We start from the raw sequence: 115,343 nt of genomic DNA, 5'->3' as shown, positions 1-115,343 counted from the left end.
GACAGCACTATAGCTGGGTAAAATCCTGCCAGTAGTCCTGTTATAATGGTAAAAATTGAAATTGACAGAAGGATTTTTGTATTTAACAAGTCTTGAGCTACTAAATTACTTTGCATTAACTCATTTATAAAAGGCAAGGCCAAAAGGGTGATAGGTATACTAATACATACCGCGATAAATGCCAATAATACTGACTCGCTTAAAAACTGTTGAGTTAATGATCTCTTGTTAGCACCTATGGCCTTGCGTACGCCTATTTCTTTCGCTCTTTTGTTAGCTCTTGCAGTACTTAAATTCACAAAATTAATACAGGCCACCAAGATAATTATGACTGCCAATAAAAGCATAGAATATAGATAACCTATATCTGAAACTTTATCTATTTGATGATCAATTCCCTTAGAATAAAGGTGAATATCCTTAACTGGATGTAATGCCAATTTCTTCTCAAAACCAGCTGCAGCTAAATCATTCGATGCTCTTCTATCTAAAAACACTGGAAGCTTTTTTTCAAAATTAGCTGCATCGACATTTTTATTTAATTTCAAGTAAGTAAATGCAAAATTTTGAGTAGCAAAGTTTTGAACGCTCCTAACAAACGCTCCAACATTTGGAGTATTCATGGTTAGAATATAATTAGGGTTTAGGTGCGACTTCCCAAAATGCTCATCAAAAACACCTTTTACCGTCACGTTCATTTTATTATTTCCGGCTCCAATACTTAAAGATTTATTTATAGCTTCTTGATTCCCGAATAACTTTTTTGCAAGGCTTGAAGATAGTACAACTGTATTAGGCTCATTCAAGGAGCCTTTGGCTTTTCCTTCAAGAAATTTAAAGTTGAAAACTTCAAAAAAGGTAGAGTCTACAACGTATCCATTAGAAGCATAGAAACTGTTTTTACTGTTTTCTGCCTGTAGTACTTCATCATAACCTGAACCAAAATAAACTACTCTACAGACTTCAAGAACTTCAGGATAATCTTCTTTTAACGCAAAAGCTATAGGCGGGCTAACTCCGGCAGATACATTATCAATGCTAGTGTTTCCAACACTCTTCAACTTAGTCGTTACTCTATATATTGCATTGGCATCTTTATGGTGCGTATCATAACCAAATTGTGCAAATACATATACCAAAATACTTAAACAACATACCATACCTATTGTTAAGCCCAACAGATTTATGGAACTCTGCAATTTGCTTTTGGTTAGATTACGCCAGGCTATTTTTAAATTGTTCTTGAACATAGATTACTTTATTTCATTGTTATACGGTTGCCCCTATTTCTCTATTTTGACTTTCCGTCACTATTTGTCCGTCAAATAGGTTAACCACACGATGTGCGTAATGTGAATCTCGATCAGAGTGTGTAACCATAATAATGGTAGTTCCCTCTTGATTTAATTCAGTCAATAAATTCATAACCTCGATTCCATTTTTTGAATCTAAGTTTCCTGTAGGTTCATCGGCTAAAATTAATTTTGGCGTGGTTACAACGGCTCTTGCTATTGCCACACGTTGCTGTTGACCACCTGATAACTGTTGCGGAAAGTGTTTTTCACGATGTGCAATCTTCATACGTTCTAAAACGGCCATTACCTTTTGCTTGCGCTCCGCTTTATTCATTTTAAGATAGATAAGGGGTAACTCTACATTTTCGTATACGGTTAATTCATCGATCAGATTAAAGCTTTGAAATACAAATCCTAAATTCCCTTTTCGGACTTTAGTTCTTTGGTTTTCTTTTAACTGACCAACTTCATGGCCAGCGAAATGATATGTGCCTTCGGTAGGATTATCCAGCATTCCTATAATGTTAAGTAAAGTAGATTTTCCACAACCAGATGGCCCCATAATGGCTACAAATTCGCCTTGGGCTACATTAAGGCTTACACTATTTAAAGCTAAAGTTTCTACCTCTTCGGTTCTAAAGCTCTTTTTTAGATTTTCAATTTTTATCATTTGTTAATTTTATTTAAAGACTTTAAGACAATTTTTTTGTAACATTATTTGAGTACAATGCGTTCGGCATCTCCGAAATTATCGTAGTTGGAAGTGATAACATTTTCACCATTATCAAGCCCTTCTAAAACTTCATAATATCTTGAATTTTGTTTTCCTACTCTAATACTTCTCTTAAACGCTGTGCTGCCACCTTTATCTACCACAAAAATCCATTGACCTCCGGTACTTTGAAAAAAGCTTCCTTTGGGTAATAATAGTGCGTCACTAGATTCTCCTAATTGTAATTTTATATTATAAGATTGCCCTGCTCTAATGGTTTCTGGTTTGACATTAGCAAACACCAAATCTACTTTAAAACGACCGTTACGAACTTCTGGATAGACCTTACGTATTCTTAACTTATATTCTTTACCATTACGCTCAAAGGTGGCACTTAAACCTCGCTTAACACGGTCAATATAATGCTCATCTATAGCAGCTTCTATTTTGTAATCGGTTAATACATTTATTTGCCCGATGCGCTGTCCTTTAGCAATACTCTGTCCAATTTCTGCATCTAAAAAGCCCAACTGGCCATCTGCAGGAGCGCGAACGTTTAGATGGTCAATTCGTTGATATACCATTGCTAATGTTTTTTTCATTCGTGCTAAATCAGTATCTAGGCCTAACAGTGATGTATTTCTTAATTGATCATCTTGTTCAGTTTGTAGCTTTATAATCTCATGTTGCTTTTTCGATAATTCAAAATCTTCTTTAGCTTTTAAATACTCTTCTCTAGATATCAATTCGTCATCAAACAGAGATTGATTTTGTTTAAAATTTCGTTTTTTTCGTTCGAGGTCATACGAAGCGGTTGCCAGCGATTTTTTACCTTCAACTTGACGAGAATCGAATGTAAGTTTAGTAGAACGTAAATCATTTTGCTTTAAGGCCAAGTTACTTTCGCTGGCAAGAATCTGCTCGTATAATGATTGATTTTCTAGTTTTAAAATAATATCTCCCTTTGTTACCATTGCGCCTTCTTCTATTAATTTCTCTGTTACACGACCACCTTCATAAGCGTCCATATAAATAGTAGTTATTGGGGCTACAGAACCATTAATTGTAATATAATCATCAAACTTCCCTTGAGTAACCTGAGCGATTGAAAGCTTATCTTTTTCTGTTCTAAATGTTTTAGAAGAAGAGCCAAAGGCAATTTTATAGGCTGCAAAAGCTAAGAATAAACCCAGAGCGATAAATCCATAATGTTTAGGTTTGAGCCCTTTTTTCTTTTCTATCTTTATATCCATTTTAGTTATAAGTTAAGTTCTTCAATGTTGAAATTCCTTTATAAAAATTTAATGTGCTATTGTTTACATGTAACTTTAAATTCACCTGCAAATTGTCATTTTTTGCTGTTGCGAATAAAGTTTTTGCCTGATTTAGCTCCATAATATTAATCAGCCCTCTGGCATATTTTTTTTGTGCAACTTTAAATGCTTGTTCCTGAGCTAATGCCTGCTTGGAGCTTTGTGAAAATTCAGTTTTCAAAGCATTGTTTTCTTGCACCAGCTTTTGTATTTCTTGAAATAGAATTTGCTCTTGTGCCTTTAAGTTATTCTCTTCTCTTAACAATGTAATTTTTTGCTGTTTAACGCGTGAACGGGCAAGTCCATTATTAAAAATTGGAATATTAACCTGTACTCCTATTCTACTTGACATATTCTCATCTATTTGAGTTTTAAAAGGTTTGGTTATGTTATTAGCATCAACATTGGTTTCAAAATAACCTGTTCCGGTTGCTGCGAAGAAACTAAATAATGGATAATAATTACCCCGCTCCGCGGCTAGGTTTTTTTTGGCTGCCTTTACTCTAAGCTGTTGTGCTTTTATCAATGGAACCGTTTTTTGTGCTGCGCCATAAACGCTATCTATGTTCTCATTGTTAGTTTGTAAAAGCTGAATAGATGGAGCTACAATATCTATTGATGATATATTGTTTTCATTTAAATTCATTTCTTGAATCAAAGCTAATTTTGCCACTTGTAGGTTATTCTCATTTTGGGTCAATGTAAGCTCGTCTCTTAACAAAGTTGATTCTGCTTCATAAAGATCGGCTCCTGCCTTAATTCCTAAATCTATTTGTTTTTTAGCGAGATTATAATTGGCTTCAGAAATTTCTAATTGCTCTCTAGAAATTGTTACCAATCCTTTAAAATAAACTATATCATAGTAAGCATTCATAACTCTAAATGAGAGCAAGAATTTTTGTTGGTCTTCATCTTCTTTTGTTGCATTGTGTAAAAATTTTGAAGCTCTCAGAGTATTTATCTTTTTAAACCCTTGAAATAAATCTAATGAACCGTTTAAGGAATAATTATTAGAAAAGAAATCTGAATTGGTAATGCTATTATCATTTGGATTTACCGATCTACCATAACGAATGCTATAATCTGTATAACCGGCCACTGCTGGCAATAAATCTCGTATAGATTGTTTGTAAGTTTCTTTAGCCGCATCTTTTAAAAAAGTAGCATCTTTTATGGTTAAATTATGCTCTTGCGCATAATTTACACACTCTTGCAATGACCACTTTTTTTGAGCTGTAGAAAATGTTACTGCCATCAAACAAGCTAACAATATCAATTTTTTAATAAGTTCAATGAGTATAAAGATCATTTTATATTTAATTACTTGTGCCAAAACTAATACTAATGGTATGCCAATATTTTATTTATTTGATTATCAATTATTTATAATTATTTTTAATTGACCAGGTTTTCATTGTGTCAAAAAAATATACATTAAGTGTCCATTTTTTTGACAATTGATTAAAAAGTAATGAATTGATATTTACTTTTACATTATGCTAGACAGTAATATTATTATTGTAGACGATAATAAGAGCATCTTAAGTGCTCTTGAGATTTTGCTTCAGTTTGAATATAAATCGATTCAAACCATCAATAATGCTAATGAAATATCATCGTTAAATATAGATGATACCACCATAGTTTTATTAGATATGAATTTTTCTGCCGGTATAAATACGGGTAATGAAGGTATTTTTTGGTTACGTCATATTAAACAAAAATCACCTAAAACAGCAGTAATCATGATGACCGCATATGGAGATATCGAATTGGCGGTTAAAGCACTAAAAGAAGGAGCCTCAGATTTTATCTTAAAACCATGGAATAATGATAAACTTTTGGCTACTGTAAAATCTGCACATCTATTACAGAAATCTCAAAAAGAAGTTCAAAAGTTAAAACAGAAAACCAAAGAATTAAAACAAGTTATAAACCAAGATAAAAATTACATTATTGGTAACTCTGGCGCTTTGAATTCTGTTATCTCACTAACTAAAAAAGTAGCAAAAACTGATGTTAATGTTTTAATTACCGGTGAAAATGGAACCGGAAAAGAGCTAATAGCTCGTGAGCTGCATAGCTCTTCTTCGAGAAAGAACGAAGTGTTTATAAATGTAGATATGGGTTCAATTTCTGAAACGCTTTTTGAAAGTGAACTCTTTGGCCATACAAAGGGAGCTTTTACGGATGCTAAAGACAACCGAGCGGGTAAATTTGAAGCTGCTAACAATGGAACTTTATTTCTAGATGAAATTGGAAATTTATCTTTACAAATGCAGGCTAAACTACTTTCTGCCATTCAACAAAAAAGTGTAGTAAGAGTTGGTTCTAATAAACCTATACCCGTTAATATACGTCTGGTGTGTGCTACTAATAGTAATTTAGAACAAATGGTTGTTGATGGGCTTTTTCGTGAAGATTTACTTTATCGAATTAATACCATTCATATTGAAGTACCTCCACTTCGCGAAAGAGATAATGACATATTAGTTTTAGCAGATTTTTTCTTAAAAAAGTTCGGTAACAAGTATGGTAAATTTGGGTTACAAATCAATCAAAAAGCGCAACAAAAGCTTTTAAATTATCAATGGCCCGGAAATGTTCGAGAGTTACAACATGCAATAGAACGCTCTGTAATTTTAAGTGAAGGAACTATTATTAAACCTGAAGATTTTATTTTAAGTGCAAAAACTAAAATAGATAACTTGACTCATGCTTCAAAAACCCTTGAAGAAATGGAGCAAGTAATGATCAAAAATGCTCTAAAAAAACATGATGGTAATCATAGTGCTGCCGCCAATGAGTTGGGTATTTCAAGGCAAACCTTATATAATAAGCTAAAACAATAAATGATAAGTAAAAATTTATACATACGGATTATTGTTAGAATTGTTTTTATTGCCATTACGGCTTTGTTATTAGCTTTTACGTTTTCAAATAACTATCATATCGGCTTAGCCATAATCATAGGGTTACTTTTTATTCTTCAAGTTATATCCTTAATTAATTATCTAAACACCACTAACCGAAAAATAGCTTATTTCTTTAAAGCTGTAAAAAATGAAGATTTTACGCTTCGCTTTCCAAAAGGTTCTGATTCAAACTCATTACAAGAATTAAATGCTAGCTTAAATGGCCTCAATGAAATGTTACAAAATGTACATTCAAGAAACCAAGCACAGGAAAAATACTATCAAGAAATTTTAAAGCATGCAGACATTGGTCTATTAACCATCAATAAAAATGGACACATTTTATTTGCCAATCAACGGGTAGAGAAGTTATTAAATTATACACCATTAAATCATGTTCAGCAATTAGCTAAAGTAGATAACAACCTATTTGAGGTATTTAAGATCATTCAACCCTTTGATCGGAAATTAGTAGAAATGACCAATGAACGTGAAAAAATTATACTTTCTATTAAAGCAACTTCAGTTTCAATTGAAAATCAAGATCTTTTATTAGTTGTTGTACAAGATATTCATAAAGAGTTAGATCAAAAAGAAACAGATTCATGGACAAAACTAATTCGAGTACTCACCCATGAAATTATGAATACTATTACTCCAATTACTTCAATCTCTGATACCATATTAAAAAACTATAAAAAAAACGATCTCTCAATTGAGGAAACGCAAAAACGCGATTTAGCAACTACTAAAGGTTTAGAAGTGATTAAAAATCAAGGAGAAGACTTAATGACTTTTGTACAATCATATAGAAGTATGTTAAACATTCCTAAACCCGATAGAAAACTAGTCTCTGCAAAAAACTTTATAGATAAAGTAATATTAATGGCTAAGCAATATAAAACGTCTAATATTTCAATTATTTCTAAAATAGCTTCGAATGAGTTGTTATTGTTTATTGATGATCAGCAAATGTCTCAGGTGTTAATCAATATTATTAAAAACGCAATACAGTCGATTGGGAATCAAGAAAATGGTAAAATTAGTATTGAAGTTGGAGCATTTAGCAACACACATAAATTTATTACAATTGAAGATAATGGTCCGGGTATATCTAAAGAAGTACTAAAAGAAATTTTTGTGCCTTTTTTCACAACAAAAGATTCTGGAACCGGTATTGGTTTGAGCCTATCTAAACAAATAATGCACTTACATGGTGGTAATTTAAAAGTAAGTTCGATACCAAATAAGCAAACAGTTTTTACCTTAAATTTTTAGCTTTCAACAGACGAATCGCTCAATCTTAATATTTTTAAAAAACCTCTTTTATTTAAGATTATAAAATGCGGAATTCCTTTTATTTTAATTTGTCTAACAGTTTTAGCTTCGTTATTATTAAAGTAACTACTATCATCTACAAATTTAAAATTCGCTTCATCATTATTAAATAATATATATCCTTTCGAGGCATCATAACGAATGGTTTCGACTTCAGTATCATATATATTACCCACTCCAAAAATATCTTGCAAACCATCTCCATTAAAATCAAAGGTCTCAAAGCTTAATGTAGGGCTAAATTGCGCTTCATTAGGTAAGGAAATAATACGGAATGTGCCATCTCCTGAATTTTTTAATAATAAAGTATTAAAATTATGGGCTTCATAATGCGTGGCATTTTGAAGCCGATCGTCTCCGTAAATCTGAGGCATGGTTGCCTTTGCAAAATCTTCGTAAGTTCCAATTTTTTGTTTTAAAAATGGTGTTTGTTCTGAAGAACACTCTTTACCTCTTACCGGTAAAAGTTCTCCTGATTTTGATACCTTACTCAATGCCATATCAAATGAAGAATTATCATCAAAATAATCGGCATAAATATGTAATGGTTTATCTTTTGTTGGGTGAAATTTATTATTCTTTCCCCAGTTTCCAACTAAATAATCAAGGCTTCCATCATTATCAATATCTATTTCTTTTATTGTTTGAAACCACCCATTTGATTTGGTATCATCGATTAATTCTTTTTTCAAGAAACGTTCCTCACTATTTTCAAAAACCGTTATAGGCATCCATTCACCAACAACAATTAAATCTTTATCGCCATCATTATCAAAATCAGAAAAAATAGCATCGTTTATTATCCGAACCTCATTGATCTGATTAATCTTTTTAGAGGTAACATCAATAAATTTTCCATTATTATTTTCTAACAAAAATGATCTATCGTGAAGCGGGTACTTACCATATGTGGCCCTGGCAGCAGTGAAAATATCTAAATCACCATCATTGTCATAGTCAGAAAAGGTAATCGACGATGTATTAGATAGCATTTTTGGTAATGTATTCGATTTTATTAATTGTCCATTGCCATTATTAATATAGAGCCTATCTTGAAGTAACTTACTATTCGATTGAATTTCATATCCTCCAGAAGAAACATATAAGTCTAGATCACCATCATTATCGGCGTCAAAAAATGCCGCATCGGTATCCTCATATTTCTTTTCACTTTCAAAAAGTACATCGTTAGAACTCACAAATTTCCCTGCCTTATTCTGAATGTATAACGCCGCTTTAGCATCCTTTGCGTTTCCAATGAAAATATCTTCTAAACCATCATTATTAATATCGGCTACGGCCAAGGCTTTGCTAATTTCTGATTGTTTTTGAGGCAGTAAAAGTTGTAAATCAAAGTCGTTAAAAGAATTTTCTTCTTGTACATAGTCTAATCCCAACTTTTGCACATCTATTTCTTCAAATATGCTCTTTTCTCTAATAGAATTTTCTTCTTCTATCTTCGCGTCTTCATAATTTATTGCAAAAGTTTGATTGGACTTTATATTCGTCAAGAGTTGTTTTGCACCATCTGGCCAAACTACCATAGCACTATCAATATTGGTTTTATCACCAAGTCCGAAATGTAATTTCTGGGTAACTGAAGATTGATAGCCTCTTTCAACATATAATTGCTTAAACTGATGTTTATCATCACTATGAACGTACATTTCAACACCAATGCCTTTTGGATTGTTCTTAGGTCCTTTAACTGAAAAAGTAATATGGTTTTTGTTAGAATTATTCTTATAAATACTTGCCTTATCTGATTGATTATTTATAATTAAGTCAAGATCACCATCATTATCCAGATCACTATATGCAGCTCCATTAGAATTTATCAGCTCTTTTATTCCCCATTCTTCTGATGCTTTTGAAAAGGTTAAATCGCCATTATTTTTAAAAATATAATTTTGCAATTTTTGTGATGGCATCATATTAATTGCTTCATCTAAAGTGACTTTCTTTCTGCTCATTATGTTCTTCCTCATTTGGTCTCTAAAGTCTTGATTTGACAAATCATTTTCAATACCATTTGTAATAAAAACATCTTTGTAGCCATCGTTATCGAAATCGGCGATTAATGATGCCCATGACCAATCCGTCTTAGCAATTCCAGAAAGATGCGCTATTTCACTAAATGAACCATTGCCATTGTTAAGTTGCAAAACATTTGACATATATTGATGATGGTAACCATTGTCTACCATTATCTTAAAACTATTGGTATTCATAGAAGCCATATTCTTTTTTGCTCTAATATGATCTTCGGCAAGCATATCGAGTACAATTAAATCTGGATGTAAATCATTGTTAATATCCTCATAATCAGACCCCATACTACTATTAGAAAGGTGATTAAAAACAGTTAATGACTCGTCGGTAAATGTTCCATTTTGATTGTTTATATAAAGATAATCCGGGTGAAAGAAGTCATTAGCTACAAAAATATCTGGCCAATTATCATTATTAAAATCTCCGATTACAGCAGATAAACCCCAAGCTTTGTTTGCAACTCCAGAAAGATCAGTAACATTCGTAAATTTACCATCATCGTTTCTAAATAATTGATCGGAGCCATAATCTTCAATTTTCTTATCTCTCTCAACATCTACAATTATATTATTTCTAAAATCTACTCTATGATTTACTAAATACATATCGAGGTCACCATCTTTATCCATATCAAAAAAATGAGCCTGTATTGAAAATCCGTAGAAATCTAATCCAAAGTCCTTTGCCTTTTCTCGAAAGGTATTATCCTTTTGATTTATGTAAAGCTTATTTTTTCTCTTTTCATGATTGTTTAATGAACCCGATTTAGATACATAAATATCTAACCATCCATCGTTGTTAATATCAACCATAGTAACCCCGGTAGACCAACCAACACTATCGGTTACCCTTGCAGCATTCGTTATATCTTTAAATTTGAGATTTCCTTGATTTAAGTAAAGCTTGTTGGGCCCTTGATTAGCCGTGAAATAAACATCATCAAGACCGTCATTATTAATGTCTCCAACAGCAACTCCACCTCCATTGTAGATATAGGGATAATTTAAAAAATTAAAATAAAGATTTTCTCTTACTACATTTTTAAAGTCAATTCCAGAATCTTCACTTTTTAATAATGAGAAAAGTGTTTTCTTTTGATTGGAAAGAGAAATTTCATCTTTTTTCTTACATGAGAAGAAAGCACTTAACACTAATATAACCAAAAACGTATATCTCATTGACACAAAATTATTTCATATAAAGTTATACAATTTAGTGGTTAGTTATTCTTTATTTGAAGGTAATTAAGAAGTTTTTTTAAGTCTTTATATACCATTATTTCAACATCAACAAAAGATTCTTTGAGCTTTTCGATTTGTTGTTCTGTTAAACTAAAGTCTTCATTTTTGTTTCCAGCTCCATTTGTAAGTATATGCTTTATAGAACTTGATACCTCGGCTAAGTTTTTGTATTGCTGACCAATTTGATTAAGTATTGGGTTCTTTTTAAGGAGTTCAAACTTTTTATAATTTGCGATCCACTTATCGAGGTAATTAATAACTTTTTGTTTGTTCTTCAAACTTTGATTTTCAATATAACTTGAAACGCGTTCATTAAACAATATTGCATCGGGTGCATCGGCACTACAAGCATCGGCAAATAGCGTAAAAGGAGAAAATGATTTATACTCTGTCCCTCCCTTATTTCTTGAGTATATTTTTAAAGGCTCAGAAATACTAACCAATGTTCGTAGTGAATTTATACTCTGATTGTTTGCAATATTTCTAAGTATTACATCTCTATTTTTAATATGTGTAATTCCTAATTCTTCAAGTCTAAAACTAATAATACCAAGCCTTCTGTATAAACTATTCATATCATTAATATTTTTTTGAGACCAAAAACGTTCGGCTATTGCCGCGGTTCTAGGCCATATTCGAGAGTCAATGGTTAAAGGTGTTATTAATTCTCCCCACATGGTTACTTCACCTCCAAGTATTCTATTTTCTTCTTCTTCAGATAGTTTTGCATCACCTATTGGTTCAATTAAATAATGATCAATAACAGGTTGCATTCTATCTATATAAAAACCATTCGATAATACTGTATGATATCCTTTTTTTGCAGCTTCAATTAAAGTGCCTCCTTTTGGTAATCCTTCATGTTCTCCCCTCCATGAATGTATTACCGCAGTAGTAGGCATATTTGGAGTCATAATTTCATCCCATCCCATTAATTTTTTATCATACTTTTTAAGGATTTTTTCTAATCTCATATTAAAGTATGTTTGTAGGTCATGATTTGTTTTAAGTTTATTTTTTTTCTTAAACTTTTGTATTTTTTCGTTTTCATCCCAGTGTTTTCCCTCATTTTCATCGCCGCCTATATGAAAATAGGCATCCGGAAATAAGGGTGTAATTTCTTCAAAAAGCTTGTCTAAAAATTCATACGTTTTTTCATTAGTAGGATCGAGTGTAGGGTCAAATACGCCAGCAAATCGTTCAATGCTATAAATTGTATCTCTACTACCTAGTTCGGGATAGGCGGCCAAAATAGCTGATGCGTGCCCGGGAACATCAATTTCCGGAATAACACGAATCCCTCTTAAGTGTGCATAAGAAACAATTTCTTTAATTTGTGCATGTGTATAATATTGCCCATCAGATCCAAGTTCATGCAGTTTAGGAAATATATTTGATTGAACTCTAAATCCTTGATCATCGGTAAGATGCCAGTGAAAGACATTCATTTTAACGGAAGCCATAGCATCTAAATTTCTCTTGATAACCTCTAAAGGTTGGTAATGTCTAGCAACGTCGATCATTAAACCTCTCCATCGAAATCTAGGACTATCTTCGATCGTAACTCCAGGAAAAAAATAAGTTTCTGCATTATGGTCTACCAACTGTAGTAATGTTTCTAAAGCTCTTAATGCCCCAACATCAGTCTGCGACCTTATAACTAATTGATTGACTGAAATGCTTAAGTCATATGATTCGTCTAAATCAATTGTTAACGCTCCTTCTTTTTTATATTCAATTAATAATGATGGTTTTTTGATTTCTGAAGCTTCAATAGCAAAACCTTCATCAATAAAAACGCCTGTTCTACCAGAAAGTCTTCTTAAAAAACTCGTTGTGCCATTTTTTAGCTTATCGTTTAAGCCATTTACCCCAATGGTAAAGCCTGGTTTTATTATAAATTGTTGATTATTTTCATCAATACTTTTTGGCCAAGGCATTAAATTGTATTTATCATTTAAATGCATTTGCGCAGCGCTAGAAAAAGTAATGCAACATATAAATATGTAAATGTATTTTTTCAAATCTTTAATTTAAAAGTGATATCTCTTAAATGCCTCGATGGCAGCATAATCTGCTAATCCAAGTTTATGATATTTATCTGCGGTTAACCTATTTCTATCTTCCGCACGTACCCAAAATTCTCTATTATCATCACCTTGAAACATAACTCCATCTTTTTGCGATTGATGGTAGAATATGGCATGCCGCTTTTTTAAGACCTGATCTGGACTCATTGGTACGGCCATCTCAATCTCGTAAGTGTCCCATTCATGCCATGCACCTCTATATAACCAAACCCAGCAATGATCCATAAATTTTTCTGGTTTTAGCGATTCTAATGCTTTAAATAATGCATTTAAGCAGACTTTATGTGTGCCATGTGGATCGGCTAAATCTCCGGCTGCATAAATTTGATGTGGTTTTATTTTCGCAATGATATCACACATAATTGCAATATCTTCTTCTGATAGTTTGTTCTTTTTAATAGTTCCAGTCTCATAGAAAGGAAGATTTAAAAAATGAACATTCCCATCTGGCAGTCCCAAATATCTTGTAGCCGCTAAAGATTCGCTTCTTCTTATCAGTCCTTTTAATTTTCTAACTTCTAAAGTGTCAACAGTATTTTTTTTCTTGTTTCGCAGACCTTTAATAACTTTTTGGGTATCCTCCGTGGCGAGGTTTAACATTTGGCTTACCTCGGCAAACTTTAATGCTTCTTCGTCTGATACAGCAATATTTCCTGAGGTTTGATATGCAATATGTACTTCGTGTCCTTGCTCAACCAATCTGTCGAAGGTACCACCCATTGAGATTACGTCATCATCTGGGTGCGGACTGAATATAATTACTCTTTTTTTTCTAGGTTCAGCTCTTTCCGGCCTATTCGTATCATCTGAATCTGGTTTGCCTCCAGGCCAACCGGTAATAGTATGTTGCAACTTATTAAACATTTCAATATTGAGATCATAAGAGCCTCCTTCTTGTGCCAATAAACTAGACATTCCGTTATCATTATAATCTTTATCGGTAAGCTTTAATATTGATTTATTAGTTAGCTCGCATAGCCAAACAATGGCTTTACTTCGTAATGATTCAGTCCAGATAGACGGACCAACTAACCAAGGGGTTTTATTTCTTGTAAGCTCTGATCCCGCTTCTTTATCTAATATAAAAGTGGTGTTTTTATGACCTTGAAGATAAGTAGCCGGAACATGTGAAGACACTTCTCCCTCTATGGTCTCTTTTATAATCTTTGCTTTATGTTGACCCCATCCTAATAATACAATTCTCTTTGCAGACATTACTGTAGCCACTCCCATAGTAATGGCCTTTCTAGGAACATTTTCGATCCCTAGAAACGAATGAGCAGCATCTGCTCTAGTTAAATGATCTAAAGTAATACTACGCGTACTAGAATTTAGGTGAGATCCAGGTTCATTAAAGCCAACATGCCCTGTTCTACCTATACCTAGCAACTGAAAGTCTATACCTCCTGTGGCCTTAATTTTTAATTCATAGTCAACACAATATTGATATACCTCCTCATTAGATAAGGTACCGTCGGGTATATGAATATTCTCGGGTAAAATATCTATATGATTAAACAGATGCTCATGCATGAAATAATAGTAGCTCTGAATATTCTGCTTATCCATTGGTAAGTACTCATCTAGATTGAATGTAATTACATTTTCAAAGCTTAAACCTTCTTCCCTGTGTAAGCGCACCAATTCTTCATATACTTTTATTGGCGAAGAACCAGTAGCTAAGCCTAATACACAATGTTCTCCTTTTAATTCTTTTTCTCGAATCAAATAAGCGATCTCGTGGGCCACTACAATCGAAGCTTCATTTGAATTTTTAAAAATTACATTATGAATCTTCTCAAATCGCGTCTCCTCAAATTTTCCTGCCGGACTATATGCTATGCTTTTGACATTCACGGGCTTTCGTTGTTTTATTATTGAATTCATTTTTAAAAAATCTTTACTTCAAAATAAACGGGAAATAGAAATCTCCCGTTTATTTAACTAATTCAAACACATGTAACTATAAATTCTATTTGCCTTATGAAACTTATGTTCTAAATAATTATTAAAAGTTTGACCCGCCGGTATCCCACCATAATCGTGTACCTCCATTATCTGCTCCTCCAAGCAACGTAACGGCATTAGCCACACCTTCTGCATTTGTTGATAGTTCACTATCAACAAATGGTATTCTTCTTATTTGAATGTCTGTATCTATCGTACCTCCACTCTGATTGCTAACTACTGGGAATATTTTAGGATAACCAGTACGTCTATATTCACTCCAAGCTTCTTGGCCTTCAGGGAACATTGCAATCCATTTTTGTGTTATAATTTTCTCTAATCGTTCTTCGTCAGTAGTTGCATCACTCCATGCAATTGTGATGTCACTCATAGCCGCAATATTATTAGCAGGATTAAAAGTGTCTACATAATCATTAAAAGTTGATGTATTATCAGCTATATAGGCCGCTGCTCCGCTAGCACCATGTTGCTCAAAAGATTTCATTATTCCTTCTTCATAGTTTCCTTGAGCATCTCCTGCTCCTGTCCATCCTCTTAAAGCAGCCTCAGCTCTTAAGAAATACACTTCTGCAGCTGTCATTAATTGTACTTTTGGTGTATGAATTCCATCATTAAGTGTAGAGTAATTAATGTAATCTGCTTTTTGAGCTAATTCATCTGAATATCCTGGTAATAACGGTAGTCCCCCACGAACACCTTTAAGTGTTCCAGTAGCTACCGAGTTATCAAAATAAACGTTACCTCTTGGGTCATCATAACCGACCAATATAGATTCCATAGAAGCATTCATTCTAATGTCTCCCCAAGAATTATCAATGGTCTGTAATGGATGATCTAAAGAACCATTTACAAAGAAACCATCAGTATTAGCGGTCATTACTCCTAAAGATTGAGATAGCGCTTTTTCTCCTTCTATTTTAGCCTTTGCAGGATCAACCTTAGAAATACGTATTGCTAATCGTAGACGTAAAGAATTTGCCAATTTCACCCATTGTGTATAATCGCCTCCATATGATAAATCAAATGCTTGAAACCTAGGACTATCAATGTTTGCCATTAATGCCGCTACAGCTATATCGAGATCAGCAAAGAAAGCATTATAGGCCTCTTGTTGAGAGTCGTAAACCCCGGCGTTCTGTAAATCTCCAAAATTGGTATAAACAATTGGACCAAATACATCACTTACTCTATGCATTGCTGAAACTTTTAATATTAAAGCAACAGCATTTAGGGTAGGAAAATCAGGGTCTGTTAAATCTGTTATAGACTTTACGTTATTCATCACATTTGAATAAGGAACAGACCAAATGAAATTATTCCAACCGCTGACTAAATTATACGTTGTATTATTCGCTCCAGCAATAAAGGGTCTCGGGTTAGTTTGATAACCTGAATAAACATCAGCATTTAAGTTCTGTTGTAGCTGATAAGACCAAGCCGGCGAATATTGATAAATACTTTCAAAAATAGGTTTGTATAATGATCCTACATGCTGAAAATCTACCTCTAGTTGTTCTTGTGTAATATTCCTTGGATTTTGATTAAGATCTTCTAAGCCATCATCACAGGATGTACTCAACAATCCAATTATGAATAAATATGCTATTAACTTATTTATATTTTTCATGAATAATACTTTTTTAAAATGTTAATTTAATATTCAATCCAGTGCTTCTTGTTGAAGGTAAACCTAAAACATCTACACCTTGTAATGCATTTCCTGTACTTAATGCTATGTTAGGATCATGTGGTGCATCTTTATAAAAGAAGAATAAATTACTTCCTATTAATGAAGCTCTTATCGATTTAAAGAATGAGTTTTCAGATAAATTAAATCTGTATCCTAATGCTATTTCAGCCAAACGCACATTTGTTGCACTATATACATATTCGCCTGTAAAACCATTTCTACCTCCCGCTAATCCGTAATATTCTTGAGCAGTTAAAGTAGACGGGGTTCCTCCTAAATCAACCACATTAATGGTTCCGTTTGCCGTTTCTCTAGCTGTATTATTACTTAGTCCTTCAACAATACCTTCGGTCATACTTACAGTTTCTCCTCCAAACTTACCATCAATTAAAAAGTCTAAAGTGAAATTTTTATACTCAAAAGAGTTGTTCCAACCTAAAGTAAAATCTGGATTTGCATTACCTACTTTCTTAAGTCCATCTACTAGACCATCCTCATCTTGTAAAAGAGCACCGCCATCAACTATTGGTGTGCCGTTTGCGTCTCTTCTTACTACTTGTGCATAAATGTCACCGAATGAACCACCTTCTACAAGGTAGGATCCAAAAGTATTTACACCTTTTGCCGAAACCACGAAGAATGAAGGTTCAATTAATCCATCTGAGACCGTTCCATCGTAGATGCTTTTGATTTCGTTATCATTTGCGGCAAAGTTTAATGTACTTGTCCATTCAAAATCTTCACTCCTAACAGGAATGTAATAAACAGTACCTTCAAAACCGCTATTCACAATATCTCCTGAATTTAACCCAGCACTTGATGCACCAATAATTGCTGCTGATGTTGGGAAAGGGAAATATTGGTTAATGGTGCTTGTGCGGTAATATCCGATATCAAAACCTAAACGGTTATCCAAAAATTTCCATTCGGTACCAATTTCAAAAGAACGTTGTCTTTCTGGCTCTGGAATTGTTCCTGGGAAAGGTCTTATAGGATCTGTAGGACTCACTCCACCACCAAATAAAATTTGTCTATTCGGTGCAATTGCATCAGTTGCGAATCCATTACCAACTTCAGCATACGAAGCTCTAATCTTGGCAAAAGAAATACCTTCGCCTAAATCAAATAACTCACTTAAAACACCAGTCAAACCAAACGAAGGATAAAAGAAAGAATTATTGCCATCTGGTAACGTCGATGTCCAATCATTTCTTGCCGTAAGGTCTACAAATATTTTGTCATTAAACCCGATAGTAGCACTTGCAAATATTGAGTTTGTTCTATTCTTCAAGCTAGATTGATTAAATAATACTGAAGCGTTTGCGTTGAAATTTTGTAATGAAAATACATTTGCAAACTGCAAACCTCCATTTGTACCAGAGTCTGCATTAAATACTTCGGTATTATTTCTTGTTATACTACCACCAATATTAGCATTGAAGGAAATTTCTTCAGAAAAATCTTTATTAATGGTCGCGATAATATCTCCATACAATTGCGTGACATCACTTTCGTTAACAATATATCTACCAGTTAAAGGAGCTAAAGTTGCTTCGGTTGTAGCATAAATTCTACTTTCAAAATTTAGTAAAGACTGGTCATATGTTCCTCTAGTTTGAATAGAGAGCCAATCATTAATTTTAAAATCTAAACTTAACGATGCCAATAATTTCTTATTTGTTGACTCATTTGCATTTCTGTTTAAAATCCAATATGGGTTTTGCTCGATATCTGAAGTAGCTCTGTACCATCTTTGAGTCATAATATTTCTAGCAGGGTCTAATTCTTCAAAATTTTCGTAATCTGATAAACTTTCGCCTGGGGAGTTAAATCCATAGGTTCCAACCAATGTATTAAAATACAAACCAGAAACAGGTTTGTTTTCAATATTTTGAGTAGATGCTAAAACATTACCACTTACTTTTAATTTATCATCAAAAAATTGAGCCGTTTCTCTAAAATTAATAGTGTGCTGTTTCAATTTATTTGTTGGTAAAATGCCACTAGCAAAACTGTTTGAATATGAAAAATAGGTTTGTGCTTTTTCAGTTCCTCCAGAAATAGAAACAGAATTTATATTCGTTACACCTGTATCTAAAAAGTCATCAACATTACCTTGAGCTTCGTCATTTAGATCAATAAAATAAGCCGCGTCATCAACTGTAATGTTTGAAGAAACGTCAACTTTAAAGCTACCAGCTTTACCCTTTTTAGTTGTAATTAAAATTACACCATTTAAACCGGCACTACCGTATAATGCAGAAGCAGAAGCACCTTTTAATACAGTTAGAGATTCTACATCATCAGGATTTATAAGTGACAATGCATCTCCTCCATCTTGATTTCCTCCTGAAATGCTACCAAAAGTGTCTGTTGGTTGTCCACCGCCAATTGTTCCTCCGGCTCCCGGAGCGCCCAAAGATGAAGCATTCGACAATGGAACACCATCTACAACATATAAAGGTTGGTTATTACCAAAAGAGTTATTACCTCTTAAAGTTACTTTAACAGAACCACCTACACCAGAGGCACTTCTATTAATTACAACACCAGAAACTTTACCCGATAAACTATTAACAGGATTGGTTTGCTTTACCTTACTTAACTCATCAGCGTTTATATCTTGAGCAGCGTAGGTTAGTGATCTTCTGGTTTTTTGAATACCTAAGGCAGTTACTACCACCTCATCTAAAGCTGCAGCATCTTCTTCAAGAGCTACATTAATTGTAGATGAGTCTCCAACAGTTATTGCAATCGATTTCATTCCTAAAAATGAAAAATTCAATACCTCTCCAACTGCTGCACTAATAGTATACTTACCATCAAAGTCTGTCTGAGTACCTCTATCGGTACCCTGTATTACTACACTAACCCCTGGTAAAGGAGCACCATCTGATTTTGATGTAACCGTACCAGAAATACTTTTTTCTTGAGCCATAACGCTAAATGATAACATCAAGGAAAAAATTGTAAGTAATAGTATTTTACTTTTTTTCATAAATTAATTATTTAATTAGTTAAATCGACATTAAAAGTAGTCATGCCTAGTAGAGAATTGAAAATTTAATATACGAACAACATCATTTTAAACACGAATGACATTCTTTATATTCTAAACAATCATAAACACTGAAATATAATCACTTATAAATTATATATCTATATTTACACTCCATAAAATGTAATTTCTACTCGAATCCTTGAAGAGCTCTTTTAAAAATAAGAACCATACTATACCTATTAAATTCCACGTCATATTTTGGAGTGTTTACTTCATATTTAATGTTATTCGATGGGGAAGCTATTATGAAGATTATTGGTACTCATTAAAATCAAATCTGGTAACCTTTACGATGAGTATGATTTTGGTTTATGTAAATATTTATTATTTATTTCCTAAATATATACTCAAGAAAAAATACATCGCTTATCTCATTAACTTTATAATTGCGCTTGGTGTTTTTTATGTGGTGAGAACAGAATTGATTTATCATCTTATTAATGAAAATGTATGGCCCGAGTCAGATACTCCACAAAAGGCGTATTCATTTAATCATATTGTGGTAGTATTTTTAATAGGTATTTATGATGTAGCACTAGTAACAACAATTAAATTAACTGCAGACTGGGTTTTTGAAAAGAAAAGAACAGAACAATTACAAAAGGCTCAGTTGCGTTCTGAGTTAAATTTTTTGAAAACCCAAATACAACCTCATTTTTTCTTTAATACATTAAATAATTTATACGCTCTAACTATTAAAAAATCGGATAACGCTCCAGAAGTGATATTAAAGTTATCTGAGATTATGCAGTATGTACTTTATGATGCAAAAGGGTCTTCGATAAAACTTTCTAAAGAAATTAATTACATTCACAGTTATCTTGAACTTGAAAAGTTAAGATATGGTGAAAACCTTCAATCTAAATTAAATATTGATGGTGACATTGATGATGTTAAGATTCCTCCTTTACTTTTTTTACCTTTTATTGAAAACTGCTTTAAACATGGAGGGAAAAACAATAATGATATTTTTGTAGACATTAATTTTGAGAAGAAGGAAGATACGCTTTTATTTAATGTAGAGAACAATTTCAATACTGAAAATAAGGTATTAACACAACATGGTATTGGAATTGAAAATGTGAAACGAAGATTAAAACTACTGTACAATAATAACTTTAAACTCAAAACTAATATATTTGGCGATAAGTATGTTGTAGAGTTAATACTACCAATTCAATGAAAATTAGTTGCATTATCATAGATGATGAGCCTTTAGCGATTGACGTGATTCGAAATTATTTAGATGAATTTCGAAACTTTGATCTCATAGCTACTTTTAACAGCCCCATTGATGCAATTGAAACTTTAGAAGCGCATCATATCGATGTTATCTTTTTAGATATTAACATGTCGAAAATGAGCGGATTAGAATTTGTTAAAACATTAGAAACCAAGCCTAATATCGTAATAACTACTGCCTATAGAGAATATGCTGTAGAAAGTTATGAGTTAGATGTTTTAGATTACCTTGTAAAACCAATCCCTTTTAATAGGTTTTTAAAATCAATCAATAAGATTACACAACAAGTACATATTCAAAAAGACTATAAAAGTGACGAAGCCACAACCGAAGAATCTTACTTTTTCTTAAAAGTTGATAAAAAGCTGGTAAAAATAACTTACAGCGAAATATTTTATATAGAAAGCTTAAAAGATTATATTAAGGTTTTTACCACCACCGGAAGTTATCTCGCGCATAAATCGTTAACTAGTATAACCGAAGAACTTCCAAAAGATCGCTTTTTAAGAGTTCATAGGTCTTACACAATTGCAGTTGATAAAATAACCAGTATCGAAGGGAATTCAGTCGAAATTAATTCGAAAAGAGTCCCTATTGGTAGAAAGTATATCAATCATGCCAAAAAAATAATTTTAAACACTAATTAGCCAATTCTTTAATGTATAAAAAATATTCATTCAGCATAAATATGGTGTTGATGGTAGAAAAAATTGTTCGAATGATTATTTATTTTGATACATTGACCAACCTTAAATAAAACTATGGTATCATTAAGCACATTTGATTACGTTCTTATTATTTTATTCTTTGCAACCACACTATTTATTGGTATTTGGGTTTCGAAAAAATCAGGAAAAAACTCTGCAGAATTTTTCTTATCCGGAAGAAGCATGCCTTGGTGGCTTTTAGGTGTTTCTATGGTGGCAACTACGTTTTCTACTGACACGCCTAATTTTGTCACAAACTTGGTAAGAGAAAATGGTGTTTCTGGAAACTGGGAATGGTGGGCATTTTTAATTACTGCCTTATTAACGGTTTTTGTATATGCCAAGTTATGGAGAAAATCTAATGTTACTACAGATATCGAATTTTATGAAATTAGATATAGTGGTAAACCAGCCAGATTTTTAAGGGGATTTCGTTCTATCTACCTTGGTGTTATATTTAATATTATAGCCATGTCTGGCGTTACACTTGCTGCAATAAAAATTGGAAGTATTATGTTAGGCCTTGAGCCCTGGCAAACTGTAATTAGTGCTGGTTTAATAACGGTAACATTTAGTGCTCTTGGAGGATTTAAAGGGGTAATATATACCGATTTCTTGTTGTTTTTTGTAGCGATGGGTGGAGCAATTGGAGCCGCCTATTTTTGTGTAAATCTACCAGAAGTAGGTGGTGTCGGCAACTTAATAACGCATCCAAATGTAGCAGACAAGATTAATATATTTCCTGATTTTAATAACAAGGAAATGCTAATTACATTAATCATTATTCCATTGGCAGTACAATGGTGGAGCTCATGGTTCCCTGGTGCCGAACCCGGAGGTGGTGGTTATATTGCCCAAAGAATGCTGGCCGCCAAAGATGAAAATCATGCCATAGGTGCCACTTTCTTTTTTAATGTAATGCATTATGCCTTACGACCATGGCCATGGATATTAGTTGCTTTGGCTTCTTTGGTTGTTTTTCCTGATATTGCTAGTATACAAGAAGCATTTCCAAACATAACAGAAGATAAACTAGGACATGACCTCGCCTATTCTGCTATGCTTACAAAGCTCCCTAGTGGACTTTTAGGTCTTGTACTGGCTTCTTTAGTCGCAGCCTATATGAGTACTATTTCTACACATTTAAATTGGGGATCTTCCTATGTAGTGAATGATTTTTATAAACAACAAATCAATCCTGATGCGTCAGAAAAAAAATTGGTTGCAGTTGGAAGACTTTCAACCGTTGTGCTTATGGTTTTAAGTGCCTTTCTGGCGTTATTCTTACAGGATGCCTTACAGTTATTTAAGTTTATTATTATGTTTGGCGCAGGAACCGGATTAATATTTATACTTAGATGGTTCTGGTGGCGAATCAATGCATGGAGCGAAATTTCTGCCATGTTCGTTTCTGGAATTGTATCGATCATTTTTGGTTTTACGCCAATTGGTGAATGGCTATTCACACACAATAATGAGCTAGGAATTGAGGTTGCGGGAATTTTCCCGTCATATGCCAAATTCCCAATGGTTGTACTAATTACTACAGTTGTTTGGCTAACAGTTACCTACTTAACCAAACCAGAGACCGATCAAACCTTGTTTAATTTTTATAAGAAAATTCAACCAGGAGGTCTCGGATGGAAAAAAACAATTGCTGATGCCAAAAATGCAAATCAAGAAATTGTAACCGATACTAAACCCTGGAGTGTGCCTTCTGGAATTTTGGCAATGATTTTAGCAATGATCTTAATTTATAGCGCCATGTTTGCAACGGGATATTGGATTTATGGTGACTACAATTATGCTATTGTGCTCACGATTGTGGCATTAATTTCTGGTTTTCTTTTATCAAGAATGTGGAATAAGATTAAGGCCAGTATTTTTGAATAAATATGAAACAGCGTGTTGAATCTGTTGATATTTTAAGAGGCTTTACCATTGCGGCCATGATACTCGTAAATACACCTGGCACATGGAATCATGTATATCAACCGCTTTTACATGCTGAATGGAATGGGTTAACCCCAACCGATCTTATTTTTCCTTTTTTTCTATTTATTGTTGGCATCTCTATTTCTTATGCTTATAAAAGTAAAACACTAAACCAGGAAACCGCTAAAAAAATACTTATACGAAGCCTTAAGTTAATTGGGTTAGGAGTATTCTTAAATTGGTTTCTTCCCTATTTTCCTTTTTTTTCCGGCTTAGAATCAGTTAGAATTCCAGGAGTTCTCCAAAGAATAGGTATTGTTTTTTTGATATCAGCTTTCTTATTTTTAAAATTTAATTGGAAGGCTTTAATTGCAATAAGTGTTTCAATTTTAATCATCTATTGGATATTTCTAGGGTTTATTCCATTACCAAATGGCGACTTACCAAGTTTTGACAGAGCGCCAAATAATTGGGCATTGTATCTTGATTCAATGATTTTAAAGAATCATATGTGGAAACCAGACTATGATCCGGAAGGCTTAATGAGTACTTTTCCGTCGATAGCTACTTGCATTTTTGGAATTTTAACCGGTAAAATATTAGCATCTTCTAAAGATAAGAAGGAACGCCTGTTGCTTTATCTATCGTTATTATTTATAATTATTGGTTATTTATGGGATGTTCTATTCCCAATAAACAAAGCTATTTGGAGCAGTAGTTTTGTAATGTTAACTACAGGATGGGCCCTACTTATATTGACATTGGTTTATTATGTTACAGATGTTAAACAGGTGAAGCTTGGAAATATATTTAAGCAGGTAGGCATGAACGCGATTACAGTATACTTTTTATCAAGTTTTATTTCTAAATCCTTTTATTTAACAAAAATAGGTAGTGATAAAAATATTCATTCTTGGATATATGAACATCTGTTTAACTTTTCATCATTCAGCCCTAAATTTTCTTCGTTGCTCTATGCCCTCACGGTAGTTTTATTTTATCTCTTAATCGGGCATATTATGTATAAAAAGAAGATTTTTATTAAAGTTTAAACCAGTGCCTATGCTATCAATAACAAAAGAACAAATTGATTTTTTTAGAACAAATGGCTATCTCGTTGTTGAGAATCTCATAAATAATCATGAAATAAATTATTATAAGGGAATCTATAATGATTTTTTAAATAATACTATAGATGCTTCAAAATACAGGTCAGATTTATCGGGTGACACTGATGAAAAAACGAATGTTGAGAAGATTACTCAAATTATGGTACCCAGTAAAATACATACAGAATTACTGGTTAAACCAATACATCAAAAAACCCTTCAAATTGCGAAAGTTCTACTTGGAGATGATATTGAATTAGATTTTGACATGCTTATAAACAAAGCACCATATACGAATAGCCCAACACCTTGGCATCAAGATGCAGCCTATTGGATAGATATGCCAGATAAACGAGCTTTAAGTTGTTGGACAGCAATAGACAATGCATATCTGGATAATGGTTGTATGTGGTATACTCCAAAATCTCATTTAGAAAAAACGTTACCCCACGTACAAACTGGAAACAAAGGAGCGCTTAAATGCGACGGTAGTGAAGAAAACTCAGTGTATGTTGAGTTGAATGCAGGGTCATGTGTTATTCATCATGGCAATACTATTCATTATAGCAGGGGCAATAGCACCAAACTTCATAGAAGGGCTTTGATAACTAATTACCGTCCTAAAAAGATGATTGAGTTAGAGCGCTCAAAAGGATATGATCATACCGGTGATAGAAAGGTAGAAAACTAATTTTTTTTACTTTTTCTCTTCAATATAAACCTCAAGAAGTGTTACTTCTGTATCTGTATGTATGCTAAAGTCTAAGAGAGCAGCGGGGATTAAAACGGTTTGTCCTTGTTGTAAATATTCCGTTTGGTTATTACCATAATTAAAGCTACAACTTCCTTTAACACACATATAGATCATGAATGAATCTTTATCATTCTTCACCCTATGGGTTCTATTCTCAAGTTTTAACTGGTTAGTGGTAAAATAATCGCAATTTATTAATTCAACTTCTTCATTTTCTTTCGATGTATAGGGAGTCTTATAGCTCTCTTTAGCTTTATAATCTATTGCATCGAGGGCCAAATCAGTATGCAACTCTCTATAATTTCCATTTTGATCTGGTCTATCCCAGTCATATATTCTATAAGTGATATCACTGGTTTGTTGTATTTCTGCTAACATAACTCCACCACCAATAGCATGCACTCTACCCGTAGGAATAAAGTAAACATCACCTTCATTTACTTTATCATCGTTTAATATTTCTTTTAAAGTGCCGTTTTTAAGGTGTTCAAGATACTCTTTTTGGCTAGAGTCTTTTTTAAAACCTACAATCAAGTTGCCCGCTTTTTCGGCATTCATTATGTACCACATTTCTGTTTTCCCAAATGAATTATGACGTTCTAAAGCTAAATCGTCATGCGGATGTACTTGAATGCTTAAAGGCTCTTTAGCATCTATAAATTTTATAAGTAAGGGAAATTTATCCTTAAAACTATTATAGACATGTGTACCAACAAGAGTAGCTTTATATTTTTTTACTATTTCAGGTAATGCCTCCCCTTTTAAGTAACCATTTAAAACTACAGATGCATCTCCTTCAACATCAGATATTTCCCAACTCTCACCAAGGTTATTTTTTGTGGATTTTTTATTAAATAGACCTACTAATTTATCTCCGCCCCAGACTTTTTCCTTTAAAATTGGTTCAAATTTTATTGGGTATTGAATCTCAATGATATTAGTGGATTCCGGTTTCATTTTATAATCAAGACTTTAGTAAACAAATTAGTATATCTTAAAGATACTGACAAAGAAAACATAAAAATTAATGAGAAAAAATTAACTAGGCATCTTTCTAGAATAATTGCTTAAAATTAGTTTTAATTAATTTTATAATCTGGTACAAAAATTATCATTTAATTCAGACATATATAACAGAAACCGTATATTTGCTGACCTTAAAAATGAAGTATATTTCGGGGTGTAGCTTAGTCCGGTTAAAGTGCACGTCTGGGGGGCGTGAGATCGGAGGTTCGAATCCTCTCACCCCGACATTAAAACGAAGTTTCTCTAGAGAATTGGCCATCTTTAAGAAACCAAAATATTGGTTTAGATTCTAGAGAATTATGTCAATAGTAGCTACGCATATATAATTATCAGCAATTAAAATTCCATTAGATTTGTAGTTATTGTATAATAGATGTATACGTAATATGTTTATACATACGTTGTAAAGCATTAATAATAAAGGATGGATTATTTTAAAAAGATATTTAACACGACTGTTGCAAAGAGTTTCACTAAGAATTATCTCCGTATTTATGGAAACATTGATAAAGTTGACTATTCCGATAAAGAGAAAAATGAATTAATAGAAGTCTTAAAATTAATTACCGATGAACTCTATAAGAAACCGAAGTTAGCATTTGATATAAGTGGTTCAGGCTATGGGATATCAAAAGGAGATGGAACTCTTGGAATAAAAGCATTTACCAATCGACTTTCCAAAAAAGGAGTTTCTAGTTTAAATGGAGTTTCTGTGGAAGTGGAAGAAGAAAACTACCATTCATTATTCAGTATCATGACAAATAAATATCAAGCCCTTAAAAGGATTGATATTGAATTCAATTGGCCGCACAGAGGAGAAGATAGTTTAAATACTGTTGATTATTTCCTAAAAAAAATAGCTGATATTGTGAATATTGAATACGCTTACTGCTATCCTGATGATGAAACGCTAAGCGAAAGTGGAGAATGGAGAGTAAAAACAACTCCTTTATCAATTACCTCTTATCAACCAGACTCAGAAAAATCTTGGAATTTCTCTATGGAGCAAATAAAAAAAGGAAAGATTAAAAAAATATATCCAATTAATGTTTTTAACAAACAACAAAAAGTGTCCTTGCAATCGATCAGGGATGAAATGAAAGTTCTAAATTTAAATGACTCAATTGAAATTTGGAAAACACCTACTTTACAATACAAAGAAAGAAAGATTAAAAACGCAATTATTAATTAAAACGGTGTACAACAACGTGTATAGTTCATTGTTCCTATTTATTTAGCCACAACCATCTAGAATCTTTGTATATTTCGTTGTGGAATCATCCGAGAGGACTATTCCGCTAACGAAATCATACACAAACCATTAGACAACATTAGAAATGAACATCGAACAGTTCATAATTAATCATGATTTAAAGAGTATTCCGTTTCCGTTAAATGAACATATTTCGAAAAATACTAGAGCGGAATTTAATAAGAATCGAGAATCAATTATTGAAAGTTATTTTGCTGATATTAATGATAAAATTGATGAACGAAAATTTGATAAATTATTTGAAAACCAAATAATATTCGGAATTTATCCTTTTAATCAAAAAAACGGAATTGACTTTCTAGACTTGATAAAGAAAATAAATCTAATTATAAAAAATAGTCCGGACGAACTGACTTCTGACTTACTTGATTTTGAATGGGCATTACTCGACCATATTTTACACGAGTATTTAATTGAGGGAGTTGAAACGGAATTTAAACATGAACTAAATTTACTTAAAAACCAAACTGAAAATACAACTGAATTTAAAGATGAAATTGCTCTTTTACATCAGAAAATAGAGCATTTCGGAATAAAATAACATTGCCTAACAAGGTGTTTAGTTAATTCTTCGGATTTTCCCTTCGAAAAATAACTAACAAAAGAACTATCGCTATTTTTATTTATTAAATTAATTACTCAAATAAGCACAACGAAGACTGTTCATAAACTTCTGTATGCAGTACAAACGGACTCTATAAATTAAATATTTCAGTTAATTTCTAGTATTTTTTAAATTATTTAATAATTTTACAAACCGAACGGTCGGTTTTACATAAATTATGAGTAACAAAAAAGATAAAGTAATTGAAGTAGCAACAAGTTTATTTGCAAAAAAGGGGTTTGAAAAAACATCAATGTCAAATATTTGTAGCGATGCACAAGTATCAAAAGGCTTAATTTATCATCACTTTGAATCAAAAGAAGCTATTCTATTAGAGATTTTCTCTCAAACAACAGAGAAAATGATTGAAATGAATAACAGCGCAAAAACCGAATTAAATCCAATTCTTGAATTACAACAATTAATCAATACAATATTTTATCAATTGGAAAGAGACAAACAATTATTTCAATTGAACTTAAATCTAATGTTTCAACCAACAACTAGAAAGTTATTAAGTGTTCAAATAGAAGAAAGAGCAAATTTTTTGTTCAATGCTGTAAAAAGAATTTTTGATCAAATTTCTAAAGAGAGAAGTGAAATTCTTAGCTACATGTTTATCGCAGAAATTGATGGAATCGCATTAAACTATTTATCAGTTTTTAATGACTATCCTTTACAAAAGATTAAAGAAGAATTATTAAATAAATATAAACAAATAGAAGAATGATTAGAAAATATAACGAAACAGAAATTCCTGTTCTTTTAGATATATGGGAACGAGCTTCTAAAATAGCACATCCGTTTTTAGATGATGAGTTTACACAAATGGTAAAAAATGCCATGAGTAAGACATATCTCCCTAATTCCGATACCTGGGTGTATGAGGATTCTAATAAAATTGTTGGCTTTATATCAATGAAAGAAAATGAAATTGGGGGATTATTTGTGAATCCAAAAAATCATTCGAAAGGAATTGGAACATCATTGGTCAATCATATGAAACAATTTCATAGAGAATTAGAAGTAGAGGTTTTTGAACAAAATAAAATCGGAAAGCCATTTTATGAGAAATTCGGCTTTAAAACTATTAATGAATATATGCATGAAGAATCGAACCAAAAAGTGCTAAGAATGAAATATTAATCATTAATAAAAATCAAATCAAGGACAGAGAACTAATGAAGTAAAATTTAAAAGGAATTAAAGCTGCGTACAATAATAGCTATAACCCTTTGTTACTTTCTTCTAAACAAAAAACACTAATTTTAAAAACATAATTTTTATAGTGCACAATTCCTGAGGAGCTGTCCACTATGAAACTAGTTACAAACCGTTAGCAATTATTACCCACGGAATGCAAAAAGTAGAAAAATTCTCACCAGAAATTAATAAAGTATATTTTATTAAAAGACACACTTTGATTCATATTCTTTCTGGAAAAGGAAGCATTCAGGTTGATTTTAAGAATTATTTTGATTGGCAAGAAAAAGCGATTTTTTTAGAAAAAGGACAATACATTAAATTCTTGTCTGATGACTTTATTGTTAGAAAAATTGAATTCTCTAATGAAAATAAGTTCTATAACAATGATATACGAGTCTTATTTAAACACCTAATTTCTTTAGGTTATATTGATTTATTAAAATGTGAAGAATGCAACACCTTTCTCTCTGAAACATCTTTGGCGAACAATTCAGCAGATATTATTGATATATCTTCTAAACAGTGGTTTTGGCAAAACCCTTTTAAGGCAAATAGAGAGGAATACCAAGTTATTTTTGACATAAAAGATATCATCGATAAAGAATATTATAATAAATTAACCAGCAATGACTTAGTAAGCTTGATTAATGACAGAGGGTATAATGCCCAAGCTTTGATTAAAAATAAAGTTGGCTTATCAGTAAAAAACTTAATGACGTCAAAAAAACTTCAAGAAAGCCTTAAAGAAGTAGCGTTCACTGATAAAAATATCCAAGAGATTTCTTATGGTTTAGGTTATAAAGATGATGCATATTTCAATAGGGTTTTTAAAAATTCGACTGGTCAAACACCTAAACAGTTTAGAGAAAATTTTGATTATAAAAATAGAGATTTATTCACACAAGATATTTTAGAACTTCTACAAAAGTATCACACAAAAGAGAGGTCACTTGAATTTTATGCAAATGAAATGAATCTATCCATAAAAGCATTGTCAAATAAAGTTCGAGCCAAAATGAACATTTCTTTAGGTCAGCTCATACGTTTAGAATTAGTTAATTCTGCTAAATTGATGATTCTTGAAGGACAATCTATTGCATCAATTTCTAGACAACTAGGGTTTGAGGAACCAAATCACTTCTCGAGATTTTTTAAACACTATTCCAAAATCACACCTACAGAATTTAAGTTAAAAAAGTACAATTCTTAGTCTTTTTTTTGTAGCAACCAAACTTTAACATCATCTCATCTTTGCAGTGTAATTTTAAAACACAAAAGATGAATATTAAAGAACAAGTACAAAAAATGGATGCAATAGTTTCTCAAGGAGCTATTGTTGATGCTGTAAAAGAATTCTTTGCTGACAATGCAAACACCTCAGATTACGGAAATGGAGGAACCACTGGTAAATCAGAAATGATTGGTAAAATGGAAGGTTTTGCTGGAGCAATTGCAAAGGTAAACGGTATAACACATCATCATTCGATCGTAGATGGAAATGTTTCCGCTTCAGAATTTACTTTCGATTTTGATATGAAAGATGGAACTAAGATTTACTGGCACGAAATTATCCGTAGAATTTGGAATGATGAGGGGAAAGTAACTCATGAAGAATACTTCAACGCAGAATAATAAAACAAAATTTTAAACATTAGAAAAATGAAAACAATTAGAACAACAATTGTATTCGTAGTATTTTTAGTTACTACATCATTATTTGCTCAAAACAAAATGGCAAATAACATTGACAATAGCAATATAGCTTTACAAGGTTATAGTCCGGTTTCATATTTAGATCTAGGATTGGCGCAAAAAGGAACTAAAAGTTTCAAATCTGAATACAAAAAAGTAGTGTATTACTTTACATCAGCAACTCAAAAATCAACATTTGACAAAAACCCAGAAAGATACCTTCCTCAATATGGCGGTTTTTGTGCATTTGGATGTTATGCCGGGGCAAAATTTAGAGTAGATCCAAGCAAATTTTTGGTAAATGATGGAAAATACTATTTGTATTTAAACAATGTAGAACTTGATGCTAAGCAACTCTGGTTAGCAGAAAATAATCACTCTAAATTAAAAAGTATTGCAGATAAGAATTGGGGGAAGCTCAGTAAAACTCACAATTAAATACTATAATTATGAAATTTGTAACGAAAAGAGTACATGCTTTTTTAGATTATCCGGTTGCTATTGCGCTCATAACACTTCCTTTTCTACTTAGATTAGGAGATTCCAACACTTTAGCTTTACAACTTTCAGTTGTTACTGGAATCGCAGCTTTTATTTTGACCTTGTTAACAGATCACCATTTAGGAGTATTTAAAGTAATTTCATACAGAATGCATTTAATTGTAGATTTTATAGTTGGCGCTGTATTTATTATTGCTCCTTTTATCTTTTCCTTCACAGGAATAGATGCTTATTATTATTGGATAAATGGAGTGGCAATTCTAACGGTGGTTAGTTTACATAAATCAGAAATGGTGGTTTAACCATTTTTAAATTGACATTTCTTAAGAAGGTGTATTAACAGTAGCGATTTGAGTTTAATCTTAAGTCGCTACTTTTTTAAATTTACTTTTCACCATAGTATTCCGATTAAATTCGTACTACAGTATACAAAAGGTTGCGCAACATACGCGCACCAATGAAATACTTAATAGTACTTAAAGTTCTAATTATAAAGTAAAACTCTATTCTAAAAAAGGCTGCACCAAACCGTTTGAAATGGCGAAAGCGACTAACCCTGCACTATTCTTAACACGCGTTTTTTCTAACAAATTTTTACGGTGAACCTCAACTGTACGAGGACTGATGAATAATTTTTCAGCAATTTCTGAAGTTGTATTTTGCTCACAAATAAGTTCAAGCACCTCCTTTTCACGAAGGGTTAAAAAACTCTCATCAAAAAAAGATTTCGAAGGAATTTCGTCGGCAGGAGCAAAACGTCTTTTAATCGTCTTAAGCACATGTTCGTCATAATAAAAGCCATTATAATAAACTTGCTTTATGGTATGGATTACTTTATCAGGAGCCGCATTCTTCGTAAGATAAGCGCTTGCCCCAACATTAATCATATTTCTAATAAATGGTTTTGTATTATAGGTCGTAAGTGCTATTATACCAATATCCTCATACTGCTTCGTAATAATTTTTGTTGCCTCCACCCCATTCATTACTGGCATTTTAATATCCATAATAATAATATCGGGAAGCTCATCTTCATTTTCTAGATATGCTAATAATTGTTCACCATTAGATGCTTTAAATATAATATTGATTTTCTCATCTCTTGAAATAATATGAGAAATTCCTATTCGAAATAATTCTTCATCGTCAACTATAGCAATATTAATTTTTAAACTCATTTTTTAATTACTACGGTTACTGTTGTTCCATTACCTAATTCGCTATCTATATCTAGATTACCTTTTAAAATTTCTACTCTATTTTCAATTCCCCTTATACCTAGCCCTTTTACTCCTTGAAGGTTTTCAAGAATAAAGCCTTTACCATTATCTTTATATGTTAAAGATAATATATTCTCCTTTGTTTTTAATGAAAACGAGAGTGATGTCGCCTTAGAATGCTTTATTGAATTATTCATTAGTTCTTGAACAATTCGAAAGAGATGCAGCTCATTATTCGATTCTAAAAAGTTTTCTGAGTAATTCACTTCATAATTAATATCATATTTATGTACATCATCTAGTTCTTCATAAAGCTCTTCGAGTGCGGCTTTTAGTCCAAATTTTTGTAGTGTAGGCGGTAACAAATCATGTGCAATCTTCCGTGAACTTTCTAAAACCGAAGAAGTAACTTTAATGATACTATTCCCGATCTTTTTAGTGGCTTCAGAATCTATGTTTTCGTCAAGTAAATTAGTGCCACTTAAGAAAACAACATTTAGTTTAGAACTAATCGCATCATGCAGGTCTTGAGCAATACGTTCGCGTTCTTTTTCTTGTGTAATAATTACCGACTGTAAAATTTCTTTTTGATGATTTAATTCAAGATTCGCTTTCTCTAGTTGAGACTTCATAATGCGTCGTCTAGAAAAATAGAAGAATAATATTGTTGAAATTAACATTAATAACAACAAGCTAATCGCAATGAGAATAATATTTACAATTTGGCTTTCGGTATTGAATAATTCTTCCACCATTCAGCAAAAATTAAAATTTGGAAAACTAAATATAAAACGATATTAATATCACCGAGTTTTCCAGATACAGACTCTGGAATACGATCGTTAAAAATCAGGTTTCCAGAAGCAAAAATTAATATACTAGATAGTAAATAAAGGGCAACACCAATATTTACTATTAAAAATTCATTTTGTTTAGATAGTGATTTATAAAAATACAGAATCGAATAAATTACTATTAGCAATTGCGTTACAATAAAGCCCAAAGGGTTATATCTATGAAATAAAGTAGGATCATCAATAAATTGGTAGGCAATTATCAATAAAACCGCTGCGGTTAACACAATAATTATTCGTTTACGTTTTAACAATTCAGCATAAAAAAGTGAAAGGAAAATGAATTGAAAAATAAAATAAAAATGTGATAAAAAAATGTTGCTTCCTAAGCGCATTTTAACAATAAAAACCAATAGAAATTGTATAACCCCAATGCCAATTAAATAAATGGTAAAGTACTTAAAAGGCTTACTATTTTTATTAAAAGACTTTATGTACAATAAAGGATAGAACATTGAAAAATAAATAGTTATATCCCTTATTAAGTCTAGGAAATCGCCCATTAATTTAATGGGCTAGATTCATCACATTCTGGAGGGCATGGTTTTGAAAAATCCCAGATACCACTATCTTCAGGATCATCATCATGATCAACTTTAGACTTAATGATGTCTCTATAAATAATGCTTCCATCTTTTTGTTTTTCGGGTCTGGTACCCACGATGATTAACTTTTCTTCTTGAGTATCTTTATCAACTCCCAAGTAAGTACGTACTTTTCTAATACCGGGTTGATCTCTTATTTCAAGAAGAACAGCTTCTAGGTCTTCTGCCGGAACTAAGAATGCGTTACACTCGTTATACTTGTTGTACTCAGATTCTACAGAACGCCATTCTTTAGTCCATTTTTTCGCTTTGTTTAAGGAGATCGTTTTGTCTTTTGAGCTCATGATTGAAGGGGTTTAAGTTGATTAATAATGAACTAAATATAGCGAATAATCTCATTAAATAAGATTTTAAACGCCAAAAATTACTTTAACTCACACCACTCATTCTTTTAAAAATCAGCATTTATACTAGTACCATCATAAAATTTACGTGTAAATACTTATAGGAATAGTTTTAGGTTCTTTATAATATTATTTTCTCAAAAATGAGCAATTTCTACCCTTAATAGAGATTTGCATGTAGCCGTTTAAATTTTCATTTCTTAATAACGAATTTATGTAAATGTTACAATGCAATTAAACTTAAAAATAGTATCCCTCTTTATTGCATTAAGCTGTATTAATTTAACAGCTCATAAAGGATTTTGCCAAGATTCAACAAAAACGAAAACCGAAGAAAAAAGTGGTTTGAAAAAAGGACTCAAAGCAATAGAAAAAATGCTTTCTTTTAAGAACTTCTTTCATCATAGTGATTCATCAAGATTAGCCAAAAGATATATACGCTGGCATAAAAAACTTACACGCAAGAATGTAGATTATAGATTTACCATTTCAGGAGATCAGTTAAAAGATTCAATTCCTTTTTTACGTAATACAACAAATGAGCTTAGCCATGAAATATTTGGCTGGTACCCTCATTGGGAAAAAGATTTACATAAAACTTTAAACTATTCTCTTTTAACAACTGTGGCGTACTTTTCTTATGAGGTTAATCCCAGTACAGGAGAACCCAAAAGTATACATGATTGGGAGACCACTCCTATTATTGATTCACTTTTAAACAATGATAAAAAAGTACTATTAACAGTTTCGAATTTTGGCAATACAAATAACAAGAAATTTCTTAGTAACTCGGCAGCAGGCAATGTGCTTATTTCCAATGTCATTCAATTACTAAAGAAAAGAAAGGCTCATGGCATTTGCCTAGATTTTGAAGGTATTTTAAAATCTCAAAGAGAAAACTATAATAGTTTTATTGCTTTATTAAGTCAAGAGCTAAAAAAAGCTGACAAAAACTATTTATTATATCTAACTGTACCTGCAGTAGATTGGAATAAGGTTCTCGATTTTGAAGTTCTTACCCCAATAGTTGATCGGTTTGTTATTTTGGGGTATAACTACTATGGCTCTACCAGTAAAGTAGCAGGACCGGTGGCTCCTTTAAACAGTGGTAAATTTTGGGACCCCTTCAATCTAACAACTTCCGTAGACTATTACTTAGCTAATAGTATAAATGCTGATAGTCTTATTCTTGCATTACCATTTTACGGTAACGTATGGGACACTAAAACCGGAAAAAAAGGATCAAAAATTAACAAATATATTGGTGGTAGAACTAGTGACTATATCACCAATATTATGAATGGTTCGCCAGAGATTCAAGAAAAATATGATACCATAAGCCAAAGTTCATGGTATAGCTATATTTCTAATAATAGCTCCACGAAAAATAAACGACAATTTCGTCAAATCTGGTTTGAAAGTGATTCTTCTATGGCCGTTAAAATGAACTTCATAAAAGAGAAGAAATTAAAAGGCGTAGGAATATGGGCACTGGGCTACGATAAAAAATTTGATAACTATTGGAAAGTAATAGATACTATTTTCAGCATTGGTGATAATGGTATTTATCCTCCATACCCCGATCCATATGTAATATTAAAATATCCCGATTCAATTGTTGTAATTGTAGTAGACACCACAAAAGCAAATATTCCACCGCCTCCACCAAAGTGTTTAAATCCTCCATGTAAAGAAGATCTAAAACCAAAAGAGAAACCCAAAGTAAAAGTCTCCTTATGGAAAAAAGTAATAGCTGGTTTTAATGCGCTGTTAAAAAATGCAAATTCATATCGAGCATTGATACCATATATACTTGCCTTTGTGGTCATATTTGGTGGTGCTGGTTTTATTATCGCAATGTTTAAACCAAATACACGCATGTACTTTTTTAGCAATAAGGCCTTAACCATTTACTATACACTCTTTGTGCTAATATTCTTATTAGTTGCTATAGGCTGGGAAAAAAATAGCATTACAAAGTCAAAAGTATTAGCATTTGGTTTTGTAGTAGGTGCCATTGCTATATACTTTATTAATAAAATGATTCAACATAAAATTAAAAACCTGCCATGAGTAGCGCCCTTGCAAAAGAGAAAGAAGCATTAAGCAAAGAAGCAGGAAAATTGAAGAAAATTTTTACTGCACTAAAAAAAATACTGGCAAAAGAGTTTCTATGGATACTTTTTGTCTTGCTACTCGCATTACCCATTGCACTAATCATGAGAACCGTATTAAACAATTATACCGACCTCATAAATATATATATGAATTCTGACTTCAGAAAGAGCCTTAAAATAAACTCTCCGTTGGTAATCACTTATCTAATAAGTATTGCCGGCATTTATTTTACAAGAGCAGTTGTAGGCGCTATTTCAGAATTGACTAAAAAAAATGAAAGCTAAAAAATATGATTGATCAAGCACTTTTCTTTCTAACAAAATTCCTCAATAAAAAGTTGAAGAGAACATTTAAAACCAATAAAGATTTGGTTGTAATGAGCAGTCTTATTAATCCTGACGGTAGCATAACAGAAAATATTGAAAACAAAATTGTTATTTCTGTAATTAATTTAGAGCATGAAACCTTTATGAATTATAATGGTAATTATAGAACAGGAAATACTAACGTCTTTGGCAAGGTTGCTCCTCCGGTTTTTTTAAATGTTTACCTGCTCATCTCTGCAAACTATACCTCAAAAAATTACTTAGAAGCCTTTAAAATTTTATCTGGTGTTATACAATTATTACAAGCTAATCCATATTTCGCAAGAAATAAAAATCCAAAAATGCCAACTCAACTAAGCAAGTTGACACTAGAAATTTTCAACATCCCTATAACTGAACTTAGTCATATTTGGAGTGGTATCGGAGCTAAATATGTGCCATCAATTGTCTATAAAATGCGAATGATAACCATGCAAGACAACAAAATCGAAAAAGAAGTTCAAGGTGTTGCCGGTTTAGGAAATCAATTAAATCCGAAAGAAAATTAATATGAATATGCACTATCATAAATGGTTAGAAATTGAAGTAAATAATAATTACTTCAAAAATGGAGTATGTTCATCAATTCAGCTATTACCATTTTTGAAGACAAATAAGACATTCAAAAATTATAATATCATCTTCAAAAAACAAGAAAACAGATTTGCTTTTTACATAGGCTCTACAGAAAATACAACTTTAAAAATTACAGAAGAATTCAAACAACTAGATGCCTTCTATTTTCAGGTTCTCATTGAAGATCCTTTGTTTTTTAATTATACTGAAATCCCTTCTGTAAAGTTGCCCCAACTATTCTTTTTTACGAACACAAATGGCAAATCAAACCTTCAAAAGAAAGAAAATGTATCTACAGAAGATACTATAACGATAAGGCAAGAAAATAACTTTCAAGATTTAATTACTAAAGATACTACGCTTGAAATAAAGAATAATGATGGTAATACTATTCAAAAACAACCTGATCAAGATAAAAAATATGCACCGATAAATATTAAGCATTTAAAAAATGGAGCATATCAACTATGGGTTAATAATAAACTTAAAGAAGCATTCTTTCATTTCGAAACCATCATTTCAGAAAAATGTTTGGGGATACTAAAACTAGATTTAAAAGAGATTATTAAGTCGGCTAATGAAGACTTAAAACTTACACTTGACTTTAAAGAGCGATCAGTTTTTTGGCAATACCAAATTATTATACCGGAAGAATGGAATGAAGAAGATGTAGATCTTCAAGTATTAGGCATGAATGGAGAAGCGTATAAAAGCACCAATGATCAAAAAATTATCGGAGGGCAAACATCTAAAGTATTCATTTCATCAAAACCCAATCCTCTAAAAGCAAACTTTGAAAAAACTCCTTTGCTGAAAGTAGCCTATTCAGATGCTTTTTCCAATAGAAATAACGAGCTCGAAATACAACTTCCTAACCTGGAAGCTGAAGAATTAAGAATATTAAATACAGAAGAAAATAAAAAATCATTCTGTTCATCAATTATAGTTTATATCTAATTAAAAATTAAAATTTATGTCAACAACAATGAAAACACCTGGGGTATACATTCAAGAGTTAGATGCCTTTGGTAATGCTGTAGTACCCGTTGCAACAGCAGTACCTGCATTTATAGGGTATACCGCACAAACGTCTTATAACGGGAATAGCTTAGTAAAAAAAGCTGTTAAAATTAGATCTCTGGCAGAATTTTTATCAGTGTTTGGTAATGAGCCTCCACAGGTAAAATATGCCATTTCAATGGATTTAGACCCTGAAAAATTTTTAGAACTACTAACAGCCTCTAGTGCAGCAAGCACAGCTGTTAGTCAAGCTCAAAGTGACGTAGCAGCCAAAAACAAAGCAAAATCTGATGCTGACAAAAACTTAAAAGCCGAAACAGATGTTGCTAAAAAACCTCCGCTACAACAAAAAGTCGATGATGCTCAAGCTGAACTTGACAAAGCAAATAATGCGCTAACACTGGCAACAAATAAAAAAACTAAAGCCCAAGCCATTGTTACCAGAACTTCGGCATTAAATAATGGTTTTGGAACATGGGTATCTGGTCTTGCAGCTGCTCAAAAAGGTTTAGATACTGAAACTGCTAAATTTCCTCAAGACCCAGGAAAAAAAACTGCAGCACAAGGTAAAGTTGATACCGCACTAAAACCAGCAGATCTTAATACAGTTCAAGCGGCCTATGACGCCATTGCAAAAACTGCAGATTTTAAATATGGTGGGTTTTCATATAGTCTAACCAGAAAAACAGCGAATTACAGAATGTATAGCAGCATGAAGTTTTTCTATGAAAATGGCGGCGGTGAGTGCTATGTGATGAGCATAGGATCGTATGACCCAACAGTGTCTTCATTGTCAGACACTACCGAGTTTTCGGAGGCGATTAAACTCCTTGAAAAAGAAACAGAACCTACCATGCTGGTTATTCCTGATTTGGTAGAGATTGATCCGGTTGCAAATGCTTACTCATTACAAGGAGAAATGATCAATCACTGTGCGAAAATGATGAGCAGAATAGCAATTCTTGATATACCGGGCGGCTATACAAAACCAGCCTTAGGAGATGGACCGGTTGATATTTTTAGAAACCAGGTATCTGGAACACTACCAAAAAACAATAGCTATGCAGCAGCATACTATCCTTGGTTGCACACCACTATCTATCAATCTTCAGATATTTCATATTTAAACTTTGTAAGTGATACCGATACCTATAATGATATCTCAAGTATGCTTACTGCAGAGTTTACTGATAAAGATGAAAATATTGATAAAGAATATGTAAAGTTAATCTCAGCCTTCTCTTTAGATGCAAACAATAAACCTCAAATGTCTTTAGAACAAGCAGATGCCGCATTAAATAATTTGAGTAAAAGTTATAAGCTCTTAAAAGGAAAAATTCTAAGTAAATTAAACCTCATCCCTCCTAGTGCTGCTATGGCAGGAATCTATACCCTAGTAGATAATAATGATGGCGTTTGGAAAGCTCCAGCTAATGTAGCTATGCAAGGTGTGATTAAACCTTCAGTAAAAATTGATCATAAAGAGCAAGAAGACTTAAATGTTCCTTTAAGCGGTAAATCTGTATGTGCCATTCGCGCCTTTAAAGGTGAAGGAAATCTTGTTTGGGGTGCACGTACCCTTGATGGTAATTCTAATGACTGGAGGTATGTAAACATTAGAAGAACTTTAATCTTTATTGAACAATCTGTTAAAGATGCGGCTAAAGCATATGTCTTTGCGCCTAATGATGCTAATACATGGGTAAATGTTACCAGTATGATTAGCAATTTCTTAACAGGACTTTGGAAACAAGGTGCGCTAGTAGGGCCAAAACCTGCTGATGCATTCTCTGTAAGTGTTGGACTAGGAGTAACTATGACCAATGATGATATTCAACAAGGTATTATGAGAGTCGCCGTAAAAGTAGCACTGTCTCATCCTGCTGAATTCATTGAAATAACATTCCAACAACAGCAACAAAAAGCTTAATACAATTAATAATAACTTAAAATTATAATATCATGGCAGGAGAAGCTCAAGACGCCGTTTGGCCATTACCCAAGTTTTACTTCACCGTAAACTTAGGATCGCAAGACAGTACTGTTTCGTTTCAGGAAATCTCCGGATTGGAAACTGAAACTCAACCAATTGAATATAGACATGGTGACAGTAAACAATTCTCAACTATTAAAATGCCGGGAATTGCAAAAACCGGAAATGTAACTCTTAAAAAAGGAGTTTTTGTGAATGACAATAATTTCTGGAAGTGGTATGATGCTATTAAAATGAATACCATTAAAAGGGAAACCGTAGTTATTCAATTACTAGATGAAAAGGCAAAGCCTACAATGACATGGACATTGGCAAATGCATGGCCTACTAAAATTACTGGAACTGATCTAAAATCTGATGCCAACGAAGTAGCCGTAGAAACTATTGAATTGGCACATGAAGGACTAACCATTAAAAATGGCGGGTAGTAAATAACACTAAATTAAACACATAACAATTTTAAAATAATATTATGGCAACAACAATGAAAACTCCGGGAGTCTATATTCGTGAGCTAGATGCTTTTGGTAATGCAGTGGTACCTGTACCAACAGCAATACCGGCTTTTATCGGGTATACAGAAAAAACTTCATTCGAAGGAGAAGATATAACTCAAACACCTGTTAAAATAGGTTCGCTGGCAGAGTTCTTAACCGTTTTTGGCGATCAAGCTCCAAAAACTCAATTTAGCCTTTCATCTAATCTTTTACCAGAAAGAATTACATTATTAGAAAAGATTAAAGCTAATACCGCTAAAGATTTGGCAAAAGCACAATTAGCGGTAGACAAAGCCGGAGGGCCAACAAAAGCAACACAAGATCAAAAAGATGCATTACAAGCAGCTCAAGGGTTAGATCAAAATGCTCAAACAGCATTAAATACCGCGCTTACTGACGGAAATATTAAAGCATTAAGTGGCGCAAAAGATGCATTGGCAAAAAATGCAAATCCGGCCAATACACAAAAACTTAAAGATGATGTTACTGCTAAACAAAAAGCTATTGACACTATAGTGTCTAACGCAGATTTCATTTCAGACGGAATTGCTTATACCATTAAACAAGAAACTCTAAACTACAGAATGTATAGCAGCATGAAATTCTTCTATGAAAATGGTGGTGGTGAATGCTATGTTATAAGTATAGGAGCATATAACTTTAATGATACAAAAATTACAGATACACAACCTTTTCTCGACGCAATAACATTGCTCGAAAAAGAAACAGAACCCACCATGTTGGTAATTCCAGATGTTGTTGAAATGGAAGCTGCAGATGCATATTCTACACAAATGCAAATGATCAATCATTGCGGTAAAATGATGAACAGAGTAGCAATACTTGACATTCATGGAGGATATACCGAAGAAATTGGGCAAGCAACCAGTGTTGAAAGGTTTAGAAATTCTGTTGAACCCTTAGACCCTAAATTTAATAGTTATGCCGCTGCTTACTATCCTTGGTTGCATACAACTGTTTATCAAACCTCTGAAATTACTGTAGAAAACCTTAAGAGCGCAGATAAAAAGTTTGCAAACTTAATTCAATTAACTTCTAATGAATTTACAGATTCAAAAGGAGCCGCAGTTACCACCATGAGAGGCCAAATAACCAATTTGGTAGCGCAATTAAATAGTACTCCATCTGATGACAGAACAGGCAAAGTGGCTTATTATGATTCCGTTCTTAAAAATTTGAGTAAATCTTACGGAAAATTAATCGCTGCCATCAAACAAAAGATGAATCTTTTAGCACCAAGTGCTGCTATGGCCGGAATTTATACTTCTGTTGATAATAACGAAGGTGTTTGGAAAGCTCCTGCCAATGTAGGTGTTCAAAGTACTATTGCCCCTTCAATTAATATTGATCATGAAACACAACAGGATTTGAATGTACCTATCAGTGGTAAATCTGTATGCGCCATTCGCGCCTTTAAAGGTGAAGGAAATCTTGTTTGGGGTGCACGTACCCTTGATGGTAATTCTAATGACTGGAGGTATGTAAACATTAGAAGAACTTTAATCTTTATTGAACAATCTGTTAAAGATGCAGCTAAAGCATATGTCTTTGCGCCTAATGATGCTAATACATGGGTAAATGTTACCAGTATGATTAGCAATTTCTTAACAGGACTTTGGAAACAAGGTGCACTAGTAGGGCCAAAACCTGCTGATGCATTCTCTGTAAGTGTTGGACTAGGGGTAACTATGACCAATGATGATATTCAACAAGGTATTATGAGAGTCGCCGTAAAAGTAGCACTGTCTCATCCTGCTGAATTCATTGAAATAACATTCCAACAACAGCAACAAAAAGCTTAATACAATTAATAATAACTTAAAATTATAATATCATGGCAGGAGAAGCTCAAGACGCCGTTTGGCCATTACCCAAGTTTTACTTCACCGTAAACTTAGGATCGCAAGACAGTACTGTTTCGTTTCAGGAAATCTCCGGATTGGAAACTGAAACTCAGCCAATTGAATATAGACATGGTGACAGTAAACAATTCTCAACTATTAAAATGCCGGGAATTGCAAAAACCGGAAATGTAACTCTTAAAAAAGGAGTTTTTGTGAATGACAATAATTTCTGGAAGTGGTATGATGCTATTAAAATGAATACCATTAAAAGGGAAACCGTAGTTATTCAATTACTAGATGAAAAGGCAAAGCCTACAATGACATGGACATTGGCAAATGCATGGCCTACTAAAATTACTGGAACTGATCTAAAATCTGATGCCAACGAAGTAGCCGTAGAAACTATTGAATTGGCACATGAAGGACTAACCATTAAAAATGGCGGGTAATGTTTAATGATTATCCTCCAGTTGCTTTTCACTTCAGACTAACTTTTAGTGGTACAACAGGATTATTTGATGCATCATTTAAAGAAGTTTCAGGTATTTCAATGGAAATGGATACTGAAGAAATCACCGAAGGTGGAAACAATTATTTCAAACATAAAGTTCCTACCTACATGAAATTTTCAAACCTAGTTTTAAAAAGAGGTATGGTTCCTAGAAATTCAACCATTGTAAAATGGTGTATGGACACTTTTAGCGGAGGGTTAGCCGATTGTATAAAAACCAGAACAATAATAGTTACACTGTTAAATGAATACGGACTTCCATTAAAAGCCTGGAATTTTGTAAATGCATGGCCTGTAAAATGGGCCGCATCAGATCTGCACTCAATGAATAATGAGATTTTAATTGAAACGCTAGAGTTTTCTTTTAACTATTTTGAAGAAATAAAAATTCTTTCATAAACCTCTAAAATCAATTTGTAAATAATGCCCATTGAAATAAGAGAATTACTTATAAAAGTAAAAATAGAAGAACCACTAAATGCAAATTCAGAAAAAATGGACTTGCAACAGATAAAACATTCACTTTTAAAAGAATGCAGAAAAGAAATTAAAAAGCAATTAAACAGCTTTAGAGACCGATAGTATGAGTTTAAACAAAATGAAAATAGTTGCTTATAAAGACAATAAGTATTTAGGCAAAGGTAAGTCGTCATGCACGGTTGAAATAAACCCGGCATCATATACTCATGTTCACAAAGTAAACTATAATACTATGATTTCTGAAGGTGCTCCCGGAACCCCTTTAAAATTTAAAGGTATTCCGCCTGAGTCTGTTTCTTTTGATATCTATTTTGATTCAACGGGAGCTGTTTCAACCAGTAAAACACCACTATCAGCTCAAGATCAAATAAAAAAATTCAAAAGTGTATGTTTTGATTATAATGGAGACATCCATGAGCCCAATTATTTGATTCTCTCATGGGGAACCCTAGTTTTTAAGTGTAAGTTGACCACCTTAGATATTAACTACACTTTATTTAAACCAGATGGTACACCATTAAGAGCGAAGTCTTCGGTAAAATTTGAAGAGGCCAGCGATGCCGACACTATTGCCAGAGAAGCGAATCAAAAATCTCCAGACCTAACGCATATGATTATTGTGAAAGAAGGTGATACTTTACCAATAATATGTAATAATGTTTACGGAGATGCTAGCTATTATATAGAAGTAGCAAAGAAAAACAAGATCGTAAATTTTAGAAACCTAAAACCGGGTACTAAGCTGTACCTGCCACCTATAAAATAAATGATATGCCAACTTCGCCATTAATAGAAGAAACGAACCTAATCTCATTTGATATTCTTTCAGAAGGAAAGGAAATTCCCACTACCTATGAAGTAACATCAATTAGAATCGAACAACATGTAAATAAAATTAGTGAGGCAGAAATTACTTTAATTGATGGCAATACAGCTAAACAAACTTTTGATATTACAGATTCAAGCACTTTTAAACCCGGATCTCAGATAGAAATTAAATTAGGATACCACAGTAAAAATGATAGTATTTTTAAAGGAGTAGTAATCAAGCAAATTATAAAAGTAGATCAAGCCAGCGGATCACGGTTACATATTATTTGTAAAGATGATGCTCTTAAATTATCAATCAATAGAAAAAATTCTATTTATACCGATATTAAAGACAGTGCTTTAATAACAAATATAGCAGGCGATTATAGCATAGATACTACAGTAACTGCCACAAAAACTGAACATAAAGAAATTGTTCAGTATTACTCAACAGACTGGGATTTTATAATCAACAGAGCAGAAATAAATGGGATGGTTGTTGTTACAGATAACGGAAAACTCATAGTTGATAAGCCTGCAGTATCAACTTCCCCCGCTTTGCAGGTACAATTCGGCTATGATATTATTGAGTTTGATGGTGAAATTGATGCTACGTATCAATATTCTGATGTTCAAGGGAGTGCTTGGGATATGGCTACGCAAAGTGTCGTAAATGTAACAGCAACTGAACCATCTGTAAACCAACAAGGAGACTTAACAGGTTCTAAACTGGCCTCAGTATTAGCAACCGGAACAAACAAAATAAATACATCTGCAACCATAACGCAAGACGATATTCAAACATGGGCAGATGCAACTTTATTAAAATCAAGGCTATCTCGTTTTAAAGGAACTATTTCTTTTCAGGGATCATCAAAAGCAAAAGTTAATTCTACCATTAAGTTATTAGGTTTAAGTGATCGGTTTAATGGAAATGCTTTTATTTCAGGAGTTACTCACACTATAGAAAATGGTTTATGGACAACAGAAGTTAAAATTGGGCTTTCGGCTAACTGGTTTGTTGAAGATCATACGCTGGAAGCGCCTGAAGCTTCAGGATTGATTCCCGGAGTAAAAGGACTACAAATAGGAATCGTTAAAAAAACATATGAAGATCCAAATAATGAGTTTAGAATTCAAGTTGAAATTCCAACATTAGGAATTGATGGCAAAACAGTTTGGGCCCGATTATCATCTTTCTATACCGGCAATACTTTTGGTGCTTATTTCTTACCCGAAGTAAATGATGAAGTCATTCTTGGATTTATGAATAATGACCCCAGGTTTCCAATTATTCTTGGAAGCGTTTTTAGCAGTTCTATACCCGCTCCCGAAACGCCCGATGAGCAAAACACTATAAAAACGCTAATAACCAAAAGTAAGCTACAATTAAAGTTTGATGATGAAAATAAGGTAATTACCATACTTACCCCAGAAGGTAACACTATGGTTTTTAGTGATGAAAGTCAAGCAATTACAATTACAGATCAGAACAAAAATAAAATTGAAATGAGCAGTAGCGGAATTTCATTAGAAAGTGAAAGTGATATTAATATAAAGGCAGCACAAAAAGTTAGCATACAAGGTATGTCTGTAGCTATTAAAGGTGATCAATCTTTAGATGCCTCCTCTGGTAAGGTCTCTATATCTGGTGATATGTCTACAAGCATTAAAGGCGGGGCAGAATGCTCTGTTTCAAGTGATGGTAATCTTAGTGCAAAAGGTTTAATGGTAATGATTAACTAATGGATGATATAAATTTTAAAAACAAGTCTTTTTTAGGTAGAGGGTGGAGCTTCCCTCCCACTTTTCATGACCATGACAATATTGGTATAGAAATGGTTAGCAGTGAAGATGACATTAGGCAGTCGTTAGAGATATTGTTCAATACCAATCTTGGCGAAAGGGTAATGTTACCAGAATATGGATGTGGGCTTCAACAGTACCTGTTTGATAAAATTTCAAATTCAAAAGTTCATTTTTTAAGAGAACTAATCAGATCAGCTATTTCAAAATACGAACCGAGAATAAAAGTAAATAATATTCATATAGACATCAATCCTGAAGATATTCTTAATGGAATTATCAAAATCCATATTGATTATACCATAAATACAACGAATACCAGGTTTAACCTTGTATTTCCATACTACAAGATAGAAGGAACTGATATTCCTCATATATATCAAAAACATGTTACTCAAATTGAAAAAAGTAAAATAGAATAATGGATATAAGAATAGGTACCATTAAAGACAAAAGGCTAGACAGCAATCTATTTGGAAAATCATTTCAAATAGACCATCGGTCATTTGCACAAATAATGGGGTATATAGCTTCTTATCTTGAAAAAATAAACTACTATAATACTCAAAATGAAATAGATGGTAACTGGAAAAAATTAGTAGAAAAAGATCCAATTTTATATATCGTTTCAATTATTAATGAACCCGTTATTGAGTTAGATTGTGAAGTAGAACCAACAAATAATAGCAAATATGAAATATATCACATCACAAAAATAATCTTAGATTGGTACAATAAGGTAAACCTATGGCATAAAAACTTAAAAGCTTTAAATGAAAAAAAATTAGCTGCGAAAATTGAAAATGTATTAGTAGAGATTTTAAGACCCAGAACCGAACCTCTTTTAAAATTAAGAAATCAAGATTTAAAAAAAGAAAGTTATGCAGAAAATGAAATAAAAACGCTGTATCAACAAAAATTTATACCCGCTCCTAGAAAGGAAATCGAAAATATTTCTGACGTAACTGATATACTTTTTACCTATAAAAAAGTACTCATTCATATTCAAGAGTTTACCGAAAACTACTTAGAAGAAACCATTTGCTCAAGAAAATCTCATTTACCACATAATGCCTTATACATAACCTTCGGCATACTTTTTAAAACCTTGCAAGAAAAATTAAATGGCTTAACCCAAAAACATTTAGATTTTTACTATCAAGATATTCTAAAACAACACCCAAAAGACTCTCAACCAACAAGAACCACTGTTAGTTTTGATTTACTCCCTACATTAAAAGAGCCTTCATATATTAAAAAAGGCACTTTACTTTCAGCAGGAAAACTCTATGATAGTAAAACAGATATTTTATTTGAAACCAATGATGAATTAATAGCACATAATATTAAATTGGTTGAAATGGGAACCTTGTTCTTCAATTCTAGCCCATATATAAGAATCGGTACAGAAATAGACCTTATTTCATCAATTTCTAAAAATAAGTTAATCGTTCAAGGAAAAGATACCAATGATGCAAGAGATGATTGGTTTGTTTTTGGAGCCAATAAAGAAAGCATACAAAATACCAAGATAAATCCAGATAAAATTGCCAGAATTGGGTTTATAATAGGCTCACCAGTGCTTATTTTAAGTGAAGGAAAAAGATTAATAGATATTAAAGTAAATCTCGAGTCATCTACATCTGAGAAGTATTTTTGGAAGTTTTTAAATCAGATTAAAAACCATAAGAAAATTTCTTTACAAGATGCCGTTTCAATTGTATTTGAAGAAAGCTTAAACATATTTTACACCAATAAAAAAGGATGGATCGCATACAATAACTATTCAATAACATGCAACCCAAATGAAAACTGCTTTTCAATTCATTTAGTTTTAGGCGATGGAGATCCGGCTCTGGAAAACTATTCCCTAGCAGATGAACAATTAAAATGGCCATCGATTAAAGTAGAATTAAATCAATATGCACCTATCTACCTGTATTCTTTTTTAAACGGTGTAGAAATTAATACGATTAAAATTGATGTAGACGTAAAAAACATACATAATGTTTCTTTATACAATAATCTGGGAAAAATACCTTTAGGAAAACCATTTGACATTTTTGGGCCATTTCCAGGCATAGGATCATTTCTTATGATCGGTAAAAGCGAATTATTTAAAAAAGATATAACCTCGGTAAAACTAGATTTAGAATGGGATTCATTGCCTCAAGATTATGGCGGCTTTGACACTTATTATGAAGGATACTCTGAATCAATTTTAACAGACTCTTTTAGAATTCAAACAGCAACATTAAGCAATAATCGTTGGTATCCTGTAAATGCAAATAATACTCCATCACAAAACCTCTTTAAAATTCATAAGAGTCTAACTCCCGAAGGATATGAAAGCTTTCAGCTAGATGGAACCAGCAGTATTGAGTTTAACGAATTTAGCCAAATTGAAATAGATAAAGAAGCAAACTTAAAAGACCCTATAGAATATACTGTTAATACACAGAATGGCTTTATAAAGCTGACTCTTTGTAGTCCTCAATATGGTTTTGGAAATGACTTGTATCAAAAAGACTATACAGAAATAGCAACATATAATGCCCAAAACAAAAAGAATGTACCCTACCCTAACAAACCTTTCGTTCCTAAAGTTGCAAAAGTAAACCTAAGCTATAGTGCCACAGACACATTGTTTTTTAGCATAGAAGATTCTAAAAAAAATAGTGGTGAGCTAATTCATCTAAGGCCCTTTTCAATAGATAAAGCTATCATTGAAAAACAAGTTAACAGATTTACTTTGCTACCTAAATATGAACATCAAGGTTATCTTATTTTAGGATTAAGTGGTGTTATCGAAGAACCTGTTGTTACTATCTTCTTTCATTTCTTACGCTCAGGTTCTACCAATAATATCCAAAAAAACAGCATAAAATGGCAATATTATAAAAACGATGACTGGATAACATTTAAAAATAAAGACATTCTTAAAGATGGTACTCACGGATTAACCAAATCTGGAATTATAGAATTGAGGCTTCCTATAATAGAAAATACCTCGACAAACCAGAAAGAAGAGCTTTATTGGATACGGGTTTCTACCCCCAAAAATGCTGAGCACTTTCCAAAAATAAAAGGAATCTATTTCAATGCGGTTCTTGCAACATGCATTAGTAAAGACCCGGCTATTATAGGAAAAAACTTTGAAGAGCAATCAATTAAAAAAATAGCAGGAAAACTTCCTGATGTAAAAGATGTAATTCAACCCGGATCTACATTTGCCGGAGCCTCAAAAGAAACTAAAGAAAATTTTTACAGAAGAACCAGTGAGCGGTTAAGACATAAAGACCGAGCGGTATCAATGTGGGACTATGAGCGATTGATCCTTGAAAAATTTGACACTGTCGCTGCTGTTAAATGTACGAACCTTGATGAAAATTTTGAACCTGAGCCTAACATGGTAAAAGTAGTTGTATTAGACTCTAAATGGACTAATGATGAACGGTATTATTTTAAAAAAGCCACACTAGATTATATGAAAAACTACCTAACATCTCTCGCAAATCCTTTTGTAAAGATTAAAGTACTGAATCCAATTGTTGAATACCTCCTGGTTCGCTGCACTGTAGAGTTTAAAAATAAAAACAATGGAGGATATTATTTAAACTTACTCAATGAAGAAATATCAAATTTTCTATCACCCACCTACAATGCTACAGATGAAAGAGGTGGTATAGGAGGTATAATAATACCCAGATCGGTAGCTATTTTTATAAACAATTTAGATTATATAAAAAGTATAGAAGACGTATCTATTGAACATATTATTAGAAAACGTGCAAATGATTTTTCATTAGGTATTCATAAAAACGGACAACGAATTTATCCTACCAAACCCTGGTCAATTTTTAATCCCGTTAAAAAACACCATATCATTAATAAAACATATGCCGATGATGATATCCAAAAAGACCTAGGTTTTGCTACCATGGAAATAGAGTCTGATTTTATTTTACAAAGAGAGCCCAGACAAATAACACAAGTTATAGAACAAACAAGTAGTGCAGAATATCCAAGTGATACCATACTTGAAATTAAGAGTAATCCTTAAACAAATGAGTGAAAAACCATTAAATAGAATAAGCTTAAAATCCCTTTTTAGCAATGGAAAAAGGCCTAATGAAAGTAATTTCGGCAGCCTTATTGACTCTATGCTAAATAAAGCTGATGATGGAATCTCAAAAAACTTTAGAGACGGCCTAACCCTATCTCCAGAAGGAGAAAATTCTAATCGCCTTATAAGTTTTAAAGAAAAAATACAAGATAACCTTCCAAAGTGGGGACTTGAGCTAAAAAAAGAAGACAATGCCAATGGCATTGGTTTTACAGAGCCCATTTCAAATACAGAAAATAAAACACATTTCTTTATAGAACAAGGTGGTAATATTGGTGTAGGAACCACTACTCCAAAAACAACTTTTAATGTAAACGGAACTATTAGTGCCAATGGCAGAATAGGAACTTATAAATTATCAACTGTACCGGCAGATGGTAAGTGGCATACGATTCTTTCTAACCTTGACGGATGTAATGCCTTTGAATTAATTGCTCAGGTAGGTAAGAAAAAAAAGGGCAGATATGCCTTATTACATGCCCATGCTTTAAGCACTTTTGGCAGGTCACATAGTAGAATAAGAAGAACACAAGCCTACTATGGATGGTGGTGGAACAGATTGGCATTAAGATGGAAAGGTGATACATATAATTATCAGCTGCAGCTAAAAACCAGATCTAACTATGGCTCTGAAGTCATAAAATTTCATATTACAAAACTTTGGGATAACGATATAGAAACACTTTTTAATCAGCAGTAAAATGTCACAAATTAGCACCAAAGGATATATAGACAAAAAAGAAAAAAACTCTGGGGAGTATGAAGACCTTTACCTTGAAGGAATTCAACTTCTACAAGAGCTGTCTGGTGCCAATTGGACTGATTATAACGAACATGATCCGGGTGTTACAATACTTGAAAACATAGCCTATACTTTTACCAACCTTTCCTATAAGGCAAGTTTGCCAATAAAAGATATTCTCACCGAATCAAAAGGAGAAACGCTTACCTCGGGCGATAATGGCCTCTTTATACCATCAGAAATACTTACAACAAACCCTGTAACAACAACCGATTTTCGCAAGATCTTTATAGACCAGATTAGTAACGTAAAAAATGTTTGGGTAAAACCACAAGACTCTTCTCAATACCAATTTTTAGAAAGCACGCAAAATAAGCTCAATGGTATCTATAACATTTACGTTGAACTGTTTTATTATAACGATGATGTTAAAAGTAAGAAACAAGAAAAAATAAGAGTAAAAAAACAAATTAAAAATCTCTTTTACTCATGTAGAAATCTATGTGAAAACTTAAACGACGTTATTGTTTTAGACCCCATAGAATTTCAAATGAAACTACATATAACATTAGAAAAAAATAGTAAGGGAGAAGAAATCTTAGCGAAAATCTATTATGTAATAAACAACTACCTGGCAAGAGTAATAAAGTTCCATTCTCTTTGGGAATTACAATCAAAAAAAATGGATACAAGCTCAATCTTTAATGGCCCTCTGTTACAGAATGGTTTTATTGAAAGTAAACCATTAACAAAAAAGAGAAACGTTATAAAATATACTGAAATCCTTAGAATTATAGGTGAGCTGAAAGGAGTTATTAGCATAGAAGAATTAGAGTTAATAACTAACAATACTATTAACGAAAATGAACAGATAAATATTAGTGAAGGCACGTTTGTTGTTCCTGAAAATAACACTCCTATTTTAATATTGCCTCAAACAAATACAGATTTGGTTTTTAGAGAACAAGGAATAAACTTTAAGCCCGATATCCAAGAATTAAACAATGAATATTCAAATATTATTGCCAAGAATTATGGTAATTTTAAATCGGTTTCGAAATCTATAAACACGATAAGCATACCGAGAGGAGAAAATTTTGAAATCAATTCTTATTACCCAATAAGAGAGCAGTTTCCAACTATTTATGGTATAGGAAAGTATGGGCTTCCAAAAAAATTAACCAGGTTAAGATATGCTCAGGCTAATCAATTAAAAGCTTATTTATTACCTATTGACCAGCTAATGAATAATTTTTTAGCGCAGCTAACAAATATTTACACAATCTTTGATCCAAACTCTACAGGTACTCAGTCTTCTTTCTATAAAAGTTTAGAAGATATGCCTTTACTTACCAACTTAATAAAAGAAAGCCCTAATACAAAAGATGAAGATGCTTTAGAGCAATGGGAAGAAACATTGCGCAACTTAAATTCTCATTTTGACATTTCTGCTATTAAGCGCTTAAACAATGTAGCTGATATGATTTTGGCGCGATTTGGAGAAAAATTACCGGAGACTACTCTTAGAAAAATTAATCACGAATGCTATGGAAAAAAGTTACATGACCATGAATTTGAGGCTTCTACACTGTTACTCAAAAGAGAATTGATCACAAAGTACGCGTTACTTAGCTATAACAGGTCTAAAGGACAAAATTATCATCTCAACACACATTCATATTCAATTCAAGATGGTTCACATTTCATTCAAAAAGTAGCACTATTAATGGGAATTGAAAATTCTCGTTCAACATCAATTTCTGAAGCATTTCAAAACTCTAATCTAAAAATTTTTCAAAAAGAAGATACTGGCTCTCCGGCTCAAGTAGAAATCATAGAAACTATATACCCAGATGAAGGTGTTGAAATAATTGAGATTGACAACATTGTAAGTGGAAGCGAAACTGAAGAAAAATTAAAGAAAGGATTTCGCTTTAGAGGCAATTCAAAGTATATACTCAATGACGTATTAAAATATGGAGTCTTAGAAAAAAATTATTCGATTAAGAGAATTTCAAGAAATAACAATGAATATTACTTTCAAGTTCTATTTTCCACTAAGAATGACACCAAAACACCCGTGTACCTAAGTGAATCTAAATCTGATTCTGAAAAAGCTATAAAAAATGTAATTTCTAAACTAACACTACTGGATAAAAATTGTGAAGGAATTTACGCTGTAGAGCATCTATTATTTGCTCCTCAATTACATAAGAACCATTTCGGTTTTACATTTATTATAAAATTATCTGACGGCGCCTCAATATTATTTGAACAAAGCAACCTAAAATCATATAACCAAAGAGACAAAAATATTGAGCAAATCATAAACTATTTTCAAACAACTAAAAATCTGACCTTAACCTATAAAAAAACTAACAAAAAGTATTTTCTACAAATTGTAAACAAAAAAGGCACCTCGATAGCAATGAGTAAAGATTTTTACCCAGATCTGGCTTCAACAACTAAAAATATAAAAGCCATTAAAGACGCAATAAAGCAAACTGAATTTGAACATTTATTTAAAAAGTTAACTTATTACGCATACTATGGTAAGAAAAAAGTAAACGAGAAATTCTTCTCATTTAATATAAGTCTTATTCTTCCTTCATGGCCTGTGAGATTTCAAAACACCAATTTTAAAATAAAATTAAAAAGTATCTTAGGTGAACATATACCTGCTCATATTGCATTCCACGAATATTGGTTGGATTATAAAAAAATGGTCGATTTTGAAAAACATTATATCCAATGGATGAATATGGATATTCATGACGAAAAAAGGGTACAGCTCTCATATTACCTTATACAGAAATTAAGAGAATACCACAAAATCTATTGCCATTGATCAATAAAAAGAGTCATATAATAAAGAGTCAAGAATACCAAATAGAACTGGCTAATAAAAGTGATGCGTATAAAATTCAGTCAGGTATAAGTGCGCTTCAAAACACTAAAATAAGCGCCTTACTTAATTCTGTTTTAGATATTTACGCATCAGATAATTTTATTTACAGATTTAATAAAATTGAAATCGACCTTGGTGTAATCAATAAATACAATTATGAAAATGAGCTCATTTACAGGCTCGAAGAAGAGTTAGTGAAGTATCTCAATGCCAATATCTTAAAAAATGGCTCATTAAGAAATGGTAAAAAAATAAGCATTCGCAAATCAAAAATAGAACACCTGGAGCATTTCTTATTAAAAGGCTATGTGCAATGGAATGATACACAACAAAATAGTATTATAACACTGTTTGAGGAGTTATTAAAAAGACAAGAAAAAGAAGTAGCAACGCTATTAAAGAAAACCGTCAAAAATGAGACTATTAGAAAGCGATTAATTTTCCAGCTTCCAGAAAAGCTTTTGAAAAGTATTGTAATAACAGTTTCAAAAAATGATGGACAATACATGCTATCTCATAAAAAGAATATAATTGAACTTCAAAAAAAACACAAACTAGTACAGGCCAATACTCGTAATTTTAATAACGCCGTTTGGGAAATTTTACTTGCATACCTATTTGTAGAATCGAAAGGATATTATAATCAAAAGTCGTTTTTAAAGTATACTATACTAAAAGTTTCTTCAAAGTATAACCTAAGTTATAATTCATTATTAAAATTGATTGCTAAAGGTGTGAAACATGAAGATAAAATCAATAGCTATTCTTCAACCTTTAAAAACATTATTTTAGAACTTGAGGATCAAGAGGATTTAAAAGCTTCACTTTTTAAAACTTCGAATAATTATAAAAAGAATATTATTTCTAAAGTAAAAGAGGTGGATTCTTTTCTTAGTTCGGGGAATTTTAAAACATCCAACCATGCAATTTCGAAAGAGGAGTTTAATACCCTTCTTTTATATTTAATAGAGTCTAACACTAAAACTTCTCATAACTATATAAAAGAATGGATGTCAAATTCTAAGAAAAAGAATAGACTTATTAAATATGCTAATACTAAAATATTGGATGCCATTTTAAACAAAAGCGGCGCATATTATATACAAATAAGTAGACAATTTATAAGTGAATTAAAAAGAAACGCAAATACCCTAGGAGTTGGAGAAAGTAATTTACTATTTCAAATTGACTCATCACAATCAAAACTTATCTTAAATACACATTTTAACAATGTTCACTCAGAAGAATTAATAATAATTGACCTCTTAAGAAACATACTGCAGCAATTTCATTCAAAAGAGATTACATTTTACAAACTCCTTGAAAATCTCAGACTTAAATTAAAGGAAAACCATCAAAAAGCGATTGATTATTTCTTATTAGAATTTTATAAAGGAGTCGGTAAAAAAGTTTTATTCCAAATTGCCGATCAGATAGAGAAATTTATTACAAATAATGATCAATCTTTATGGATGTATTGGGCCAATGAGCAATGGAAGCATTGGGTAAGAAAAACAGGATTAAATAAAGAAGAATTTTTATTACAATTAAGCACACCTGTAATTCTAGATAAATATTCTCATCATTTTCAGGCATTTACACATCAACATAATTCAAAAAAAGATATAAAGAAGACGTTTCGTATCAAGAAAAAAACCTCAAATGAACAAATCAAAAACAATGTATTTTATGTAATACAGAATGACCAATTACCTTGGTGGGTACATAATTATACCAGCACTCGTTTTAATCAAGAGCTAACACAACTTTTAAACTCTAATACCATTAAAATAAAGCTATTGGAGCTAATTACTTTAAAAGATGAAAAACGATCATTTTTAAGGCGTTTAGAAGATAACTTATGGTATCGCCTATGGCATGAGTTTGCAACTGAGTCTGATAAAAAATCTGTTACCTATGTTACTAAATTAGTTCTTTTCTTAGAGTCACATTTGGTGACAACAAAAATTATAAGCAAGTCAGATTTAGATGTTTTAAAGCTGAGAATTTCAGAGTTTCTTTTCGAAAACGTATCAAAAAAGGATGAAAATAAGCTGTTTAAATTGCTCATTGAATGGTTTAAAACTTCTAAAATTTTAGTAGATGACAGCGCTCTAAAGTTTCTAAAAAACGAGCTTTTAGTGAACAAAAACCTTAATAACAGCAGTAAAATACAAAAGGAATTTTTCAATGCAATTAATACTTATGATGAATCAAAAACTCATAATGAACTACAATACGATTATAAAGGAAAACCTCTTTCTATCTTTTTAGAGCAAGCAATTAAATTTTCGCCAGAAAAAGTTAACATTTGGCTTAAAGAGGTTAACTTTCGAGAAAAGCTTTTATATAAATTAGAAGAAACTGATTTACAAAATTTCATTCATAAAACGGTAGTATCAAATCAAAAGGAATTATTCAATAACACACTTAATTTTATTGAATATTTAAGCACGTCCATTTCGAAAGGCCGTCTAAAAGCCATAAAATATACCTTTTACAAACTGGTTTTATTAAAACTTGGTAGTGCAGATTTTAAAGGTTGGGGTTTGAAAAACTGGAATACGCTTTTATTACATTGTCTTTATAACACTCTAAACAAACAGAGAACACATCAACTTTTATTTAATGCTAAAAACAAAAAAATAGTCCGTTCTAAGGAGTATTATAATATTTTAAATGAACTCTTTAAAATTGCCACTCATAAAAAAGAAACGATTAATCATAAAGTGATAGATACAAACACAAAAGACTATAAGAAATTAGGGGAAATTGAGCCAAAAACATTTACAAATCCGATTTTTATTAAGAATGCCGGATTAGTTATAGTAGCTCCTTACTTGAAACTCTTATTTGAAAAATGTGATCTGGTTAAAAATGGCCAATTTTTGAATTATGAAACTAAATGCAAAGCGGTGCATTTACTTGAATATGCCGCTACTGGGAAAATTACTAAAGAAGAAAATAATCTGGTGCTAAATAAGCTGTTATGCGGAATTTCTATTACTGAACCCATTGATTTGGGCATTGAGCTAACAACTCATGAAAAGGAAACTGTAGATAGCTTATTGACCTCAGTAACTCAACAATGGAAACCATTAAAAGAAACTTCAATTGAAGGTTTGAGATCTTCGTTTCTTATGAGAGAAGGGAAACTTGAAGAGGAAGAAACACAATTCTATTTAAAAGTTGAACAAAAGTCTTTCGATATGTTATTAGATCGAATTCCGTGGAATATTGGTATGATAAAATTAAGCTGGATGTCTAAACTAGTTAAAGTAGAATGGAGGTAATAAAAAAATTAGCGAATTCTATTAATGTGGAGATCGAATGGTTACAAAAAGTAGTAGATACTTCATTAACACTTTATTTTAAGAATAAAAGTGAGCTAAAATCTGTTTACGACATTAAGCCTCCCTCATTAAAAAATGATAACTCTCTTTATGCAGAATTAATTAAAGAACACCAATTAAATTTTGAAGAAAGGTTAGTTTTAATTTTATCAATAGTACCCTATATAAAACCGAACTATCTGGATGTGTTTTTGATAAAAAATCAAAGCCTAAACTGTGATTTTTCAGAATTTGGCGGGCTAAAAGATTCTAATTCATCTAGATTTCTACCTACCTTAGAAACAGCCTGTTTTATACTTGGAGGCGGCGATCTTAATACAAAATTCAAAGTACTTAGTATGATTCATAAAAATCATATTCTGTATAAAAAAGAAATCCTTGAAAGAAATCATGATATAGAGTTTGGCATTTATCTTCCGCTTAAAATCTCGCCTAAGTATTTGGGGTTGTTTACAACTGGTAAGGCTCAACTTCCTCAGTATAATGCAAAATTTCCTGCCAAAGAGATTTCAACAGAAATGGAATGGAAAGATCTCATTGTTGAAGAAAAGGTAAAAGAAGGTCTTTCAGAAATAAAAAACTGGTTAAATCATAAAGATCTCATACTAAAGACCTGGGATCTAAGAAAGAATTTAAAAGCAGGATATCGCTGCTTATTTTATGGACCACCTGGTACTGGTAAAACCTTAGCAGCTTCATTATTAGGTAAAGAGACTAAAAAGCCAGTTTTTAGAGTAGACCTTTCTTTGGTAGTATCTAAGTATATAGGAGAAACCGAAAAAAACTTAGGTCGACTTTTTGACCAGGCCGAGCATAAAAATTGGATTTTATTCTTTGATGAAGCCGATGCTCTTTTCGGTAAAAGAACACAAACTAAAGGAGCCAATGATCGTTATGCAAATCAGGAGGTAGCCTACTTATTACAGCGTATTGAAGACTTTTCTGGACTAGTGATACTTGCCACTAACATACAAAGTAATATTGATGAAGCTTTTTCGAGGCGTTTTCAGAGCATGATCCATTTCCCGAAACCAAAAACAAACCAACGAATCAAATTATGGGAAAAATTATTTGGTGAAAATTTTCAATTAGAAGCCACTATAAACCTTAATGATTTGGCCGAAAAGTATGAATTAACAGGTGGAGAAATGATCAATATTCTTAGGTATTGCTCATTAGAAGCAGCAAAAAGAAATAAAAAGAAACTCTTCTTTAAAGATATTATAACCGGTATTAAAAGAGAATACAGTAAACAAAATAAAACTATATAATTATGCCACAACAAGTATGTATGGGAGCTATGATGACCTGCTCATTTGGAGTAGCTCCTTCTTCGTTAATCGTTTTACCGCAGAATAAAGTACTAACCAGTAAAATGCCCGCTGCCAATATTATGGACAATAAACCAATTGTGAATATTCCACCCTTTGGCATGTGTTCGTCATTGGCAAACCCAACCGTTGCAGCAGCTACCACAGCTGCCCTGGGTGTGCTTACACCTATGCCCTGTGTACCGGTAACAGTAGCTCCATGGGCACCCGGTAGCCCAACAGTAATGATTGCAAATATGCCTGCTTTAAATAATACCTGCATGTTAAATTGTACCTGGGGTGGGGTAATTACCATATCACAACCGGGGCAAATGCAGTGTGATGTGGCGTAAAATTAAGAACTAACTAATCACGACTAGCCTCGGTCTTTGAGAAAAACCTTTTTAGACACGAAAGTGGCCCTAGTTAAAGACTTGAAATATGTATGAACAAATAGACAAGTCAGAAAAAAACAAAAACAACTCATTAGAAAGCGAATTACCTCAGAAGCAAAACCCTAATGAGTTAATACCTCATTTAATTGATAATCGACCAGAAGCTACGGCTCAAAGAAAAACCTTAGAAATGGCTAATAATAGCTTACAGGTAAGGCAAACGATTCAATTTAATTTAGTATCCGATAATAATCACCCTCAACTACAATCTCCCTCCTTAAGTACAGAAAACAATACAGGCTTACCCGATAATTTAAAATCGGGCATAGAAAACCTTTCAGGTTATGCAATGGATGATGTAAAAGTACATTACAATTCTAACAAACCCGCACAATTGAATGCGTATGCCTACGCTCAAGGTACAGACATACACATCGCTACCGGACAAGAAAAACATTTACCACACGAAGCCTGGCATGTTGTTCAGCAAAAACAAGGCAGAGTACAACCAACGAAACAGCTAAAAGAAAAAATTTCTATTAACGATGATGTGAGTTTGGAGAAAGAAGCCGATATAATGGGGTCTAAAGCTTTAGAATTTGATTCTTCAAAAGAGAATCAAGAATCTATAGATTTAAATAAGAGTTCGTTAAAAAGTAGTATTAAACAAAAGAAAGCAGAAAATACCCCTCAAACAAAAAAAGCGGTTTTCCAATTTGCTGAGGGAGATAAGCCTATCAAAGAAGTTCCATATTTATTAGGACTTTTAGCCTCTTATTTTGGTATTGAAGCATCTTATGCCGGTGTTGCAGCTGCCCTTGGAATCAGTACGGCAACTTTAACAGCGGGACTCATAACTTTAGGCGTAATAGGGCTCTATTGGTCAATTCCTAAAATCATTGAATATTTTACCTCTAGTGAAGAAACAGGAGAACCGGTAGAAACAGATGAAGAAGAGCATTTAATTATTGCCCGTGTACTAAAAATTATTCGTGAATTAGGAGTAAAAGAAATTAAAGAAATTCATGAAGATAAAATTGAAATGGAGCATCCATACAATAAAAAATCATCAATTTTCATTGAATTTAAAGTACTGGAGAAAGGTGAAGCTCATGGTGATCCGGTATTACTATCAGGCAATGGTAAAAATAGATATGTACTTTTTATCTCTAGGTTGGCATTTAGCAGTGGTTTACCTAATACCTTAAGAACAGCTTTAAATCAATTATATATACAATCATCAATATCTTTAGGAAACCTTCAAGAAAGTGAACCTAAAAGTCATACTCCATTAGAAGGAGAACATGTAATCGCTGATAACGTTCCTCAAAGTTTTCAAACAAATATTTCACCCAAAGCAATTTGGGAAACACTAATAGAATGGCTTCCGGGCCTAACAACAACTAATTTAGAAAATGAATATGCCGAAATAGCATCAAGATTAGCCGTAGGCGTAAATATGACTTTATCTACCAGTTCGAGGTTGACTCTTGAACTAGCTCAAAACTGGTTAACATTTAACTTGTCAAAATTAGAGCGCAAAGATTTAGGCGTATTATTACTGAATCACTTACGAAGTATGATTCCTAAAATAATTATGAATCATCATCAAGATAAAATGAAACGATTGGCCTTGGCTAAAGATACATTTGAAGATTATGGAGATAAATCAACAGATGAAAAAGTCAAAACAAGTGTAGCTTCAACTACAGACACCTCTACTAAAGTAGAAAGTAAGGCCAGAAAAAAAGTAAATGGTTTTATAAAATCACATGCAAAAATAGATGGTTTCTTAAAAAAGCTACCCGAAGAACTTCGTGAAGCATTATTACTTTCTTTTGAGAATAAAAAAGGAGGGCAAGTACTTTATTTATTAGATAGATATTTGGTAGCAAAACATGGTGATCTGGGTAAAAAAAGTTCTAAAGAAGATAAGTCTCCGGCTGATAGTTTAAAAATATTATTGGGAGCTGTTAAATCTTATGCTCAAAGGGTTACTCTTGTTGAAGCCTTTAAACAAGCTAAAGAATCGATAGACATTCCTGATTCATACTTAGATCCTCCAGTTGTTGAACCAAGCGGGCCACCAACCAAACGTGCAATAAGCAATGCTATTAAAACAAAATTTATCACAAGTCAAGATGCACAATTATTAGAACGGTATCTTGGTTTTAATACAGCCGTGCGTTTAATAACTTACTATAGAAAAAATAACAGTATAGCGGCGATGAGAGGTTTGATAAACCAATTAGCCGTCCATCAAACTGAATTAAATAGTGCTGAAGAGGCTCCTCCATTAACAAGTGCGTCTCTAATTATTGATACGAATATTGCCAAGGCTTTACTTTCTTTCACACATACCCATGAAGAAGCTGTTGCAAAAGACAAAACACTTAGATTCTTAAAAGCCAAGGGTATTAAAGACATTCGTTTATCTAATATGGTTGTTGGAGAATTAGTTGCTTTTGGTTCAGGAGTATTTGAAAAAGGTAATGCCGCTACAAAAAAGGAGAAAATAGTGTGGTACCCACTTCCCTTAAATGAAAGAAGAGATACTGCAAGTCAAAAAGGACATTATGCCGAAGATTTAATAAAAATGGAGGCATCAGATGTTGGAGGCAGTAAAGGAGCTCCAGATCGTCAAATTGTTGCAGATGCACTCCATGCAAAAACAGAAAAAGGCCATAAACCTCAATTTCTTACGGCAGATAAAGGAATCATGAAGCATCTCTTTAAAGATTTAAGAGATGCTTCTGGAGATAAGATCTTGGGAAAGACAAGTGACAATTATCGAGATATTAATAAAAGAAATGGTTTTGAAGAAATGGTAAAAGAGTCAAATCCCAGTTCTGTTACCAATCCCGATGAATTACCTTTCTTTAGTACAGATAAATTACATGGCGATTTAGATATTTACCCTGTTGACGTAGCAGTTTCAGGAGCTGTTTCAGATCCATATAAACCTAAAAAAGCTCCTTTACTTCTCGATGAACATGATTTAAAAACAACATCTGAGCCTAAAGGCACTGCTAAAGACCTTTTCGGGAAAAAAGTAGGAGAACACCAAGAATTAAAGGTGAAACATCTTTTTAGGCTTATTGAAAAAAATGGGCATAGGGTTGTTATTGCAGGCGGTGCTGTTAGAGATTTTGTAAGAGGTCACGATCCGAAAGATATAGACCTAACCACTGATATGCATATTGATGACTTACAAAATGCCTTAGAAAATGATCCTTATTTCCAAAAAGTTCCTTTGACCCCTTATCGTTTACCTAAAATGGATTTGCTTCAATTAGGGGGAAAATCAGATAATGCTATAGATATTACTTGTTCAGGAAAATCGGGAGAAAAAAAGTTGGACGATGAAGGGTTAAAAGAAGAAATAGGAAAACGTGATTTTGCAATGAACGCCCTATTTGTAAATAACGAAGGTAATATTCTAGACCCCGGTGGTAGAGGAATCGAAGATGCACTAGGGTCACATTTACACATGGTTGCTGATAATTTTGTGGGGCTTTTAGCCGAAAAAATGCCTGCATATCATGAGGTAGGGAGGTTGATGAAATTTGTTGGTCGTGGCTATAAGGTTGACCCGGAACAGTTAAATTATATTCGACATAGAATTCTCAAATTATTGGAAAAAGCGAGTACTGAAGAGGGGCAATTATATGGTTTTGTTGAAATATTAGATAAAGCCAGAGAAAAAACACCCCTAGAACTTATTGAAATATTAAAGAGCTTAGGTTTTAGCGCAAAATCTATTCGGGTATTATTTCCTGATACGCCGAAAGGGTTTTATGCAGATCAAACACCTGCATATGAACATAATGTATCTCCAAATCGTTTAGAAAATCCTCAATCAGAAAAATTACCAACAACAGGCCCTCAGGTAAAAATCGATACAGAACATGGTAGAGTATATCAATACCGTCAATTTGTAACATCTAGAAAAACAGGAGAAAAGTTAATGATAGATGTTGATATGAGCGATCATACAACACCCGGGCATTGGGCATATCATTATCATATATACCGATGGATAAAAGGAAAATGGGACAAACATGCTACAGGGATGTCTGCCTCTGGTGAAGCTGGTAAACCAGATATTGATGGTAATGAATATTTTGGCCCCGAGCCCTGGCAATGGGCTGAAGTAAACCCTGAGCAAGCTACCGAAAACCTTGTGCTCGAGCTTCAGAAGAACTTAGGAAATACATTCGAAGTAAAAAATAAAGGAGATTTAATTGATTTTGCTGGAGAGATTATTATGCATATGCAAAAACTTCGTCAAATAATTAACCATGGGCAATTGTCAACACTACTTATGCTCATAAAAAATACTGTTGATAGAGGTAAATTGCCTGATAGAGATGATATGGCCCGTTTCGGACTAACCGCAACCAGTGGCGAGCGTATTAGATTTAATAAACAATTCTGGGAAGTTCATGCTTTTTTGAAAAGATGCGGCGTTGCATTTAAAAGATTAAGTCTTGAACAAGAAATTCGCTTATTCGATTTATTACAATATGAAAAACTATCTGGCGTAAAATTGCAAACGGCTGCTCAATGGGCATATAAGAAATCAAGAGGCTACCCAATAGAGTTTACTTATTTCTTTGAAGCACACATTGCTTTAGACGATGGAAAAACATCTTCTTCGCAGATAAATGATGAATATGATAAGATAACACCTTTAAAAAGTGTGAGCCGCAGTACCCAAATCAAAACCCCGGTTAAAGAAACTTCAAAGAGAATTAAAGAGCTTAAATCAATCAGTAAGCATCTTAATTTTTCTAGTGCAAACGCAGAAAAGTATCATTTTATTAAGCATAGAAATGATATGCACCCAAGTGATCCTGATGCATATACACTAGTTCAATATGTAGCAGATGCACAAGAAATTATAGACAATGGAAAAGGTGAAGATTCAATGGAACAATTGGGACATCAATCATTTGTTTTTATTTGGAATGGTAAAAAAGCAGTAGTTAAAGTAGATGCTCGTGGAAATGCACATATAGCCACGGCGTTTCAAATGTCAAAAAGAGATCATGAATTTCAAAATGATTTATTTTTCCTTAAAAAACTTAATCTATCAGAAAAAGATGAGCTTGGAAAATTCTCTCCAGAAAAATCTGAAACCACTCCAGAAAGCATAAATAGACGATTAGCAAGTCTTGAATCATTTCTAAATGATATTAGAGGTACTATTCGAAATCCTGAAAACAGTATAAGGCAATTAAGAATGTTATCTGAGCATATTGAGAATATTTCAAGTTTTTTTGAAAGTTCGGCTGGAGATCTAGATGCAGAATACATAACATTAACTATACATAGAATTGATGATTTAAAACTTCAGGTAAAAAATACAGAAACAGAACTTCTGGCAAAAGAAAAATCAAGCACTGCAGAAATGATGATTAGAAGAATTGAAAAAGAAAACATGTTGCAGAAATCACAATTAAATCAAGTATCTGCGAAACTTTTAGCTATTAGATTTAGTAAAGAAGAAAATCCTTTAATAAAAATTAATGAGTACTATGCGTCATTGGGGGCATTAGGAGATCAAATTCACTACAATCTACAGCTTCTCAATTCAACAGAAGATCATATACTAGCATATAAAAATCAACTTGTTAAGAAGCTACAAGAAATAAAACATTTAAGAGAAATACTGCCTATTGCTATAAAAATTATTAGAAGTGATGAGAGAGATTTTAATCGTGGTGAATTATATGAGGAGTATACCCGATTAACAGAAAGTACAAGAAAAAATGACCAAAAATTAGAAGCACTATATAAAGAACATTCAAAGATAAAAAGCTCGAGCTCGTCAAAAACGATAAAATCAGTTTTTAGTGGTGTTCAAAATGGTGGAAACACTTGTTATATTGCTTCAACTTTACAAATATTAGCTAACACAGAGCGTTATAGAAGTGCTTTATCTGGAGATAGAATACAACTGCACCCTAGACTGGCAGCTTTAACTCTAGCTCTCGTTACTAAAATAAGACAACAAGAGGGTGTAACTGTTGAAGAAATTATTGACTATAGAACAGAATTAATTCATGCTGGTTGGTTAAGTGGTAATTTAATTTATCAAGCGAGCCAGCAAGATGCTGTTGAATTACTTGGGTTTATTCTTGATTCAATAGCTAATGATGATGTTCTAAATGAAAAGCATGAATGGCACTCTAATGCTGAAGAAGCCGGTGCGCATTCAAAAACCGGCCCCTTAAGAGTTTTAAGCCTATCTGGTCTTACGTTAAACGGTGAGGTAAGTTTGAATGATTTAATACGGCAAAATATTGGGGTGTTAACCACTACTGTTGAGCCTGAAGAAACGTTACATCATCGGCGAAGCCTTACAGGTGAATTACCACTTGTTATAACGGTACAATTAAATAGATTTAGTTATAGTACAATTATGGAGCGTATATTTAAATTGCATCAAAAGATTACGGGTACCAGTCGTTTAGAGATTCCTGCTGATTTATCACCTGATGGCAATGTGCATCATTATGATCTTACCTCTTTTATCGTTCATATAGGGGAAAGTACCCGTGCAGGTCATTATGTTTCTTACATAAAAAAAGGTACGCAATGGTACGGCGCCAACGATTCAGTTGTTGAGCCGGTTGGTAATCTTGAAATAGCCGAAGCTGTGAAAGATGCCTACTCACTTACTTATGAGAAATAAAAAGAATAGCTCGTCTTTTAACTCCAAAACTGTCTCATTTCTTCAAAAGGATTAATTTGTTGAACAGAAGAGTCAAATTGCACTTCATAATAATATCGTGCTTCTTTTTCTTTTAATTTAGCATATTGTACGAACCCAACTCGAAGTTTTTCTATTGCTCCTACTCTCCCAAAAAAGTAGGCTTCTACGAGATTGGCTTTGGTTACTACTCCAAGTTCTAATGCCAAATTCACAACTTTCACAAAGTCATGGTAAATTTTATTTCCACTTCTACTTTTTCGAAAGCTTAGGCCACTGGCATGCAAAGCAAACCATTCGGTTAATGCTTCATCAATGTTTTCTGGTAACTTAGCCATATTATCATCGGCAATAGCGTGCAATAATTCGTGTACAATAGCTCCAATGGTATGATTATCGGCATTAATACCAATCATACGTTTACCTCTTGTGGCGGGTTTAAAATCAGAACCCGCTGTTATTCCTTCAGTTTTAGTAGGATCCTCTCCATATTTAAGTACAGGCCTCATAAATTGTGTCCATTCCGAACCTTTAAAAAAATTAATTTTTTGTTCATGCACAACAGCAATTAGTTTTTGACTTAAGCCCGGGGCAAGGCTATCTAATCCTAAAGTTCCTATATAATCTATAATTGCTTCTTTTGCAGCATCAACTTTTACATCATTAAGGTGCTCATCTAGGGGTTCATCTTCAGATTTGTACCTAATTAATAATGATTGACGATCGAAGCCCAATTTGTCTTCAATAATAGAAACTAATGCAGGAGGGAACATTGGAGGAAGGTCTACCAAATATTTAAGACGTCCAGCTAACTTAACCACATTAACTACCCATGATTCTTTTCTTTTGCTATCTTCTATGTTTAAAGGTTTTAATTGTATCGCTTGAATATTTGTATTTGATTTTTTATTCAGTTTTAAGTTTTCAACAGATTTAGTTTGTAACGCCTTTGTTCCCATTACATCAGCTTCTTTCTCCAAACTCACATCATCGTTAATAGGAGTTTTTTCTTTTAGTTGTTTCGTTGGTTGTACCCTACCCTGCTTTTGCTGTACAATATGCCATGCTTCATGGGGTAAATGTTTTTCCTGCCCAGAAGCAATATGAATATCTGTTCCCTGAGCATAGGCATGCGCATTTAATTGTGCGGGTTTATTAGAATTGTAATGTACTTTTACATCATCCATTGCATAACCCGACAGGTTTTCTATACCCGATTTTAAATTATCGGGTAAGCCGGTATTATTTTCTCTTTTTTGAATGACAGATTGCTCAGATGAATAATCATTTGCCATTTCTTTTAATTTCATTTGAGAAGTGGCTTCCGGACGATTATCATTAAACTGAACATTAAGATCATGGTCATTTTGTGGTTCGAAAGTGTTTTCGATGTCCAATGACTTTTTCTTTTTATGTAATTTACCTGAAAATGTATCCATCATTTATATTTCTTTTACTGCTGCGGTCAATTTCCCCTGTGTTTCATAAGCATCTTTCTCTTCAGGTAATTTGTAATATGCATCAATATCTGCACTAAGCTTTTCGTCTGTACTCTTAGCAGTTAGCAACTGTATTTTCTCACTTCTGGCAAATTCAACTCGCAACGATTGAAGTTCACCATTAAGTTTGTAGTAGCCTAAATTTTTTGTATATGTATCTATAAACTGTTGCATAGATAGTTGTTTGTATAGTGCTTCTAAAACTGGTTCCTTACCAAAATCCGGGTGCTTTTCTTGCTCTATTTTGCCTAAACCTGCCTCTATCCATCCAGCCATTTCTTTTAAATAAGTTCCTGTAGCTTTAAGGTAACCGGTACAATATATTTCGACTTCAGCTTCAGGTTTATCTGATGTTACTTTCCCAATGCTTCCATCAATTGCATCGTGAACTGAATTACGAAATAATTCTAATTCGGTAATTCTTGATTTTAAATACTCTAATCTTTGCCATCTGTAAAGTAAAAGTGTCCTTTCTTCAGACCCTGAACCCATTACACTATCTTCCCATATTTTGGCTTTTTCATCCATTTCGGGTTTTGCAGCTTCTGCACTAGCTCCTTTTGGTTTCTCAGGCTTTGGTAGCTGCTTAGATGCCGGGATAATAACTTTATCAATCAATGCCTCATCCATATTGAAAAACCGGGCAACTTCTTGTGGTTTCATTCCTGATCTTAATTTGTTTTTGATCATTCTAAAAAATTGCTCAACGTGTCTACTCTCATGATATAATAAAGTGGCCAAATCCTCTTTGGTCCAATTTTGACTCTGTAAGTTACTGTTAAACTCTATTTTCCAGGTTCTAAAATTAAAAGCAGCTGCAGGGCCGTGCATACTTTTCCATTCATATTCCGGTGCAGGAATATTGTGGCTAGCTAAGCTAGTATATGCAATCTTCAATACATCTAAATAGTCATGCGTAATCCAGGTAACCAGTGGTTGTTGGACATCTTTATGAAGTGCAACACTTTTTGCAGCTTCAGCAATAGTTGCCTCACTTGCAAGGCCTTCATTAAGCTGTATAACCTCATTTTGTTTTAATTGAACGGGTTGTTTTGCTGAATAATCATTTGCCATTTCTTGCAATCTTGTCTGTACTGTGGCTTCAGGGCGTTTATCTTGAAATGGGAGTGATGATGTTTCATTTTTATTATTTTGGGATACGGCGGTTACATTCGTTCCAGATTTATTTTTTTTTATTCTTTCATGAACTTTCATAATTCATATTTTCAATTAGTGCCAATTATTTACTTCCAGCCCAATCCTTTATACCCTAGTGAAGATAATCCTGTTCTCCACCAACCTCTAGGCTTTCCCTTCCATCTCTCACTTATTTCTTTTAGATAATCGACTGACCCATCTAATAATTCTGGTCGATATGTGATCTTTCCTGATTTTGCCGATTTGAGAAGGCTTTCCCATTCTTTAAATTTGGCTTCTACTTCACGCTGTTTTTCAACATTCTCTTTGGTATACTGAAAACCATTAAAAGCCCATCTCACCTCTCTCCAAACTGAGGTTAAATTTTCAGACCCTTTAATAATAGTTGCATCAAGTGTATCGAGATAGCTTGCTGCCCATGTTTGCATGGGGCCTTCATTTTTACGCTTCATCCATTGCAAATAGTATTCACCAAATTTATTTTCATGTGCCAATGATGGAGTAAGTACTAAAGAACATCCGTCCCAACGAGCATCTAGAGCCTTCAAACTTGTCGACACCGTCGAAGATGCTTTCTCAGATGATGACGCTCCTATCTCCTTAACACTAACGATAAGAATTTGATTAAGAGCTCCCACCGATTCGGGAGATATGCCTAGTTCACCAAGTGTTACAAGAAATTTTTTATCGCCCTTAGGAATCACCTCGTTGATTTCATATGTCATTCCAGGAGCAAAAAGAATTTCATCTTCATCAGGGCTTTTTGAAAAAGTTCTAACGGGTTTACCTCCATGGTCTCCTTTAAGGTTGTAAACAATTAACGAATCACGTCCTGTAAATGGGTTTCCACGGCTAGTACTATTGAACTCTTTAACAGTATATGTTGTACCTTCCTTGTGCTCCGATAGACTATAACGAGGTTTTATAGTGTCGTGGGTTTCTAAATTAACTCCTTTAGTAACAATTCCACCTCTTGAAGTTGGAAGTTTACCTAGGCCAGATACGGTAAGTTCAATGCATTTTTCAATGGTTTTAATACCACTTGGAGCTCTCGAATCAATATAATCCTGAAGTGTTTCACGGTCTCCTGGATCTGCACGATTTCCTAGAATTTTGTTTATTTGTAAATGTAAACTACTCGTATAATTAGTTACAGCCCATTGTTCTTCGGGAGTTAAATTCATTTTCCCCATTTCAACCAAGAAATCTTCTCGTCCTGCTTCAGCATTTTCTGCCAAACTATAATTCGCATCCTGTGCATTGATTGACACCTTAGCTCCTTCTGGAGATATTAACGATAGCGCAACTCCTTGAGCTCCTACTAACTGCCAACCAGCTTCATCTTTTTCATCAATTCTGTGTTTAACTACAGCTTTTGCTCCTCTCTTACTAAGCGCAATGGGATCAACATTTCCAATTACCCGCTGTATACTATTGGATCTCGTTTTTGAAGTATTATGTAGTTGTTTTTCAGGTTTATTAACCTCATTAGTATCTGAATCTACCTTTAGCTGTGCCGCTTTTGCCCCCATTACATCAGCTTCTCTTTCTAAACCAACATCATCGTTAATGTTTATTTTCTCTTTTAACTGTTTTGTTGGTTGTACTCTGCCTTGTTTTTGTTGTACTACATGCCAAGCTTCATGAGGTAAATGTTTTTCCTGACCAGAAGCAATATGAATGTTTGTACCCTGGGCATACGCATGTGCATTTAATTGTGCGGGTTTGTTAGAATTATAATGCACTTTTACATCATCCATAGAATGACCTGATAAGTTTTCAACCCCTTTTTTCAGATTATCAGATAATCCGGTATTATTTTCTTTTTTCTGAAGAATTGGATTGGAAGGAGAAGCATTATTCGCCATTCTTTGTATATTGTCTATACTTTTGGCCTCATTACGATTATCATTAAATGCACTGAGCTGATTTGTTTCGAGCTTCTGCTGATCGTCAATTCGTTTAGATATATTTCTTTTTTTACGCGTATGTTCACCCATAACTGAAGCTTATTAATGAATTAAATTGCTAAGCTTCAAATTAGAAATATTCGTTCATTATAGGTATACGTATAAATACGTAAATTCAATTAAAACCTAATTAACTCCTCATAGATGGGCTGTAAAACCAGAATTAAAATAAAAAAATAGTTAAATAAAAATTAGGCTACTTAATTAAACCCTTGTGAAACTTTATAAAGACTAGTCTCGTCTAAAATTTTCAATTTTTTACCTGTAGTATCAATAAATCCTTTTTTCTTATACTCCGATAATAAGCGTATTGCCGATTCTGTAGCGGTACCTATAACGCTAGCGATTTCTTCGCGAGTAAGCACTATATCAACAAATCCCTCCTCATCTTCACCAAAGGTTTCTTTTAAGAAAAGTAACGTGTCAGCCAAACGTTGCTTTACTGTTTTTTGTGCCATTTTGGTAATAGAAGCATTCGCATCTTTAAGATCATGGCAAACGGTTTTCATCATATCCATTGAAAACTTTGGATTCTCTCGAATAGAGTCAAAAATATCTTTTTTAGGTATGAAACAGGCTTCCATATCTTTTAATGCCGTTACCGTAAGCGTAACAGGTTCTTCGCTCAATACAGATCGATAGCCGAGCATATCGCCTCCTTTTATAAACTTCACGATCTGCTCTTTACCGTTAGAACTAAGTCTTGACAGTTTACAAACACCAGCTTTAATACAGTAAACTCCACTTAAGATATTCCCTTCTGAAAATAACACTTCTCCTTTTTTAAAGATTCTCGTGTCTTTATGATCAGACATCGTCTTTAATTCTTGCTTAGTAAGCGATTTTAAAGTGTTAAATTCACGAATGATGCATTGTTCGCACTTACTCATACTTGATTGAAGTTATTCTTTCAAAGATATTCAATAATATGATAAATGTCATAATTTAAATCAATTAAATCCTCAACCTTTGTCAACAGGTAAATGAGTAATGTATGGCTACTATCAATTGTTATCATTGTGGTGATAATTGTACCAATGATATCATCCGTCTAAACGATAAAACCTTTTGTTGCAACGGATGTAAAACTGTATATGAAATTCTTAACGAAAGTGATCTAAACTGTTATTATGATTTAGAGCAGTCTCCCGGTAAAATTCCAGAAAAAATAAAAGGGAAATATGACTATCTCGATAATGATAAGATTGCTGAAAAACTATATGATTTCAAAGATGAACAGTTAACTGTTGTTACATTATACATTCCTCATATTCACTGCAGTTCATGCATTTGGGTATTAGAGCATCTAAACAAGTTAAACAAAGCTGTTACTACCTCTCGGGTTAACTTCCCAAAAAAAGAAGTGAATATTTCATTTAAAAATAAGAAAATCACCTTAAAAGAAGTTGTGGAACTTTTAAGCTCTATAGGTTATGAACCCTACGTAAGTTTAGAAGACACCGCTTCTAAAAAGAATAAACCAAATCGATCATTATTATATAAATTGGGGATTGCGGGATTTGCTTTTGGAAATATAATGTTACTATCATTTCCTGAGTATTTTCAGTCTGATGGTTATTGGATTGAAAAATATAGGCCGCTATTTAGATACATTATTTTCTTTACGATTCTTCCTGTGGTTTTCTATGCCGCTAACGAATATTTTATTTCTGCTTATAAAGGGTTAAAGCATAGAATTTTGAATATAGATGTGCCAATTGCATTAGGTATTACAGTACTTTTTTTACGAAGTTCATACGAAATTTTATTTGACACGGGGCAAGGTTATTTTGATAGTTTAGCAGGGTTTGTATTCTTTTTATTATTAGGTAAGATATTTCAGCAACAAACCTATAGCTTTCTTTCTTTTGAGAGAGATTATAAATCTTACTTTCCTATTGCTGTTACCAAGCTGAGCAAAGATAAGTCTGAAGAAAATGTCTCCATTTATGACATTAAAAAAGGTGATCGTTTATTAATTCGTAATAATGAATTAATTCCGGTTGATGGAGTGCTTATTTCTAAGATTACTCAAATTGATTACAGCTTTGTTACAGGCGAATCTTTGCCTGTTTCTAAACAATCGGGTAATAAAGTGTATGCAGGTGGTAAACAACTTACCGGAATCATAGAAATTGAAGCTTTGCAAACTGTTTCACAAAGTTATTTAACACAGTTATGGAGCAATGATGTTTTTTCAAAAAATAAATTGAATACGATAAAGACACTAACAGATGCTATTAGTAAACAATTTACAATCATAGTACTTTGTATCGCATTTTTAACGGGTATTTATTGGTACTTCAAAGACATAACTATGGTTGCCAATGTAGTAACGGCAGTACTTATTGTTGCCTGCCCATGTGCTTTGGCACTATCAGCCCCTTTTGCCTTGGGTAATATGTTACGCATTTTTGGTAAAGAAAAAATGTACTTAAAAAATACTTCAACCATAGAAAGCCTTGCAAAAATTGATACAGTCATTTTTGATAAAACAGGTACCCTCACAACTACAAAGGCTAATATGTATTATGAAGGTTTGTCTCTCACAAAAGATGAGCAGCAAGCAATAAAAAGTGTTTTACGAGCTTCCAATCATCCTTTGAGCAGAATGTTATATAATCAACTTAATGGATTACCCTCTAAACCTGTATCTAATTTTAAAGAAGCAATAGGAAAGGGCTTAGAAGGCTCGGTAGATGGTTCTTTTATAAAATTAGGATCATCGAGTTATGTTGAGTACACTAAAAATTCATCAACACAAACTGCAGTATACGTAAGCATTAATAATACTGTAAAAGGTAAATTTCATCTCGAAAATAACTATCGAGAAAGTATAAAAGAAGTATTCTCAACCCTTAAGCAAAACTATAAACTCGGTATCCTTTCTGGAGATAATCAAGGAGAGAAATTAAGATTGCAACAGCTATTACCATCAAAAACGGCTTTGGTATTCGATCAAAAACCAGAAGATAAGTTAGCGTATATAGAATTAAAGCAACGTTCTAAGCACAATGTATTAATGATTGGAGATGGCTTAAACGATGCCGGAGCCTTAGCGCAAAGTAATGTAGGACTTGTTATTTCAGAAGACATTAATGTTTTCTCACCAGCCTCAGATGGAATTATAGATGCTTCCGTTTTTAGCTTAATCCCAAAGTTATTGCGGTTATCAAAGAAAACTATACAAATTATTAAAATGAGCTTTATCATTTCATTGCTCTACAATTTAATAGGGATGGTATTTGCCGTAACAGGAAATTTATCTCCTATAGTAGCGGCTATACTAATGCCATTAAGTTCAATTACAATTGTAGTATTTGTAACGGTAGCTACCAATTTTATAGCACGGAAAAAGAAAAATTTGATAACATGACAATTATCATGTTTTAAGGAACATAGCTCCACTAATTTTGTAAAGTAATCAGGTATAATATGGGTGTTATTTATGTATTAATAACAGTGAGTTTAATTATTGCAATTATTTTTTTATTCGCCTTTGTATTTGCTGTGAAAAGCGGCCAATATGATGATGCCGTAACACCTTCTATTAGAATGTTATTCGATAATAAATCAATTAAAAAACATAAATCAAAACCTTTAGATAAATCATAATTTATGGAAATGCAACAATTTTATTATGACAACAAGATCGTCAAGAATTTCTTGTATGCAACTATTCTCTGGGGATTAGTAGGAATGTTAGTAGGTCTCCTATTAGCCTTCATGTTTATTTTTCCTGACTTAACAAGCGGTATTTCATGGTTGAGCTTTGGGCGTTTACGTCCGCTGCATACCAATGCGGTTATTTTTGCATTTGTAGGTAACGCCATTTTTGCCGGAGTCTACTATTCGCTACAACGATTACTTAAAGCAAGAATGTTTAGTGATCTATTGAGTAAATTAAACTTTTGGGGATGGCAATTAATTATTGTAGCCGCCGCTATAACGCTGCCATTAGGTTATACAACCAGTAAAGAATATGCCGAATTAGAATGGCCTATAGACATTGGTATTGCCGTTGTATGGGTAATTTTTGGTGTTAACATGATTGGTACCATCTTAAAAAGAAGAGAACGACATCTATATGTTGCCATCTGGTTCTATCTTGCCACATTCGTTACTGTAGCTGTGCTCCATATCTTTAATAGTTTAGAATTACCTGTAAGTGGTTTAAAAAGCTACTCGGTATATGCCGGAGTGCAAGATGCACTTGTACAATGGTGGTATGGTCATAACGCGGTTGCATTCTTTTTAACCACACCATTTTTAGGATTGATGTATTATTTCATTCCTAAGGCTTCTAACAGACCCATTTATTCATATAGATTATCAATTGTACACTTTTGGTCGTTGATCTTTATCTATATATGGGCCGGACCTCATCACTTATTATATACATCATTACCAGACTGGGCTCAAAACTTAGGTGTAGTCTTCTCAGTAATGCTTATTATGCCATCATGGGGTGGTATGATTAACGGATTATTAACCTTACGCGGCGCATGGGATAAAGTAAGAACAGATCCTGTACTTAAATTTATGGTTGTTGCCATTACAGGATATGGTATGGCCACCTTTGAAGGGCCTATGCTATCATTAAAAAGTGTAAATGCCATTGGGCACTTTACAGATTGGATTATCGCACACGTACACGTAGGTGCATTAGCATGGAACGGATTCTTAACCTTTGGTATGATCTATTGGATGGTTCCAAGAATGTTTAAAACAAAACTTTATTCGGTTAAGCTGGCTAATACACACTTTTGGATAGGCACTTTGGGTATTATTTTATATGCTTTACCAATGTATGTAGCTGGTTTTACACAGGCTTCAATGTGGAAACAATTTAACCCAGATGGTACATTAGTATATGGTAACTTCTTAGAAACCGTTACTCAAATTATTCCAATGTATTGGATGCGTGCTATTGGAGGAACTTTATTTATCATTGGTGCTTTAGTAATGCTTTATAATGTTGTAAAAACAGTAAAATCTGGTAGTAAGGTTGAAGATGAAATGGCCGAAGCTCCTTCTTTGGTAAGAATTAAAAAGGGACGTTTAGCCGGAGAGACGTGGCACCATGCTCTAGAAAGAAAGCCGGTTCAATTAACCATCTTTGCTACAATTGCCATCTTAATTGGAGGTATTGTTCAGATTGTTCCAACAATTATGGTGAAATCAAATATTCCAACGATTTCTAGTGTAAAACCCTATACACCATTAGAATTGGAAGGTAGAGACCTTTATATCCGTGAAGGTTGTGTTGGTTGTCATTCGCAAATGATTCGACCGTTTAGATCTGAAGTTGAACGCTATGGAGAGTATTCTAAAGCCGGTGAATTCGTATATGATCATCCTTTCTTGTGGGGGTCAAAACGTACTGGGCCAGATTTACATAGACTTGGCGGAAAATACTCTGATAGTTGGCATTTAAATCACATGAATGATCCACAAAGTACCTCACCTGGTTCCATTATGCCGAACTATGAATGGCTATCGAAAAATAAATTAGATATTTCTAATATCGAAAAGAAAATGGAGACGATGGTTGCGTTAGGCGTTCCATATAGTGAGGAAGATATTAGTAGCGCCCGTTCTGATATAAAAGAACAAGCCTTAAAAATAGAAAAGAATTTATACCAAGATCCAACCTTTGCTGAAAGCTATGAAGCTGCAAAGAAAAATGCGGAATCTAATGATCTGACATTTACACCTATGAACGAGCGTGAAATAGTGGCTCTTATTGCTTACTTACAACGCCTTGGTACAGATATTAAAGTTAAAGACGAACAAACAGCACAAAACAAATAATTATGCTCAAGTTTATAAAACATCATATGGAAAGCATTGATGGTGTTGCCATATATCCGATGATATCATTATTGATCTTTTTTATCTTTTTTTCACTACTATTTTGGTGGGTATTTACTGCAAGAAAAGATTATTTAAAAAAAGTAAGTAATCTACCATTAGATAACGATAATACTTTAGAACTATGAAAAATAGACCAACCTTAGCTTATATACGTGTATTTATAGTATTTGCAATTGTTTTTGTAATTACAGAATACTTCTATAAAACGGGCTCGGAGCCTGCTTTTATCACAAATCCGTCAGTAACTTTATTTCTGATAACTGTATTCTTAATGCTATTAGGCTTTGAAGCCATTCAAACCGCAACTAACAATTTGGGTAAAACCGATGACGAGCTTAACGCAGAAGTTAATAATAACATTAAAGAAAGTTCTGGATTTAAAGAATTATTAAGGGGTTTATGGGGTTCTAAACCCCTTGAACAGGAGGCTGATATTCTATTAGATCATGATTATGATGGTATTAAAGAGTTAGATAATTCTTTACCCCCATGGTGGTTATACTCTTTTTATATCTCAATGATTTTTGCCGTACTATATTTCGGATATTATCATATTCTGGGTGGTGACACACAAGAAGATGAATACAATAAACAAATGGAAATAGCACGTATTGAGGTAGAAAAATATAAACGTGCAAATCCGGTGGTTCTAGATCCTAGTAAAATGAATGCAACAGATAATCTCGAAGCCGGTAAAAAAATCTTTAGAGCAAATTGTGCTGCTTGCCATGCTAACGATGGCGGTGGGGGTATTGGCCCGAATTTAACTGATAACTATTGGATCTTAGGTGGTGGCGCAGAAAATATTTACAACACCATTTCAGAAGGAGGTCGTGATGGTAAGGGTATGATTGCCTGGAAAAATAGCCTTAATACCCAAAAGATACAACAGGTGGTGAGCTTCATATTAAGTTTGGAGAATACGACACCGAAAAATCCAAAAGCGGAAGAGGGTGAGCTCTGGAAAGAGCAATAATAATTGATCGCCTAATGTTGTAAAAGACAGGTGGCGATCTTAAAATTGAGTTTGTAAAAAATGGGTGAACAAACAAAGGAAAGCTTTAGAGATTCTATAGGTACCATAGATGATAGAGGTAGGCGCTCTTGGATTTTTCCAAAAAAGCCAAGTGGTATCTTTTATAAATATCGAACCTATGTAAGTTGGTTTTTATTAGCTTTTTTATTTGCAGCTCCTTTTATTAAGATCAACGGCAACCAGTTTTTACTATTTAATGTTCTTGAGCGTAAGTTTAACATTTTTGGCTTTCCGTTCTGGCCACAAGATTTTCACTTGCTTGTAATTTCCATGATTATAGGCGTGGTTTTTATCACACTATTTACGGTGGTTTACGGTCGTGTTTTTTGCGGTTGGGTCTGTCCGCAAACTATTTTTTTAGAAATGCTATTCAGAAAAATAGAATATGCCATAGATGGAGACCGAGGTGCTCAAATAAGGCTAAAAAAACAAGCCTGGAATGCTGAAAAAATTAGAAAACGAATACTTAAACATACTGTTTTCTTTATCATATCATTTCTAATAGCTAATGTGTTTTTGGCCTATATTATTGGTAGTGATGCCCTTTTTGAAATCATAACTGATAATCCGGCTAATCATGTTACCGGATTATTTTCTATTCTTATTTTCACCATAGTGTTCTACTTTATCTTTTCATGGTTTAGAGAGCAAGTATGCGTTATCGCTTGTCCATACGGCAGATTACAAAGTGTTTTACTAGATACTAAATCAATTGTAGTAGCCTATGATTATAAACGTGGTGAAAAAGAGGCAGGGAGAGCGAAATTTAAAAAGAATGAAGATAGGCCCGCTTCTGGCAAAGGTGATTGTATTGACTGTCATCAATGTGTTGATGTTTGTCCAACCGGAATTGATATTAGAAATGGGACGCAGTTAGAGTGCGTAAACTGTACTGCATGTATCGATGCATGTGATTTTATGATGGAAAAAGTGAAGCTTCCAACCGGGTTAATACGATTTGCATCAGAAGATAATATTGCTAAAGCAGAAAAGCCAAAATTCACATTACGAATGAAAGGCTATACTGCTGTATTAGTAATATTAATTGGAGTTCTTGTTGGTATGTTATTTTTAAGGAATGCTGTTGAAGCTACGATATTGAGATTACCCGGGCAACTATACACTACTAAAGAAAACAATATTATAAGTAATGTATATACCTATAAACTAATAAATAAGACCACAGATAAAATACAAGATGTAGCCATAAAATTGATATCACATGATGGAACTATCAAGCTTGTAGGAGATGATGCACTTTCGGTACCAAAACAAGATTTATCTGAAGGGACCTTATTTATAGAAATACCAATAGCGCAATTAAAGGGCAGTAAAGAGAAAATTAAAATTGGGGTGTATTCGAAAGATGAACTTATTGAAACTACAACTACCAATTTTTTAGGACCAAAAAAATATTAAAAAATGAAAATCAATTGGGGAACAGGCATATTAATAGCATTTATATTATTCATTGGATTCATTCTATACTTTGTAATAACAGCAACTACCAATGATAAATATAATTACAGTTTGGTTTCAGAGGAATATTATAAAGAAGAACTCAATTATCAAAACGATATGGATAAGTATAAAAATACTCAAGAATCAGGTATTGAGTTAACATTTGAGAAAACAACAAAAGGAATAGAAATTAGTTTCCCTCTTAAATATCAAGCAGAAATTATCCAGGGAAGCGTGTCCCTATACAGACCGTCTAACCAAAGTTTAGATACAGACATCCCATTTGTCTTATCTAATACTACTACATTACTCATACCTGATAATAAGTTGGTAGGCGGTCGTTGGGACATTAAAATTAATTGGAATCAAAATAACAAAGAATATCTCTATAAAAAAGAGTTTATTTATTAATTATAAATGTTACTGTCTGCAATTATATTAGGTTTATTAAGTAGTTTTCACTGCGTTGGTATGTGCGGACCGATTGCTTTTGTTTTGCCTATTGACAGAAAGAACAAAACACGAGGTGCCTATCAATCGTTATTATATCATATTGGTAGGTTAATTGCCTATAGTAGTATTGGTGCCTTATTTGGACTTTTAGGGAAAGGACTCTACCTGTCTGGGTTTCAACAACGCCTGTCTATTTTACTAGGTATTTTAATGATTCTTATTGTTTTAATACCTATCCGTGTTTTCAACAAATATAATTTTTCAAAACCTTTATTTCATTTTATAAATAAAGTAAAAGCTAAGTTAGGTTTCTACTTGAAACAAAAATCTAATAAAGCAGTTTTTACCATTGGCTTTTTTAATGGTTTTTTACCTTGCGGAATGGTCTATATGGCTTTAGTGGGTGCAGTGGCTACTTCGCAATTCTATTTAGGTGCATTATATATGTTTCTGTTTGGTCTAGGAACAATACCTATAATGACCATTGCGATATATTCTAAAAGTGTTTTCTCTCTGAATCTTCGCAAAAAAATCACCAAAGTCATTCCTGTTTTTGTTGTGATAATTGGGTTATTATTTATCCTTCGCGGAATGGGATTAGGTATTCCCTACGTCTCCCCTAAGGATGTAAAATTGCAAGTACATAATACACCAATTGAGTGTATAGATTAATTTAAAATAAAAAAATGAAGATAGTTGATTCGATTAGTGCAGTTGGTAATGTAAAGTCTGGTAATAGAATATTCTTTCAGGGAGCAGCAATGACTCCTAATGTTTTAATAGATGCTTTGTGTGAAAGGCATCATGAATTATCTAATATTGATATCATTCAAGTACATACAGAGGGTACAGCAAAGTATACCGAAGCTCCTTATAATAAAACATTTAAGCTTACCAGTTGTTTTGTTGGAGGTAATGTTAGAAAATCAGTAAACTCGAATCAAGGTGATTATATACCTATTTTTTTAAGTGAAATTTATCATCTGTTTGATGATGACATTTTACCATTAGATGTTGCTTTTATTCAGGTGTCAACACCAGATAAGCATGGCTATTGCTCTCTTGGTACTTCAGTTGATATTACCCTACCTGCATTACGTTCTGCCAAAATGGTAGTTGCACAAATAAATCCCAATGTACCGAGAACGCATGGCGATGGCATTATACATGTAAAAAATATTGATTTCGCAGTACATGTTGATAAACCAATTCATAGAACTGAACTTGGAACACTGTCTTCTATTGAAAAAAAAATTGGAGCTCATGTTGCAGAATTGGTTGATGATGGTGCTACTTTACAAATGGGTATTGGTAACATACCAAACGCCGTTCTAAACAATCTAACAAATCATAAACATTTAGGCATCCATACCGAAATGTTCTCTGATGGCATATTACCTCTTTTAGAAAAGGGAGTCATCACTGGCCAAAAGAAGAAGCTTAAAACCGGAAAATTGGTAACATGTTTTGCCGTAGGATCACAAAAACTATATGATTTCATTGATGATAATCCGATTGTGCATTTTAAGGAAGCCGCTTATACGAATGATACTTCGCTTATCAAATTAAATCCAAAAGTAACTGCTATTAATAGCGCTATCGAAATAGATCTAACTGGCCAAATTTGCGCTGATACAATTGGTAAATATCAATATTCTGGTGTTGGAGGGCAAATGGATTTCATTAGAGGAGCCGCCTTATCTAAAGGAGGTAAGCCAATTTTTGCAATGCCATCAATTACAAATAAGGGATTGTCAAAAATAAATCCATTCTTAAAACAAGGTGCCGGCGTTACCACTACGCGAGCACATGTACATTACGTAGTAACAGAAAACGGAGTAGCGAATTTATTTGGTAAAAGCCTGAAACAGCGCGCAAAACAACTAATTGCTATCGCTCATCCAGATTTTCAGGAAGCGCTAGATAAAGCAGCTTATGAAAGATTTAACTGCTTGTAAATAATAAGCTTGATATAATCATCTAAATATGCGGGATATGTTTATAAAACTTCAAGATTATCTAGGTGAATTTGTATACGGTGGTATCGATGGAGCAGTAACTACCTTTGCAGTGGTTGCCGGAGCGGTAGGGGCAGGACTCGATAGTTCAATCATAATTATTTTAGGCTTTGCCAATCTTTTTGCTGATGGATTTGCAATGTCTGTTGGCGCATACCTATCGGCCAAATCCGAAAGAGATAATTATAATAAGTATAAACGTAGAGAATATTGGGAAATCGAGAATATGCCCGAAACCGAGCGCAAAGAAGTTGAAGATATCTATAGGAATAAAGGCTTTAGTGGTGAGCTTCTCAAAAAAGTGGTAGATACGATAATTGCAGATAAAGATCGCTGGGTAGATGTAATGATGAAAGATGAGTTATTAATGTCTGAGTCAGTGAAGCAACCTTTTAAAATAGGTTTGGTTACCTATTTGTCATTTATTTCAATAGGTTTAATACCATTACTAATTTATGTATGGGATTTTATAGATCAATTTCCCGGCAATCTTTTTCTTTGGACAAGTATTTTTACATCTTTAGGCTTTATAATAATCGGTTTTCTTAAAACTTATATCACAGAGACAAGTCGGTTAAAAGGTATTTTAGAAACCTTAACTCTTGGTATAATAGCAGCAATGGTTGCCTATTTAATTGGTAATCTTTTAGAAAGAATTGTACTTAGCTAAGTTTAGCTATTTTTTTTTAAATCCTCTTTTTTAAGCAAAAGCTTGTTTTCTTCTAAAATAAAAACCATAAGTTTTACATAGTCATCTACAGTTTCCTTAATATCTGTCGGATCTATAATATCAATAAACCCTTTCCATATCAACTCTCTATCTTTTGTAGTACAGATACAATATAACGATGCTTCGGCATGATATACCGAATACTGTTCATAATATTTTGGATTATAATAAATATCTTGATTAAAGAAATAATCATCTCTAAACTTTCGATAGGTATTATCAATATCTTTATATGATTTTGAAAGGCGTTGTTTATTCTCAGAACCAATAATTTTTGAAAAAAGTATTGTATCAAAGCCATCTGCTAAAAGGCTATTCTCTATTTCTAACAGATCATCTTCGGTCTTTTTTTGATTATCAAAGTATTGATAACTAGGAACTGCATTAATATTTCTAGAAATATATTCGTTTTGTAATTTATCTTCAAAAGATTTTCTGGCTTCAACATTTGATGTCATACCTACAATTAAGACCTTCGTAGCTTCATAGGTGTCAATTTCAGGGTTCTTCCAATTGTCAACTAAATCTGTAGTAGAACAATTAATAAATAAAATTATAATAAAAAGTAGATTAATTTTTCTCATGAGTGATTGTTTTATTGTTTTTGATAATTTAAAAAGCAGGAAATATGATTCTTTTAGAAAAGAAATTGCTCATAAAAAGATGCTCAAATACATCATACTCCAAATTAAGCTTCATTTTTAAACTCATTGAGTTATATAACAAGCTTTTAACATTATACTTAATATACTTCTAAGTTAAATTAAACAAAGCTTTATTACTATGATATTTATCAGTTGAACCGTTTAAAAAATCTATAACCTAGTTAACTATAATAAAAGTTTCTAACTAAGGCTTTTATTTGATTTTCTGTCATACTATCAACTCGTTCATTATGTAATACTTTATCATTTAGGCTTCGATAATTACTTTCTAATTCTTTTTTTAACTTAATTCTTGTTTCAGCAGGACCAAATATGGCAATAGCTTTTGCATCCTTAATTTTTAGAGTAATCTCTTTAAAGTAATTCTTTAATTGATGCTTCTCGCGCTCTAAATATTTACTGTCTTGAACTACATCTTGAGGGCCACCCTTTAATCGACTTCCCGAGCCTCCACCAACATGATAATTTTCAACATTAGATTTAATTACTTCAAGAGTTTCTTTTTCTTTTTCTAATGTAATAATATAAGCTCTGTCTTTATCGAGCCAGATTCCAATATTTTTCATAATAATTTAGTTTTTAATATCATGCATTACTAAAACAGGAACCTTAGAATAAAAGTTTAATCCTTTAACCAAAGGCTGTACCAGTACATTGTCAAAAAACACATGCTTTTTATTTATAAAAGATATCATATCACTTTCTCTACTATCTGTAAATAATTGTACGCCCTCTAAAACCGAGTCATGAATCAGGTGATGAAATGAGTGACGAAAACCTTTAAATAAATTTTTAAGTTTATTTTGATGTTGTTGTTGTTTTTCATTCAATGTTTCCTCCTTTGAAATATGCAAAACTGCAATATTGGCGTTATCTATTTTAGCAATATTTAGAAGGTGTTCAAGTTCATTTTCATTATATTTATTTCTATACCCGGTAGGAAAAACAATCTCTTTAGGTTTCTTATAGGAGGCGGTTTCTGGTACAATAATAGAAGGGCAATTGCGCACTTTCTCCATTACATAAATTGCTACTGTCCCGAAAGCTACTTTTCTTGATCTTGTTACTCCTTTTGATCCCATTACAATCAAATCAATGGCCTCATAGTTTACAATATTCTGGATCGCTTCTAAAATTGAACCCTCAATCGAAATGGTTTTAAATTTATGATATGGACTATCATTTTTTAAGAGCTCTTCCAACAAACTATTTAATCCTTTCTCAGATTTTTCTTTAAGATCTTTGTACTTCGCAGGATAAAGTTTTTTGTTTATATGACTTTTAAGCTTATTGTCAGATAAAGCAAATGCATTCATTATATAAAATTCACAAAAGTGTTTATCAAATAATTTGATTGCGAAATTTATTGCATGTAATGCATTTTCTGAAAAATCGGTCGGTAATACTATTTTCTTCATAAATAAAATATGAGTTTATTTAATTCTGCCAAAATGATATAATTTCATAGCAGGTATTTAATAGAAATAGTGCTAATAATAGTGAAACACAAATTACCTGCATAAACTTTACATTTAAAGCTTCCACTAATGTTAAAAATCGATTTGGAAATATAATTTAGGCTAAACATCCAAACAGCATAATTATCAGTTTCCAATTGAGTTCCCATATATTGTAAAATAATATGTCATTAAGTTTAGAAAAGCTTTGAATAATAAAAACTTCTAATCATTTATATTATTCACAATCAGCTTAATTCTACTTACTTCTTTAAAGTTAGTATCAAAAAAGTAGATTTCAAATGACAATTATCATAGTTTACTGCTATTGAAATTATTAGCTTGCTAAGTATAATCAACAAAAGATAATCATGAAAATATCGCAAAAAGTAGGTGTTTCATTTTATCAGAATTTAGGTATGCTACTTTATGCTATTGCCGCTTCTGATAGGCAGATTCATGAGCAGGAATATGAGGCTTTTAAAAGAATTTTAAAAAATGAATTATTAAAAAAGATTAATAATGATTATTCTGCCTATTCTATATTTCAAGCAGAAGTTAGTTTTGACCATTACAAAACTATTCAAGCTGACCCTAACAAATGCTTTAATGATTTTATGAAATTTAAAGTAGACAATGATGAATTATTTACAAACGAAGTTAAAAAATTGGTTATGAGTTCTGCGGCCTCGATTGCAAAGGCTTTCTCAAGTAAGAATAAATCAGAACTAATTATGTTAGCAAAATTAGATTTAGAATTGAAAAAAAAATAGACACTATGAACACAAAAATAATTATTGCCGTTAGTTTACTATGTATGTCACTTATGAGTTTCTCTCAACTAGAAAATCTTGATTATATTTCTCCAAAAAAAGATGGAGTAATTGCCCTTAAAAAAGGAGATAATTGGAGTTTCATTGATACATTGGGGAATACCCTAATTGATTTTAGAGGCGATTTAGTTGCAGTAAGAAATACCGATGGCAGCTATCCATTATTCGCTAATAATAGATGCTTAATAAAGAAAAAAAATAATGAAGTTTACTATTATGGATACATCGATAAAACCGGAACAACCATTATTGATCCTGAGTTCTTAAATGCATCAACCTTCAAAAATGGCAAGGCCATTATTCTAAAAAAAGTAACGGAAAAGGTTGGTGAAAATAATGTGCTTGGTAAAAATGTTGTCTCTACTAAACTAGAAGAATATATAATTGATACTTCTGGTAAAACAATTAAATTTTTAAGCTCAAGACATTTTATTCCAAAACGAATTGGTATTAAATCTGAAGATAAAATAAATTCAAGATTCATTACAAATAATCTTGTTGCTGTGAAAAGTAAAAATAATAAATGGAAGCTTTATAAAATTTAAAAATGAGAGGCGCCATCTATTATTCTAATAAAACTTACGAAGTCTAAAGATTATTGGAAATATACTATAGATTTTGAACCAAAAAAAGCGTTTTCAACGAAGGTGAAAGACTTTGAAATCAAGTTGCTCTATTATGAGTTCCGATGATCAACTTATAGGATAAGTAAAAATTTTAGAAACGATAATAGAAAGAAAACCTAAGATATCATTTTTCATTTTAATTACGAAGTTTTTCCTTAGCAAAGCTTTCACATAAGGTCAAGGTTTCCTTTATATCGATTAAAGTTGTTCTTGGATTGATTAAACACATACGCAGAACTACTTGATTTTGAAGTATCGTTGTTACCAAAAGTGCTTCTTTTGAAGCAACTATTTTTTCAGAAATATATTGATTGAGGCTATCAAGCTGTTTTTCTGATAATTTTGATTTTATGGGATGATATCTAAAATTAATCACAGCCAAAGTAGCGGGCGAAATCACCTCCCACTTAGGGCTTTTACGCAAAATGTCTTCAACTTTATTTGCCAAATCGATGTTGTAAATAACTGCCTTTCTAAATGCCTCTAATCCAAATGTTTTAAGAGACATATAAAACTTTAAAGCTCTAAATCGTCTTGTTAATTGAATACCATGGTCATAAAAATTAATTTCAGAAGTGTTTCCTTCTATATCTCTTAAATATTCTGGTTTTTCGCTAAAGGCCTCACTTAACCATTTATGATTTCTAACCAATAAGCATCCCATTTCATATGGTTGGTATAACCATTTATGAGGATCTATAGTCAAAGAATCTGCTTTACCAATACCTTTTAATAGTTGACTGCCTTTTTTAGAAAGTATCGCTGCTGCCCCATAAGCTCCATCAATATGAAACCATAGTTTCTCTACCTTACAGATTTCAGCAATTTCGTTTAAAGGATCAATAGTACCCGTATTTGTGGTGCCTGCTGAAGCTATTATACAAAAGGGCTTCATGCCTTCTAATTTATCTTTCGCAATTGCATTTTTAAGCTTGTTAATTGCAATTTTATATTCAATGTCTGTAGGAATAATCCGCACTTGTTCTTTTTTAAAACCTAAAACTCGAATGGCCTTAATATTAGAAGAATGAGCTTGATCTGATAAATAAATAATAGCCTTTGAAAAATCATCACCACATCGTTGTTGCCTAGCTGTTACCAATGCAGTTAAGTTCGCCATAGATCCTCCACTAGTAAATAAGCCTCCTCCTTTTTTTGCAGGAAAATTAAATAATTTCAGTAGCCATTGCATCGTAACAATTTCTAATTCAGCCGCTGCAGGTGAAGCAGCCCAGCCACCAGAAAAAATATTAAAACCAGTAGCAAGTGCATCGGCCATTACACTTATATAATTGCTGGGCCCGGGAACAAAAGAATATGATTTTGGATGTGATACTATATTACTATTAGGTATTACTTTTTCTAACACAAAATCTAATACTTCGTTATAGTTGGTTGCCTTTTCTGGGGCTTCAGTTAAAAAAAGAGTATCCATTTCTTGCCTAGAAGCCAAGGCAATTGGTTTCTTGGTGTGTTCGGTTTCAAAATGTTCAACAATGGCATCAATTACTCGATACCCAAAATGTTTCATATCTTCTTTACTCAATTGTAACTTGTGCGACTCATTCATTCTTTAAATTGGTTATGAATTACTAAAAATTAATTGTAAACTCAAGATTAGAAGCTATTCAGATATTTATTTTAGTGGAATTGCACTTTGTAAAATCTTGATAAAACCACCACTAATATTTATGACCTTTGCATACCCAAACTGTTTTAAAGCTTAAGCTACAATTACAGGTCACTAATCTCTTACACAATATATAAAATATAACGCTCTTGGTCTAACAAATTCATAAGATCGTAACGATTATCTAATAAAAAAAATGGGGCAAATTTTGTACAAGATTTTTATAGCGTTCTCAAGCTCATCTAATGTCAAGAAACCTATCAATATCTTAATAAATATCTAGAATTAGTACTTAAAAACATCTAGTACATAGCTACACTTTTTTCATCATATAAAACTTTCTCAAAGAAACAATTATGAGTATGAAAATAATATGATAATTATCATACTCTCTTTGATAGTGACCTTCGGGTAATTAGCAAATAAAAGATATATAAAATTCTGATTATCAAACTTTTAAATTTCAAAAAAAATAATCATTTATGATAAATATCATACTTCTTAATCTATTCAAAATCTACCTTTATAGTATAATTTAAAATTCATAATAGATGAAAAAAACAATAATTTTAGCAGTAATGATGGTTATAGGTACTTTAAATTTTGCCTTTGCGCAACAACCTTCGGATACCGATTCGGGTTTTAGCAAATGGCAGTTTAGATTACGAGGAATAATTGTAACACCAGATGAGAGTGCAACGATACAAACCATAGGTGGAGATGCAGATATTTCTACGGCTATTGTGCCAGAATTAGACATTACTTACTTTTTTACTGAAAATTGGTCTGCAGAATTAATTTTAGCAACTACCAAGCATGATGTTAAAGCAATCAATACTGCAGTAAATGATATAGACCTGGGTCATGTTTGGCTATTACCTCCTACATTATTAGGTCAATATCATTTCACTGGAGGTAACTTGGTACCGTATTTAGGAGCTGGTGTAAACCTCACCCTATTTTATGGTGTAGATGAAGGACCAGTTGCTGATGACATTGATTATGACACCGCAGTAGGTTTCGCACTACAGGGAGGATTTGATTATATGCTTAATGATAAGTGGTTTTTGAATGTTGATGTTAAAAAGCTTTTCTTAAATACCGAAGCTACTGTAAATGCTCAAACCCCACTTGGAGCTACAGTAAAAGCGGATGTAGATATTAACCCTTGGGTTTTTGGTTTTGGAGTTGGAGTTAGGTTATAAAGCTTCGTTCGTTATATTCTTAAAAAACCATTTGATTTTAGATCAAATGGTTTTTCTTTTTAAGCAAGCGTTAGTGCAATTTTCATCATATCGTTATACGATTGCTCTCTATCTACTTGACTAGATGAAGCTCCAGTAATAATATTATCACTTACGGTAAGTATTGATAATGCCTTTATATTAAACCTTTTTGCAAGTGTAAGTAGAATCTGCGTTTCCATTTCTACACCAAGAACACCATGCTTTTGCCATTTATCCCAACGATTTGGTTGAGGATCATAAAATGTATTCGTACTAAATACCGAACCTTGTATAGTATTAATGTTTAATTGTTGCGCCGATTGATATGCCTTCTGCAATAGATCAAAATCAGCCGTTGCTGCATAATGCATTCTTCCAAAATAATTACTGCTGGCATCAGAATCACCAGATGCACTCATTGCGAGAATTACCTGACCTAATTTAAGTTCTTTTTGTATAGCTCCGCAGGTACCAACTCGAATTAATTGTTTTGCATTATAAGTACTTATCAACTCGTTAATATAAATAGAAGCGCTCCCCATACCCATACCAGTACCTTGAATAGAGATCCTTTTTCCGTGATAAAAACCCGTATAACCATACATTCCGCGTACCCTATTATAACACACTGCGTCTTCAAGCATAGTTTCTGCTACATGTTTGGCACGTAAAGGATCACCAGGAAGTAATACTGTTTCTGCAATATCTCCAACTTTTGCTTCTAAATGTATACTACTCATATTATTAATATAACTTGGTTATTATTTGAACTACGATGAAGCTGTAATACTTTTCTTTTTATAAGATTAGTCATATTTTAGATTTTAATTCTTTCTCTTTTTACAATTTAGCACATAAAAAACTTAAGTAAAAAAGAGAATACATAAATTTATCTAAAAATCTTTCTTTTTAGATTTATGTACAATACGCAATACGGGTAAAATCACCCAGAGCATTAACACTAAAAACGAAGTGAACATACCTAACCCTGTTCCAAAGAATTTTTGGAATACCGCTCCTGTATATCCTAATAAAGCAGAAATATCTAATTTTAAAAGTATTAGTATTCTCGATAAATCAATCGGGTTTAACATTGTAGTTATTAAAGAAAATTTATCAAGAGGGTATTCTTGTAAAAGAATTAAAGAGATTAGAAACATTCCATCATAGATAACTGCTAAGAATAACCATAGTAAAATGGCATAACCAAATCCTTTGATTTTATTTTCATTAGATAAAGCAATATTAAACGCCAATGCTACGAAAATAAATGTAAGAAGGGCACCAACAATTAAAAGGGATAGAAAGTTAAATATAGCGGATGATTGTAAAATTCCATATAATAAAAAAGGAATACCAAGGCCAACCATCAAACTCATTGATAGTGAAAGTGCTACGCCAAAATATTGCCCTAAGAATATGGTAGATCTTTTTAAAGGCTGAGCGAGCAATAACTCTGTAAATTCTCTAGAATTATAATAGTACATTACACCAAAAATAGTTCCTATAAGTGGTGTTAATACTATTATAATATTTAATAATGTGATAACCGCTTTTGAAGTATCATTATTCAAAAACAACAATACAAAACCTAATAACAAGTAAAAACCGAAGTACACATAGCTCCAACGACTACGCATTAAATCATAAAAACTATATTTTAATATTTTAAGCATGCTCTTTTAATAAAATAGTTGCTATGGCCTGTTCAAGGCTTTGCTGTTTCGTTTCCTGTTGTATGGCTTTAATACTCCCTTTAAAATAAATTCTTCCGTCTAATAAAAAAACAATTTCATCGGCTACTTCTTCAACAAAACTCATTATATGAGAAGTTATTAGAATAGTTTTGCCACGACTTTTTTCTCTTTGAATAATTTCTTTTAAATGAATTAACGAAATAGGATCTAATCCGGTTGTCGGTTCATCAAGAATAATCAATGGGCTGTCAAACATAAAAGTTAGTACTAAATTTACTTTTTGACGAGTTCCACCAGATAGGTTTCCTAGCTTTTGATCTAAAAAAGTATTTAAACCAAATAAATTAATTAATTCTTGATCTGAAGTTACTTTAGATCTAAGATTTTTAATCATTCTTACCAATTCTTTCACCGTTAAATTACTCGGAAAATTGGCGATTTGAGGAAGATAGTTTATTTCATTTCTATATTTATGCTTGCCAATAATATTTTTATTATCAATTTTAATTGATCCCTTATTAGGAATAACCATGCCTAGAATACTCTTTATAAGTGTTGTTTTTCCCGAACCATTAGGACCTAAGACGGCAAAGATTCCACCTTTTTTTATTGTTAAATTCAGTTCTTTAAGAACTTCAACCTTACCAAATCTCTTATGTAAATGTGCAATTTCAATCATTCAAAAGGTTTCATTAGGGGTTTACTATCTAGAAGGTTATCTGGTGTAAATACAGGAGAAACCTTCTCTGAAAAATTTATTATATCAACAAATAAGCTTCTTAAAAGAATTAATGTTTCTGGAGTTTTATTTACAATATAAGAGAACAGTTTCACAGGTCTATAAGGAACATCGCCATAACCATTTTTATCAAGGTCATAACCTGTATAAGAACTCCAGTAGTTCTCATTAAAAATATTATCATTTAACTTACTATTGTATGATAAATCAAAAGCATTATTGAGAAAATTATTCCTTTTAAAAACATTGGTGTAGCAGGCTCCTGAGATTTTGATTCCCCAACCATTTCCAACAAAACTATTATTAATATAATTTATTCTGGTAGAGCCTTCTGTAAAAACTCCAGTAGTATTTTGCTCAAAAGTATTGTTTAAAATTTCTGCATCATAAATCTCTTTAAGTAATAACCCATAAGAAGCTGTTCCCCAATTTTTTTCAAATCTATTATGTGTCATTTTTATAAACTTAGAAAACATTACTGCAACACCAGATCCATTATTAGTGAAGGTATTATGATGGTATTCATCGTTATTAGAAAACATAAAATGTAAACCATACCGAAGATTATCATGACTATTATTTTCTAGTACCTTACTTTCTGACACAAACTCAAGGTAAATTCCATCTCTCAAATTATATACTTGGTTGTTTTTTACTTCAATATTTGAGCAATGCCATAAATGAATGCCATTGCCTGATCCTGCCTGGTCAATTGCGACACTTGAAATAGTATTGTTTTCAATGAAGCCGTTATGAGACTTTTCAACTAGTAAGCCAAAAAAGACATTTTCTAACACGGTATTCTCAATTGTAAAATACTTGCTCTTTGATATATAAATAGCAGCATAATCTTTGGTATAGCTTTGACCTACATTTTTTAAAGTTACATTTGAGATAGATACACTATCAGATTTAATGACAAGAATATATCCTTTCTTTTGACCATCTATAATTGGATTGTTTCTTCCAATAATTTTTAAGGGTTTATCAATAATAAGGTCATATTCATTGTAAACTCCTCCATTAAGGATAATAGTATCATAGCTGTCAGCTTTAGAAACAGCATCAGACAAGGAACGGACTTCACAGGTATTACAAACTTCTATTTGAGCAAAGCTCATAAAGTTATTTATGAGAAGAAATAAGTATATTGTATTTAAAATAGATTTATACACTTCTAATAATTATAGTAAAGTGATTATAAAACATTGTACCGCAACCCAACATTAACAGTTAGTTTTTCATCCATCTGCATGTCGTTATAATCTCTATGAATTGGGATACCTGCTTCCAAGCCCAATCGTAAATCTCTAAAAATTGACGCCTTAGAGAACACCATATTTGTTCCTATAAAACCTCTTATTTTATTATAACCATAATTGCTAACATTAGCTGTAGTTACCATCATAGGATTCAGTTGTGAATCTTGCCCATTTAAGTCACCCTCAGTAATGCCTAATATTCGCGAAGAAATACTAAATGTATTAGATAATTTATAAGCTCCCCAGACATTTAATTTAAGCTGATTGCCAAAACGATAATCTTGATTATTCCTTCCGGTTCTAATCGTTGCCATCGGTTGAATCCCCCAAGAAATTGATGTGGTGTTCCCTTTGAAAGTAGCACCAAAAGTAGCATCAATGGTACCACTTCCTAATTGCATCGCATAAGGTAGTTTTATGTTATTCATCATCGGTGTATCGTCGCGCTGAGCAATATTTCCAACTGGAATGTTTATACTACCGTTAAGATGTAAAGATGTTTTATAGCTGTTATAAATACCATATAGTGCTGCAATACTCATATCTCCAAAACCCGATGAACTGGTAGAAAAATCTCGAAACATAATCATATCATTCATCATCATTCTGGATTTTAAATCCATGTCTTTTTTTATAATGTTTTGCATAGCCATTAGAGTGAGCTTATCACTGGGAGCGTACATTATACCTACCATATACATTTGCATATTCATTTCTTGCGGAGACACCATGTAGTTTTCATAAATAACATTATCGTTTACTAATTCAGAGCCAGATCTATTACCATCCATAAACATATTCATTGTTCGAAAAGAAACCATTAAGCCACCTTCGTTATGTAAATGATCACCCATAACGCCTATGGGTGCTTGAGCGTCTGGTCTAAAATGATCATGATAGTTATGATGGGCCTCACCTACCTTTTGATTATTAAATTTGATAACTAATTGATTCCAACTATATACATCGCCTCCTAATTCTTTTTGAACCTTTTTTACTGTAACAATATCTTCAAATGCAGCAAGATTAGCTCCCATTGGGCTTTTTATAGCCTCACTTTGCAGATAAACCGCTTTTTTAGCATTTAAAAACTCACCAGGATATTTATAGTTGGCAACCGAAAGAAGTTCGAAATCCGCATCGTTATTCGTTTTTAAAAAATTCACCAAACATTCGATGGCATCAAAGCTCAACACCTTACCTTTCTTAGGAATTGCCTGAGCAGAAAATTGATTATCTTTTATAACCATGTTACACTGGGCACATTGGCTTCTTTCATAGTTAATAGTAGTTTGACATATTACATTGTTTGTAAAAAACAAAGCCATAATCGTACTATATAAAATAAATTTTATATTCATTTTTTTATGCTTTAATAATGTTATCTAATGATTAAGAATTTTGAATTTTCATTAGCAGTAACATGATGTTCAATGTCTTTGCCAAATGCGTAAATCTCATTTTGTTCTAGAGCCAACATTTTATTTTCTATATAAAAATTTATACTGCCCTGCAATACCACTAAAAGCGTATCTTTTGGAGATGTATGTTTAGGGAATAGTTTCTTTTTCTCTAAAATTATTAGTAAAGTTTCCGTTGTATCGGTTTTAAATAATTTTGAGACTTTTAAACCTTCAATTGTCGATTCATTTATAATATTGGTATTCATTTTATTAATTATAAAAAAGTTTTTGAATACTATTCCAATCATATAGTTTTCCGGTACCATCTTCATCTATTACAGTAGAGGCATCATCTTTTGTTTCAAAGCCAGTTAAATTAGCACCCATAGGACTTTGAACTGAGTCGCTTATTAAAAAAGTTGCTTTTGTAGCATCAATGAGGCTTTCTGGAACTGAATAGTCTGTAACTAAAAATAAACCAATTTTTTCTCGGTCTTTATCTTCAAGATCATTAAGCATACATTCTATGGCATCATACTTAAAAGCCCTTCCTTTTTTTGTAACAACTTGAGCTGCATGTGTTTTGTCGACAATATTCATTTTACAAAAATGACAAGAGTCCTTACCATACTCAATCTTATCAGGCTTTACAGAACATGATTGTAATATCACAAGCATTAAAAGAAAAACTATAACTCTCATTTTTATCTCTTCTTTAATTCTTTTTTACCGAAGAAGTAAGCAATCAGTGCGGCAGCAATTCCTGTCCCCAAAAAATAAGCTCCTAATCTAGGGTATGAGTGTGCGGTAAAGTTTAAAATGTTCTTTGTACCAAATAATGGTGGTTGAAAGCCCATTTGTGAACCGTCTGGGTTTGTAAATTTCATGATGGCCTTTGGGTCTAAATTATGCCCGTAGTCATGTTCCCAAAGGTAAAAATCGTACAGTCCAGCGGCACTTAGTAACATCATTAAAACAAACCAATACAGATACCATTTATGATTAAATTTAAAGGCGATTATTAATCCCAAAATGGTAGTAATAATAATACCCGCGGGAAAAATCTTAAATTCAGGAATGGCTTCCGGTATGTATTTCATTCCTACATAATGATTCATTAAATTAATATTCTTAATATCGTGTGGATTCGCATCGACAAAATCATTAATGTGGATGTTCATTCCTAACGGAGTAGGGTATTGAGGCGCTTCTAACGTAATATTCCAGAGAGGGAATAGAAATAACCCTAGCGGCAATAAAGCTGCGATGAACATTAGTATTTTCGACTTCTTCATGAAGTTATATATTAAAAGGTTACAAGAAAAGGCTGCAATAACTTAATGTTAACGTAATCTCATCACAGCCTCTTCACAACTAAAATAATCAAACAGCTATTCACCATCCAATGACCATGATAGCTCTATGTTAGAGTTTCTTGGAGAAACTCGAACATATCCCTGCATTTCTTGATGCAGGGCTGAGCAGAAGTCTGTACAATAAAATGGCCAGACGCCTACTTGCTTAGGCTCCCACACAAAGGTTTCTGTTTGTCCAGGCATAATCAATAATTCAGAGGTATTGGCTCCAATCATACTTACGCCATGAGGCACATCATAATCTTGTTCAAGATTTGTTACATGAAAGTATACCTTATCTCCTACTTTGATGCCTTCAATGTTATCGGGTGCAAAATGACTTCTAATCATGCTCATATAAACATGCACTTCATTGCCATTTCTGGTAACTTTTGCTTCGCTCTCACTCTTTATAGCATATTTATGCTTGTTTTCTTCAAGCTTAAAGAACTTTTTTGATCTCGCCTTCACAATATCTGCGGCAATACCAGCTGCATAGTGAGGTTCACCTACCGTTGGGAAATCTAACAATAGCTCCATTTTTTCGCCAGAAATATCGTATAGTTGAGCAGATTGTGTTACCTCTGGGCCCGTAGGCAGGTATCTATCTTTGGTAATTTTATTCATGGCCACAACATACTTACCAAATGGTTTTCTAGAGTTACCTCCTGGAATCATTAAATGACCAACAGAGTAATAACAAGGTTTTCTATCAATTACTTCCCATGTTCCAAGCTTCCATTTAACTACTTCAGACGAGATAAAGAAAGTTGTATAAGCATTCCCTTTTTCATCAAATTCTGTGTGCAAAGGGCCTAAACCGCCACTTTTTACAGTACCTCCTACAACATCTTCATATTTAATAATTGGGATTCCGTAAGCATCGCCATCAAACTTTTTATTTTCTATGGCATCTAACATTTTAGTAAATGAATGTGCTGTTAAGTCGGCCGAAAGTTTACCGCTACCAATAATATACTCCCCATCAGGACTAACATCACAACCATGCGGAGATTTTGGTGTAGGAAGTAAATAAATTGCATCCGGAACATCCATAGGATTAACTACAAGCACTTCTTTTTCCATTGTTGAAGTGGCAGTGTGTGTTTCTTCATCATATACATTATGAGCGTAATTTGTTGGCATTTTTGTGCCACCACCATTATTTACATATTCTTCAATCTTTTTCCAATTAATTGCCGCGATAAAATCTTTATCATTTTGAGAAGCATTTACTTCAAGCAGTGTACTTGCTTCTTCCGTATTATAAGTTGTGAAAAAGAACCAACCATGCGATTTGCCTCTACCCGGGTGTGATAGATCATAGTTAAAACCAGGCATAATTATTTGGAATTTTAAATCCATTTTACCATCTTCAGGATCAACACTTATAAATGAAAGTGCACCTTTAAATTTGCCCTTATATTCATTGATAGGCATATCAACCTGTGGTACAGGAACTGAAAAGCGTGTACCCGCCACAACATATTCAGTATTTTCTGTAACGAACGATGAACTATGATTTCCGGCGCTGTTAGGTACCTCGATAATTTCTGTAGTTTCAAAAGTAGTTAGGTCAATTTTTGCAATTCTAGGAGTATTATTACCATTAATAAACACCCATCTACCATCTAACTCTCCATTGGTTTGAGAAATATCTGGATGGTGAGAATCATCCCAAGGTACAAATCCATGAGATGTATTTAACATCGGCTTTGTTTCTTCGTTATAACCCCAACCTTTTTCTGCATCTTGAGAAAAAACAGGGATTACTTTAAACAACCTTCCAGAAGGTAATCCATAAACAGACAACTGCCCACTAAAACCGCCAGAAATAAAGGCATAAAATTCATCGTGGTCACCGGGTTTTACATATACTTTTTCAGCAACGTTTCCAGATAGAGCACCTTGTCCAGAATTATCAGACTTATTATTACCACAGCCTGTCAATAGGGCCAGAGAAATAATAAGAGTTATTAATTTTGCTATTGTTTTCATTATTCATTTATTTTTAGTTTGATTCTATTTTAAAGTTCTAAAGTATTCTAAAACTGCTCTCGCCTCTTCTTCAGACAGATTCTGATTAGCCATAGGTGAACCATTAAACTCGATTAATAATTCTTTTGCCAAAGGGTCATTCTGAACCATTTCTTCAGGATTTAAGATCATATTCATTACCCATTCTGGTGATCGTCTTTCAAGTATGTTTTGTGGTGACGGACCAATAAACTTTTTATTCACTCTATGACAAGCTGTGCACATTCTCTTGTATACATCTGCTCCCTTTAGAGCCATTTCTTCATTTATTTCGTTATCAAGCTTTACTGATTTAATAGGGCCGATACCTTTATTTTCTAAGTCTACTTTTTCGGAAGCCTTAACTTCTCCAGAAGTAGTTTCAACTTTCGATTCTTCTTTTACAGGTTCTTTTTTAATTTCTTTTTGCTCGGCAGATTTACCAGGAATATCTTTTTTTGATTTATCACCTCCGCAACTGGCCAGCAGCACCAACGATACTACTACAACCGCAAACATTTTTTTTGTCATTATTTTAGTTTATAGTTATTATGAATTATTCTTCTTCTACCGGAACCAATACATCGCTTATCACATGTATCCAACCGTTACTTACTTTTACAGTTTTTAGTACTTTGGTACCCCCTACATATATGCCATCTTCCTTTTTTTCAACATCCAGATATTTTCCAGATGCCATATAAAGCTTACGCCCTTTTTTAGCCTCTTTTTCCAGTTGAGTATCCGGATAGTTGGCCGGGGCAACATGATTGGTAAGAATGAATGCTAATTGGGATTTATTTTTAGGCTCCAAAAGAGATTCAACAGTTCCTTGTGGTAACTTTCCAAAAGCTTCATTTGTTGGAGCAAATACTGTTAATGGTCCAACATTTACTACAGCATCTTCAACTCCTGCAGTCTCTATGGCGGTAACAAGTGTTGTAAAATCATCAAGAGATTTTGCAACTTGTAGAGCATTGGCGCCAGATTCTTCGTCTACCACCGCTGATTGCCCTTTAGCTTCTTGCTCAATTTTAGCACTTTGATTATCAATGCTTTGAGATGGCCGATCAGTCTTTTTACAAGCTACCAACAGCATCATAATCAATATAATTGAAAGGGTTAGATTAGATTTCATTAGTCTTCATTTTAAGTTATTAAACAAATTTAGAAGCTCTAATGATCAAAAAATATGATATTTATCATATAAAAAGATATTTTTATCTTTTTATTTTTGTTTATTTGTAATACCATGTTATCAAAATCAAGTAAATATGCTATAAGAGGTGTTTTGTATCTTGCGCTGAACTCTAGTGAGGTCAAGAAGTTTAATCCAAAAGTAATCGCTCAAGACATAGACATTCCTGCAGCTTTTTTAGCAAAAACACTCCAGCAGCTTGCTAAGAAGAACTTAATATCATCAACAAAAGGAAGAAATGGAGGTTTTTATTTAACTCCCCAAAATAAACTAAACTCGCTAATATCAATAGTAGATTGCATTGATGGCTTGGATAAATTTCAAAACTGTATTTTAGGGCTTCCCGTATGCAGTCATGATAACCCTTGCCCCATGCATTCAAAACTTGCCCCCCTTAGAGTTGCCCTGGTTGAAGACCTCACCAATAAATCTATAGAAGAATTTGCCGAAGATTTAAGATTGGGTAAAACCCATATTTTTCTTTAATAGTTTATTTAGGAATTACCAAAAACGGTGTCTTTAAGTTTAAGCCAACTCTAGAAATAACAGGTTTGAAAAAGAGGTTTTCAAAAAATGAGTGCTTGTTATTAATCATCATCAATAATTGAGTCTCATGCTCGTCTTGATAGGCATTAATTGCTACGGGTATGTCTTCATCTTTAACAAATTGATAAACATCATTAAAATCTAAAAGCAGTCGTTCAAGCATTACACTATTCTTATTTTGTTCATAGTTTAATTCGTCATGTGAAACATGAACTATATGCACTTTAGCTTCATATTTCATTGCAATGGCCTTAATTATATTTAGATGCCTTTCATCATAATCAATTTTAAAATCTGTAGGAAAAAGAATATTTACCGGTTTTTGAAATTCATAACCATCTGGCACTGCCAGTACCGGACACTTCACTTTATTTATTACATGTATCGTATTAGTTCCAAATAATACTTCTTGTATACCAGAAGCGCCCTTGGTACCCATAACGATTAGGTCTATTTTATGCTCTTTTACAAAAGTTTTTAATTCACCTATTAATGTATTAAATGAAGTAACAAGAATAAATTTATATTCTTCATTCTGGTATTTCTCCTTAACTTTTTTTACTATTAGCTTTAATCTTTTTTCAGCGTTTTTTCTTACTACATCAGAAAGATCATCAGCATAGCTTCCTGCAGCCATTTGAAAATCGTAGCTATAAATTATAGGTGTATAAGTATGCAAAAGATAAAATTCACAAACCTCACCTTTAAATAAATTTAGCGAATAAATAATTGCATTCTCAGCATTCTTAGAAAAATCAGTTGGTAAGACAATCTTTTTCATTGTTTAAATTTTAAAAGTTATAACTGGTACATCTGCGTGGTTAGCAACATCTTCAGTAATGCTCCCCGTAAAAAAATGGGCTAGCCCTCTTCGTCCATGGATAGGTAGGGCAATTACATCAGCATTTATTTCTTTACTATAATTAAATATCCCTTCTTCTTCACTATAATCATCATAGTAAATAACTTTATTCAAATTGCTTTTACTGATTGAGAGCCCATGGTGTTTTAAATAGTCATTGAAAATAATTGAGTATCTGGTTTATTTCTTGTTAATCTAAGATCAAAGGCCATACAAATATTACGCACGAATGCTCTGGCTTCTTCTGGCACTAATAATTCTTCATCAAGAATATAAACCAATTCATCGCTTTCTAATTCCTTAAGTCTTGATAAAACTTCGTTTAATTCGATAAATTTTAAATCATCATTTCGCCATGATGTTTTAAAATGGCACATAATATTTAAAATGTGCCTTCGAATGATAAGGTCTTCTTTTGTAAGTAAATGCCCCTTTATTATTGGCAATTGTCTGAGATCAACTCTTTGTTGATATTCTTTTAAGGTTTTTTCATTCTGCGCAAAACTATACCAAGAATCACTTATAGCAGACATTCCTAAACCAATCATTAACTGTGTTGGATTCGTGGTATAACCCATAAAATTGCGGTGCATATTTGCCGTATTGAATGCCTTGAATAAAGAATCTGTAGGTAATGAAAAATGATCCATTCCTGTCTCTACATATCCAAGATTAGATAACATATGTTTGCCAATTTCATAAAGCTTTCTTTTAACATCTCCGCTAGGGATATCCTTTTTACTAAAGCCCCGCTGCCCTACACCTTTAACCCAAGGAACATGAGCATAACTATAGAAAGAAATTCTATCTGGTCTTAGCTCATTTGTTTTTTCAATTGTATTAATTACATCTTTAACAGTTTGAAACGGTAGGCCAAAAACTAGATCATGACTAATTGATGTATATCCTATTTCTCTAGCCCAACTGGTAACATTCTTAACATTTTCAAAGGGTTGGATTCTATGAATCGCATGTTGTACTATTTTGCTATAATCTTGTACTCCAAAACTAACTCTGGTAAAACCTAAGTTATAAAGTGTATATAAATGATCTTTTGTGGTGTTGTTTGGATGACCTTCAAAACTAAATTCATAATCTCTGTGTAGATCTACAGAGTTTAAAATGCCTTGTATTAATATGTTAAGGTTTTTTGCCGTAAAAAAAGTCGGTGTTCCTCCTCCTAAATGTAATTCCCTTAAGACGGGTTTTTCATCAAATAGATTAAGGTATAGTTGCCATTCTTTTAACAGCGTATTAATGTAAGGATCTTCAACTTCATGCCGCTTTGTTATATATTTATGACAAGCACAGAAAGTACAAAGACTTTCACAGAAGGGAAGGTGAATATAAATGCTTATTCCTTTTTCTCTATTACTCTCATTATATGAAAACTGTAGTGAGTTTTTCCAATTACGAGTAGAAATTCCTTCGTTATTCCAGAATGGAACTGTTGGATAGCTTGTATATCTTGGTCCTGGAACATTATACTTTTGAACTAGAGATGTTTTCATTTACTTCATTTTCATCAAAAATAGAATAGCTTTAAAAGTTATACTATGATAAATGTCATAGTAAATTTACTGTCATCGGTTTACCTTTATAATAGATTTTAAAACTGATCCCATGAAAAAAAGAACTCCTGTTTCAAAAATTATGACGACTAATGTTGTTACCGTGAATAGTAAAGATGATTTGACTACTGCTGAAAGGTTATTTAAAGAAAATAATATTCGACATATTCCGGTTGTAAGCGGCAATGAAATTGTAGGCATGCTTAGTTATACCGATCTCCTAAGAATAAGCTTTGCCGACGCCATTTCTGGTGATGAATATGAAGTTGATACTGTTGTTTACAATATGTTTACAATAGAACAGGTTATGGCTAAAAATATTGTTAGTGTAAGCGCCTCAGCAACAATAAAGGACGTGGCCGAAATTCTATCAAAAAAAGAATTTCATGCCTTACCTGTTGTTGATGATAAAAAGCTTGTTGGTATTGTTACCACTACCGATTTAATAAATTACCTGCTAACTCAATATTAATAGCGATTAGCAGTTTGGTTGATTTTTGGTTTTAAGCAGAGGGGTACCCCTCTGCTTTTTTATTAAAAAAGATTGGTTTTTTACTTCATACATGACAAATATCATTCTTTTTTGTTTTGATAATCAATAACTTAATTCAACAAGTTATGCGCTAAAAAAGTGCAGTATATAATTTTTAAAATACATTATCATGAAAGCAAAAAAATCTGAAAAAGCCAAACTAGAAAACTATAGTATGCTTTTCTTTCAACTAGGTTTGGCATTATCGTTATTAACTGTATTTGCATCATTAGAATATAAAGCCTATGAGCGTGTTTTAGAAACATTGGTGCAATATACCGTACAAGAAGAAATAATTGAAGAAATTCCTATTACAGAACGGCTTGAGCTTATTAAGCCTCCTCCTTCACCTGTAATGGCTCCGGAAAAGTTTGAAATTGTTGAAGACAAGTCTGAAATTGAAGAGGCAGTATTTGAGTCTACAGAAGTAGATCAGAATCTTGCGATTGAGGTTAGAGAAATAAATGAAATTGACGAGGTTGTGGAGGAAGAAGATGTAGTTGAAGATGTGCCTTTTGCTATTATTGAAGAAGTACCCGTTTACCCTGGTTGTAATGGTACAAAAGAACAAAAAAGAAAGTGTTTACAAGACAAAATTAAGGAGCATATAAGCAAAAAGTATAATACCGGTATCGCCGGTGATTTGGGCTTAGAATCTGGTAAGAAGAGAGTTTATGTTCAATTTAAAATTGATAAAACTGGAAGTATTACAGAAATTAAAGCTCGTGGACCACATATTAGGTTAGAAAAAGAGGCTATCAGAGTCGTATCGCTATTACCAAAAATGACTCCGGGAAAGCAAAGAGGGAGATTCGTAAGTGTAAAATATACATTGCCGATTACTCTACAGGTAATTTAAATTTTTCTAATAGCAATCATAGTTACGACTGTTAAAATAAAAGTTACGGTCTAACAATTTCTACGATAGATTTAGAAGTGTCAGAAAGATATTATGAAAAAATTATAAGGTTAAGATTGCTGAAAAAGTCGAAAAAAAACTTGTTAAAGAGCACAAGCTAGTATATTTACAGTAACAAAATTAACTAGAAATCATTCATTTGTTATACTGAAATTACGAGTAATGGTATTTCTGTATGAAATCCAACTCTTTTAATAACAGGCTCATGTGTAAGTTTTTCTATGAAACTATGTTCATAGTTCACTAAACAGATCATATCAACATGGTTATTAGCAGTATACCTATTAATACTATTAGAAACTGATTTATCAAATTCAATTTCTTTATATGCAACACCATTTGAACTTAAAAGTTTTTTTAAAAGATCAATATTTTGTATCTGAATAGAACTAAGTTCATTTTCTTTTTTAACATGTAGTATTTCTAAATCTAGATCGTGAATCAATAAAATCTCAACTAGTAAGTTTAATTCTTGCCTAGTAAATAATCTTTTTAGATCCGTAGAAAAACTAACCAATTCAGGTTCTCTATATTCAAAATCTTTTGGTACTGCTATTATAGGACAGTTTTTAATATTCTTAATAGTAGTCATTGTATTACTGCCCATAAAAGCCTGTTTCATGCCACTTGCACCGGTGGTGCCCATAACGATTAAATCAATGCCTTCTGACTTTATTAATTCTTGCATTATAGAAGTAAGACTACCCGATTTGCTTACAGTTTTGTACTCATGCTTATCGTTAAGAAGATATTCATTTAAGTAATTTTCAATTTTTCCAAGTCCATTTTTAGAATCTTGTTGAAGAATATCATATAGCTTTTTTGTAGCACCGGTATGTATTGTTGTATTTACACCAACGGCATTGACTTCGTATGTATTTACAATATAAAAGCTACATGGTATATCATCGTAAAGACGAATGGCATAGGTAAGGGCATCCCATGCATTGTCTGAAAAATCGGTGGGAATTAATATTTTTTTCATGGTTTAACTTTAATAACCCAAAGTTCTTAAGTATTCACTTAAAAAACTATGATAAAAATCAGTTAAATACCAGTATGTTAATCCCGTAAAACAATATTCAATGTAAATTTAACGTTAATTGAATGTAAATTAATTGTAAATATTTGTTATATTTGTTAAAATATTTAGGGGTATGTTTATGGTAAATAGAATAAAAGAAATAATTAACCACTTTGAAGCTAAGTGTATAAAGCTTTGGGAACGGTTAAAAGTGTATGCATTGAAATGCAAACGAGGGTATGAAATGCCTTATAGGTAGCAAATTGAAAAATAAACGCAAAAAATATAAAAAGCCTGCAAATGCAGGCTTCTTTGTTTTAAAATTGATAACGTACTCCCAGAGCTATATCTAAATCAAGGTCATTATCTCCAAAATCATTCACTAGTCCAAATTCCGGACGGAAATCAATGGAAATTAATAACGGGATATCAAAGTTATATTCAACTCCAATGTTACCATCAGCATTAATAAACAAACCATCATCTCCATCGAAATTATCATTAGCAATATCTAAAGAACCAATCCCGGCTCCAACTCCTACATACCAATTAAAATTACCGTCAATATTCCATACCCATTGATAAATACCCGTGAGCTTCCAAGCATCATAATTTTTATTATCTCTAAATCCCAGATCAAATTCTAATCTATTATTATCCTTGATACTTTTTTGATAAGACACCTCTATACCAAACCCATCACTATCTCCGGTTCTAATACCAATTGCATGTGATGAAATTTCTTGTGCTTGTAAATTAATAGCAAATCCGATAAACAAAATTGATGCAAAAATTAATTTCTTCATAAGTGATATTTTTATAAGTTCTATTTTAAAATTAATAACTATTTGCAATTTTTATGCCTTTTTAAACCTTTTGTAAATAATTTGATTTCTTACGACTAAGTAGAGCGACAGAAAATTTAATAAATGGTTAGATTATTTCTATTTATTCTTGAATTATTAAAAGTTATTAATGAATCTTCTAATCCATAAAAAATACTATAAATTTGCCACTTAAAATCTAAAAAAAATGTCAGAAACTATAGAGCGTGTAAAATGTTTAATCATTGGTTCGGGGCCTGCAGGATATAGTGCTGCGGTCTATGCAGCCAGAGCAGATTTACATCCGGTAATGTATACAGGTTTAGAGCCAGGAGGTCAATTAACTACTACTACAGAAGTAGATAATTACTTAGGATACCCTGATGGTGTAGATGGAACTGCTATGACCGAAGACTTTAAAAAACAAGCCGAACGATTTAATACAGATGTTCGTTTTGGTTTAATAACAAAAGTTGAATTAAATGATCAGGCCGGAGGCATCCATAAAGTAACAGTAGATGGATCAAAAGAATTAGAAGCTGAAACTGTTATTATTTCTACAGGAGCTACTGCCAAATATTTAGGCTTAGAAAGTGAAGAACGATTAAAGGGTGGTGGAGTATCGGCCTGTGCTACTTGTGATGGTTTCTTTTACAAAGGTCAAGATGTGATTGTAGTAGGTGGTGGAGATACCGCTGCAGAAGAAGCTACTTTCTTATCTAAACTATGTACTAAAGTAACCATGCTTGTTCGTAGAGACGAAATGCGTGCTTCTAAAGCAATGCAACACAGAGTTAACAATACTGAAAATTTAGAAGTTTTATATAATACTGAACTAGAAGAGGTTTTGGGTGATACTGTGGTAGAAGGTGTTCGTGTTATAAACAATCAAAGCGGTAAAACCCATGAAATACCTGTAACAGGAGTATTCATTGCAATTGGCCATAAACCAAATACAGATTTATTTAAGAATGTATTGGATATGGATGATGTAGGTTATATTCTTACTAAAGGAAAATCTACAAAGACCAATTTACCTGGAGTTTTTGCTGCCGGTGATGTACAAGATAATGAATATAGACAGGCAATTACTGCCGCCGGTACAGGCTGTATGGCTGCCTTAGATGCAGAGCGCTATTTAGCAGCTTTAGAAGGATAAAATCTTTATTAATATAAAAAGAACACCTCTCCTCTTGAGAGGTGTTCTTTTTATTATTTAGTAGTTAAACGCCCATCTTCGCGAATGATTAGTTTTTTGCCTGAGAAAGGACTTTTTACAATAATATTATATCCTTGACTATGATTTTCCATTTTAGGTTTTATAATCTCAGTAGCTACTTTAATACTACTTGCATTCATCTCTTCTAAAGAACGTATCCAAGATTTATTCTTTTGATAATATGCTTTTTGAGCCCTGTATAATTCAAATAACTTCCATTTAATTTTCTCATCATTAGGTATTTCAAAAACATCCTTCGCTCCTACCTCTTTTGATGAAAAATAGACATACCCCCATTTCTCGGGTTCATGCATATTAATTACACCCGTTGGAGACCAAACCCAATTATATTCTGGTAGAAGTCTTCCGTTTTTGTCTTTCTTTCTAAAATATTTACCATTTTCTAATTGAAAATTCCAATTCACTCGAGAAAAATTAAACCTCCAAAACTTATCTAATGGCACATTCTTATGAAAATAAGAGGTTTTAAAAACTTTCCAGGGTATAGCCATTTCAACCATCCAACCATGATCAATATCTGTAGGATTATTTAACGATCCGTTAATTTTAATGGCATATTCTGCACCTAACGCCTCCCAATCATTCAACACTGGGCTATTTTCTCGGTAAGGTTTTGTTATAAACAAATCCCATACCGTACCTAAGGCATTTATCTCTATTTCATAATAGTTATATGTATCTCCATCAGGATCAATAAATACTTCAAAATTATTATTGTGAAATACTATGGTATCATGTTTTACAAGATTAGCCCAAATATGTGGTTCTTCTAATTGAGCTAATATGTAAAAATGTGTAGCATCCCATAACATTTTAATTTTTGTATTGAACTTTGGTTCTTTAGCCCCTTCGATATCTATAAAATCAGCTGACCACCTGGCTTTTTTCCAGGATAATTCTGAACCATCACCATCTATCTGTATTGCAGTATTCGTCTTATACGCAGTATATTTTTCAGGGATTATCTGCGCATAGGCACCAGTTAAAAATGTTAACAAAAAATAGAATAATACCGTGCATAAAGAATTAAAGTTGATCATTTAAATAGAAAAGAATCATTTATGTTCTCTTGACAAGATATAAAATTAATGTAGAATAAACATGTCTAAAAGGATGTCGAACTTCCCTTAAAATGTGCATTTGGTAGAAATAATTTCTCAAGCACTGATTATTTCGCTAGTATTATCATAAACTATTAGAGAAAACACCTTAATACCATGAAAAAAATAATTATGGCTCTTGTTTTGATTATTCTATTTAGTAATTGTAACAAGACAACAAAGAATGATAAAAGCAAAGAACCAAAGATACTTGTATACGCATGGATGCATCATGATGCCGATGCCTCCGAAGACGACTTAAGAGAACAATTTCAAGACTTAAAAAATAAAGGAATATATGCACTCATGTATTCAGCTGGTCACGATCCTAAAGAATATGAAAAAGCTGGTAAAATTGCTAAGGCATCAAATCTGGGTTTTCATGCATGGATTCCAACTATGGTACAGCCAACAAATCCGAAATTAAAACCAGAGTGGTATGCTGTTAATGGTAAGGGTGAATCTGCCTTCGATAAACCAGCCTATGTTGATTATTACCAGTTCTTGTGTCCTAATAGATTAGAAACTTATGCCTTTTTAGAAAATCTTTATAGTACAGTTGCCGATGTTGAAGAAGTAGATGGTATACATTTAGACTATATACGATTTCCCGACGTAATACTCGCAAAGGGGCTTTGGGAAAAGTATGGTTTGGTTATGGATAAAGAATATCCTCAATTTGATTATTGTTATTGCGAAAAGTGCACAACTGATTTTAAAATGCAATCTGGAATTGATATAAAAAATGAGGAAGATCCATCACAGGTTCAAGAATGGAAACAATTTCGTTATAACTTAATAACTACTATTGTAAATAAATTAGCTGACACCATACATCGCAAAAATAAGGAGATAAGTGCAGCCGTATTTCCTGGTCCAAATTCTGTTGCCAAGAAAATTGTACGTCAAGAATGGAACAAATGGAATTTAGATGCTTTTTATCCGATGAACTATAACGACTTCTATTTAGAAGATACTAAATGGATAGGAGAAGTAACCAAAGAAAGTGTATTGTTAACCGCTAATGAGAAACCAATTTTTAGTGGATTGTTCATTTGTCCTAAGCCAAAAAATAAGACCAACGAATCTGATCCTGAAAATCATGGTTTACTTCCTGAAGAACTTGAAAATGCCATTAAAGAATCTATGAATAATGGTGCCAAAGGTATTTGTTTGTTCACTCCTGGTAGAATGACAACATCTCATTGGGAAGTTTTGAATACTATAATTTATGAATAGTTATTTCTGAGTCAAGCGCTTACCATGATATGGACAATAGGTCCAAGAACCATCATGTAATTTTTGATCAACAGGACATTTTTTTGGCTTTAATAAAGAACCCAGTGGTAATTGCCATTTAAATTGTTCATCATTTAGCTTAACAATAAAGGTTTCTTTATTCTTAGGATTTACAATTCTTTCAAGCGGATTATCAATCTTCTGGAATAAAAAGAAATGCATGTTCTCACCAAGTTTACCCAGCATATTGGCTAAAACCGGTTTAAAAATGGTTATAAGCCGTTTTGTATCTAAATCAATCATATCATCTGAAAGTGGCGTAAATTCTTGTTGCTTATCATCAATGACCTTTAGTTTATTAAAAATTGCCTCTTCACTTGTATAAAGAATATTACCATCAGCATCAATATCACCATCTATAGTTGCTATCATTGTATATTTTTCAAATTGATTAAGCATAGCATTTGCCTCTTGTCTAGGTATAGATTGATCTTGAGAAAAAACGGCTTCCCAAAAATCTGTAGGTATCCACCATATTAATCGCATTTTATCAGGTGATTCTGATAACTGCTGAGTTTCTTCGGTTAATTTATTAATATTGACCTTAAAATCTTGAGCTATTAGCTTCCCCGTAAAGGAAAGCAATAGAAACAGTAATGCAATTTTTTTCAACATAATAAGCATGAATTATTGTTTAATAACTACATTTCTAATAGTTTTAGTGTAAAGTATTCCATTTTTTTTCAAAAAAAAAGGCTGCCTTTTTCAAGACAGCCGCCATTTAACAAAAAAATGGAAAAAACAACTCAGTTTTAAATATTTTTTATCCTCTTACGTCTCCTCCAGAGGAACTATTCTTATTTACTTTTTTAGGATTACCTACGTACTTAATATCTCCACCACTCGTAGCACTAGCATCTAATTCTTCTGTTACATGTACTGAAATATCTGCACCGCTGGTCACACGTGCTTCGCAAGTCTTTACTTCTAAACCTGAAGCTTTGATTCCGCTACCGCTTGTAGATCTTGCTTTAAAATGATCTGCAACTCCTTGCAATCTTGCATCAGAACCGCTGGTAGTAGAACACGATAAGTTTACCACTTTCAAGTTAACACGTAAATCAGAGCCGCTGGTAGCTGTAAGCTCAAGATCTTCAGCTTCTAAAGTATTTTCTGTAACTAGCTCTGCGCCACTTGTAGTTTTAATTTCGTTAATATTTTCTGCTGTTAAATACACTCTTTTACGTTTGGCGCTCCAGATATTCTCTTCAGCATAGATGCGTAAAACGCCATCTTCTACTTCTGTATAAATTATATCGTGTAAGTTCTCATCAGCTTCCAATTTTAATGAAGTATTATTTCCCATGGTTAAATACACATCTATACCATTGCTTACACGAATAGCTTCAAAATCTGATGAAATATTTCGAGTTTGCGTTTTAACTATTCTATTTCCCCTTACACCGTTAAACATACACGATGTTGTTAATAAAAGGATCAATACTGCCGAAATTTTTGTGATTGTTTTCATTTGTTGTTTTTAATTTAGTTGATAATGGTTGATTCTTGGTTTTTGGTTAATTTTTATTCAAATGTATTGTTGTCTCAGTATTCATTCAATTGTATGTGGATGAATTGTAGATTTTAAGGGATGAACTGTTTAATGCAAGCTTACTACTTTGGCCATTTCCCAGCCATCATCTTTCTTTCTCCAAAATGAGATGAACTTGGAGGGTTTTGAAATGCTCTTTTCAACCAAATTATGAAACTTATGATATCCGATGGCAACAACTCCATAATTTGGTATTTCATGCATTTCCATACTCTCTGATACAAATTCTCTCTTTACTTTACCACATATATTTTTTTTAATAGATTCTATAATATCCTTTTTGGAGGTAGCCAGCCCTCCCATATCATGAAAAAACTCAATATCTTCGGCATAAAATGAAGCATGTTTTGCTAACTTTTCAGCATCTGTACAAGAATTATATGCCTCAAATAATTCTTCGTCAAGATTCAAGATGGTCTTATATAATTCTGACTCTTTATTTATTTGAGCAGCCACATTGATCGATAGTATCAATAGAATCAAGAATATCCAGTTTATTTTCATTATTGTTCGTTTCTATTCTAATTATTAAGACGTAATTTCTTGTAATTAGGTTTCAATGATTAGTTTATTTTTATACCGTTTTCATCAACTTTTACTTCGGCTTTCTCTCCGTTATCATTGATTTGTATTTTAAGACCATCTTCATCAACGTTTACCTCTACTCCATTTTTCTCCTCTTCATCTTCTTCTGTACTCCATACGTCATCTTTACAGTCTAGGCATTCAAGGCCTTCCTCGGTCATTTTAAAATAATGTTCTGGCATATCTCCCCGATACATATCATTAGTAGTCTCAATCCATCCTAAAAAACTACGCATAGACTCATCTAAGTAGATCACCTGGCCTATTGGCACATACATGGTTAATCGAACATCTTGATTTCTATAGGGCTCTTTGTCGTCTAATAAAAAGTACCCATCAAATGATACATTATTTCCAATTTGATTAAAATTATATTGGATCTTATCGGCATTGCTTTTAGCAACCTGTCTAGTTCTTCCGCTTGCTTCTTTCTTTATTTTTACGTAAGCCTCTGTGCTATCGGCCTCCTTAAAGTAAATCGACACATCATTAGAGTATAATCTATCATTATCACTTTCGTCTATCACTTTTCTAAATCCAGAACGATGTCTAAATGAGTAATAGTTAGAAAGATTTTCATTATCTGTCATTTTTATATTAAGGGTATCTAATGGTACAGCAGTATAATCTGTAGTTTCTAATACATGGGCTTCTCTTGCGAATTCAGCTCCATGTTTTACACCAATAAAAATAGCTGATAACAATGCGATTAACCATACACCTAATAATACTAGTTTCGCTGTTCTACTTAAAATCTTGGTTTTACCTGAGATTATAAATAGACCTAAGAAAAATAACATTAAGAACGGTATTCCTATTAAAACCAGCATTAACAATGATAGTATCCAGATTGGAACCGTAGTTACATTTCTAAAAACGAAGTCGTCATCAAAAATCCAGTGTGCGCCCATGAAATCAGCAGTACCTGCGGTAAATAAACCTACAATAAGACCTATTAAGGTAGCCACCGAAACGATGATTAAAATAACACCTATAAACTTACCGATTATCGTAAAAAAGGCAACGATAATTTTACCAATTACATCAATGAACTCTTGTATACCCGACCTTGCCTTACTATCCCTTCTGCGGTCTCTCTTTTTTTTTATTGAATCGGAAACACTTTCATACCCCTCTTTTACAGCACCCGTTGCTTCATCTAAAGCATCAGTTACATGGCCAACCGCTCCCTTAACACGCACAGAGGCATCTTCGAACTCAGCTCTTACGCGTTTTTCAATATTACTAATCGTTACAGCTTCTCCTTCCATTTGAAGTTTTTCAGCGGTAGTTCTTGCTTCTGGTAATAAGATCCACAATATGATATATAATAACGGGCCAAAACCTAAACCGAAAGTTGCAACCAACCATGCAATTCGTATCCAAATTACATCTACATCAAAATAGTAGGCAATTCCTGAAGAAACACCTCCTAGAAACTTATCTTCTCCATCTCTAAATAGTCTTTTTCTTGAAGTTCTCTCGCCAGTATAAGTACGTTTGGTATCTTCTGAAAATAATTCTTCATCAACCATATAGTCTTCTGGCTGCCCCATAACGGTAATCACCTCATCTATTTCTGTTTCACTTACAACCTGACGAGGGTCTGTAACTTTTTCAGATAGTAATTCGCTAATGCGCTGCTCTATATCAGCAATGATTTCATCTCTTCCTTTTGGATCATCACTTAATGATCTGCGAATAGCATCAATATATCTTTTTAATTTTTGATATGCGGTTTCATCAATGTGAAAAAAGATTCCTCCTAGATTTATGTTAATTGTCTTGTTCATTTTTTTGTTGGTTTTTTGCTAGTTACAGTTTTTACAGCTCCAACGAGCTCACTCCAAGTTGTATTTAATTCTTTTAAAAATAGTTTACCTGTTTCTGTTAGTGCATAATATTTGCGCGGCGGGCCAGAAGTTGATTCTTCCCATCTATAGCTCAGCAAACCTGCATTTTTCAATCTGGTCAATAACGGATATACCGTACCTTCTACTACGAGCAGTTTTGCATCTTTCAAATGCGATAGGATTTCTGAAGTGTATGCATCTCCACCCTCTAAAATAGATAAGATGCAGAACTCTAACACTCCTTTTCGCATTTGCGCTTTTGTATTCTCTATCTTCATGATACTTATTGTTCTTTATTTAGGGTCTATAAAAATATAGCGACAAAAACGTCTACTATATATAAGATAATGGTGGTTAATATTGATATCATAATTAGGTTGATTTATTCCCGATACTCATCAGGTTATTTTACAAATTTTATGGTTAAAGGGTATTTATAAACTTCTCCTCTACTCGCTTTGATAGCGGCTACGATAACTAATATGAGTTTTATAAATCCTAAAATAGCTATTAATGAACCTATACTTAAGATTCCGAAAAGGTTATCAAATCCCCAGTCAAAATGAAAATTGAAATAATCAAAATCATCTGCATGTTTTAAATGATTGAAAAAAGAGCCAAATGCAAACGGAAACATAATCATTCCTAAAACTGTTATGTACAATACATAACTAATGTTAAAGTTGACAGCTTCTACTCCATTTTCGTCAACAAAAGCACTTCTTTCTTTATTAACTGACCACATAATAAGTGGCCCCAGTATACTACCTAAAGGAAATACGAAACTAAAAAAGGATGATAAGTGCGTTAAAAATGCTGTGTTCTTTTCTCTTTGCGTTAACATTGTGAATTATTTTAATAGTACTTGACACTGCAAATATATATACAAAAAACAGTATTATGCAATACAAAGTACTAAAAAAATTGAAAATTTAACATTTTATTAACTTTTATCCAATCATCGATTTAAGGCTTAATGTCCTTATTTTAAGTTATTTAGATTAATTTTTATTGAAATAAAAAAGAGGATGCAAAATTGCATCCTCTATAGACTAATCAATTCAAATTTATGAAGAAAAGACTATTTTTTAAAAAGTTTAGTAGAAAAAATTGCTTGTTCAGACTTCAATTTTATTAAATAAATTGAAGAATTTAGATCAGAAATATCAAAAAAGTAGTTCGCATTATAACCATCCTTAAAAGATTTAACCAATCTTCCTGAAATATCATAAATATCTAATTGATCAACGTTTTTAGTAATTTGAAAACTTCCGCTCGTTGGATTGGGAAATAGTGCTAAACCTTCAACCTCATCAAATTGTAATACTGATAAAGTCACTTGACCACTACCATATATTTTAAATTCTCCCGGAGCCAAATTTATTAAGGCATTCGTATTAGTTACATTGATCGTTGAATTATCATTCAAAATATCATACCAAGTCCCTGTTTGTTGAAACGTTGGATTAATACTTTGGGTTGTAACACCAAAATTACCAATGATGGTAATATATTCTAAGTCATCACTCGCATTATCATTGGTGAGTTGGATCTTTTTCAATCCATTAGTATTAGCAACATCTAAAGTGAAGGTACCTGTTCTAAAAATATCTTCTTGTATTTTAAGCTTAATAAGCTGAGCCCATAGATCATATAAATCTTTTCTATTCGGCTCATTAAAATAATTCCATAGTATGGGTTTGTTGCCTGTTCTACCATTTTGATCAATACTTATATCATATCCTAATTCACCAAATTGCCAGATCATCTTTGGCCCTGGAATCGTAAAATAGAATGCTCCCGCCAATTCTTGTCGGTCTAAAGCTGTAGATTCATTAGTAACATCATAACTTCCATTTGAATTACCAAATGAAAGATTCTTAAACATTAAACGTTCTTCATCATGACTTTCCATATAACTTATATTCGCAGGGACACTCCATCCTCTATTGAGATAAGATATCCATGAAAAATCAGACTTACCACTATCATGGTACCCCATAGCGGCTTCGCTATAATTAAAGTTATGATTTCCCCACATCATAATACCCTTTCCTTCACCTAATCTATAATTAACCCATTCTGTTTCTTCAGAATTGGTTCCTAAATGTTCAAAAATGATATAAAAATTTGGATCAACATCCCATTGGTAATCAGCATACTCCTTAAGTATATCTACTCTATCTTGTTGATATTGATTTGTACATGTTTCAGAGCCGGTACAATTTTGTGTAAATCCTTTAGTAAGGTCCCATCTAAAGCCATCAATTTTATACTCGTTTATCCAATATTGTACTGTGCGTTTTACATAATCTTGAGTAGCCTGCTGGCTATGATCAAAATCATTAAACACACTGTATGAATGCGTTGCTGTAGCATTAAAGAAAGGACTATCATTACTCGCCTGTCCTCCATAACCACCATTAGATGTGTTCCACATCCTAAAATATGGGTGTTGCCCAGTTGCGTGATTATATACAACATCTAAAATAACCGCTATTCCTCTGGCATGACACTCATCAATAAATTGCTTAAAAGCTGTTGGTGTACCATAATATTTGTCTAGAGCCATATGAAATGAAGGGTTATATCCCCATGATTCGTTTCCATCAAACTCATTTACCGGCATCAATTCTATGGCGTTTATACCTAAATCTTGCAAATAATCTAATCGAGCTTTTACGGCATCAAAACTATGTAAAGCATCAAAATCACGAATTAATAATTCGTAAATCACGAGATTGGTTTTTGCCGGAGGTGTAAAATTTGTAACCTGCCAGTTATAA

99 protein-coding genes and 1 tRNA gene (2 of these 100 only partly in view) are annotated in these 115,343 nt (G+C 32.7%); 54 read left to right on the top strand and 46 right to left on the bottom strand.

Annotation, left to right across the window (positions count from 1 at the left end):
* From AC1EUU_RS01485 to AC1EUU_RS01470, 4 genes are all read right to left on the bottom strand, one after another.
* A protein-coding gene (locus AC1EUU_RS01485; RefSeq protein ID WP_480199604.1) for an ABC transporter permease crosses the window boundary here: on the bottom strand, positions 1-1,199 show its 5' portion. Its footprint begins 1,180 nt before the window's first position; 1,199 of the gene's 2,379 nt are visible here — the first part of the coding sequence; the start codon lies at positions 1,197-1,199; its stop codon lies off the left edge, out of view.
* A 70-nt stretch (positions 1,200-1,269) separates the two neighbouring features.
* Entirely contained in the window at positions 1,270-1,965 is a 696-nt protein-coding gene (locus AC1EUU_RS01480) for an ABC transporter ATP-binding protein (protein WP_480199603.1), read from the bottom strand.
* Between the two features lie 44 nt (positions 1,966-2,009).
* Complete coding sequence (locus AC1EUU_RS01475) at positions 2,010-3,260, bottom strand: efflux RND transporter periplasmic adaptor subunit (protein ID WP_480199602.1); 1,251 nt, start codon at positions 3,258-3,260, stop codon at positions 2,010-2,012.
* A gap of 1 nt (position 3,261) precedes the next feature.
* Positions 3,262-4,575, bottom strand: a complete 1,314-nt coding sequence (locus tag AC1EUU_RS01470) for a TolC family protein (protein ID WP_480199601.1) — start codon at positions 4,573-4,575, stop codon at positions 3,262-3,264.
* A gap of 241 nt (positions 4,576-4,816) precedes the next feature.
* Here AC1EUU_RS01470 and AC1EUU_RS01465 point away from each other — a divergent pair, with 241 nt between their 5' ends.
* Both AC1EUU_RS01465 and AC1EUU_RS01460 read left to right on the top strand, forming a co-directional pair.
* Positions 4,817-6,172 carry a sigma-54-dependent transcriptional regulator gene (locus AC1EUU_RS01465; RefSeq protein ID WP_480199600.1) on the top strand — a complete coding sequence of 452 codons (1,356 nt, stop codon included), beginning with the start codon at positions 4,817-4,819 and terminating at the stop codon, positions 6,170-6,172.
* Positions 6,173-7,513 (top strand): sensor histidine kinase, encoded by a 1,341-nt coding sequence (locus tag AC1EUU_RS01460; protein WP_480199599.1) that lies wholly within the window; start codon positions 6,173-6,175, stop codon positions 7,511-7,513. It begins immediately after the preceding gene.
* On the opposite strand, the gene AC1EUU_RS01455 is transcribed toward AC1EUU_RS01460, so the two are convergent.
* From AC1EUU_RS01455 to AC1EUU_RS01435, 5 genes are all read right to left on the bottom strand, one after another.
* Positions 7,510-10,803, bottom strand: coding sequence for a VCBS repeat-containing protein (locus tag AC1EUU_RS01455; protein WP_480199598.1), 3,294 nt, complete (start codon positions 10,801-10,803; stop codon positions 7,510-7,512). The two genes, AC1EUU_RS01460 and AC1EUU_RS01455, sit on opposite strands and share 4 nt — an antisense overlap.
* Before the next feature lie 41 nt (positions 10,804-10,844).
* On the bottom strand, positions 10,845-12,890 hold the full coding sequence (locus AC1EUU_RS01450; RefSeq protein WP_480199597.1) for a beta-N-acetylhexosaminidase: 2,046 nt from the start codon (positions 12,888-12,890) through the stop codon (positions 10,845-10,847).
* Between the two features lie 9 nt (positions 12,891-12,899).
* Positions 12,900-14,843, bottom strand: a complete 1,944-nt coding sequence (gene nagB / locus AC1EUU_RS01445; protein WP_480199596.1) for a glucosamine-6-phosphate deaminase — start codon at positions 14,841-14,843, stop codon at positions 12,900-12,902.
* Positions 14,844-14,964: 121 nt separating this feature from the next.
* Positions 14,965-16,551, bottom strand: coding sequence for a RagB/SusD family nutrient uptake outer membrane protein (locus AC1EUU_RS01440; protein ID WP_480199595.1), 1,587 nt, complete (start codon positions 16,549-16,551; stop codon positions 14,965-14,967).
* Positions 16,552-16,564: 13 nt separating this feature from the next.
* On the bottom strand, positions 16,565-19,612 hold the full coding sequence (locus tag AC1EUU_RS01435) for a TonB-dependent receptor domain-containing protein (protein WP_480199594.1): 3,048 nt from the start codon (positions 19,610-19,612) through the stop codon (positions 16,565-16,567).
* A 355-nt stretch (positions 19,613-19,967) separates the two neighbouring features.
* On the opposite strand from AC1EUU_RS01435, the gene AC1EUU_RS01430 reads away from it, so the two are divergent.
* The 5 genes from AC1EUU_RS01430 (at position 19,968) to AC1EUU_RS01410 (ending at position 25,360) form a co-directional block, all read left to right on the top strand.
* Positions 19,968-20,858: a sensor histidine kinase gene (locus AC1EUU_RS01430; RefSeq protein ID WP_480199593.1), complete on the top strand. Its 891-nt coding sequence runs from the start codon at positions 19,968-19,970 to the stop codon at positions 20,856-20,858.
* A complete protein-coding gene (locus AC1EUU_RS01425) occupies positions 20,855-21,565 on the top strand; it encodes a LytR/AlgR family response regulator transcription factor (protein WP_480199592.1) in 711 nt (236 codons plus the stop codon). The genes AC1EUU_RS01430 and AC1EUU_RS01425 overlap by 4 nt, the downstream gene beginning before the upstream one ends.
* A gap of 114 nt (positions 21,566-21,679) precedes the next feature.
* Positions 21,680-23,518: a sodium:solute symporter family protein gene (locus tag AC1EUU_RS01420; protein WP_480199591.1), complete on the top strand. Its 1,839-nt coding sequence runs from the start codon at positions 21,680-21,682 to the stop codon at positions 23,516-23,518.
* Positions 23,519-23,520: 2 nt separating this feature from the next.
* Positions 23,521-24,612: an acyltransferase family protein gene (locus tag AC1EUU_RS01415; protein WP_480199590.1), complete on the top strand. Its 1,092-nt coding sequence runs from the start codon at positions 23,521-23,523 to the stop codon at positions 24,610-24,612.
* A 10-nt stretch (positions 24,613-24,622) separates the two neighbouring features.
* Positions 24,623-25,360: a phytanoyl-CoA dioxygenase family protein gene (locus tag AC1EUU_RS01410; protein ID WP_480199589.1), complete on the top strand. Its 738-nt coding sequence runs from the start codon at positions 24,623-24,625 to the stop codon at positions 25,358-25,360.
* A gap of 6 nt (positions 25,361-25,366) precedes the next feature.
* Here the strand turns inward: AC1EUU_RS01410 and AC1EUU_RS01405 are convergent, their stop codons facing one another.
* Positions 25,367-26,380 carry a type I phosphomannose isomerase catalytic subunit gene (locus AC1EUU_RS01405; protein ID WP_480199588.1) on the bottom strand — a complete coding sequence of 338 codons (1,014 nt, stop codon included), beginning with the start codon at positions 26,378-26,380 and terminating at the stop codon, positions 25,367-25,369.
* Between the two features lie 219 nt (positions 26,381-26,599).
* On the opposite strand from AC1EUU_RS01405, the gene AC1EUU_RS01400 reads away from it, so the two are divergent.
* The 9 genes from AC1EUU_RS01400 to AC1EUU_RS01360 all read left to right on the top strand — a co-directional run bounded on the left by AC1EUU_RS01400 (position 26,600) and on the right by AC1EUU_RS01360 (position 32,027).
* Positions 26,600-26,674: transfer RNA gene (locus AC1EUU_RS01400), tRNA-Pro, on the top strand.
* Positions 26,675-26,873: 199 nt separating this feature from the next.
* Entirely contained in the window at positions 26,874-27,641 is a 768-nt protein-coding gene (locus AC1EUU_RS01395) for a hypothetical protein (protein ID WP_480199587.1), read from the top strand.
* Positions 27,642-27,786: 145 nt separating this feature from the next.
* On the top strand, positions 27,787-28,263 hold the full coding sequence (locus AC1EUU_RS01390; RefSeq protein ID WP_480199586.1) for a hypothetical protein: 477 nt from the start codon (positions 27,787-27,789) through the stop codon (positions 28,261-28,263).
* A gap of 241 nt (positions 28,264-28,504) precedes the next feature.
* The gene (locus AC1EUU_RS01385) at positions 28,505-29,056 is read left to right on the top strand and encodes a TetR/AcrR family transcriptional regulator (protein WP_480199585.1); all 552 of its coding nucleotides are present in this window, start codon (positions 28,505-28,507) and stop codon (positions 29,054-29,056) included.
* Complete coding sequence (locus tag AC1EUU_RS01380; protein ID WP_480199584.1) at positions 29,053-29,472, top strand: GNAT family N-acetyltransferase; 420 nt, start codon at positions 29,053-29,055, stop codon at positions 29,470-29,472. The genes AC1EUU_RS01385 and AC1EUU_RS01380 overlap by 4 nt, the downstream gene beginning before the upstream one ends.
* A gap of 211 nt (positions 29,473-29,683) precedes the next feature.
* Positions 29,684-30,742: a helix-turn-helix domain-containing protein gene (locus tag AC1EUU_RS01375; RefSeq protein ID WP_480199583.1), complete on the top strand. Its 1,059-nt coding sequence runs from the start codon at positions 29,684-29,686 to the stop codon at positions 30,740-30,742.
* A gap of 68 nt (positions 30,743-30,810) precedes the next feature.
* Positions 30,811-31,164, top strand: coding sequence for a hypothetical protein (locus tag AC1EUU_RS01370; protein WP_480199582.1), 354 nt, complete (start codon positions 30,811-30,813; stop codon positions 31,162-31,164).
* 27 nt (positions 31,165-31,191) lie between these two features.
* Positions 31,192-31,662, top strand: coding sequence for a YHS domain-containing (seleno)protein (locus AC1EUU_RS01365; RefSeq protein WP_480199581.1), 471 nt, complete (start codon positions 31,192-31,194; stop codon positions 31,660-31,662).
* Between the two features lie 11 nt (positions 31,663-31,673).
* Positions 31,674-32,027 (top strand): SPW repeat domain-containing protein, encoded by a 354-nt coding sequence (locus AC1EUU_RS01360; RefSeq protein ID WP_480199580.1) that lies wholly within the window; start codon positions 31,674-31,676, stop codon positions 32,025-32,027.
* A 201-nt stretch (positions 32,028-32,228) separates the two neighbouring features.
* Here AC1EUU_RS01360 and AC1EUU_RS01355 read toward each other — a convergent pair whose 3' ends face one another.
* The 4 genes from AC1EUU_RS01355 to AC1EUU_RS01340 form a co-directional block, all read right to left on the bottom strand.
* Positions 32,229-32,903, bottom strand: coding sequence for a response regulator (locus AC1EUU_RS01355; protein WP_480199579.1), 675 nt, complete (start codon positions 32,901-32,903; stop codon positions 32,229-32,231).
* Positions 32,900-33,577, bottom strand: coding sequence for a sensor histidine kinase (locus AC1EUU_RS01350; protein WP_480199578.1), 678 nt, complete (start codon positions 33,575-33,577; stop codon positions 32,900-32,902). Before AC1EUU_RS01350 ends, AC1EUU_RS01355 begins: the two co-directional genes overlap by 4 nt.
* Positions 33,578-33,660: 83 nt before the next feature.
* Positions 33,661-34,026, bottom strand: a complete 366-nt coding sequence (locus AC1EUU_RS01345; RefSeq protein WP_480199577.1) for a hypothetical protein — start codon at positions 34,024-34,026, stop codon at positions 33,661-33,663.
* Positions 34,027-34,301: 275 nt separating this feature from the next.
* Entirely contained in the window at positions 34,302-34,688 is a 387-nt protein-coding gene (locus tag AC1EUU_RS01340; RefSeq protein ID WP_480199576.1) for a hypothetical protein, read from the bottom strand.
* Between the two features lie 288 nt (positions 34,689-34,976).
* Here AC1EUU_RS01340 and AC1EUU_RS01335 point away from each other — a divergent pair, with 288 nt between their 5' ends.
* From AC1EUU_RS01335 to AC1EUU_RS01240, 20 genes are all read left to right on the top strand, one after another.
* On the top strand, positions 34,977-36,821 hold the full coding sequence (locus tag AC1EUU_RS01335; protein WP_480199575.1) for a glycosyl hydrolase family 18 protein: 1,845 nt from the start codon (positions 34,977-34,979) through the stop codon (positions 36,819-36,821).
* Complete coding sequence (locus tag AC1EUU_RS01330; protein ID WP_480199574.1) at positions 36,818-37,150, top strand: hypothetical protein; 333 nt, start codon at positions 36,818-36,820, stop codon at positions 37,148-37,150. Before AC1EUU_RS01335 ends, AC1EUU_RS01330 begins: the two co-directional genes overlap by 4 nt.
* A 5-nt stretch (positions 37,151-37,155) precedes the next feature.
* Positions 37,156-37,740 (top strand): Pvc16 family protein, encoded by a 585-nt coding sequence (locus AC1EUU_RS01325; protein ID WP_480199573.1) that lies wholly within the window; start codon positions 37,156-37,158, stop codon positions 37,738-37,740.
* A gap of 1 nt (position 37,741) precedes the next feature.
* Entirely contained in the window at positions 37,742-38,764 is a 1,023-nt protein-coding gene (locus AC1EUU_RS01320) for a hypothetical protein (protein ID WP_480199572.1), read from the top strand.
* 16 nt (positions 38,765-38,780) lie between these two features.
* Entirely contained in the window at positions 38,781-40,757 is a 1,977-nt protein-coding gene (locus tag AC1EUU_RS01315; RefSeq protein ID WP_480199571.1) for a phage tail sheath family protein, read from the top strand.
* Positions 40,758-40,789: 32 nt separating this feature from the next.
* On the top strand, positions 40,790-41,248 hold the full coding sequence (locus AC1EUU_RS01310) for a phage tail protein (RefSeq protein WP_480199569.1): 459 nt from the start codon (positions 40,790-40,792) through the stop codon (positions 41,246-41,248).
* Positions 41,249-41,292: 44 nt separating this feature from the next.
* Positions 41,293-43,140: a phage tail sheath family protein gene (locus tag AC1EUU_RS01305; protein WP_480199570.1), complete on the top strand. Its 1,848-nt coding sequence runs from the start codon at positions 41,293-41,295 to the stop codon at positions 43,138-43,140.
* A 32-nt stretch (positions 43,141-43,172) separates the two neighbouring features.
* Positions 43,173-43,631, top strand: coding sequence for a phage tail protein (locus AC1EUU_RS01300; protein ID WP_480199569.1), 459 nt, complete (start codon positions 43,173-43,175; stop codon positions 43,629-43,631).
* Complete coding sequence (locus AC1EUU_RS01295) at positions 43,631-44,092, top strand: phage tail protein (protein ID WP_480199568.1); 462 nt, start codon at positions 43,631-43,633, stop codon at positions 44,090-44,092. The genes AC1EUU_RS01300 and AC1EUU_RS01295 overlap by 1 nt, the downstream gene beginning before the upstream one ends.
* A 24-nt stretch (positions 44,093-44,116) precedes the next feature.
* Positions 44,117-44,275, top strand: a complete 159-nt coding sequence (locus AC1EUU_RS01290) for a DUF5908 family protein (RefSeq protein ID WP_480199567.1) — start codon at positions 44,117-44,119, stop codon at positions 44,273-44,275.
* A 1-nt stretch (position 44,276) separates the two neighbouring features.
* The gene (locus AC1EUU_RS01285; RefSeq protein WP_480199566.1) at positions 44,277-44,939 is read left to right on the top strand and encodes a CIS tube protein; all 663 of its coding nucleotides are present in this window, start codon (positions 44,277-44,279) and stop codon (positions 44,937-44,939) included.
* A 5-nt stretch (positions 44,940-44,944) separates the two neighbouring features.
* Positions 44,945-46,729 (top strand): type VI secretion system tip protein VgrG, encoded by a 1,785-nt coding sequence (gene vgrG / locus AC1EUU_RS01280; protein ID WP_480199565.1) that lies wholly within the window; start codon positions 44,945-44,947, stop codon positions 46,727-46,729.
* Complete coding sequence (locus AC1EUU_RS01275; RefSeq protein ID WP_480199564.1) at positions 46,729-47,211, top strand: GPW/gp25 family protein; 483 nt, start codon at positions 46,729-46,731, stop codon at positions 47,209-47,211. The genes vgrG and AC1EUU_RS01275 overlap by 1 nt, the downstream gene beginning before the upstream one ends.
* On the top strand, positions 47,211-50,852 hold the full coding sequence (locus tag AC1EUU_RS01270; RefSeq protein WP_480199563.1) for a hypothetical protein: 3,642 nt from the start codon (positions 47,211-47,213) through the stop codon (positions 50,850-50,852). Before AC1EUU_RS01275 ends, AC1EUU_RS01270 begins: the two co-directional genes overlap by 1 nt.
* A gap of 4 nt (positions 50,853-50,856) precedes the next feature.
* Positions 50,857-51,615, top strand: a complete 759-nt coding sequence (locus AC1EUU_RS01265) for a hypothetical protein (protein ID WP_480199562.1) — start codon at positions 50,857-50,859, stop codon at positions 51,613-51,615.
* 1 nt (position 51,616) lies between these two features.
* The gene (locus tag AC1EUU_RS01260; RefSeq protein WP_480199561.1) at positions 51,617-54,505 is read left to right on the top strand and encodes a hypothetical protein; all 2,889 of its coding nucleotides are present in this window, start codon (positions 51,617-51,619) and stop codon (positions 54,503-54,505) included.
* Positions 54,502-57,858: a contractile injection system tape measure protein gene (locus AC1EUU_RS01255; RefSeq protein ID WP_480199560.1), complete on the top strand. Its 3,357-nt coding sequence runs from the start codon at positions 54,502-54,504 to the stop codon at positions 57,856-57,858. Before AC1EUU_RS01260 ends, AC1EUU_RS01255 begins: the two co-directional genes overlap by 4 nt.
* Complete coding sequence (locus AC1EUU_RS01250) at positions 57,849-59,189, top strand: ATP-binding protein (protein ID WP_480199559.1); 1,341 nt, start codon at positions 57,849-57,851, stop codon at positions 59,187-59,189. The genes AC1EUU_RS01255 and AC1EUU_RS01250 overlap by 10 nt, the downstream gene beginning before the upstream one ends.
* Positions 59,190-59,191: 2 nt before the next feature.
* Positions 59,192-59,581, top strand: a complete 390-nt coding sequence (locus tag AC1EUU_RS01245; protein ID WP_480199558.1) for a DUF4280 domain-containing protein — start codon at positions 59,192-59,194, stop codon at positions 59,579-59,581.
* 88 nt (positions 59,582-59,669) lie between these two features.
* Positions 59,670-66,323 carry an eCIS core domain-containing protein gene (locus AC1EUU_RS01240; RefSeq protein ID WP_480199557.1) on the top strand — a complete coding sequence of 2,218 codons (6,654 nt, stop codon included), beginning with the start codon at positions 59,670-59,672 and terminating at the stop codon, positions 66,321-66,323.
* Between the two features lie 17 nt (positions 66,324-66,340).
* Here AC1EUU_RS01240 and AC1EUU_RS01235 read toward each other — a convergent pair whose 3' ends face one another.
* From AC1EUU_RS01235 to AC1EUU_RS01220, 4 genes are all read right to left on the bottom strand, one after another.
* Positions 66,341-67,783, bottom strand: a complete 1,443-nt coding sequence (locus AC1EUU_RS01235; RefSeq protein ID WP_480199556.1) for an eCIS core domain-containing protein — start codon at positions 67,781-67,783, stop codon at positions 66,341-66,343.
* Complete coding sequence (locus tag AC1EUU_RS01230; protein ID WP_480199555.1) at positions 67,784-69,055, bottom strand: hypothetical protein; 1,272 nt, start codon at positions 69,053-69,055, stop codon at positions 67,784-67,786.
* Between the two features lie 29 nt (positions 69,056-69,084).
* The gene (locus tag AC1EUU_RS01225) at positions 69,085-70,998 is read right to left on the bottom strand and encodes an ADP-ribosyltransferase (RefSeq protein WP_480199554.1); all 1,914 of its coding nucleotides are present in this window, start codon (positions 70,996-70,998) and stop codon (positions 69,085-69,087) included.
* A 170-nt stretch (positions 70,999-71,168) separates the two neighbouring features.
* A complete protein-coding gene (locus AC1EUU_RS01220; protein WP_480199553.1) occupies positions 71,169-71,858 on the bottom strand; it encodes a Crp/Fnr family transcriptional regulator in 690 nt (229 codons plus the stop codon).
* Between the two features lie 104 nt (positions 71,859-71,962).
* Between AC1EUU_RS01220 and AC1EUU_RS01215 the strand changes: the two genes are divergently transcribed.
* The 10 genes from AC1EUU_RS01215 to AC1EUU_RS01170 are packed head-to-tail and all read left to right on the top strand — an operon-like array spanning position 71,963 to position 82,483.
* Positions 71,963-74,344 carry a heavy metal translocating P-type ATPase gene (locus AC1EUU_RS01215; RefSeq protein ID WP_480199552.1) on the top strand — a complete coding sequence of 794 codons (2,382 nt, stop codon included), beginning with the start codon at positions 71,963-71,965 and terminating at the stop codon, positions 74,342-74,344.
* Between the two features lie 59 nt (positions 74,345-74,403).
* Positions 74,404-74,583 carry a cbb3-type cytochrome oxidase assembly protein CcoS gene (gene ccoS, locus AC1EUU_RS01210; RefSeq protein WP_480199551.1) on the top strand — a complete coding sequence of 60 codons (180 nt, stop codon included), beginning with the start codon at positions 74,404-74,406 and terminating at the stop codon, positions 74,581-74,583.
* 3 nt (positions 74,584-74,586) lie between these two features.
* Positions 74,587-76,782 carry a cytochrome-c oxidase, cbb3-type subunit I gene (ccoN, locus tag AC1EUU_RS01205; protein WP_480199550.1) on the top strand — a complete coding sequence of 732 codons (2,196 nt, stop codon included), beginning with the start codon at positions 74,587-74,589 and terminating at the stop codon, positions 76,780-76,782.
* Between the two features lie 2 nt (positions 76,783-76,784).
* Positions 76,785-76,970, top strand: a complete 186-nt coding sequence (locus AC1EUU_RS01200) for a CcoQ/FixQ family Cbb3-type cytochrome c oxidase assembly chaperone (RefSeq protein WP_480199549.1) — start codon at positions 76,785-76,787, stop codon at positions 76,968-76,970.
* Positions 76,967-77,821: a cbb3-type cytochrome c oxidase N-terminal domain-containing protein gene (locus tag AC1EUU_RS01195; RefSeq protein ID WP_480199548.1), complete on the top strand. Its 855-nt coding sequence runs from the start codon at positions 76,967-76,969 to the stop codon at positions 77,819-77,821. The genes AC1EUU_RS01200 and AC1EUU_RS01195 overlap by 4 nt, the downstream gene beginning before the upstream one ends.
* Positions 77,822-77,881: 60 nt before the next feature.
* Positions 77,882-79,300: a cytochrome c oxidase accessory protein CcoG gene (ccoG, locus tag AC1EUU_RS01190; protein WP_480199547.1), complete on the top strand. Its 1,419-nt coding sequence runs from the start codon at positions 77,882-77,884 to the stop codon at positions 79,298-79,300.
* A gap of 3 nt (positions 79,301-79,303) precedes the next feature.
* Positions 79,304-79,753 carry a FixH family protein gene (locus AC1EUU_RS01185; RefSeq protein ID WP_480199546.1) on the top strand — a complete coding sequence of 150 codons (450 nt, stop codon included), beginning with the start codon at positions 79,304-79,306 and terminating at the stop codon, positions 79,751-79,753.
* Between the two features lie 6 nt (positions 79,754-79,759).
* A complete protein-coding gene (locus AC1EUU_RS01180; RefSeq protein ID WP_480199545.1) occupies positions 79,760-80,467 on the top strand; it encodes a sulfite exporter TauE/SafE family protein in 708 nt (235 codons plus the stop codon).
* A gap of 14 nt (positions 80,468-80,481) precedes the next feature.
* Complete coding sequence (locus tag AC1EUU_RS01175) at positions 80,482-81,753, top strand: acetyl-CoA hydrolase/transferase family protein (RefSeq protein ID WP_480199544.1); 1,272 nt, start codon at positions 80,482-80,484, stop codon at positions 81,751-81,753.
* A 37-nt stretch (positions 81,754-81,790) separates the two neighbouring features.
* Entirely contained in the window at positions 81,791-82,483 is a 693-nt protein-coding gene (locus AC1EUU_RS01170) for a VIT1/CCC1 transporter family protein (RefSeq protein WP_480199543.1), read from the top strand.
* Between the two features lie 2 nt (positions 82,484-82,485).
* On the opposite strand, the gene AC1EUU_RS01165 is transcribed toward AC1EUU_RS01170, so the two are convergent.
* The 3 genes from AC1EUU_RS01165 to AC1EUU_RS01155 form a co-directional block, all read right to left on the bottom strand.
* Positions 82,486-83,127, bottom strand: coding sequence for a hypothetical protein (locus tag AC1EUU_RS01165; RefSeq protein ID WP_480199542.1), 642 nt, complete (start codon positions 83,125-83,127; stop codon positions 82,486-82,488).
* Between the two features lie 242 nt (positions 83,128-83,369).
* Complete coding sequence (locus AC1EUU_RS01160) at positions 83,370-83,774, bottom strand: hypothetical protein (protein WP_480199541.1); 405 nt, start codon at positions 83,772-83,774, stop codon at positions 83,370-83,372.
* 6 nt (positions 83,775-83,780) lie between these two features.
* Positions 83,781-84,626: a universal stress protein gene (locus AC1EUU_RS01155; RefSeq protein ID WP_480199540.1), complete on the bottom strand. Its 846-nt coding sequence runs from the start codon at positions 84,624-84,626 to the stop codon at positions 83,781-83,783.
* Between the two features lie 410 nt (positions 84,627-85,036).
* On the opposite strand from AC1EUU_RS01155, the gene AC1EUU_RS01150 reads away from it, so the two are divergent.
* Both AC1EUU_RS01150 and AC1EUU_RS01145 read left to right on the top strand, forming a co-directional pair.
* A complete protein-coding gene (locus AC1EUU_RS01150) occupies positions 85,037-85,438 on the top strand; it encodes a hypothetical protein (protein WP_480199539.1) in 402 nt (133 codons plus the stop codon).
* A 5-nt stretch (positions 85,439-85,443) separates the two neighbouring features.
* Positions 85,444-86,043 carry a WG repeat-containing protein gene (locus AC1EUU_RS01145; RefSeq protein ID WP_480199538.1) on the top strand — a complete coding sequence of 200 codons (600 nt, stop codon included), beginning with the start codon at positions 85,444-85,446 and terminating at the stop codon, positions 86,041-86,043.
* Between the two features lie 217 nt (positions 86,044-86,260).
* Here the strand turns inward: AC1EUU_RS01145 and AC1EUU_RS01140 are convergent, their stop codons facing one another.
* A complete protein-coding gene (locus AC1EUU_RS01140; protein WP_480199537.1) occupies positions 86,261-87,694 on the bottom strand; it encodes a pyridoxal phosphate-dependent decarboxylase family protein in 1,434 nt (477 codons plus the stop codon).
* Positions 87,695-88,305: 611 nt separating this feature from the next.
* Between AC1EUU_RS01140 and AC1EUU_RS01135 the strand changes: the two genes are divergently transcribed.
* Positions 88,306-88,959 (top strand): OmpW/AlkL family protein, encoded by a 654-nt coding sequence (locus AC1EUU_RS01135; protein ID WP_480199536.1) that lies wholly within the window; start codon positions 88,306-88,308, stop codon positions 88,957-88,959.
* Positions 88,960-89,018: 59 nt separating this feature from the next.
* Here AC1EUU_RS01135 and deoD read toward each other — a convergent pair whose 3' ends face one another.
* From deoD to AC1EUU_RS01080, 11 genes are all read right to left on the bottom strand, one after another.
* A complete protein-coding gene (deoD, locus tag AC1EUU_RS01130; RefSeq protein ID WP_480199535.1) occupies positions 89,019-89,720 on the bottom strand; it encodes a purine-nucleoside phosphorylase in 702 nt (233 codons plus the stop codon).
* Positions 89,721-89,873: 153 nt separating this feature from the next.
* The gene (locus AC1EUU_RS01125; protein WP_480199534.1) at positions 89,874-90,656 is read right to left on the bottom strand and encodes an ABC transporter permease; all 783 of its coding nucleotides are present in this window, start codon (positions 90,654-90,656) and stop codon (positions 89,874-89,876) included.
* Positions 90,649-91,356: an ABC transporter ATP-binding protein gene (locus AC1EUU_RS01120; protein ID WP_480199533.1), complete on the bottom strand. Its 708-nt coding sequence runs from the start codon at positions 91,354-91,356 to the stop codon at positions 90,649-90,651. The genes AC1EUU_RS01125 and AC1EUU_RS01120 overlap by 8 nt, the downstream gene beginning before the upstream one ends.
* A complete protein-coding gene (locus tag AC1EUU_RS01115) occupies positions 91,353-92,537 on the bottom strand; it encodes a nitrous oxide reductase family maturation protein NosD (RefSeq protein ID WP_480199532.1) in 1,185 nt (394 codons plus the stop codon). Before AC1EUU_RS01115 ends, AC1EUU_RS01120 begins: the two co-directional genes overlap by 4 nt.
* A 77-nt stretch (positions 92,538-92,614) precedes the next feature.
* Positions 92,615-94,039 (bottom strand): nitrous oxide reductase accessory protein NosL, encoded by a 1,425-nt coding sequence (locus AC1EUU_RS01110; protein ID WP_480199531.1) that lies wholly within the window; start codon positions 94,037-94,039, stop codon positions 92,615-92,617.
* Positions 94,040-94,059: 20 nt separating this feature from the next.
* The gene (locus tag AC1EUU_RS01105; protein WP_480199530.1) at positions 94,060-94,347 is read right to left on the bottom strand and encodes a cupin domain-containing protein; all 288 of its coding nucleotides are present in this window, start codon (positions 94,345-94,347) and stop codon (positions 94,060-94,062) included.
* A gap of 4 nt (positions 94,348-94,351) precedes the next feature.
* Positions 94,352-94,783: a nitrous oxide reductase accessory protein NosL gene (locus tag AC1EUU_RS01100; protein ID WP_480199529.1), complete on the bottom strand. Its 432-nt coding sequence runs from the start codon at positions 94,781-94,783 to the stop codon at positions 94,352-94,354.
* Between the two features lie 2 nt (positions 94,784-94,785).
* Positions 94,786-95,376 (bottom strand): hypothetical protein, encoded by a 591-nt coding sequence (locus tag AC1EUU_RS01095; protein WP_480199528.1) that lies wholly within the window; start codon positions 95,374-95,376, stop codon positions 94,786-94,788.
* A gap of 96 nt (positions 95,377-95,472) precedes the next feature.
* Complete coding sequence (gene nosZ / locus AC1EUU_RS01090; RefSeq protein ID WP_480199527.1) at positions 95,473-97,434, bottom strand: Sec-dependent nitrous-oxide reductase; 1,962 nt, start codon at positions 97,432-97,434, stop codon at positions 95,473-95,475.
* Between the two features lie 24 nt (positions 97,435-97,458).
* The gene (locus AC1EUU_RS01085; RefSeq protein WP_480199526.1) at positions 97,459-97,983 is read right to left on the bottom strand and encodes a c-type cytochrome; all 525 of its coding nucleotides are present in this window, start codon (positions 97,981-97,983) and stop codon (positions 97,459-97,461) included.
* A 25-nt stretch (positions 97,984-98,008) separates the two neighbouring features.
* Positions 98,009-98,590 (bottom strand): fasciclin domain-containing protein, encoded by a 582-nt coding sequence (locus AC1EUU_RS01080; RefSeq protein ID WP_480199525.1) that lies wholly within the window; start codon positions 98,588-98,590, stop codon positions 98,009-98,011.
* Between the two features lie 114 nt (positions 98,591-98,704).
* Here AC1EUU_RS01080 and AC1EUU_RS01075 point away from each other — a divergent pair, with 114 nt between their 5' ends.
* Complete coding sequence (locus AC1EUU_RS01075) at positions 98,705-99,136, top strand: RrF2 family transcriptional regulator (protein ID WP_480199524.1); 432 nt, start codon at positions 98,705-98,707, stop codon at positions 99,134-99,136.
* Positions 99,137-99,140: 4 nt separating this feature from the next.
* Here AC1EUU_RS01075 and AC1EUU_RS01070 read toward each other — a convergent pair whose 3' ends face one another.
* Genes AC1EUU_RS01070 through hemN form a run of 3 tightly spaced genes read right to left on the bottom strand, consistent with a single transcriptional unit; the run spans position 99,141 to position 101,569 of the window.
* Positions 99,141-99,977, bottom strand: coding sequence for a universal stress protein (locus tag AC1EUU_RS01070; protein ID WP_480199523.1), 837 nt, complete (start codon positions 99,975-99,977; stop codon positions 99,141-99,143).
* 3 nt (positions 99,978-99,980) lie between these two features.
* A complete protein-coding gene (locus AC1EUU_RS01065; protein WP_480199522.1) occupies positions 99,981-100,172 on the bottom strand; it encodes a universal stress protein in 192 nt (63 codons plus the stop codon).
* A 32-nt stretch (positions 100,173-100,204) separates the two neighbouring features.
* Entirely contained in the window at positions 100,205-101,569 is a 1,365-nt protein-coding gene (gene hemN / locus AC1EUU_RS01060; protein WP_480199521.1) for an oxygen-independent coproporphyrinogen III oxidase, read from the bottom strand.
* A gap of 112 nt (positions 101,570-101,681) precedes the next feature.
* Between hemN and AC1EUU_RS01055 the strand changes: the two genes are divergently transcribed.
* Together AC1EUU_RS01055 and AC1EUU_RS01050 are read left to right on the top strand one after the other, a co-directional pair.
* Positions 101,682-102,101, top strand: a complete 420-nt coding sequence (locus AC1EUU_RS01055; protein ID WP_480199520.1) for a CBS domain-containing protein — start codon at positions 101,682-101,684, stop codon at positions 102,099-102,101.
* A 190-nt stretch (positions 102,102-102,291) separates the two neighbouring features.
* Entirely contained in the window at positions 102,292-103,020 is a 729-nt protein-coding gene (locus AC1EUU_RS01050; RefSeq protein WP_480199519.1) for an energy transducer TonB, read from the top strand.
* 202 nt (positions 103,021-103,222) lie between these two features.
* Here the strand turns inward: AC1EUU_RS01050 and AC1EUU_RS01045 are convergent, their stop codons facing one another.
* Together AC1EUU_RS01045 and AC1EUU_RS01040 are read right to left on the bottom strand one after the other, a co-directional pair.
* The gene (locus tag AC1EUU_RS01045) at positions 103,223-104,065 is read right to left on the bottom strand and encodes a universal stress protein (protein WP_480199518.1); all 843 of its coding nucleotides are present in this window, start codon (positions 104,063-104,065) and stop codon (positions 103,223-103,225) included.
* 356 nt (positions 104,066-104,421) lie between these two features.
* The gene (locus AC1EUU_RS01040) at positions 104,422-104,910 is read right to left on the bottom strand and encodes a hypothetical protein (protein ID WP_480199517.1); all 489 of its coding nucleotides are present in this window, start codon (positions 104,908-104,910) and stop codon (positions 104,422-104,424) included.
* Between the two features lie 226 nt (positions 104,911-105,136).
* Between AC1EUU_RS01040 and trxB the strand changes: the two genes are divergently transcribed.
* Positions 105,137-106,087, top strand: a complete 951-nt coding sequence (gene trxB / locus AC1EUU_RS01035; protein ID WP_480199516.1) for a thioredoxin-disulfide reductase — start codon at positions 105,137-105,139, stop codon at positions 106,085-106,087.
* Positions 106,088-106,140: 53 nt separating this feature from the next.
* On the opposite strand, the gene AC1EUU_RS01030 is transcribed toward trxB, so the two are convergent.
* Positions 106,141-107,166, bottom strand: coding sequence for a carbohydrate-binding family 9-like protein (locus tag AC1EUU_RS01030; RefSeq protein WP_480199515.1), 1,026 nt, complete (start codon positions 107,164-107,166; stop codon positions 106,141-106,143).
* A gap of 219 nt (positions 107,167-107,385) precedes the next feature.
* On the opposite strand from AC1EUU_RS01030, the gene AC1EUU_RS01025 reads away from it, so the two are divergent.
* Complete coding sequence (locus AC1EUU_RS01025; RefSeq protein ID WP_480199514.1) at positions 107,386-108,507, top strand: glycoside hydrolase family protein; 1,122 nt, start codon at positions 107,386-107,388, stop codon at positions 108,505-108,507.
* On the opposite strand, the gene AC1EUU_RS01020 is transcribed toward AC1EUU_RS01025, so the two are convergent.
* The 7 genes from AC1EUU_RS01020 to AC1EUU_RS00990 form a co-directional block, all read right to left on the bottom strand.
* Positions 108,508-109,182: a hypothetical protein gene (locus AC1EUU_RS01020; RefSeq protein ID WP_480199513.1), complete on the bottom strand. Its 675-nt coding sequence runs from the start codon at positions 109,180-109,182 to the stop codon at positions 108,508-108,510. It abuts the gene before it with no gap.
* A 148-nt stretch (positions 109,183-109,330) separates the two neighbouring features.
* Entirely contained in the window at positions 109,331-110,038 is a 708-nt protein-coding gene (locus AC1EUU_RS01015) for a head GIN domain-containing protein (protein ID WP_480199512.1), read from the bottom strand.
* 129 nt (positions 110,039-110,167) lie between these two features.
* A complete protein-coding gene (locus AC1EUU_RS01010) occupies positions 110,168-110,623 on the bottom strand; it encodes a nuclear transport factor 2 family protein (RefSeq protein ID WP_480199511.1) in 456 nt (151 codons plus the stop codon).
* A gap of 59 nt (positions 110,624-110,682) precedes the next feature.
* Positions 110,683-112,497 carry a PspC domain-containing protein gene (locus AC1EUU_RS01005; RefSeq protein ID WP_480199510.1) on the bottom strand — a complete coding sequence of 605 codons (1,815 nt, stop codon included), beginning with the start codon at positions 112,495-112,497 and terminating at the stop codon, positions 110,683-110,685.
* On the bottom strand, positions 112,494-112,835 hold the full coding sequence (locus tag AC1EUU_RS01000; protein WP_480199509.1) for a PadR family transcriptional regulator: 342 nt from the start codon (positions 112,833-112,835) through the stop codon (positions 112,494-112,496). Before AC1EUU_RS01000 ends, AC1EUU_RS01005 begins: the two co-directional genes overlap by 4 nt.
* Before the next feature lie 125 nt (positions 112,836-112,960).
* The gene (locus tag AC1EUU_RS00995; protein WP_480199508.1) at positions 112,961-113,401 is read right to left on the bottom strand and encodes a DUF4870 domain-containing protein; all 441 of its coding nucleotides are present in this window, start codon (positions 113,399-113,401) and stop codon (positions 112,961-112,963) included.
* Positions 113,402-113,638: 237 nt separating this feature from the next.
* Positions 113,639-115,343: the 3' portion of an alpha-amylase family glycosyl hydrolase gene (locus tag AC1EUU_RS00990; protein ID WP_480199507.1), read on the bottom strand. 827 nt of this gene lie beyond the right edge of the window; 1,705 of the gene's 2,532 nt are visible here — the last part of the coding sequence; its start codon lies beyond the right edge, outside the window; it ends in the stop codon at positions 113,639-113,641.

This window comes from Maritimimonas sp. 2205BS37-2 (assembly GCF_056591755.1).
Note: the sequence above shows the minus strand (reverse complement) of the source record. Positions and strands in the feature narration are given on the sequence as shown.

What these genes read in the sequence shown, in the direction of transcription:
- AC1EUU_RS01480 (WP_480199603.1), bottom strand. Translation starts at nt 1,965, where the DNA reads ATGATAAAAATTGAAAATCTAAAAAAGAGCTTTAGAACCGAAGAGGTA.
- AC1EUU_RS01475 (WP_480199602.1), bottom strand. Translation starts at nt 3,260, where the DNA reads ATGGATATAAAGATAGAAAAGAAAAAAGGGCTCAAACCTAAACATTAT.
- AC1EUU_RS01470 (WP_480199601.1), bottom strand. Translation starts at nt 4,575, where the DNA reads ATGGCAGTAACATTTTCTACAGCTCAAAAAAAGTGGTCATTGCAAGAG.
- AC1EUU_RS01465 (WP_480199600.1), top strand. Translation starts at nt 4,817, where the DNA reads ATGCTAGACAGTAATATTATTATTGTAGACGATAATAAGAGCATCTTA.
- AC1EUU_RS01460 (WP_480199599.1), top strand. Translation starts at nt 6,173, where the DNA reads ATGATAAGTAAAAATTTATACATACGGATTATTGTTAGAATTGTTTTT.
- AC1EUU_RS01455 (WP_480199598.1), bottom strand. Translation starts at nt 10,803, where the DNA reads ATGAGATATACGTTTTTGGTTATATTAGTGTTAAGTGCTTTCTTCTCA.
- nagB (WP_480199596.1), bottom strand. Translation starts at nt 14,843, where the DNA reads ATGAATTCAATAATAAAACAACGAAAGCCCGTGAATGTCAAAAGCATA.
- AC1EUU_RS01440 (WP_480199595.1), bottom strand. Translation starts at nt 16,551, where the DNA reads ATGAAAAATATAAATAAGTTAATAGCATATTTATTCATAATTGGATTG.
- AC1EUU_RS01435 (WP_480199594.1), bottom strand. Translation starts at nt 19,612, where the DNA reads ATGAAAAAAAGTAAAATACTATTACTTACAATTTTTTCCTTGATGTTA.
- AC1EUU_RS01430 (WP_480199593.1), top strand. Translation starts at nt 19,968, where the DNA reads ATGAGTATGATTTTGGTTTATGTAAATATTTATTATTTATTTCCTAAA.
- AC1EUU_RS01425 (WP_480199592.1), top strand. Translation starts at nt 20,855, where the DNA reads ATGAAAATTAGTTGCATTATCATAGATGATGAGCCTTTAGCGATTGAC.
- AC1EUU_RS01420 (WP_480199591.1), top strand. Translation starts at nt 21,680, where the DNA reads ATGGTATCATTAAGCACATTTGATTACGTTCTTATTATTTTATTCTTT.
- AC1EUU_RS01415 (WP_480199590.1), top strand. Translation starts at nt 23,521, where the DNA reads ATGAAACAGCGTGTTGAATCTGTTGATATTTTAAGAGGCTTTACCATT.
- AC1EUU_RS01410 (WP_480199589.1), top strand. Translation starts at nt 24,623, where the DNA reads ATGCTATCAATAACAAAAGAACAAATTGATTTTTTTAGAACAAATGGC.
- AC1EUU_RS01405 (WP_480199588.1), bottom strand. Translation starts at nt 26,380, where the DNA reads ATGAAACCGGAATCCACTAATATCATTGAGATTCAATACCCAATAAAA.
- AC1EUU_RS01395 (WP_480199587.1), top strand. Translation starts at nt 26,874, where the DNA reads ATGGATTATTTTAAAAAGATATTTAACACGACTGTTGCAAAGAGTTTC.
- AC1EUU_RS01390 (WP_480199586.1), top strand. Translation starts at nt 27,787, where the DNA reads ATGAACATCGAACAGTTCATAATTAATCATGATTTAAAGAGTATTCCG.
- AC1EUU_RS01385 (WP_480199585.1), top strand. Translation starts at nt 28,505, where the DNA reads ATGAGTAACAAAAAAGATAAAGTAATTGAAGTAGCAACAAGTTTATTT.
- AC1EUU_RS01380 (WP_480199584.1), top strand. Translation starts at nt 29,053, where the DNA reads ATGATTAGAAAATATAACGAAACAGAAATTCCTGTTCTTTTAGATATA.
- AC1EUU_RS01375 (WP_480199583.1), top strand. Translation starts at nt 29,684, where the DNA reads ATGCAAAAAGTAGAAAAATTCTCACCAGAAATTAATAAAGTATATTTT.
- AC1EUU_RS01370 (WP_480199582.1), top strand. Translation starts at nt 30,811, where the DNA reads ATGAATATTAAAGAACAAGTACAAAAAATGGATGCAATAGTTTCTCAA.
- AC1EUU_RS01365 (WP_480199581.1), top strand. Translation starts at nt 31,192, where the DNA reads ATGAAAACAATTAGAACAACAATTGTATTCGTAGTATTTTTAGTTACT.
- AC1EUU_RS01360 (WP_480199580.1), top strand. Translation starts at nt 31,674, where the DNA reads ATGAAATTTGTAACGAAAAGAGTACATGCTTTTTTAGATTATCCGGTT.
- AC1EUU_RS01355 (WP_480199579.1), bottom strand. Translation starts at nt 32,903, where the DNA reads ATGAGTTTAAAAATTAATATTGCTATAGTTGACGATGAAGAATTATTT.
- AC1EUU_RS01350 (WP_480199578.1), bottom strand. Translation starts at nt 33,577, where the DNA reads ATGAAGTCTCAACTAGAGAAAGCGAATCTTGAATTAAATCATCAAAAA.
- AC1EUU_RS01340 (WP_480199576.1), bottom strand. Translation starts at nt 34,688, where the DNA reads ATGAGCTCAAAAGACAAAACGATCTCCTTAAACAAAGCGAAAAAATGG.
- AC1EUU_RS01335 (WP_480199575.1), top strand. Translation starts at nt 34,977, where the DNA reads ATGCAATTAAACTTAAAAATAGTATCCCTCTTTATTGCATTAAGCTGT.
- AC1EUU_RS01330 (WP_480199574.1), top strand. Translation starts at nt 36,818, where the DNA reads ATGAGTAGCGCCCTTGCAAAAGAGAAAGAAGCATTAAGCAAAGAAGCA.
- AC1EUU_RS01325 (WP_480199573.1), top strand. Translation starts at nt 37,156, where the DNA reads ATGATTGATCAAGCACTTTTCTTTCTAACAAAATTCCTCAATAAAAAG.
- AC1EUU_RS01320 (WP_480199572.1), top strand. Translation starts at nt 37,742, where the DNA reads ATGAATATGCACTATCATAAATGGTTAGAAATTGAAGTAAATAATAAT.
- AC1EUU_RS01315 (WP_480199571.1), top strand. Translation starts at nt 38,781, where the DNA reads ATGTCAACAACAATGAAAACACCTGGGGTATACATTCAAGAGTTAGAT.
- AC1EUU_RS01310 (WP_480199569.1), top strand. Translation starts at nt 40,790, where the DNA reads ATGGCAGGAGAAGCTCAAGACGCCGTTTGGCCATTACCCAAGTTTTAC.
- AC1EUU_RS01305 (WP_480199570.1), top strand. Translation starts at nt 41,293, where the DNA reads ATGGCAACAACAATGAAAACTCCGGGAGTCTATATTCGTGAGCTAGAT.
- AC1EUU_RS01300 (WP_480199569.1), top strand. Translation starts at nt 43,173, where the DNA reads ATGGCAGGAGAAGCTCAAGACGCCGTTTGGCCATTACCCAAGTTTTAC.
- AC1EUU_RS01295 (WP_480199568.1), top strand. Translation starts at nt 43,631, where the DNA reads ATGTTTAATGATTATCCTCCAGTTGCTTTTCACTTCAGACTAACTTTT.
- AC1EUU_RS01290 (WP_480199567.1), top strand. Translation starts at nt 44,117, where the DNA reads ATGCCCATTGAAATAAGAGAATTACTTATAAAAGTAAAAATAGAAGAA.
- AC1EUU_RS01285 (WP_480199566.1), top strand. Translation starts at nt 44,277, where the DNA reads ATGAGTTTAAACAAAATGAAAATAGTTGCTTATAAAGACAATAAGTAT.
- vgrG (WP_480199565.1), top strand. Translation starts at nt 44,945, where the DNA reads ATGCCAACTTCGCCATTAATAGAAGAAACGAACCTAATCTCATTTGAT.
- AC1EUU_RS01275 (WP_480199564.1), top strand. Translation starts at nt 46,729, where the DNA reads ATGGATGATATAAATTTTAAAAACAAGTCTTTTTTAGGTAGAGGGTGG.
- AC1EUU_RS01270 (WP_480199563.1), top strand. Translation starts at nt 47,211, where the DNA reads ATGGATATAAGAATAGGTACCATTAAAGACAAAAGGCTAGACAGCAAT.
- AC1EUU_RS01265 (WP_480199562.1), top strand. Translation starts at nt 50,857, where the DNA reads ATGAGTGAAAAACCATTAAATAGAATAAGCTTAAAATCCCTTTTTAGC.
- AC1EUU_RS01260 (WP_480199561.1), top strand. Translation starts at nt 51,617, where the DNA reads ATGTCACAAATTAGCACCAAAGGATATATAGACAAAAAAGAAAAAAAC.
- AC1EUU_RS01250 (WP_480199559.1), top strand. Translation starts at nt 57,849, where the DNA reads ATGGAGGTAATAAAAAAATTAGCGAATTCTATTAATGTGGAGATCGAA.
- AC1EUU_RS01245 (WP_480199558.1), top strand. Translation starts at nt 59,192, where the DNA reads ATGCCACAACAAGTATGTATGGGAGCTATGATGACCTGCTCATTTGGA.
- AC1EUU_RS01240 (WP_480199557.1), top strand. Translation starts at nt 59,670, where the DNA reads ATGTATGAACAAATAGACAAGTCAGAAAAAAACAAAAACAACTCATTA.
- AC1EUU_RS01235 (WP_480199556.1), bottom strand. Translation starts at nt 67,783, where the DNA reads ATGATGGATACATTTTCAGGTAAATTACATAAAAAGAAAAAGTCATTG.
- AC1EUU_RS01230 (WP_480199555.1), bottom strand. Translation starts at nt 69,055, where the DNA reads ATGAAAGTTCATGAAAGAATAAAAAAAAATAAATCTGGAACGAATGTA.
- AC1EUU_RS01225 (WP_480199554.1), bottom strand. Translation starts at nt 70,998, where the DNA reads ATGGGTGAACATACGCGTAAAAAAAGAAATATATCTAAACGAATTGAC.
- AC1EUU_RS01220 (WP_480199553.1), bottom strand. Translation starts at nt 71,858, where the DNA reads ATGAGTAAGTGCGAACAATGCATCATTCGTGAATTTAACACTTTAAAA.
- AC1EUU_RS01215 (WP_480199552.1), top strand. Translation starts at nt 71,963, where the DNA reads ATGGCTACTATCAATTGTTATCATTGTGGTGATAATTGTACCAATGAT.
- ccoS (WP_480199551.1), top strand. Translation starts at nt 74,404, where the DNA reads ATGGGTGTTATTTATGTATTAATAACAGTGAGTTTAATTATTGCAATT.
- ccoN (WP_480199550.1), top strand. Translation starts at nt 74,587, where the DNA reads ATGGAAATGCAACAATTTTATTATGACAACAAGATCGTCAAGAATTTC.
- AC1EUU_RS01200 (WP_480199549.1), top strand. Translation starts at nt 76,785, where the DNA reads ATGCTCAAGTTTATAAAACATCATATGGAAAGCATTGATGGTGTTGCC.
- AC1EUU_RS01195 (WP_480199548.1), top strand. Translation starts at nt 76,967, where the DNA reads ATGAAAAATAGACCAACCTTAGCTTATATACGTGTATTTATAGTATTT.
- ccoG (WP_480199547.1), top strand. Translation starts at nt 77,882, where the DNA reads ATGGGTGAACAAACAAAGGAAAGCTTTAGAGATTCTATAGGTACCATA.
- AC1EUU_RS01185 (WP_480199546.1), top strand. Translation starts at nt 79,304, where the DNA reads ATGAAAATCAATTGGGGAACAGGCATATTAATAGCATTTATATTATTC.
- AC1EUU_RS01180 (WP_480199545.1), top strand. Translation starts at nt 79,760, where the DNA reads ATGTTACTGTCTGCAATTATATTAGGTTTATTAAGTAGTTTTCACTGC.
- AC1EUU_RS01175 (WP_480199544.1), top strand. Translation starts at nt 80,482, where the DNA reads ATGAAGATAGTTGATTCGATTAGTGCAGTTGGTAATGTAAAGTCTGGT.
- AC1EUU_RS01170 (WP_480199543.1), top strand. Translation starts at nt 81,791, where the DNA reads ATGTTTATAAAACTTCAAGATTATCTAGGTGAATTTGTATACGGTGGT.
- AC1EUU_RS01165 (WP_480199542.1), bottom strand. Translation starts at nt 83,127, where the DNA reads ATGAGAAAAATTAATCTACTTTTTATTATAATTTTATTTATTAATTGT.
- AC1EUU_RS01160 (WP_480199541.1), bottom strand. Translation starts at nt 83,774, where the DNA reads ATGAAAAATATTGGAATCTGGCTCGATAAAGACAGAGCTTATATTATT.
- AC1EUU_RS01155 (WP_480199540.1), bottom strand. Translation starts at nt 84,626, where the DNA reads ATGAAGAAAATAGTATTACCGACCGATTTTTCAGAAAATGCATTACAT.
- AC1EUU_RS01150 (WP_480199539.1), top strand. Translation starts at nt 85,037, where the DNA reads ATGAAAATATCGCAAAAAGTAGGTGTTTCATTTTATCAGAATTTAGGT.
- AC1EUU_RS01145 (WP_480199538.1), top strand. Translation starts at nt 85,444, where the DNA reads ATGAACACAAAAATAATTATTGCCGTTAGTTTACTATGTATGTCACTT.
- AC1EUU_RS01140 (WP_480199537.1), bottom strand. Translation starts at nt 87,694, where the DNA reads ATGAATGAGTCGCACAAGTTACAATTGAGTAAAGAAGATATGAAACAT.
- AC1EUU_RS01135 (WP_480199536.1), top strand. Translation starts at nt 88,306, where the DNA reads ATGAAAAAAACAATAATTTTAGCAGTAATGATGGTTATAGGTACTTTA.
- deoD (WP_480199535.1), bottom strand. Translation starts at nt 89,720, where the DNA reads ATGAGTAGTATACATTTAGAAGCAAAAGTTGGAGATATTGCAGAAACA.
- AC1EUU_RS01125 (WP_480199534.1), bottom strand. Translation starts at nt 90,656, where the DNA reads ATGCTTAAAATATTAAAATATAGTTTTTATGATTTAATGCGTAGTCGT.
- AC1EUU_RS01120 (WP_480199533.1), bottom strand. Translation starts at nt 91,356, where the DNA reads ATGATTGAAATTGCACATTTACATAAGAGATTTGGTAAGGTTGAAGTT.
- AC1EUU_RS01115 (WP_480199532.1), bottom strand. Translation starts at nt 92,537, where the DNA reads ATGAGCTTTGCTCAAATAGAAGTTTGTAATACCTGTGAAGTCCGTTCC.
- AC1EUU_RS01110 (WP_480199531.1), bottom strand. Translation starts at nt 94,039, where the DNA reads ATGAATATAAAATTTATTTTATATAGTACGATTATGGCTTTGTTTTTT.
- AC1EUU_RS01105 (WP_480199530.1), bottom strand. Translation starts at nt 94,347, where the DNA reads ATGAATACCAATATTATAAATGAATCGACAATTGAAGGTTTAAAAGTC.
- AC1EUU_RS01100 (WP_480199529.1), bottom strand. Translation starts at nt 94,783, where the DNA reads ATGAGAGTTATAGTTTTTCTTTTAATGCTTGTGATATTACAATCATGT.
- AC1EUU_RS01095 (WP_480199528.1), bottom strand. Translation starts at nt 95,376, where the DNA reads ATGAAGAAGTCGAAAATACTAATGTTCATCGCAGCTTTATTGCCGCTA.
- nosZ (WP_480199527.1), bottom strand. Translation starts at nt 97,434, where the DNA reads ATGAAAACAATAGCAAAATTAATAACTCTTATTATTTCTCTGGCCCTA.
- AC1EUU_RS01085 (WP_480199526.1), bottom strand. Translation starts at nt 97,983, where the DNA reads ATGACAAAAAAAATGTTTGCGGTTGTAGTAGTATCGTTGGTGCTGCTG.
- AC1EUU_RS01080 (WP_480199525.1), bottom strand. Translation starts at nt 98,590, where the DNA reads ATGAAATCTAATCTAACCCTTTCAATTATATTGATTATGATGCTGTTG.
- AC1EUU_RS01075 (WP_480199524.1), top strand. Translation starts at nt 98,705, where the DNA reads ATGTTATCAAAATCAAGTAAATATGCTATAAGAGGTGTTTTGTATCTT.
- AC1EUU_RS01070 (WP_480199523.1), bottom strand. Translation starts at nt 99,977, where the DNA reads ATGAAAAAGATTGTCTTACCAACTGATTTTTCTAAGAATGCTGAGAAT.
- hemN (WP_480199521.1), bottom strand. Translation starts at nt 101,569, where the DNA reads ATGAAAACATCTCTAGTTCAAAAGTATAATGTTCCAGGACCAAGATAT.
- AC1EUU_RS01055 (WP_480199520.1), top strand. Translation starts at nt 101,682, where the DNA reads ATGAAAAAAAGAACTCCTGTTTCAAAAATTATGACGACTAATGTTGTT.
- AC1EUU_RS01050 (WP_480199519.1), top strand. Translation starts at nt 102,292, where the DNA reads ATGAAAGCAAAAAAATCTGAAAAAGCCAAACTAGAAAACTATAGTATG.
- AC1EUU_RS01045 (WP_480199518.1), bottom strand. Translation starts at nt 104,065, where the DNA reads ATGAAAAAAATATTAATTCCCACCGATTTTTCAGACAATGCATGGGAT.
- AC1EUU_RS01040 (WP_480199517.1), bottom strand. Translation starts at nt 104,910, where the DNA reads ATGAAGAAATTAATTTTTGCATCAATTTTGTTTATCGGATTTGCTATT.
- trxB (WP_480199516.1), top strand. Translation starts at nt 105,137, where the DNA reads ATGTCAGAAACTATAGAGCGTGTAAAATGTTTAATCATTGGTTCGGGG.
- AC1EUU_RS01025 (WP_480199514.1), top strand. Translation starts at nt 107,386, where the DNA reads ATGAAAAAAATAATTATGGCTCTTGTTTTGATTATTCTATTTAGTAAT.
- AC1EUU_RS01020 (WP_480199513.1), bottom strand. Translation starts at nt 109,182, where the DNA reads ATGTTGAAAAAAATTGCATTACTGTTTCTATTGCTTTCCTTTACGGGG.
- AC1EUU_RS01015 (WP_480199512.1), bottom strand. Translation starts at nt 110,038, where the DNA reads ATGAAAACAATCACAAAAATTTCGGCAGTATTGATCCTTTTATTAACA.
- AC1EUU_RS01010 (WP_480199511.1), bottom strand. Translation starts at nt 110,623, where the DNA reads ATGAAAATAAACTGGATATTCTTGATTCTATTGATACTATCGATCAAT.
- AC1EUU_RS01005 (WP_480199510.1), bottom strand. Translation starts at nt 112,497, where the DNA reads ATGAACAAGACAATTAACATAAATCTAGGAGGAATCTTTTTTCACATT.
- AC1EUU_RS01000 (WP_480199509.1), bottom strand. Translation starts at nt 112,835, where the DNA reads ATGAAGATAGAGAATACAAAAGCGCAAATGCGAAAAGGAGTGTTAGAG.
- AC1EUU_RS00995 (WP_480199508.1), bottom strand. Translation starts at nt 113,401, where the DNA reads ATGTTAACGCAAAGAGAAAAGAACACAGCATTTTTAACGCACTTATCA.